Annotated in this window: 105 protein-coding genes and 2 riboswitches (2 of these 107 cut by a window edge); of the genes, 59 read left to right on the top strand and 46 right to left on the bottom strand. The window is 63.5% G+C overall.

What is annotated here, in order from left to right; genetic code table 11:
* From EOC94_RS08080 to dhaL, 7 genes are all read left to right on the top strand, one after another.
* Positions 1-182, top strand: partial view of an AraC family transcriptional regulator gene (locus tag EOC94_RS08080; protein ID WP_127289621.1) — the 3' end only. 703 nt of this gene lie to the left of the window's left edge; only the last 182 of its 885 coding nucleotides appear in the window; its start codon lies off the left edge, out of view; its stop codon occupies positions 180-182.
* A 91-nt stretch (positions 183-273) separates the two neighbouring features.
* A complete protein-coding gene (locus EOC94_RS08075) occupies positions 274-933 on the top strand; it encodes a 2Fe-2S iron-sulfur cluster-binding protein (protein ID WP_127289619.1) in 660 nt (219 codons plus the stop codon).
* 3 nt (positions 934-936) lie between these two features.
* Positions 937-1,923: a xanthine dehydrogenase family protein subunit M gene (locus EOC94_RS08070; RefSeq protein WP_127289617.1), complete on the top strand. Its 987-nt coding sequence runs from the start codon at positions 937-939 to the stop codon at positions 1,921-1,923.
* A gap of 9 nt (positions 1,924-1,932) precedes the next feature.
* Complete coding sequence (locus tag EOC94_RS08065; protein WP_127289615.1) at positions 1,933-4,221, top strand: xanthine dehydrogenase family protein molybdopterin-binding subunit; 2,289 nt, start codon at positions 1,933-1,935, stop codon at positions 4,219-4,221.
* A gap of 129 nt (positions 4,222-4,350) precedes the next feature.
* Positions 4,351-4,497: riboswitch (FMN riboswitch) on the top strand.
* Positions 4,498-4,573: 76 nt separating this feature from the next.
* Positions 4,574-5,047, top strand: a complete 474-nt coding sequence (locus tag EOC94_RS08060; RefSeq protein ID WP_127289613.1) for a 6,7-dimethyl-8-ribityllumazine synthase — start codon at positions 4,574-4,576, stop codon at positions 5,045-5,047.
* A gap of 75 nt (positions 5,048-5,122) precedes the next feature.
* Positions 5,123-6,130 (top strand): dihydroxyacetone kinase subunit DhaK, encoded by a 1,008-nt coding sequence (locus tag EOC94_RS08055; protein WP_127289611.1) that lies wholly within the window; start codon positions 5,123-5,125, stop codon positions 6,128-6,130.
* An 11-nt stretch (positions 6,131-6,141) separates the two neighbouring features.
* Positions 6,142-6,780, top strand: a complete 639-nt coding sequence (gene dhaL / locus EOC94_RS08050; protein WP_126103392.1) for a dihydroxyacetone kinase subunit DhaL — start codon at positions 6,142-6,144, stop codon at positions 6,778-6,780.
* Positions 6,781-6,878: 98 nt separating this feature from the next.
* Here the strand turns inward: dhaL and EOC94_RS08045 are convergent, their stop codons facing one another.
* The 3 genes from EOC94_RS08045 to EOC94_RS08030 form a co-directional block, all read right to left on the bottom strand.
* Positions 6,879-7,322, bottom strand: a complete 444-nt coding sequence (locus EOC94_RS08045) for an RpiB/LacA/LacB family sugar-phosphate isomerase (protein ID WP_095483850.1) — start codon at positions 7,320-7,322, stop codon at positions 6,879-6,881.
* Positions 7,323-7,361: 39 nt separating this feature from the next.
* The gene (locus tag EOC94_RS08040; protein WP_127289609.1) at positions 7,362-8,120 is read right to left on the bottom strand and encodes a triose-phosphate isomerase; all 759 of its coding nucleotides are present in this window, start codon (positions 8,118-8,120) and stop codon (positions 7,362-7,364) included.
* Positions 8,121-8,229: 109 nt separating this feature from the next.
* Positions 8,230-8,997, bottom strand: coding sequence for a DeoR/GlpR family DNA-binding transcription regulator (locus EOC94_RS08030; RefSeq protein WP_127203680.1), 768 nt, complete (start codon positions 8,995-8,997; stop codon positions 8,230-8,232).
* A 290-nt stretch (positions 8,998-9,287) separates the two neighbouring features.
* Between EOC94_RS08030 and fba the strand changes: the two genes are divergently transcribed.
* Positions 9,288-10,352, top strand: coding sequence for a class II fructose-bisphosphate aldolase (fba, locus tag EOC94_RS08025; protein ID WP_095483847.1), 1,065 nt, complete (start codon positions 9,288-9,290; stop codon positions 10,350-10,352).
* 43 nt (positions 10,353-10,395) lie between these two features.
* On the opposite strand, the gene EOC94_RS08020 is transcribed toward fba, so the two are convergent.
* From EOC94_RS08020 to EOC94_RS07975, 10 genes are all read right to left on the bottom strand, one after another.
* On the bottom strand, positions 10,396-11,337 hold the full coding sequence (locus EOC94_RS08020; protein WP_127289607.1) for a TIM barrel protein: 942 nt from the start codon (positions 11,335-11,337) through the stop codon (positions 10,396-10,398).
* Positions 11,337-12,854 carry a glycerol-3-phosphate dehydrogenase gene (locus EOC94_RS08015; RefSeq protein WP_127289605.1) on the bottom strand — a complete coding sequence of 506 codons (1,518 nt, stop codon included), beginning with the start codon at positions 12,852-12,854 and terminating at the stop codon, positions 11,337-11,339. Before EOC94_RS08015 ends, EOC94_RS08020 begins: the two co-directional genes overlap by 1 nt.
* A 48-nt stretch (positions 12,855-12,902) precedes the next feature.
* Positions 12,903-13,943, bottom strand: coding sequence for a 2-hydroxyacid dehydrogenase (locus EOC94_RS08010; protein ID WP_127203677.1), 1,041 nt, complete (start codon positions 13,941-13,943; stop codon positions 12,903-12,905).
* Positions 13,944-13,953: 10 nt separating this feature from the next.
* Positions 13,954-15,507 carry an FGGY-family carbohydrate kinase gene (locus EOC94_RS08005; RefSeq protein WP_127289603.1) on the bottom strand — a complete coding sequence of 518 codons (1,554 nt, stop codon included), beginning with the start codon at positions 15,505-15,507 and terminating at the stop codon, positions 13,954-13,956.
* Entirely contained in the window at positions 15,507-16,631 is a 1,125-nt protein-coding gene (locus EOC94_RS08000) for an ABC transporter ATP-binding protein (protein WP_126103398.1), read from the bottom strand. The genes EOC94_RS08005 and EOC94_RS08000 overlap by 1 nt, the downstream gene beginning before the upstream one ends.
* Positions 16,628-17,746, bottom strand: a complete 1,119-nt coding sequence (locus EOC94_RS07995; RefSeq protein ID WP_127289601.1) for an ABC transporter ATP-binding protein — start codon at positions 17,744-17,746, stop codon at positions 16,628-16,630. Before EOC94_RS07995 ends, EOC94_RS08000 begins: the two co-directional genes overlap by 4 nt.
* A 5-nt stretch (positions 17,747-17,751) precedes the next feature.
* Positions 17,752-18,609, bottom strand: a complete 858-nt coding sequence (locus EOC94_RS07990) for a carbohydrate ABC transporter permease (RefSeq protein WP_127203673.1) — start codon at positions 18,607-18,609, stop codon at positions 17,752-17,754.
* Between the two features lie 9 nt (positions 18,610-18,618).
* Complete coding sequence (locus EOC94_RS07985; protein ID WP_126103401.1) at positions 18,619-19,542, bottom strand: sugar ABC transporter permease; 924 nt, start codon at positions 19,540-19,542, stop codon at positions 18,619-18,621.
* A 200-nt stretch (positions 19,543-19,742) separates the two neighbouring features.
* Entirely contained in the window at positions 19,743-21,188 is a 1,446-nt protein-coding gene (locus EOC94_RS07980; protein ID WP_127203671.1) for an extracellular solute-binding protein, read from the bottom strand.
* A 44-nt stretch (positions 21,189-21,232) separates the two neighbouring features.
* The gene (locus EOC94_RS07975; protein ID WP_127289599.1) at positions 21,233-22,207 is read right to left on the bottom strand and encodes a sugar-binding transcriptional regulator; all 975 of its coding nucleotides are present in this window, start codon (positions 22,205-22,207) and stop codon (positions 21,233-21,235) included.
* A 218-nt stretch (positions 22,208-22,425) separates the two neighbouring features.
* On the opposite strand from EOC94_RS07975, the gene EOC94_RS07970 reads away from it, so the two are divergent.
* The 8 genes from EOC94_RS07970 (at position 22,426) to EOC94_RS07930 (ending at position 34,178) form a co-directional block, all read left to right on the top strand.
* A complete protein-coding gene (locus EOC94_RS07970) occupies positions 22,426-23,472 on the top strand; it encodes a substrate-binding domain-containing protein (RefSeq protein WP_127289597.1) in 1,047 nt (348 codons plus the stop codon).
* Positions 23,473-23,519: 47 nt separating this feature from the next.
* Positions 23,520-24,785: an ABC transporter substrate-binding protein gene (locus EOC94_RS07965; protein WP_127289595.1), complete on the top strand. Its 1,266-nt coding sequence runs from the start codon at positions 23,520-23,522 to the stop codon at positions 24,783-24,785.
* Positions 24,786-24,861: 76 nt separating this feature from the next.
* Positions 24,862-25,707, top strand: a complete 846-nt coding sequence (locus tag EOC94_RS07960; RefSeq protein WP_126103405.1) for a sugar ABC transporter permease — start codon at positions 24,862-24,864, stop codon at positions 25,705-25,707.
* Positions 25,704-26,546 carry a carbohydrate ABC transporter permease gene (locus tag EOC94_RS07955; RefSeq protein ID WP_126103406.1) on the top strand — a complete coding sequence of 281 codons (843 nt, stop codon included), beginning with the start codon at positions 25,704-25,706 and terminating at the stop codon, positions 26,544-26,546. The genes EOC94_RS07960 and EOC94_RS07955 overlap by 4 nt, the downstream gene beginning before the upstream one ends.
* A gap of 21 nt (positions 26,547-26,567) precedes the next feature.
* Positions 26,568-27,608 (top strand): ABC transporter ATP-binding protein, encoded by a 1,041-nt coding sequence (locus tag EOC94_RS07950; protein WP_127289593.1) that lies wholly within the window; start codon positions 26,568-26,570, stop codon positions 27,606-27,608.
* Between the two features lie 59 nt (positions 27,609-27,667).
* Entirely contained in the window at positions 27,668-28,948 is a 1,281-nt protein-coding gene (locus EOC94_RS07945; protein ID WP_127289591.1) for a trehalase family glycosidase, read from the top strand.
* A 292-nt stretch (positions 28,949-29,240) separates the two neighbouring features.
* Complete coding sequence (locus tag EOC94_RS07935; RefSeq protein WP_127289589.1) at positions 29,241-30,683, top strand: FAD-binding oxidoreductase; 1,443 nt, start codon at positions 29,241-29,243, stop codon at positions 30,681-30,683.
* A gap of 30 nt (positions 30,684-30,713) precedes the next feature.
* Positions 30,714-34,178, top strand: coding sequence for an indolepyruvate ferredoxin oxidoreductase family protein (locus tag EOC94_RS07930; RefSeq protein ID WP_127289587.1), 3,465 nt, complete (start codon positions 30,714-30,716; stop codon positions 34,176-34,178).
* Here EOC94_RS07930 and EOC94_RS07925 read toward each other — a convergent pair whose 3' ends face one another.
* The 5 genes from EOC94_RS07925 to EOC94_RS07905 form a co-directional block, all read right to left on the bottom strand.
* The gene (locus EOC94_RS07925) at positions 34,179-36,305 is read right to left on the bottom strand and encodes an acetate--CoA ligase (protein ID WP_127289585.1); all 2,127 of its coding nucleotides are present in this window, start codon (positions 36,303-36,305) and stop codon (positions 34,179-34,181) included.
* Positions 36,306-36,308: 3 nt separating this feature from the next.
* Positions 36,309-37,130, bottom strand: coding sequence for an enoyl-CoA hydratase/isomerase family protein (locus tag EOC94_RS07920; protein WP_127203660.1), 822 nt, complete (start codon positions 37,128-37,130; stop codon positions 36,309-36,311).
* Between the two features lie 70 nt (positions 37,131-37,200).
* On the bottom strand, positions 37,201-38,130 hold the full coding sequence (locus EOC94_RS07915; protein ID WP_127289583.1) for a pseudouridine-5'-phosphate glycosidase: 930 nt from the start codon (positions 38,128-38,130) through the stop codon (positions 37,201-37,203).
* A 30-nt stretch (positions 38,131-38,160) separates the two neighbouring features.
* A complete protein-coding gene (locus EOC94_RS07910; protein WP_245329780.1) occupies positions 38,161-39,321 on the bottom strand; it encodes a carbohydrate kinase in 1,161 nt (386 codons plus the stop codon).
* A 44-nt stretch (positions 39,322-39,365) separates the two neighbouring features.
* Positions 39,366-39,545: a hypothetical protein gene (locus EOC94_RS07905; protein WP_126103414.1), complete on the bottom strand. Its 180-nt coding sequence runs from the start codon at positions 39,543-39,545 to the stop codon at positions 39,366-39,368.
* Here EOC94_RS07905 and EOC94_RS07900 point away from each other — a divergent pair.
* From EOC94_RS07900 to EOC94_RS07880, 5 genes are all read left to right on the top strand, one after another.
* Positions 39,544-40,527 (top strand): 2-oxoglutarate and iron-dependent oxygenase domain-containing protein, encoded by a 984-nt coding sequence (locus EOC94_RS07900; protein WP_127289581.1) that lies wholly within the window; start codon positions 39,544-39,546, stop codon positions 40,525-40,527. The two genes, EOC94_RS07905 and EOC94_RS07900, sit on opposite strands and share 2 nt — an antisense overlap.
* Before the next feature lie 66 nt (positions 40,528-40,593).
* Positions 40,594-41,631 carry an ABC transporter substrate-binding protein gene (locus tag EOC94_RS07895; protein ID WP_127289579.1) on the top strand — a complete coding sequence of 346 codons (1,038 nt, stop codon included), beginning with the start codon at positions 40,594-40,596 and terminating at the stop codon, positions 41,629-41,631.
* 94 nt (positions 41,632-41,725) lie between these two features.
* Positions 41,726-42,787 (top strand): ABC transporter ATP-binding protein, encoded by a 1,062-nt coding sequence (locus EOC94_RS07890; protein WP_127289577.1) that lies wholly within the window; start codon positions 41,726-41,728, stop codon positions 42,785-42,787.
* Complete coding sequence (locus EOC94_RS07885) at positions 42,784-43,650, top strand: ABC transporter permease (protein ID WP_127289575.1); 867 nt, start codon at positions 42,784-42,786, stop codon at positions 43,648-43,650. The genes EOC94_RS07890 and EOC94_RS07885 overlap by 4 nt, the downstream gene beginning before the upstream one ends.
* Positions 43,647-44,429: an ABC transporter permease gene (locus EOC94_RS07880; protein ID WP_095484012.1), complete on the top strand. Its 783-nt coding sequence runs from the start codon at positions 43,647-43,649 to the stop codon at positions 44,427-44,429. The genes EOC94_RS07885 and EOC94_RS07880 overlap by 4 nt, the downstream gene beginning before the upstream one ends.
* Before the next feature lie 39 nt (positions 44,430-44,468).
* Here EOC94_RS07880 and EOC94_RS07875 read toward each other — a convergent pair whose 3' ends face one another.
* The gene (locus tag EOC94_RS07875) at positions 44,469-45,326 is read right to left on the bottom strand and encodes a MurR/RpiR family transcriptional regulator (protein WP_127289573.1); all 858 of its coding nucleotides are present in this window, start codon (positions 45,324-45,326) and stop codon (positions 44,469-44,471) included.
* A 181-nt stretch (positions 45,327-45,507) separates the two neighbouring features.
* On the opposite strand from EOC94_RS07875, the gene murA reads away from it, so the two are divergent.
* The 9 genes from murA (at position 45,508) to EOC94_RS07830 (ending at position 56,356) form a co-directional block, all read left to right on the top strand.
* The gene (murA, locus tag EOC94_RS07870; RefSeq protein ID WP_127289571.1) at positions 45,508-46,764 is read left to right on the top strand and encodes a UDP-N-acetylglucosamine 1-carboxyvinyltransferase; all 1,257 of its coding nucleotides are present in this window, start codon (positions 45,508-45,510) and stop codon (positions 46,762-46,764) included.
* Positions 46,761-47,651, top strand: a complete 891-nt coding sequence (locus EOC94_RS07865) for an N-acetylglucosamine kinase (RefSeq protein ID WP_127289569.1) — start codon at positions 46,761-46,763, stop codon at positions 47,649-47,651. Before murA ends, EOC94_RS07865 begins: the two co-directional genes overlap by 4 nt.
* 185 nt (positions 47,652-47,836) lie before the next feature.
* Positions 47,837-48,760 (top strand): N-acetylmuramic acid 6-phosphate etherase, encoded by a 924-nt coding sequence (gene murQ, locus EOC94_RS07860; protein ID WP_127289567.1) that lies wholly within the window; start codon positions 47,837-47,839, stop codon positions 48,758-48,760.
* Positions 48,761-48,873: 113 nt separating this feature from the next.
* Complete coding sequence (locus EOC94_RS07855; RefSeq protein WP_127289565.1) at positions 48,874-50,412, top strand: ABC transporter substrate-binding protein; 1,539 nt, start codon at positions 48,874-48,876, stop codon at positions 50,410-50,412.
* Between the two features lie 43 nt (positions 50,413-50,455).
* On the top strand, positions 50,456-51,415 hold the full coding sequence (locus EOC94_RS07850; RefSeq protein WP_126103425.1) for an ABC transporter permease: 960 nt from the start codon (positions 50,456-50,458) through the stop codon (positions 51,413-51,415).
* A complete protein-coding gene (locus tag EOC94_RS07845) occupies positions 51,415-52,254 on the top strand; it encodes an ABC transporter permease (protein WP_127203650.1) in 840 nt (279 codons plus the stop codon). The genes EOC94_RS07850 and EOC94_RS07845 overlap by 1 nt, the downstream gene beginning before the upstream one ends.
* Positions 52,251-53,996, top strand: a complete 1,746-nt coding sequence (locus EOC94_RS07840; RefSeq protein ID WP_127289563.1) for an ABC transporter ATP-binding protein — start codon at positions 52,251-52,253, stop codon at positions 53,994-53,996. The genes EOC94_RS07845 and EOC94_RS07840 overlap by 4 nt, the downstream gene beginning before the upstream one ends.
* A gap of 232 nt (positions 53,997-54,228) precedes the next feature.
* The gene (locus EOC94_RS07835) at positions 54,229-55,233 is read left to right on the top strand and encodes a serine hydrolase (RefSeq protein ID WP_127203648.1); all 1,005 of its coding nucleotides are present in this window, start codon (positions 54,229-54,231) and stop codon (positions 55,231-55,233) included.
* 7 nt (positions 55,234-55,240) lie between these two features.
* Positions 55,241-56,356, top strand: a complete 1,116-nt coding sequence (locus EOC94_RS07830; RefSeq protein ID WP_127203647.1) for an anhydro-N-acetylmuramic acid kinase — start codon at positions 55,241-55,243, stop codon at positions 56,354-56,356.
* Positions 56,357-56,458: 102 nt separating this feature from the next.
* Here EOC94_RS07830 and EOC94_RS07825 read toward each other — a convergent pair whose 3' ends face one another.
* Both EOC94_RS07825 and EOC94_RS07820 read right to left on the bottom strand, forming a co-directional pair.
* Positions 56,459-56,884 (bottom strand): GNAT family N-acetyltransferase, encoded by a 426-nt coding sequence (locus EOC94_RS07825; RefSeq protein WP_127203646.1) that lies wholly within the window; start codon positions 56,882-56,884, stop codon positions 56,459-56,461.
* A gap of 162 nt (positions 56,885-57,046) precedes the next feature.
* Positions 57,047-58,219, bottom strand: a complete 1,173-nt coding sequence (locus EOC94_RS07820; RefSeq protein WP_095483809.1) for an MFS transporter — start codon at positions 58,217-58,219, stop codon at positions 57,047-57,049.
* A gap of 48 nt (positions 58,220-58,267) precedes the next feature.
* Between EOC94_RS07820 and EOC94_RS07815 the strand changes: the two genes are divergently transcribed.
* On the top strand, positions 58,268-58,807 hold the full coding sequence (locus tag EOC94_RS07815) for an Lrp/AsnC family transcriptional regulator (protein WP_127203645.1): 540 nt from the start codon (positions 58,268-58,270) through the stop codon (positions 58,805-58,807).
* 64 nt (positions 58,808-58,871) lie between these two features.
* Here the strand turns inward: EOC94_RS07815 and EOC94_RS07810 are convergent, their stop codons facing one another.
* The 6 genes from EOC94_RS07810 to EOC94_RS07785 are packed head-to-tail and all read right to left on the bottom strand — an operon-like array spanning position 58,872 to position 63,253.
* On the bottom strand, positions 58,872-60,131 hold the full coding sequence (locus tag EOC94_RS07810; protein WP_127289561.1) for an ABC transporter substrate-binding protein: 1,260 nt from the start codon (positions 60,129-60,131) through the stop codon (positions 58,872-58,874).
* A 53-nt stretch (positions 60,132-60,184) separates the two neighbouring features.
* Complete coding sequence (locus EOC94_RS07805; RefSeq protein WP_127289559.1) at positions 60,185-60,613, bottom strand: DUF4440 domain-containing protein; 429 nt, start codon at positions 60,611-60,613, stop codon at positions 60,185-60,187.
* A gap of 8 nt (positions 60,614-60,621) precedes the next feature.
* The gene (locus EOC94_RS07800) at positions 60,622-61,677 is read right to left on the bottom strand and encodes an aldo/keto reductase (RefSeq protein ID WP_127289557.1); all 1,056 of its coding nucleotides are present in this window, start codon (positions 61,675-61,677) and stop codon (positions 60,622-60,624) included.
* Positions 61,674-62,033 (bottom strand): TIGR04076 family protein, encoded by a 360-nt coding sequence (locus EOC94_RS07795; RefSeq protein WP_095483805.1) that lies wholly within the window; start codon positions 62,031-62,033, stop codon positions 61,674-61,676. The genes EOC94_RS07800 and EOC94_RS07795 overlap by 4 nt, the downstream gene beginning before the upstream one ends.
* Positions 62,034-62,519, bottom strand: a complete 486-nt coding sequence (locus EOC94_RS07790; protein ID WP_127289555.1) for a DUF3830 family protein — start codon at positions 62,517-62,519, stop codon at positions 62,034-62,036.
* The gene (locus EOC94_RS07785; RefSeq protein WP_095483803.1) at positions 62,516-63,253 is read right to left on the bottom strand and encodes a GntR family transcriptional regulator; all 738 of its coding nucleotides are present in this window, start codon (positions 63,251-63,253) and stop codon (positions 62,516-62,518) included. Before EOC94_RS07785 ends, EOC94_RS07790 begins: the two co-directional genes overlap by 4 nt.
* 128 nt (positions 63,254-63,381) lie before the next feature.
* On the opposite strand from EOC94_RS07785, the gene EOC94_RS07780 reads away from it, so the two are divergent.
* The 6 genes from EOC94_RS07780 (at position 63,382) to EOC94_RS07755 (ending at position 69,149) form a co-directional block, all read left to right on the top strand.
* A complete protein-coding gene (locus EOC94_RS07780; protein WP_127203640.1) occupies positions 63,382-64,182 on the top strand; it encodes an ABC transporter ATP-binding protein in 801 nt (266 codons plus the stop codon).
* A complete protein-coding gene (locus EOC94_RS07775; protein ID WP_127203639.1) occupies positions 64,179-64,946 on the top strand; it encodes an ABC transporter ATP-binding protein in 768 nt (255 codons plus the stop codon). The genes EOC94_RS07780 and EOC94_RS07775 overlap by 4 nt, the downstream gene beginning before the upstream one ends.
* Complete coding sequence (locus EOC94_RS07770) at positions 64,943-65,851, top strand: branched-chain amino acid ABC transporter permease (protein WP_095483800.1); 909 nt, start codon at positions 64,943-64,945, stop codon at positions 65,849-65,851. Before EOC94_RS07775 ends, EOC94_RS07770 begins: the two co-directional genes overlap by 4 nt.
* The gene (locus EOC94_RS07765) at positions 65,848-66,831 is read left to right on the top strand and encodes a branched-chain amino acid ABC transporter permease (RefSeq protein ID WP_185928194.1); all 984 of its coding nucleotides are present in this window, start codon (positions 65,848-65,850) and stop codon (positions 66,829-66,831) included. Before EOC94_RS07770 ends, EOC94_RS07765 begins: the two co-directional genes overlap by 4 nt.
* Positions 66,828-68,123 (top strand): FAD-dependent oxidoreductase, encoded by a 1,296-nt coding sequence (locus EOC94_RS07760; RefSeq protein WP_127289551.1) that lies wholly within the window; start codon positions 66,828-66,830, stop codon positions 68,121-68,123. Before EOC94_RS07765 ends, EOC94_RS07760 begins: the two co-directional genes overlap by 4 nt.
* A gap of 366 nt (positions 68,124-68,489) precedes the next feature.
* Positions 68,490-69,149, top strand: coding sequence for a GDSL-type esterase/lipase family protein (locus EOC94_RS07755; protein WP_127289549.1), 660 nt, complete (start codon positions 68,490-68,492; stop codon positions 69,147-69,149).
* A 166-nt stretch (positions 69,150-69,315) separates the two neighbouring features.
* On the opposite strand, the gene EOC94_RS07750 is transcribed toward EOC94_RS07755, so the two are convergent.
* The 6 genes from EOC94_RS07750 to EOC94_RS07720 all read right to left on the bottom strand — a co-directional run bounded on the left by EOC94_RS07750 (position 69,316) and on the right by EOC94_RS07720 (position 75,301).
* Positions 69,316-70,152, bottom strand: a complete 837-nt coding sequence (locus EOC94_RS07750) for a GNAT family N-acetyltransferase (RefSeq protein ID WP_127289547.1) — start codon at positions 70,150-70,152, stop codon at positions 69,316-69,318.
* Positions 70,153-70,157: 5 nt separating this feature from the next.
* On the bottom strand, positions 70,158-70,904 hold the full coding sequence (locus EOC94_RS07745; protein WP_127289545.1) for an aspartate/glutamate racemase family protein: 747 nt from the start codon (positions 70,902-70,904) through the stop codon (positions 70,158-70,160).
* Between the two features lie 8 nt (positions 70,905-70,912).
* Positions 70,913-71,731: an ABC transporter permease gene (locus tag EOC94_RS07740; RefSeq protein ID WP_127289543.1), complete on the bottom strand. Its 819-nt coding sequence runs from the start codon at positions 71,729-71,731 to the stop codon at positions 70,913-70,915.
* A gap of 4 nt (positions 71,732-71,735) precedes the next feature.
* Positions 71,736-72,644, bottom strand: a complete 909-nt coding sequence (locus tag EOC94_RS07735; RefSeq protein WP_127289541.1) for an ABC transporter permease — start codon at positions 72,642-72,644, stop codon at positions 71,736-71,738.
* A 245-nt stretch (positions 72,645-72,889) separates the two neighbouring features.
* Entirely contained in the window at positions 72,890-74,179 is a 1,290-nt protein-coding gene (locus EOC94_RS07725) for a PotD/PotF family extracellular solute-binding protein (protein WP_127289537.1), read from the bottom strand.
* A gap of 33 nt (positions 74,180-74,212) precedes the next feature.
* On the bottom strand, positions 74,213-75,301 hold the full coding sequence (locus EOC94_RS07720) for an ABC transporter ATP-binding protein (RefSeq protein WP_127289535.1): 1,089 nt from the start codon (positions 75,299-75,301) through the stop codon (positions 74,213-74,215).
* A 260-nt stretch (positions 75,302-75,561) separates the two neighbouring features.
* On the opposite strand from EOC94_RS07720, the gene EOC94_RS07715 reads away from it, so the two are divergent.
* A complete protein-coding gene (locus tag EOC94_RS07715) occupies positions 75,562-76,275 on the top strand; it encodes a GntR family transcriptional regulator (RefSeq protein ID WP_127289533.1) in 714 nt (237 codons plus the stop codon).
* A gap of 167 nt (positions 76,276-76,442) precedes the next feature.
* Here EOC94_RS07715 and EOC94_RS07710 read toward each other — a convergent pair whose 3' ends face one another.
* The 8 genes from EOC94_RS07710 to EOC94_RS07675 form a co-directional block, all read right to left on the bottom strand.
* The gene (locus EOC94_RS07710) at positions 76,443-77,045 is read right to left on the bottom strand and encodes a HupE/UreJ family protein (protein ID WP_210212065.1); all 603 of its coding nucleotides are present in this window, start codon (positions 77,043-77,045) and stop codon (positions 76,443-76,445) included.
* Between the two features lie 39 nt (positions 77,046-77,084).
* Positions 77,085-77,624, bottom strand: coding sequence for a hypothetical protein (locus EOC94_RS07705; protein ID WP_127289531.1), 540 nt, complete (start codon positions 77,622-77,624; stop codon positions 77,085-77,087).
* Positions 77,625-77,626: 2 nt separating this feature from the next.
* Entirely contained in the window at positions 77,627-78,835 is a 1,209-nt protein-coding gene (locus EOC94_RS07700) for an agmatinase family protein (protein ID WP_127289529.1), read from the bottom strand.
* Between the two features lie 12 nt (positions 78,836-78,847).
* Positions 78,848-79,657 carry an ATP-binding cassette domain-containing protein gene (locus EOC94_RS07695; protein ID WP_127289527.1) on the bottom strand — a complete coding sequence of 270 codons (810 nt, stop codon included), beginning with the start codon at positions 79,655-79,657 and terminating at the stop codon, positions 78,848-78,850.
* Positions 79,654-80,466, bottom strand: coding sequence for an ABC transporter permease (locus tag EOC94_RS07690; RefSeq protein ID WP_245465521.1), 813 nt, complete (start codon positions 80,464-80,466; stop codon positions 79,654-79,656). Before EOC94_RS07690 ends, EOC94_RS07695 begins: the two co-directional genes overlap by 4 nt.
* 102 nt (positions 80,467-80,568) lie before the next feature.
* Positions 80,569-81,633: a putative urea ABC transporter substrate-binding protein gene (locus tag EOC94_RS07685; protein ID WP_127289523.1), complete on the bottom strand. Its 1,065-nt coding sequence runs from the start codon at positions 81,631-81,633 to the stop codon at positions 80,569-80,571.
* Between the two features lie 100 nt (positions 81,634-81,733).
* A riboswitch (guanidine-I (ykkC/yxkD leader) is annotated at positions 81,734-81,848 on the bottom strand.
* Between the two features lie 208 nt (positions 81,849-82,056).
* Positions 82,057-83,811, bottom strand: a complete 1,755-nt coding sequence (locus EOC94_RS07680; RefSeq protein ID WP_127289521.1) for an adenylate/guanylate cyclase domain-containing protein — start codon at positions 83,809-83,811, stop codon at positions 82,057-82,059.
* 133 nt (positions 83,812-83,944) lie between these two features.
* Complete coding sequence (locus EOC94_RS07675; protein ID WP_185928188.1) at positions 83,945-84,637, bottom strand: GntR family transcriptional regulator; 693 nt, start codon at positions 84,635-84,637, stop codon at positions 83,945-83,947.
* A gap of 300 nt (positions 84,638-84,937) precedes the next feature.
* Here EOC94_RS07675 and EOC94_RS07670 point away from each other — a divergent pair, with 300 nt between their 5' ends.
* From EOC94_RS07670 to EOC94_RS07615, 12 genes are all read left to right on the top strand, one after another.
* Entirely contained in the window at positions 84,938-86,065 is a 1,128-nt protein-coding gene (locus EOC94_RS07670; protein WP_095483784.1) for a BMP family ABC transporter substrate-binding protein, read from the top strand.
* Positions 86,066-86,123: 58 nt separating this feature from the next.
* Positions 86,124-87,230, top strand: coding sequence for an ABC transporter permease (locus EOC94_RS07665; RefSeq protein ID WP_245329789.1), 1,107 nt, complete (start codon positions 86,124-86,126; stop codon positions 87,228-87,230).
* Positions 87,230-88,156, top strand: coding sequence for an ABC transporter permease (locus EOC94_RS07660; protein WP_095483782.1), 927 nt, complete (start codon positions 87,230-87,232; stop codon positions 88,154-88,156). Before EOC94_RS07665 ends, EOC94_RS07660 begins: the two co-directional genes overlap by 1 nt.
* 25 nt (positions 88,157-88,181) lie before the next feature.
* A complete protein-coding gene (locus EOC94_RS07655; protein WP_095483781.1) occupies positions 88,182-88,883 on the top strand; it encodes an isochorismatase family cysteine hydrolase in 702 nt (233 codons plus the stop codon).
* 9 nt (positions 88,884-88,892) lie between these two features.
* Positions 88,893-90,419 carry an ABC transporter ATP-binding protein gene (locus EOC94_RS07650; RefSeq protein ID WP_095483780.1) on the top strand — a complete coding sequence of 509 codons (1,527 nt, stop codon included), beginning with the start codon at positions 88,893-88,895 and terminating at the stop codon, positions 90,417-90,419.
* A complete protein-coding gene (locus EOC94_RS07645) occupies positions 90,419-91,087 on the top strand; it encodes an isochorismatase family cysteine hydrolase (RefSeq protein ID WP_095483779.1) in 669 nt (222 codons plus the stop codon). Before EOC94_RS07650 ends, EOC94_RS07645 begins: the two co-directional genes overlap by 1 nt.
* Positions 91,080-91,421, top strand: coding sequence for a cupin domain-containing protein (locus tag EOC94_RS07640; protein WP_095483778.1), 342 nt, complete (start codon positions 91,080-91,082; stop codon positions 91,419-91,421). Before EOC94_RS07645 ends, EOC94_RS07640 begins: the two co-directional genes overlap by 8 nt.
* A complete protein-coding gene (gene atzF / locus EOC94_RS07635; RefSeq protein ID WP_095483777.1) occupies positions 91,418-93,247 on the top strand; it encodes an allophanate hydrolase in 1,830 nt (609 codons plus the stop codon). Before EOC94_RS07640 ends, atzF begins: the two co-directional genes overlap by 4 nt.
* Positions 93,248-93,432: 185 nt before the next feature.
* Positions 93,433-95,592 carry a di-heme oxidoredictase family protein gene (locus EOC94_RS07630; protein ID WP_245465520.1) on the top strand — a complete coding sequence of 720 codons (2,160 nt, stop codon included), beginning with the start codon at positions 93,433-93,435 and terminating at the stop codon, positions 95,590-95,592.
* Entirely contained in the window at positions 95,589-97,019 is a 1,431-nt protein-coding gene (locus tag EOC94_RS07625; protein ID WP_127289519.1) for a putative sulfate exporter family transporter, read from the top strand. The genes EOC94_RS07630 and EOC94_RS07625 overlap by 4 nt, the downstream gene beginning before the upstream one ends.
* 45 nt (positions 97,020-97,064) lie before the next feature.
* Complete coding sequence (locus tag EOC94_RS07620) at positions 97,065-97,712, top strand: phosphoadenylyl-sulfate reductase (protein ID WP_245329777.1); 648 nt, start codon at positions 97,065-97,067, stop codon at positions 97,710-97,712.
* 235 nt (positions 97,713-97,947) lie between these two features.
* Positions 97,948-101,169 (top strand): hypothetical protein, encoded by a 3,222-nt coding sequence (locus tag EOC94_RS07615; RefSeq protein WP_127289517.1) that lies wholly within the window; start codon positions 97,948-97,950, stop codon positions 101,167-101,169.
* A 395-nt stretch (positions 101,170-101,564) separates the two neighbouring features.
* On the opposite strand, the gene EOC94_RS07610 is transcribed toward EOC94_RS07615, so the two are convergent.
* On the bottom strand, positions 101,565-102,584 hold the full coding sequence (locus tag EOC94_RS07610; protein WP_095483774.1) for an isopenicillin N synthase family oxygenase: 1,020 nt from the start codon (positions 102,582-102,584) through the stop codon (positions 101,565-101,567).
* A gap of 503 nt (positions 102,585-103,087) precedes the next feature.
* Between EOC94_RS07610 and EOC94_RS07600 the strand changes: the two genes are divergently transcribed.
* The 5 genes from EOC94_RS07600 to EOC94_RS07580 all read left to right on the top strand — a co-directional run bounded on the left by EOC94_RS07600 (position 103,088) and on the right by EOC94_RS07580 (position 108,368).
* Positions 103,088-104,434: an extracellular solute-binding protein gene (locus EOC94_RS07600; protein WP_127289515.1), complete on the top strand. Its 1,347-nt coding sequence runs from the start codon at positions 103,088-103,090 to the stop codon at positions 104,432-104,434.
* Between the two features lie 98 nt (positions 104,435-104,532).
* On the top strand, positions 104,533-105,471 hold the full coding sequence (locus tag EOC94_RS07595) for a sugar phosphate isomerase/epimerase (protein ID WP_095483772.1): 939 nt from the start codon (positions 104,533-104,535) through the stop codon (positions 105,469-105,471).
* The gene (locus tag EOC94_RS07590; RefSeq protein WP_095483771.1) at positions 105,468-106,397 is read left to right on the top strand and encodes a sugar ABC transporter permease; all 930 of its coding nucleotides are present in this window, start codon (positions 105,468-105,470) and stop codon (positions 106,395-106,397) included. Before EOC94_RS07595 ends, EOC94_RS07590 begins: the two co-directional genes overlap by 4 nt.
* Positions 106,397-107,296 (top strand): carbohydrate ABC transporter permease, encoded by a 900-nt coding sequence (locus tag EOC94_RS07585; protein WP_095483770.1) that lies wholly within the window; start codon positions 106,397-106,399, stop codon positions 107,294-107,296. The genes EOC94_RS07590 and EOC94_RS07585 overlap by 1 nt, the downstream gene beginning before the upstream one ends.
* A 1-nt stretch (position 107,297) precedes the next feature.
* Positions 107,298-108,368 carry a Gfo/Idh/MocA family oxidoreductase gene (locus EOC94_RS07580; protein WP_127289513.1) on the top strand — a complete coding sequence of 357 codons (1,071 nt, stop codon included), beginning with the start codon at positions 107,298-107,300 and terminating at the stop codon, positions 108,366-108,368.
* A 59-nt stretch (positions 108,369-108,427) separates the two neighbouring features.
* Here the strand turns inward: EOC94_RS07580 and EOC94_RS07575 are convergent, their stop codons facing one another.
* Entirely contained in the window at positions 108,428-109,234 is an 807-nt protein-coding gene (locus EOC94_RS07575; protein ID WP_095483768.1) for an SDR family NAD(P)-dependent oxidoreductase, read from the bottom strand.
* The gene (locus EOC94_RS07570; RefSeq protein ID WP_095483767.1) at positions 109,231-110,085 is read right to left on the bottom strand and encodes an NAD(P)-dependent oxidoreductase; all 855 of its coding nucleotides are present in this window, start codon (positions 110,083-110,085) and stop codon (positions 109,231-109,233) included. The genes EOC94_RS07575 and EOC94_RS07570 overlap by 4 nt, the downstream gene beginning before the upstream one ends.
* A gap of 233 nt (positions 110,086-110,318) precedes the next feature.
* On the opposite strand from EOC94_RS07570, the gene EOC94_RS07565 reads away from it, so the two are divergent.
* From EOC94_RS07565 to EOC94_RS07555, 3 genes are read left to right on the top strand one after another with little or no spacing between them, the layout of a single operon-like run.
* Entirely contained in the window at positions 110,319-110,963 is a 645-nt protein-coding gene (locus EOC94_RS07565) for an isochorismatase family cysteine hydrolase (RefSeq protein WP_095484006.1), read from the top strand.
* Positions 110,964-111,011: 48 nt separating this feature from the next.
* Positions 111,012-111,563, top strand: a complete 552-nt coding sequence (locus tag EOC94_RS07560) for a MarR family winged helix-turn-helix transcriptional regulator (protein ID WP_095483766.1) — start codon at positions 111,012-111,014, stop codon at positions 111,561-111,563.
* Positions 111,564-111,604: 41 nt separating this feature from the next.
* The gene (locus EOC94_RS07555) at positions 111,605-112,792 is read left to right on the top strand and encodes an amidohydrolase family protein (RefSeq protein ID WP_095484005.1); all 1,188 of its coding nucleotides are present in this window, start codon (positions 111,605-111,607) and stop codon (positions 112,790-112,792) included.
* A 6-nt stretch (positions 112,793-112,798) separates the two neighbouring features.
* Here the strand turns inward: EOC94_RS07555 and EOC94_RS07550 are convergent, their stop codons facing one another.
* Together EOC94_RS07550 and EOC94_RS07545 are read right to left on the bottom strand one after the other, a co-directional pair.
* On the bottom strand, positions 112,799-113,383 hold the full coding sequence (locus EOC94_RS07550) for an amino acid synthesis family protein (protein WP_095483765.1): 585 nt from the start codon (positions 113,381-113,383) through the stop codon (positions 112,799-112,801).
* The gene (locus EOC94_RS07545) at positions 113,380-113,964 is read right to left on the bottom strand and encodes an amino acid synthesis family protein (protein WP_095483764.1); all 585 of its coding nucleotides are present in this window, start codon (positions 113,962-113,964) and stop codon (positions 113,380-113,382) included. Before EOC94_RS07545 ends, EOC94_RS07550 begins: the two co-directional genes overlap by 4 nt.
* Positions 113,965-114,220: 256 nt before the next feature.
* Between EOC94_RS07545 and EOC94_RS07540 the strand changes: the two genes are divergently transcribed.
* Positions 114,221-114,461, top strand: partial view of a BMP family ABC transporter substrate-binding protein gene (locus tag EOC94_RS07540; RefSeq protein WP_126103479.1) — the 5' portion only. 764 nt of this gene lie beyond the right edge of the window; 241 of the gene's 1,005 nt are visible here — the first part of the coding sequence; it begins with the start codon at positions 114,221-114,223; the stop codon falls past the right edge of the window.

The raw sequence follows: 114,461 nt of genomic DNA, 5'->3' as shown, positions 1-114,461 counted from the left end.
CCTATGTGATCGAGGAACGGGTGCGGCGGGCGGAAATGCTGCTGCGCGAAACGGGTTTGTCGATCGGTACCATTGCCTTTCGCCTCGGCTTTTCAAGCCAGAGCCACTTCACCACGACCTTCCGGCGCCTCAGGGGCATGACGCCTCGGGTCTATCGGGTGAATTCTTCTCCGGAATTCTGACATTGCCGCCGGTTTCTTGAAAGAAAGCCGCCGCGCGCATCCCCAGCTCCAGTGTCGACGAGTGACAGAAACTGCGACTGGGAGATCATGCATGGCCGAAACAGACAACAGGAACGGGCCGACGCGTCGAACGGTTCTGGAGGGCGGGGTGGCGACCGGCGTGCTCCTGGCTACCGGTATACCGGTTGGCGCCGAGCCGGCCGATACCGTCACGGCGGCCGCATCGCCGACGCCGGCACCGACGATGCCGATGTCCTTGCGGATCAACGCGAAGGATCTTGCCGTCGAGCTCGACCCGCGGACAACGCTGCTCGACGCTCTGCACAACCATCTCGGCCTCACCGGCTCGAAGAAAGGCTGCGACCACGGCCAGTGCGGCGCATGCACGGTGCTCGTCGACGGGCGTCGGATCAATTCCTGCCTGACGCTTGCCGCAATGCATGAAGGCGACGAGATCACCACGGTCGAGGGCCTTGCCGAGGGTGACCGGCTGCATCCGGTGCAGGCCGCCTTCGTCGCCCGCGATGGGTTCCAGTGTGGCTACTGCACGCCGGGCCAGATCTGCTCCGCGGTCGGTATGCTGGGCGAGGCTAGGGCCGGCTGGCCGAGCCATGCGAGCGCCGACGTAGCGGCGGCTTCCGTCGCTCTCACCGATGCCGAGATCCGCGAGCGGATGAGCGGCAACATCTGCCGTTGTGCCGCTTATCCGAACATTGTCGCTGCAATCCGCGACGCGGCAGAGGAGGCGTGAGCAATGCAATCCTTCACTTATGAACGTGCGGCAAGTGTCGAGCAGGCAGCCGCCGCGGTTGCGGCCCGGCCGGACGCCAAGTTCATCAGCGGCGGCACCAACCTGCTCGACCTGATGAAGCTCGAGATCGAGCGCCCAGCGCATCTCGTCGACATCAGCCGGCTGCCGCTCGATCGGATCGAGGAGACGGCGGAAGGTGGGCTTCGGGTCGGCGCCCAGGTCCGCAACAGCGATCTCGCCGCCGATCCGCGGGTGAGGTCGCGCTACCCGATGCTCACGCAAGCGCTGCTGGCGGGAGCGTCCGGCCAGATACGCAACAAGGCCTCGACCAGCGGCAATCTCCTGCAGCGTACGCGCTGCCCCTATTTCTACGACCGCAACATGCCTTGCAACAAGCGCGAGCAGGGTTCGGGCTGCGCGGCGCTTCAGGGCTTCAACCGTATGCACGCCGTACTCGGCGCGAGCAAAGCCTGCATCGCGGTGCATCCCTCCGATATGGCGGTCGCCATGTCCGGACTCGACGCCAAGATCGAGACCATATCGCCCGGCGGCGAGACCCGCACGATCCCGATCGGTGATTTCCATCGATTGCCCGAGGCGACGCCCCATGTCGAGACCGTGCTCGGCCATGCCGAGATGATCGCCGCGGTCACCCTGCCGCCCCCGCCACCTGGCCGGCAGGTTTACCGCAAGGTACGCGACCGTGCCTCCTACGCCTTCGCGCTAGTGTCGGTGGCAGCAATCGTCGAGAAGAGCGGCGATCGTATCCGGAGCGCTCGGATCGCCATGGGTGGCGTTGCAGCGAAGCCCTGGCGCGCGACGGAGGCGGAGCGCACGCTCGCAGGAGCGACGGCGTCCGACGGCGCTTTTACCGACGCGGCCGAAGCTGCGCTCGCCGGAGCAGTCGGGCATGGCGGCAACGATTTCAAGATCCCGCTGGCGAAGCGGACGATGCGGCACACGCTCGCTGCTGCCGTCGAGAGTGCGTGAGGTGACACGATGACAGAGACGAAGACCAGCGAGAGCCGTACGTCCGAACCACGCAATGGCGTCATCGGGCGGCCGATCGACCGTATCGACGGTCCGCTCAAAGTGACAGGCGGCGCCACCTACGCTTACGAAAATGCGCTGGATGGTGCAGCCTATGGCTATATTCTCGGCGCCGCCGTCGCCAAGGGGCGCATCGCCGAGATCGACACGGCCGAAGCCGAACGGGCGCCGGCAGTGCTGCTCGTCATGACGCACCGGAATGCGCCAGCCCAGCCGGATTTCGGCCCAGCGGTCACGCCGACCGTGCCGGAGGTCTTCACGCGCGCCCGGCCCGCGCTCAACAGCGAGCGGGTGCGGTATTACGACGAGCCCGTCGCGCTCGTCGTCGCGGAGACGTTCGAGGCGGCACGCGCTGCCGCGGGCCTCATCAAAGTGCGCTACGACGAGGAGCCGGGCGTCTACGATTTGCCGGGACATAAGGCCGACGCCTACGCACCAAAACGAACCAATGCCGGCTTCGAGACCGACAGTGTGATCGGCGACTTCGAGAGCGCCTTTGCTGCGGCTCCGGTCACGATCGATGCTACTTACCGGACCCCCTTCGAACATCACAATCCGATGGAGCCCCATGCGACGCTCGCCGCCTGGTCAGGCAACGAGCTGACGATCCACACATCGGCGCAGACCCTCGCGAATTTCCGGGCTGGAGTCGCCAGCACGCTTCGCATCCCGCCAGAGCGTGTGCGCATCATCAGCCCCTTCATCGGCGGCGGCTTCGGCTCCAAGCTGATTGCCCATTCCGATACGATCCTGGCCGCGCTTGCAGCGCAGGTCCTGCAGCGTCCCGTGAAGATCGCGCTGACGCGACAACAGATGTTCGCCAATGCCGGTCACCGCGCAGAGATGATCCAACAGGTACGTTTTGGCGCGGACACCGATGGGCGGCTCACCGGGATCGCGCACGACGTCTGGTCCGCAACGTCCAGCTTCGAGGAGTACTGCGAGCAAACGGCAGTTTTTGCCCGCTCGCTCTATACGGCGCCGAACCGTGTCACCCGTCATCGCCTGGTTCCGCTGGATATCAACCGCGGCGAATGGATGCGCTCGCCCGGCGAAGCGCCCGGCATGCTGGCTTTCGAATGCGCCATGGATGAGCTCGCCGAGCGGCTCGGCCTGGACCCGATCGAACTCAGGATCCGCAACGAACCGGCACAGGATCCCGAGCGCGGCGTGCCGTTCTCCACCCGCAATCTCGTCGCCTGCATGGAGGAAGGCGCCCGCCGTTTCGGTTGGGAGCGGAGAAACCCGACACCGGGCCGCACCCGAGAGGGCCGGAAGCTCATCGGCTACGGCATGGCGGCGGCGATCCGTCCGAACTATATCGGCGCGGCGACGGCGCGGGTTGCGATCGACCGGGACGGTCGGGTGACGGCGCGGCTCGACATGACCGATATTGGGACCGGCAGCTATACGATCCTGACCCAGATCACTGCGGAGAGCCTCGGCCTACCGATCTCGTCCGTCAAAGTGGAGCTCGGCGACAGCCGCTTCCCGCGTACCGCCGGCTCCGGCGGGTCCTGGGGCGCGGCGAGCGCGGGTTCGGCGCTGCACAACGCGTGCAATGCCCTCAAGCAACGGATCCTGGAGGCGGCGCAGTCGAGCGAAGCCTCACCGTTGCGCGGCGCGAACGCCACCGAGGCAAGCTTTGCCGACAGCGAGGTCAGGGTCGGCCAGCGGTCGGCAAGTCTGGCCGATCTCATCCGAAGGATCGCTCCCGACGGGTTCGAGGCAGAAGGCTCCGTGGCCGCGGGCGCTGTCACCGAGTCGTACAAGGCCTACTCACAGCATTCCTATGGAGCGCATTTCGCCGAGGTCGCTGTCGATTGCGATACCGGTGAGATCCGCATGCGCCGGATGCTGGCTGTGATGGGCGCGGGCCGTATCCTCAACGCCAAGACTGCGCGCTCGCAAATCATCGGCGGCATGACCTGGGGGATCGGTGCGGCGCTGATGGAGCAGACGGTGCTCGATCCGCGCTACGGCCACTTCGTCAATCACGACCTTGCCGAGTATCACGTCCCGATCAACGGCGACGTCCCCGAGATGGAGGTCGTCTTCCTCGAGGAACATGACGACAAGGCCAATCCACTCGGCGCAAAGGGTCTCGGCGAACTCGGCGTCTGCGGTGCGGGGGCTGCTGTCGCCAACGCCATTTACAACGCGGCCGGCGTGCGAGTGCGTGAATTTCCCATCACCTTGGACAAGGTGCTGCCTGCCTTGCCCTTGATCGCCATTTGATGCTGTAAGTTGCCCGCGCCTCTCTTGCCCTCAAGGGTGACAAGGTCCGGAACGGATCGCTATTTCTGCGCCATCGGCGACGACGTCTGTGGTTGACAGCGCTGTCCGCCCCTTCCATACAAACATCGTCAATGTTCTCAGGGCGGGGTGAAAGTCCCCACCGGCGGTAAGGGTTTCGGCCCAAGCCCGCGAGCGCTTTCCGGTTAGCCGGAGGGGTCAGCAGATCCGGTGTGATACCGGAGCCGACGGTCACAGTCCGGATGGAAGAGAACGAACGGAAGACGGTCCGCTTTCGCGGTTCGGATTCCGTATCGTGCGTCCTGATTCTGGTTCGAAACGGAAGGATGGACCCATGAATCAGCATTCCAAGAAAGACTATGAAACAATCCGCGTTGCCGTCATTCGCGCGCGCTGGCACGCCGACATCGTCGACCAGTGCGTCGAGGCGTTCCAGGCCGAACTTGCGGTTCTTGGAGAGAAACGCTTTGCCGTCGATGTCTTCGATGTGCCGGGCGCCTATGAGATTCCTCTGCATGCAAAGACGCTTGCCGAGACCGGTCGCTATGCAGCGATCCTCGGTGCGGCCTTTGTCGTCAATGGCGGCATCTACCGGCATGAATTCGTGGCGAGCGCTGTCATCGACGGCATGATGAACGTGCAATTGTCGACCGGCGTGCCGGTGCTTTCGGCGGTGCTCACCCCGCACAACTACCATGACAGCGCGGACCACCACCGCTTCTTCTTCGAGCACTTCCAGGTCAAGGGCAAAGAGGCCGCCAATGCCTGCGTGCAGATCCTGGCCGCGCGCGAACGCATCGCCGCGTGAAATGTCCGTTCCCGGGTGGAAATCCCGGTAACACGCTGTACTATCTGCGAAAATACCGAAATCGGGAGGATGCAGGTGCAGACCAAGAAGATCATCAATGACGGCAACCGCACCGTCGACGAGATGCTGGAAGGTATCCTGGCCGCGCATCCCCGCCATCTCAAAAGCGCTGAGGGAAGTCCGCGCTCCATCATCGCCCGCGATGGACCTCGCCAAGACAAGGTCGGCCTCGTCATCGGCGGCGGCTCGGGCCACGAGCCGACCTTCCTCGGTTTCGTCGGCAAGGGGCTGGCCGATGCGGCGGCGATCGGCAATGTCTTCGCCTCGCCACCGCCGGACCCGATCCTCGAATGCGCCAAGGCGGCCAGCGGCGGTGCCGGCGTGCTGTTCATGTATGGCAACTATGGCGGCGACGTGATGAATTTCGACATGGCCGCAGAGATGGCGGCGATGGATGACATCGAGGTGCGCACCGTGCTGACCACTGACGACGTGGCATCGGCGCCACGTGACCAGCGGCAAAAGCGGCGCGGTGTCGCCGGCAATTTCTTTATCTTCAAGGCTACCGGTGCCGCCTGCGACCGGATGCTGTCATTCGATGAATGCGAGCGCATCGCCCGGAAAGCCAACGACCACACTTTCACCATGGGGGTGGCGCTGTCGCCCTGTTCGCTGCCGCAGACCCGCCGGCCGAATTTCGAGATCGGGCCGGACGAGATGGAGATCGGCATGGGCATCCATGGCGAGCCGGGCATTGCGCGCGGAAAACTGAAAACAGCCGACGAGATCACCGACGAGATGCTGGACAAGATCTTCGACGAGATGGCGCCGGCACGTGGCGACAAGGTCGCCGTGCTCGTCAATTCGCTCGGCTCGACGCCGCTGATGGAACTCTACATCATGAACCGGCGCGCGAAGCGTCGGCTGGATGACATCGGCGTGTCAGTTCACGCGACCTGGGTCGGCAATTATTGCACTTCGCTCGAAATGGCCGGCGCCTCGGTGACGCTGATGCATCTCGACGATGAATTGCAGACGATGCTCGACCATCCTTGCGACTGCGCCATGTTCCGCGCCGGCTGAAAGCAGCATCTATGACATCCATCGACACCACCGATCTGAAAACAATGTTCGATGCGATCGCGGTGGCGATCGAAGCCGACAAGGACAGGCTCTGCCAGTTAGACGGCGTCATCGGCGACGCCGATCATGGCATCGCCATGGCGCTCGGCTTTGGCGCGGTGCGCGATGCGCTGGCTTCGCTGGACCTCGCGGCGACCGAGCCGACAGCTCTCCTCAACACCGCCGCGAAATCGTTCCTCAACGCCGTCGGCGCTTCGTCAGGTCCGCTCTATGCGACGGCCTTCATGCGTGGTGCGGCCGCCGTCAAGGGCAAGGCGACCTTGGCGGGTGCCGATTTCATCGCCCTGTTCCGGGCGATGGCGCAAGGCATCCAGGATCGCGGCAAGGCCGAGATCGGCGAGAAGACGATGGTCGACGCCTGGCTGCCGGCGGCGCAAGCAGCGGCCGCTGCGGATGCCGCCGGCAAGACCCTGTCCGAAAGCCTCGCAGCTGCCCTTGAAGCAGCCGAACGGGGCGCCAAGGCGACCAAGGACATGATCGCCGCGAAGGGCCGCTCGTCGCGGCTCGGCGAGCGGTCGCTCGGGCATATGGACCCTGGCGCCGCGTCGGCTGTCACCGTGATTGGCGCGATGCGGAAAAGCCTGGGTTAGAGCAATTCCAGGAAAAGTGTGAAACGGTTTTCCGTCCGGAATTGCGCAAAAACAAAGAGATAGAGCGGTTCGGCGTTTCCGTGAAACGATGAAGCGCTCTAGCCCAGCTTCGCTGCGTCGAGCCTGTCGATCGCCTGGACATTGCCGGCCGATGGTCCCTTTTCGTCGAACTCCGATGCGAGCCAGGCGTCGACGATCGACTTGGCCAGTTCCGGGCCGATGACGCGGGCGCCCATGGTGATGATCTGGGCATTGTTGGATTTCGCAGCGCGCTCCGCCGAATAGGTGTCGTGGGTGAGTGCTGCGCGAATGCCGGGCACCTTGTTGGCCGAGATCGAAACGCCGATACCGGTGCCGCAAAACAGGATGCCGCGATCGTTCTCGCCGTCGAGAATGGTCTGGGCGAGCTTCTGCGACAGGTCGGCATAGTAGCCGGCCTGGCTGAGGTCGCTGACGGCGAGGCCGGGTTTGGTGGCGAGATGCGCGGCGATGACGTCGAGCAGCGGCTTGCCGGCGCTGTCGGCTCCAATGGCTATTTTCATGGTCGTGTCCTTTCCTGACTGAATGCTTTTTAGATTGGTTCAGATCGCCGCCGAGGCGCGCCCGAGGATGTCGATATAGCCTTCCGCCTGCCAGGCCGAGCGGCCAATGAACAGCCCGTCGATATGCGGCTGGCCGATCAACTCGGCGGCATTTTGCGGATTGACGCTGCCGCCATAAAGCACCAGCGGCATGGCCGGCAGGAGATCGCCGGCGATCTTCTTGATCAGCGCCTGCTGCCTATCGGCATAGTCCGCACTTGCCGGAATGCCCTTGTCGCCGATCGCCCAGACCGGCTCGTAAGCAAACAGGATCGTCGCCGCCTTTGCCTGGCCTTCGAGGTATTGCAGCGCGCCATGCACCTGCAAGGCCAGCACCGCATCGGCCTGGCCGCTGTTGCGTTGCGCCAATGTCTCACCAACGCAGATGAGCGGCACCAACCCGTGCTTCACCGCCGCCGCGGTCTTGAGGCCGACCGCCTTGTCGGTCTCGCCGAAATGCTCGCGCCGTTCGCTATGGCCGAGCTCGACGAGGTCGAGCCCGCAATCCGTCAGCATCACCGGCGAGACCTCGCCGGTCCAGGCTCCGGCGTCGGCCCAATGCATGTTCTGGGCGCCGACCTTGACCCGCGTCGAGGCCAACGCCTTCTTGACCTCGCGGACCGCCGTGAAGGGCGGGATGACGAAGGGTTGGATGCGGTCATCGAAACCGGGGACGAACCCCGCCAGCGCCTTGGCGAATTCAGTCGCCTCTGCAAGCGTCTTGTTCATTTTCCAGCTTGTGCCGACCCAGTAAACCATGCGTCCTCCTTCTAGAGCCTGTTCCATCCCGCGTAGCGGATGGGGCTCTATCTTCTTCTTTGACCATGATCTTTTCCGAAAACCGGTTCCCACTTTTCGGGATCATGGTCTAGTCCTTCTCGACCAGTGTTAGCGAAACGCCGGCGCCATCCAACACCTCGCGCATCTGGGGTTCCAGTTCGCGACCTGTGAAGACGGCGTCGAACGCCTTGAGATCGGTCAGGAAATGCAGCGCCGTGCGGCCGAACTTACCGTGATCGACCAGCAGATATTTACGCGCGGCGGCGGCCATCATCAGCCGCTTGGTATGGACCACTTCCTGGTCCTGGTGGAAGGCGGAAGCGCCGTGGATAGCCGACGACGACAGGAAGGCCACATCGGCGCGCAACGATCTCAACGTGTCCTCGGCAAGCAGGCCGAAGAAACCGTGAAACTTCTTGCTGTACTGGCCACCGAGCGCGATCAGGGTGATCCCGCCAACGCCTGCCAGATCCTGTATGACGGCCAGATTGTTTGAGATCACCGTCAGCGGGCGGAGATCCGCAAGGTGGCGCGCAATGCCGCCGGCGGTCGAGCCGTCGTCGATGATCACCGTCTGGCCCGGCTCGATCATCGCCACCGCGGCAGCCGCCAGGCGCTGCTTCTCCTCACCGGCCTGCTTCTGACGGTAGCGGAAATCGCTTTCGAACAGCCCGCTCGGCTGGATCGAGGCACCGCCGCGCACCTTGCGCAGGAAGCCGCTTTCCTCGAGTTCGTCGAGGTCGCGATGGACGGTCATCTTCGATACACCGAAGCGCGTGGCAAGGTCATCGACGCTGGCCGTGCCAGTATCCATCAGAAAATCCATGATGCCTTGCCGCCGGCCGTCGCTCTTCATTGTCCAGCCTGTTCCCTGAATCCGGCTCGTTGCGAGTCCACCGTGGCGGAAACGCCGAGCCACAGCCATTATAACAGAGTAAATCGCATATGCGTCATATTTTTTGTGATGATGTTACATTTCTTTGGGATATTATTCGCTTTGATTGCTGTCTTGTAACAAGAATTGCTCCCGGCGGCATGGCCAAAGGTTGCGGTTCTCTGGAAATCCGGCCAGAAGCATCAGTGGGCTGAACGACGACCGGACGGCTCGCAACCATAGGCTTGAAACCAAATACGGGAGACTATTGGGTGGCTCGCATCACATTGAGACAATTGCTCGACCATGCCGCCGAACACGGCTATGGCGTGCCTGCGTTCAACATGAACAATATGGAACAGGGCCTCGCCATCATGGAGGCCGCCGAGGAGACCAAATCGCCTGTCATTCTGCAGGCGAGCCGCGGGGCCCGTGCCTATGCCAACGACGTTGTGCTGGCCAAGCTGATCGATGCGCTGGTCGAGATCCATCCCGACATCCCGGTCTGCATGCATCTCGACCACGGCAACAACGAAGCGACCTGCGTGACCGCGATCCAGTATGGCTTCACCTCGGTGATGATGGACGGGTCGCTGAAGGAAGACGGCAAGACGCCGGCAGACTACGACTATAATTCGGGCATCACGCGCCGCGTGGTCGACATGGCGCACTGGGGCGGCGTGTCTGTGGAAGGCGAGATCGGCGTTCTCGGCTCCCTGGAGATGGGCGGCGGCGAACAGGAAGACGGCCACGGCGTCGAGGGCGCCGTCAGCCATGACCAGTTGCTGACCGATCCGGAGCAGGCGGTGCAGTTCGTCAAGGACACGCATGTCGATGCGCTGGCCGTCGCCATGGGCACCAGCCACGGCGCCTACAAGTTCTCGCGCAAGCCGGACGGCGCGGTTCTGGCCATGAACGTGATCGAGGAGATCCATCGCCGGCTGCCGAACATGCACTTGGTCATGCACGGCTCGTCCTCGGTGCCGGAAGAGCTGCAGGAGATCATCAACAAATATGGCGGCCAGATGAAGCCGACCTGGGGCGTGCCGGTCGAGGAGATCCAGCGCGGCATCAAGCACGGCGTGCGCAAGATCAACATCGACACCGACAACCGCATGGCGTTGACCGGCGCGATCCGCAAGGTGCTGACCGAGAACCCGAGCGAATTCGATCCGCGCAAATATCTGACGCCGGCAATGGCCGCGATGAGGAAGCTGTGCAAGGAGCGCTTCGAGCAATTCGGCACCGCCGGCAACGCGCCGAAGATCAAGCCGCTGCCAGTCTCGGAAATGGCCAAGCGCTACAAGTCGGGCAGCCTCGATCCGAAATTCGGCTGACGTATTCTGGTTCTGAACAGGAGCCGCATCGGCTCCTGTTCATCTATCCCGCTTTCGGCAGGAGAGCGGCTCTGCCGGTCTCGATAAACGGCGCCCAGTAGTCGACCGACTCGCGTATCATGGCGACGACCTGATGGTCGACCGGCTCGCGTTCGCGAAACGACAATTCCAGGCAGATCTCGTTGTCGACGCCGCCGCCGCGGCGAACCGTCTCCAGGAATTTTTCCGGTGTGATGCGGCCGTCCTTGTTGTAGGCGGCAATGAACGGCCAATGACCGCCCTTATTCATCGAAGACTGCTTGATGTGGATGATCGGCGATACTTTGGGAAACGCTTCGGCCCAGGCATAGGGATCGATGTCGTCCGGATTGCTCGACGTGACGTCGCCATGGTCGATATCGACCATCATCTCCATCGGGATGGCCATGCCGGCTGCTTCGATCTCGTTTTGCAGGGCCCGGCAGCTCTCGATCGTGTGGCCGAATTCACGGCCGACCGACATCGGCTCCCAGAAGAGGTAGCTCAAACCGGCCGCCTTGGCATGCTCGGCGACCTCGCGCCAGCATTCCAGCGCGATGTCGAAAAGCGGCGCGCGACGCTCCGGATTGTCGAAATCCCTGTGCGTGAAGATCGCAAACTGCGTGCCCATGCCGCTGGCGCCGAGCTCGGCGGAAATATCGGCAAAGGTCTTGAACCAATCGACATAGTAGCGGCGCACATCGGCGTCAGGGTGGCCGAAATGATTGAGCCTGCCGTAGGGGCCGGTCATCCCCGACGTCACGCGCACGCCGGTGCGGTCGAGCGCGGCGCGGAACAGGCGGAGGAATTTCGAGATCGTCGCCGCCGGCCAGCCGGGATTGACGAATTCATGCGTCAGCTGCACGTCCCTGATGCCGATGTCGTAAGCGATCGCATCGATCAGATCGTCCGGTTCGGCAAAGCGATTGACCAGCGGATTGGTGTTGAGGGAAAGCGTAAAGGCCATCAGCTTGCTTTCACCAGCCGGCTCGCGCACCAGTCCTCGAAAGTGGCTCTTTCTGCGGCGGACAGATGCAGCGCATGCTTGGTGCGCCGTTCGAGAATATCGGCTGATGTCAGCGCCCATTCGTGCTCGAACAAATAATTGGCTTCGCGTTCGAAGAAATCCTTACCGAAGCACCGCCCCAGGTCGGTGAGCGACTGGGCCGCACCGACCAGAATCCGCGTCCTGGTGCCGTAGAGCCGGCCATAGTGCTTGACCAGCGACGCCGGCATCCAGGGATATTCGCGGCCGAGATCGCCGAGAAACTGCTCGAAGTCGGCGTTGGCGATATCGCCACCCGGCAGATAGCTTTTCGACGTCCATGGCTTGCCCATTTTCGGAAAGAACGGGGCGATCTTGTCCAGCGCGTGCTCGGCCAATTTGCGGAAGGTGGTGATCTTGCCGCCGAAGACGGAGAGCAGCGGCGCCTGTCCGGCCGAGGCGTCGAGCTCGAAAATATAGTCGCGCGTCACCGCGCTCGGATTGTCGGCGTTGTCGTCATAGAGCGGCCTGACGCCCGAAAACGAGTAAATGACATCGCTGCGGGCAAGCCCGCGTTTGAAGTAGCGGTTGACCACCTTGATCAGGTAGTCGACCTCGCTGGCATCCGCCGCTACGTCTTCCGGCCGCCCATCATAGGGAATGTCGGTGGTGCCGATCAGCGCCAGATCGTTCTGGTAAGGATTGATGAAGATAACGCGCTTGTCGCTGTTCTGGACGAGATAGGCCTGCCGCCCTTCCCAGAATTTCGGCACGACGATGTGGCTGCCCTTGACCAGGCGCACGTTCCGCTTGGAATTCTGGCCGGCCACGCGGTTGATGATATCGTTGACCCACGGCCCGGCGGCGTTGATCAGCGCCCGCGCCCGAACCGTGGTCCTGACGCCGGTTCGGCTGTCGCGCATCTCGACCGACCACAGGTCGTTTTCACGGCGGGCGGCGGTGCAGGCGGTTCGCGTAAAGACCTTGGCTCCGCGCTCCGCCGCATCGAGCGCATTGATGATGACGAGACGGGCGTCGTCGACCCAGCAGTCGGAATATTCGAAACCGCGCTTGAACGTGTCCTTGATCGGCGCGCCTTCGGGCGCGGTGCGCAGGTTGAGCGTTCGGGTGCCCGGCAGCCGCTTGCGGCCGCCGAGATGATCGTAGAGGAACAGGCCGAGCCGGACCAGCCAGGCTGGCCGGTCGTCAGGGCTGTGCGGCAGCACGAAGCGCATCGGCCAGATGATGTGGGGAGCGGATTCGAGCAGCACTTCGCGCTCGATCAACGCCTCGCGCACCAGCCGGAACTCGTAATATTCGAGATAGCGCAGGCCGCCATGGACGAGCTTTCCGGATCGCGAACTGGTGCCTTCGGCAAGATCGTCTTTTTCGCACAGAATGACAGAAAGGCCGCGGCCGGCTGCGTCGCGCGCGATGCCGGCGCCGTTGACACCGCCGCCGATGACGAAGAGGTCGACGATTTCAGTGGCGCCGCTCATCTCGCCGGATCCTCTATGCGTAACAGGTACTTCATGGCCGCTGCGCTTTCAGCATGGATTGATAGGCGGAAGACCGGCGATAAAGCGACGCACCTCTTCGGCGGCCTGCTCGGCGGCATAGGTCACCGTGCGCACCGAGGCACCGGCGATATGCGGCGTCAACGTGACGTTCGGAAGCTGCAGCAGCGGCCAGTCGGCAGGCACCGGCTCGACCGCGAACGTCTCCAGCATGGCGCTGCCGATGTGTCCCGAGACGAGAGCATCGTAAAGCGCGTCGTAGTCGACCAGCGGCCCACGCGCGGTGTTGATGAAGATCACCCCGGGTTTCATCCGCGCGATGGTGTCCTTGTTGATCAGCCCGCGGGTCTCCTCGGTTACTCGGGAATGAAGCGTGACCACATCGGAGCGGGACAGGAGATCGTCGAGCGCGACCAGTTCAACGCCGGCATTGCGGTCTTCGGCGCTCAGTTGCACATAGGGATCGGACACCAGGATGCGGCAACCGAAGGCGCGCAAAAGGCGGACCAGTCGGGTGCCGATGTTCCCGTAGCCGATGACGCCGACGGTCATTTCGTTGAGCTCACGGCCGGTACGGTCGGCCCGGTAGAGATCGCCGCGCCATTCCCCCTTGCGCAAGGCTTCGTGCCCGACCCGGATCAGCCGCGTCTCGGCAAGGATGGCGCCGATGGTGAACTCGGCCACAGCACTTGCATTGCGGCCGGGCACATTGACGACGGTGATGCCGTGGGCCTTGGCGGCAGCCATGTCGATGTTGATCGGGCCACCGCGCGATACCGCAACCAGCTTCAGCGTGGGCAGGCGTTGCATCATGGTCTCGGAGAGCGGCGCAAGCTGGGTGACGAATATCTCGGCATCCCCGATGAAATCGACAACCTCGTCCGGATCGCCAAAATATTCCTTGACCTTGTCGAGGCCGAGCGCCGCATTGCCGAATTCCATCGGCTCGTCGGGCCATGCCGCCTCAAGTGTACGGATGTCGAGATTGTCGCCGCAGGCCTTCTCGATTTTCTCGCGAAACACTTCGGGAAGCATGAAGCGGTCGCCAATGATTGCAATCTTCTTACGCATGCTCGACTTCTCAGTTTGCCCTGGATGCGGCCATCGACCGCCAGACCGGCCGCAGCGCCTCATGCGCCAATGTGTAGGACGGAACCGCCCGCTCGTAGATCGCGGCAAGTTCTCGGTCGCTCGGCTCCGCCGCGCCAAGCAGCGGCGTGACCCATTCGCCGACGCATTCATCCATCGACTTGTATTGGCCGACGCAGACCGCAGCGATCATCGCGGCGCCCGCAGCACCGGCTTCCTCGCGTTGGCTGGTTCGAATGGCGGCGCCGACGACCGCACCCAGGATCTTGCGCAGAGCCGGACTTCTGGCTGCACCTCCGGTCAGCCGGATTTCGCTCGGCAGCGGCCCCATGGCGGCATAGCAATCGCGCGACGCGAAGGCCAGTCCCTCGAAAACCGCGCGGACCATGTCGGCGTAGCCGTGCCGCGACGAAATGCCGACGAAGCCGGCCCTGGCGTTGGCGTCGACGAACGGCCCCCGCTCGCCGGCCTCCGACACATAGGGCTGATAGAGCAGCGACGCCGGCTCCGATGACGATATCCATTCATCGACCAGCGCGATCATCTCGCCATTGGTGCGCGTTATGCCTTGCGAGGCGAGTATGCCGGAGGCCAGACCCAGAACCCAATCGATGTTGAGCGTCGCCGCCATGTTCGACTGCATCTGCGCAAAGACGCCGGGCACCGGCATCGTCATCGTGTAGCCGGTCGCCGCCTCGTTGAGCAGCACTTCGTCCGGCGTCTGCGCAAGGCGCATATGCATGCCGGTGGAACCGATGATGGAGCAGCCGGGCTTGCGTTCGCGATCGAGCAGGCCGGCGCCGAGCGCGGTGCAGGCCACGTCGACATAGGCCAGCACCACCGGCGTGCCGGAAAGCAGCCCGGTCGCTTCGGCAGCCGCCGCCGACAGGCCGGCGCTGTGCCTGGTGCCGTCGACGATCGGCGGCAGCAGATGCCTGAGATCAGTGACGCCGAGCACCTCAAGCACATCGTCGCTGTAACCGCGCGTGCGGAAGTCACCGAAGGTGAAGGTCCCTTCCGACGGGTCGGTGGCGCGCTCGCCGGTCAGCTTGTAATAGAGCCAATCCTTGCAGTGGAACGCCGTCGCCGCCCTGCCAAGCATTTCGGGCATGTTGCGCTTCATGAAGGCGAACTGCGGTCCCTGCTGGCAGGCGGCCAGACCGCTGCCGGTCTTTTCGAAGCGCAGCCGATCCTCCGGTCGCGCCCGGATCTCCTCTACGACCCCTGCAGCGCGCGCGTCGAGCCACAGCCAGCCCTTCGAGACCGGCTCACCGTCCTTGTCGATCAGCCAGGTGCCATCACCCTGTCCGGTCACGGCGATCGCGATGGTGCGGCTGGCGAGGTCCGGCACCTTGTCGGCAAGCTGGCGCAAGGTGGTCGCGGTATCGGTCCAGGTGCGCGCCAGATCCTGCTCGGCGCCGCCGCCCGGCAACGTCTCATACCGGTTTGGCACCGCCGCGGCCGCGAGCTGCCGGCCCGCCGTGTCGAAGGCGACCGATTTGATGACAGACGTGCCGGCGTCGATGCCGATCAGCACATCCCGCATCAGGCAAGCTCCATGCCGTGCGAAATGGCCATGCCGCTGGACTGATCGAAGACGTGCAGGTTTTTCGGATCGATGCTGATATTGATCGGCGCGCCAAGCTCCAGCCGGGTCCGGTCATGCTCGACCAGGACGAGCGAGCCGCCGGCGAAATCCGCCGCTATATGCGTCTGGTCGCCGAGCCACTGGTTGGCCGAAACCGTGGCCGGCACGCCGTCCTTCGAGCGGCGAACCGCGTAGGGCCTGATGCCGATGACGACCCGCTCCCGCTTGAGCAATTCGTCGCGAACCGAGCCGCTGAACGCGTCCTTGTCATAGTCGAGCGAAAGTCCGTCGGGCAGCCGCAGATTGATCTTGTCGGCAGCCGTGCCGACATAGGCCTCGAAGACATTCATCGGCGGCTCACCGACGAAGGTGCCGGTGAACAGGTTGGCCGGCCGCTGCTTGAGCATGTCGGGCGTGTCGAACTGCTGCAGCACGCCGCCTTCCATCACCGCGATCCGGTCAGCAAGCGCGTTGGCCTCGGTCTGGTCGTGGGTGACCAGGATCGCGGTCAAACCGCGCTCCTTGATGAAGTGCTTGATGCGGCCGCGCAGCACGGCGCGAAGCTGCGGCTCGAGCTGGCCCATCGGTTCGTCCAGCAAATGCAGATCGGCCTGCCGGATCAGCGCCCGGCCGAGGCTGGCGCGCTGCTGCTGGCCGCCGGAGATGGAACTCGGATAGCGCTCAAGAATATCCTCGATCTCAAGCAGCTTGGCGATGCTGGCAACCTTCGCGTCAACCTCGCTTTTCGGCAGCTTGGCCGCCTTCAGCGCAAACGCCATGTTCTCGCGCACGGTCAGCGGCGGATAGAGCGAATAGCCCTCGAACGCCATCGCCACATTGCGCTTGACCGGCGCCAGCGTGTGCACCTTGCGGCCGGCAACCGAGATGGTGCCGCGCGAGACCTCCTCGAAGCCGGCGATCATGCGCAAAGTCGAGGTCTTGCCGCAACCGGACGAGCCGAGCAGTGCGACGATCTCGCCCTTGTCGATTTCGATCGTCAGATTCTGGACGGCATGCACGCCCCTGTCGATCGGACCGTAGAACTTGTCGACGCCTGAAATGGCGAGTGCGCTCTGGCTCATGCCGCTTCTCCGCTGCGCAAATTGACGACGTTTTTCGAGCCGATGCGGTCGCCGCTCGCACGATCGAACAGCAAGGCGCTTTTGCCGTCGACGGCGATATGGGCCCTGCCTTCGCTTTGCCCCGGTGTTCCGGCTGGACGCGAGACCAGGATTTCGCGGCCGCGCACGGTGCGCACGAGCGTGACGATCTTTTCGTTGAGCGGCGTCTCGGCCTCGACCGTCACCGGTATGGCGCTCGGCGTGCTTTCATCGACGAAGCTCAGCGCTTCCGGCCGCAAGCCGATCACGCAATCGCGGCCGACCGTCGCGTCATAGGCGCCCGTCAGATGGACCTGGACGTTCGACAGGCCGACATAGATGCCCTTGGCATCGCGCGACGGCTTGACATCGAGCAGGTTGATGGTCGGGTCGCCAAACAGCCGCGCGATCTCGATGTTCGCCGGCTCACGATAGATCTGCTCGGGCGTGCCGAGCTGCTTGATGACACCTTGCGACATCACCGCGATGCGATCGCCGAGCGCCATCGCCTCCTTATAGTCCTGGGTGACATAGACGACGGTCGCGCCACGGTCGGCCAGCACCCTCGGCAGTTCGAGCCGCATTTCGAAGCGCAGCTTGGCGTCGACGTTGCGCAGGGGATCGTCGAGCAGGAGCACCGGTGGCGAGCCGACCAGAGCGCGGGCGAGCGCGGTGCGCTGCTTCTGCCCGTTGGACAGCGCCCGTGGCTTATGGCTGAGCACATGGCCGATCTTGAGCAGCTTGGCGACGTTCTGGACGCCTGCTTTGATCGCACTTTGCGACGAGCGGCTGGCTTCCAGCGGTGTCGCAATGTTGTCGAAGGCGGTCATGTGCGGAAACAGCGCGAAGTTCTGGAACGCCATGCCGACCCCGCGGAACTCGGCGTCGAGGTCGGTCATGTCCTCGCCGCCGATGAAGATCTTTCCCTCATCGGGGTCGATGACGCCGGCGACGAGGCGCAGCAGCACCGTCTTGCCGGCGCCGGACGGTCCGAACAGGACCAGGGTTTCGCCGTCGGCGACGGTCAGCGACAGATTGTCGAGAACAGTCTGGCTCTTGTAGCGCTTGACGACATTTCGCAGTTCGAGGCTGGCCATCGGAGCTATCCTTTCACGGCGCCAAGCGACAGGCCTTCGACGAGATAGCGCTGCGCATAGAGGGCAAGTGCCAGCGTCGGCGTGATCGACAGCACGATCGCCGCCGAGATCTGGCCATACTGGATGCCGGAGGAGGTGATGAAAGCCAGCGCGCCGACCGTCACCGGCTGCTTGTCGGCCGAGGCGAGCACCAGCGCGAAGACGAAATTGTTCCAGGCGAAGATGAAAGCGAGCAGGCCGGCGGCCGCAATGCCCGGGCCGGCGAGCGGCAGCGCGATCTTACGGAAGGTGGCGAACCAGGAATGACCGGCAATGCGATAGGCGTATTCGATATCGGCCGGGATGTCCTCGAAATAGCCGCGCACGATCCACAGGATCAACGGCAGGCAGATCAGCTGATAGACCCAGATCAGCCCGATATAGGTGTTGGCCAGTCCAAGCTTCTGGAAATAGAGGGTCAGCGGCAGGAGCACCAGCAGCGCCGGCGCAAACCGGAACGACAGCAGCGTGAAGGCGATGTCTTCCGAGCCGCGAAACTTATGCCGCGCAAAGGCATAGGCCGCGGGAACGCCTAGCAGCAGCGCGACAGCGACCGAGGTGACCGACAGGAACACCGAATTCCAGAGGTTGCGCATGAAGGCGATGTCGAGCGTGCCGGCCGCCGTCGTCAGCTTTCCGGTGATCAGCGCAGTGTAGTTAGCCAGCGTCGGCTTGAAGACAAGCTGCGGCGGAATCCGCAGGATGGTCTCGTTCGTCTGGAACGACATCATGAAGATCCAGACGATCGGGAACATGAAGAAGATCACGACCAGCGTCAGTGCTATGCCGCGCAGGATGCGTTCGAGAAGCGAGGTGTGTTCCATCTCAGCCTCCTATGCCTGGCCGCGGGCGCGTTCGCGCAGGCGCAGCCAGTTCTTGATGAAAATATTCGACAGGAAATAGGTGATCGCCCACAGAATGATCATCAGCGCCGCCGAGCGGCCGACATTGGTCGATTGGAAGAAGTTGAGATACGCCTCGACCTGGAAGACGGTCAGCGTGTCGCCCGGACCGCCCTGCGTCATGGCATAGATGATGTCGAACTGCTGGATGGAATCCAGCAGGCGGAACAGCGTCGCCGTCAGGATGTAGGGCGTCAGCATCGGCAAGGTGATGCGGAAGAACACGAAACTCCTCGGCACGCCGTCAAGTGCTGCCGCCTCGAAGGGCTGCGTCGGCAGGCTGCGCAGGCCGGCAAGCAGCAGGATCATGATGAAGGGCGTGTAGACCCAGATGTCGACGAGGACCACTGTGAAAAGGGCGGTCGACGGCGACGAGGCCCAGCGGAAATCCTGCAGTCCGATCAGGCTGGCGAGATAGCTCAGCACGCCGAAGCCGGGATTGGTCATCAGCTTCCACATCAGCGCGGCAAGCGCCGGCGCCGTCATCAGCGGCATCAACAGCATGATCGAGATGAAGTTGTTCAGCGTCGAGCGCTTCTGCAGCAGCAGGGCGATGCCGAGACCGAGGAGCAGTTCGAGCAGGACGGTGATACCGGCATAGAGCAGCGATATCTCCAGCGTGTTCCAGAACCTCGGGTCAGTGAAAAAGGAGATATAATTGTCGCCCCAGTTGAACTGCCGCGCCCAGGGCTGGCTCAGCCGGTAGCGCTGGAACGAATAGACGACCGATGTGAAGAACGGGATCAGGATACCGATGCAGACGAGCAAAGCTGGCAGGCTGAGCACATAGGGCAGCACCCTCTTGCTGATCCTGAAGCCGGAAGGTCTGTTTCTTTGCATTGTCGCCGCAGTCATCGTGGCTCACCCGTCATCTCTGTTGCTTCGCCCTGCCGGCCGCCCAGGGAGCTAGGCGGCCGGTTGGGCGAGTGGCGGCACCGTCAGTGGTTGAGCATCGGATTTTCCCAAAACCGGTTTCCACTTTTGGGTCCGATGCTCCAGGCGTCGCTTCGCAGTGGAATGCTGACCCGCAAAGCGGGCCAGCCGTTCGCCAGGACTCAGCCGAGCCCGGCTTCCTTGAGCTGGCCGTCGACGCTGGTGGCAAGCATGTCGAGGCCTTCGTCGACCGGCACTTCCTTGGCCACCATCTTCTGCAGCGTCGCCGCCCATTCGGTGGTCAGATCGAAGAACAGCGGCTGCGGGGTGAACTTGATGCTGGCGCCCGGCGCCGAGACGTCGAACATCTCGACATAGCCCGGATAGCTTTTGTTGAGCTTCTCGCGGAACATCTCGTCCTTCCAGACCGACTGACGGACCGGATTGACGAAATCCATCTTGGTCGCGCCGAACAGCGCATGCTCGGGCCCTGATGCCCATTGCATGAAGTACCAGGTGGCGTCCTTGTCCTTCGAGAAATTGGACATCGACAGCGACCAGATCCAGATGTTGGGCGTCGGCGCCTTGGCGGCGGGATTGGCCTTGAAGGCGGAAAAGGCGAGCTTGCCGGCCATCTTGTTGTCGCCGCCGTTCATGAAGTAGCCGAGGATGTCGGCGTCGAAGATCATTGCCGAGGCGCCCGCACCGAGATCGGTGCCGACCTGATACCAGGTGTAGGTCGACCAGTCCTTGGGGCCGCTCTCCTGGATCATCTGGACCCACTGCTTGTGGAAAGCCTTGGATTCGGCGGTGTTCATCGCGGCCGACAATTTGCCGTCGGCCGAGACATTCAGGTCCTTCTGGTCAAAATTGGCGTAAGCCGACAGGAAGCCGGGATGGATCGTCGCCCAGGAGCGCGAGCCGCGCACGCCGATGCCGTAGACGCCGCCACCAACATCCTTGGTGAGCTTCGCCGCCGTAGCGACCATCTCGTCCATATTGCCGGGAACGCTGACGCCGACCTTGTCAAACATACCCTTGTTATAGGTGATGTTGTTCTGTTCGAAGCCCCACGGAATGCACCACTGCTTGGCGTCGTCGGAGCCGAGCACGCCGCCAGGCTGGCCGTTCCAGGCGCAGGACTTCCTGACACCGGGCAGAAAGTCGTCCCAGGCATAGTTCACGTTGGTCTTGGTCGGATCCTTGATCCACTCGTTGAGGTCGGTGATCCAGCCGGCCGGGCCGTAGGTCCAGGTCATGTAGGCGCCGGTCATGAAGGCATCGTATTCGGGCGAGCTGGCCGACAGCGCAGCGGTGACCTTGTCGAAATAGACGTCTTCTGGAAACACGTCATAGACGACTTCCATGCCGGTCAACTTCTTGAAGTTTTCGAGGTTGGCGATCATCGCATCCGCATAAGGATGCTTGTTGAGCAAGAGCTTGATGGTCTTGCCCTTGTGCGCCTGCCAGTCGAAATCCGCGGCGAGCGCGCGGGTCTGCCCCATATTGAGCAGCGTGCCGGCCGTGCCGGCGGCAAGGCCCATTGCGCCAAGGCCCTTGATCAGCCCACGACGATCGACTTGTCCGCGCAGGAACGCATCGATCAGGTCTTTTTCTTTCTCATGCATTTGTCTTCTCCTCCACAGGGTAGTTTCAATCGAATGGTTGCCGGCTACCCGACCGGCGTCTGCTCCACGAGTGATCGCGCCGTCCGCTCATCGGTGACCAAGCCCTTGAGATAGCGGCCCTCCAACACCGATTTGATGGCACGAACCTTCACCTTGCCGCCGGCAACGGCGACAATCCTGCGATTGCTGATGTCTTCGCGCGCCAGCGCCAGCGCCCGGTCGGAAAGCGTCGTCTCGACCGCTTTTCCAGCATCGTCGAAGAAATGGCCGAGCAATTCGCCGACGCCCCCCTTGCGGCGGATCTCCTCCATTTCGCCCTTCTCGATCATGCCGGTAGCGACCAGCGACGCCTCACGCTCGGCAGTGCCGATACCGGCAATGAGCAGGTCGGCGGCCTTGCCGAGATCGAAGACCTCGCTGATGCCCTTCTGCCCGAGCAGCACGGTTCGATCCTCGACCGTGTTGGCGAACATCGGCACCGGCATCACATAGGCTTCCGCGCCGGTCCGTTCGGCCAGACGGTGTATGACATCGTGCGGATTGGCCGAGAACTTGCGCGTCAGGCCGCCAAGCAGCGAGACGAAGCGGGTCTTTTCGGCCGATATCCGCGGCAGATACTCCACGCAAGCGGCGAGCGTGCGGCCATGACCGACGCCGATCAGCGTGTCCTCGCCGCGTTCGATCTCGCGCTTGAGAAACTGCGCGCCGGCGATACCGAGCGCCTTGAGGGGCAAGTCTTCGCCATCGAAGTCGGGAACGACCTCGCAGTAATCGAGGCCGTAGCGGCTGGACAACTCGTCTTCGAGCGCCACGCATTCCGACACTTCGCCGTCGATATAGACTTTGACCAACCCTTCCTGATTGGCCTTGGTGATGAGGCGATGCGCCTTGAGGCTGGTCAGGCCCAACCGCTTGGCGACCTCCGACTGGGTCAGGCCGCCAGCATAATGAAGCCAGGCGGCACGCGTCGCCATACTGGTTTCATCGTCGCGCAGGAGGCCGTTTCCAAAACCAACCATTTCCGCCCTAAGATATTTTTATCAGTTGGTGCAAAATTTTTCACAAGGCGTCGCCGGAGTCAAGCACTACGTGGTTGAAATCACGCTAAGCGGGCCAAAAAACCAGCCTTGGTCGCTGTAGAGCATCGGCAGCTCATTCACTCGAGCCCGGATTTAAAACGTTTGCAATCCAGCTGAAAACCATTACAAATGCTTCAAACACTCGATCCGGAGGAACGGTGCCGACCCGCGTCACCACGCTCAAGGAACTTGCAGCGCAACTCGACCTGTCGATCACCACGGTATCGCGGGCGCTTGCCGGCCATCAGCAGATCGCCTTGAAGACGCGCGAGCGCGTCACTGAAGCCGCGCGTCAGGCCGGCTACGTGCCCAACACGGCAGCCCGCACGCTGGTCTCAGGCCGCAGCGGCTTTGTCGGCATGGTGCTGCCGATCCGCGGCGCCAATCTGGTCGATTCCTTCCTCGGCGAATTCGTCACCGGGCTTGGAGAAGGGCTGGTTTCGCATGGCACCGACCTGATCCTCGCTGCTGTGGCGCAAGGCCAGTCGGAACTTTCCGTGCTTCGCCATGTTGTCGAATCCGGACGTGCCGATGGCGTCGTCGTCACCCGCATCGCGGAGGTCGACGAACGGCTCGCCTATCTGCGCCAACGCAATTTCCCGTTCGTCGCCCATGGCCGGCTGCTCGACACCGATTTTGCCTATAACTGGCTCGACACCGACGGCGCGCACGCCTTCGGCGAAGCCTTCGACATGCTCTACGATCTCGGGCACCGCCATTTCGGCCTGGTGACGATCGCCGAGCCGATGACGTTTCGCCATCTGCGGCAGGACGGGCTCGCCTCAGCGATCGCGCGCCGAGGCGATCCGTCGGTCAGGCTCGATGTGGCGACAGCGCCGCGCTTCGATCGCGGCGCCCGCATCCAGGCCATCAACCGGCTGTTGCATGCTGACGAGCGGCCGACGGCCATCGTCGCGCTGTTCGACGAACTGGCGCTCAGCGTCATGGAAGAGGCCACCCGCGCCGGCCTGACCGTCCCTCGCGACCTTTCCGTCATCGGCTTCGACAACATCGCCGCCTCGGCCTATGCGCCGCCAGGCCTCACCACATTCGATGCCTCGATCCGCCAGTGCGCGCGCGAGATCGGCGAGATGCTGTTGGCCGTCATCGGCGACGGGTCCGCCGCACCGCTGACGCGGCTGATCCGGCCGACCTTGGTTTCGCGGGCAAGCCATGGCCCAGCCCCACAGGACCGGCACCCATAGGAAAAAACTGACGCCGGGGCGGCGCACAACCAGTGAGGAAGACCACGATGAATGCGTTGAAGACATTGGCCGGCGCCGCACTCGCGCTGTCGATCGCGATCGGCGGCGCGCAGGCCCAGGTGCTGTTCTGGTCGACGCAGGCGCGGCCTGTGGAGGAGACACAGAAAATGCGCAGCGAAGTGCTGAAGGCATTTGACGGACAGGTCGACTACCAAGTCGCCGAGGACGGGCCCTGGCTCACCCGCCTCCAGGCCGAGCTGCAGGCCGGCTCCGGAACCATCGGCGTGCTCGGCGGGCTGCACGGAGACTTCTCCACAGTCGGCGCGGACCTTGTCGATCTGTCCGGCGTCGATGTCGGCGGTGTCAAGCTCAATGAAGACTACAAGAAGCTCGGCATGCTCGGCACAGGTGAACAGAAATATATGCCGTGGATGCAGGCCACCTTCCTGATGGCGGCCAACAAGCAGGCGCTGCAATATCTGCCGGCAGGAACCGATCTCAACACCATCACCTATGACCAGTTGATCGAATGGGCGAAGAACATAGCCGAGAAGACCGGCTCGCCGAAATTCGGCTTCCCGGCCGGACCGAAGGGGCTAAAGCACCGTTTCTTCGAGGGCTTCCTTTATCCGTCCTACACCGGCTCGATGGTGACCAAGTTCCGCTCGGCGGAGGCCGAGACCGCGTGGAACAAGTTCAAGGAATTGTGGCAGTACACCAACCCGAATTCAACCAACTATGCCTTCATGCAGGAGCCACTGCTGACCGGTGAAGTGTGGGTGGCGTTCGACCACGTGGCGCGGCTTGCTGATGCCTTCAACCAGAGACCCGACGAGTTCGTCGCCTTCCCGGCGCCGGCCGGCCCTGCGGGTCGCGGATACATGCCGGTGGTCGCCGGCGTCGCCATTCCGAAGACCTCGCCGGACGTGGACAAGGCCAACGCACTGGTCGCCTACATGCTGAAGCCTGAAACACAGATCGCGACGCTCAAGGCCACCAACTTCTTCCCCGTGGTCGACGTCAAGCTGCCCGACGACATGCCGGCCTCTGTGAAAGCCTTTGGCCCGGTGATCGCCACCATGACCGGCGCTCCGGATGCGCTGCCGGCGCTGCTGCCAATGGGGCTCGGCGATCTCGGCGGCAAGTTCAACCAGGTCTACACAGACAGTTTCGAGCGCATCGTGCTCGGCGGCCAGGATGTGCGTGGCGTGCTCGAGGAACAGGCGACGGCGCTCAAGGCGCTCATCGACCAGTCCAAGGCACCGTGCTGGGCGCCCGACAAGCCATCCGAAGGCGCCTGCCCGGTCGACTAGAATCCTCCCGAGGGGCGTCCGGAACCTGTTGCGCTCCGGGCGCCCACCCTTTCATACGCCGCACCGAGAACACACCATGCACGGCAAGGCCCTGCCCTATCTGCTGCTGATGCCGGCGACGCTGTTTCTGTGCGTCTTCTTCCTCTACCCGTTCGCGCTGGTCGCCTTTGAGGCTTTCACCCGCGATGGCGGCTTCACGCTGGACAATTTTCGCACCATGACCGGCAACTGGAAATTCCCGGTCGCATTCTGGAACACAATCCTGCTCGCAGCTATCGTCGTACCGATCCAGCTGGTCATGGCGCTGTTGATGGCCACGGTGGTGTCCAGGCTCGAAACCGGGCGGGGCGCGGCGCTCTACATCTTCGCCATTCCGCTCGGCATCTCCGATCTCGCCGCCGGGCTGATCTGGCTGGCCATCTTCGACCAGTCGGGCTTCCTCAACACGCTGCTGTCGAACCTTGGCCTCGTCGACAGGCCTGTCATGTTTCTCGGCTACCAGAGCAAGCTGACCATCTTCGTCGCCGTGGTGCTGGCCGAGATCTGGCGCGCGACCGCAATCATGATGGTCATCCTGGTCGCTGGCATGGGGCTCATCCCGCGGGAATATCACGAGGCAGCCGAGGTCTTTGGCGCGAGCCCGTGGAAGCGCTTCGTCAAGATCACGCTCCCCTTGCTGCGTCCCAGCCTGCAGACGGCGATCATCCTGCGTGTCATCCTCGCCTTCGAGGTTTTCGCCGTGGTGGCGGCGCTCGGCGGCACCAATTTTCCGGTGCTGATGGGTGAGACCTACAACTGGCAATTCTCGTTGCAGGACCGCAACGTTGCCGCCGCTTTCGCGCTGCTCATCCTCGCCATCTCAGTCGGGCTCACGCTGTTCTTCCTGCGAGTGCTGCGCGTGCCGAAGGAAGCACGCATATGAGCGCCGTCGCAGAGATGCCAATCGCCGCGCCCGCGGCCCGTAAGGCCGGCAACTGGCTGCTGGTCGCCACCGTCATCCTGCTCTCCGTCTGGGTGCTGCTGCCGATCTATCTTCTGATAGTCAACGCCTTGTCGTCGCCGGAAGAGGTCACTGCCTTTCCGAAACGCTTCTTCCCTTCCTTCGATTTCGGCAGCCTGTCTTTCTTCATCAATTTCGCCGGCGTCGGCAGGGCGCTGTGGAACTCGGTCCTCGTCGCCACGCTGACGATGATCCTCTCGATCGGCTTCGGCGCGCCCGCCGGCTACGCGCTGTCGCGCTTCGATTTTCCGGGCAAGGGCACGTTCCGTTTCCTGGTGCTGATGACCCGCGCCTTTCCGCTGCCGCTGCTGGCGCTGCCACTTGCGGTGATGTTCATCCGCACCGGCCTCGACGACACCGCCATCGGGCTGGCGCTGGTCCACACCACGCTGGCGCTGCCCTTCGCGGTGCTGATCACCTTTTCACTGTTCTCAGGCATTCCGGTAGAGCTCGAGGAAGCGGCTTGGACGCTCGGCTGCACTCGCCTACAGGCTTTTCGCAAAGTCATCCTGCCGCTGGCACTGCCCGGCATCGCGGCCTCGGCGGTCTTTGCCTTCACCATCTCCTGGAACGAGGTGTTTGCCGCCGCCGTGCTCACCATAGAGAACCGGACGCTGACCGCTTTCCTGCTGCAGAGCCTCGGCGAGTCGCCGCTCTATCTCAAATTCGCCGGTGGGGCGGCACTGGTCATCCCGGCGCTGATCTTCATCTTCGCCGTCCGCAAATACTTGTTCGCCATGTGGGGGATCGCCAACCGATGACGCGCGAGAGGGAGAAAGCCGATGGCTGAGATCGCTATAAAACAAGTGGCCAGACGCTTCGGCGGCTTCACCGCGCTGCATTCGATCGACCTCATCATCGCCGACCAGGAATTCATGGTCCTGCTCGGCGCCTCGGGCTGCGGCAAGACGACATTGCTCAGGATCGTCGCCGGATTGGAAACGCCGAGCCAGGGTGAGGTCTGGATTGGCGGCCGTCGTGTCGACCATCTGCCGCCGCGCGACCGCGGCATCGCCATGGTGTTCCAGAACTATGCGGTCTTCCCGCATCTGACCGTATTCGAGAACATCGCTTTCGGTTTGCGCATGAAGAAATTGCCGCAGCAAGAGGTCGAGCGCCGCGTCACCCGCACCGCCGAGCTCATGCATATCGAGCAATTGCTGAAACGCTATTCGGGCCAGCTTTCCGGCGGCCAGCGCCAGCGTGTAGCGGTGGCGCGCGCTCTCGCCATGGAGCCCGACGTCATCCTGATGGACGAGCCGCTGTCCAACCTCGACGCGCTGCTCCGGCTCGAAATGCGCGCCGAGCTCAAGGGCGTGCTCGCTGCATCGAAGACCACCACCATCTATGTCACTCACGATCAGGTCGAGGCGATGAGCCTCGCCGACCGCATCGCCGTCATGCATCAGGGCCGTATCGTCCAGGCCGCCTCGCCGGTCGAGGTCTATCGCAACCCGGCCGCGCGCTTCGTCGGCTCCTTCATCGGCAATCCGCCGATGAATTTCATCCCCGCGACGAAGACTGCGAACGGAAGCTGGACCGTCGCCGGCCTGACGCTGCCCGGCCCGAAATCGGACAAGCACAAAATTGAATTCGCCATTCGCCCCGAAGATGTCGACGCAGGTGACGAGGGGCTGCATGCCACCGTGCGCGTCGTCGAGCCGCTCGGTCCGCACACGCTGGTCACCTGCGATGTCGAGGGTGGGCTGTTTCGCGCCATCCTCGAATCGAGCGCCGCGATCGCCGTCGGCGACCACCTGCGACTTGCGCCCAAAGCCGATCGCATCCGCTGGTTCGACCCTGAAACCACCAACGCCCTTTGATCCCGCCAACGCCCTTCAATCTGCCAACGCCCTTCAATCCCGAAAGTACGAACGCTTCAATGATCTCTCTTGCCGTCAACGAAACCATCGCCCGTGCCGTCGAGGTGCTCAGGGAAAACGACCACGGCGACTACACCATCCCGACCAAGGGCCTCTATCCGTTCCAGTGGAACTGGGATTCCTGCCTGACTGCGCTCGGTCTTGCCCACTATGACGAGGCGCGCGCCTGGACCGAGATCGAGACGCTGTTCGCCCATCAATGGCCGGATGGCATGGTGCCGCATATCGTCTTCCATGTCCTGAACGACAGCTATTTCCCCGGGCCGGAGGTCTGGAGGACCAACCGCCCGACTGCCACCTCCGGCATCACCCAGCCGGCGGTGGCGGGCTTTGCCGTGCGCCGTCTGTTCGACCGGGCCAAGGATAAGAAACTGGCGGCCGAGCGCGCCCGCGCGCTGCTGCCGAAAATCGACGCCTGGCATCGCTGGTTCTACGAAAACCGCGATCCAAGGGGCGAAGGATTGGTCGCAATCATTCATCCATGGGAGTCCGGCCGCGACAACTCGATCGACTGGGACGACGCCTTCGAGCGGGTGCCGACCGAAGGCGTCGAGGCCTACACACGCCGCGACACCCTGCATGCCGACCCGGCGCACCGGCCGACCAAGGCGCAATATGACCGCTACCTTTGGCTGCTGCAGCATTTTCGCGCACTTGGCTGGGACAATGCAAAGCTGCACGATGCCTCACCCTTCCAGATCGTCGATCCCGGCTTCAACGCCATCCTGATCCGCTCAGCGGCCGACCTTGCCGATCTCGCCGAGACGCTTGGCGAAATGGAGATCGCAAAAGCCAATCGCGCCCGCGCCGAAAAAGGGCTTTTGGCGATGGAGCGGCTGTGGAGCGATGCGCACGGCCAATATCTCTGCCTCGACCGCGTCATCGGAAAGCTCGTCGACAGCGCTTCGGTGGGCGGCATCCTGCCGGTCTTCTCGGCCATCCCGAAACCCCGTATCGCTGCAATCGCCGCCACCATCGAGCGTATCGCCGGCAAGGCACGCTATATCGTCCCGTCGCACGACCTCGATGATCCGCGCTTCGACGCCAAGCGCTATTGGCGCGGGCCGGTCTGGCTGGTGGTCAACTACATGATCGCCGACGGCCTTGCCGCCTCTGGCCACACGCAGGTTGCGCAGCGGATCACGCGGTCGAGCGTCGACCTGATCGCCGAGAGCGGCTTTGCCGAATATTACGACCCGCTCAGCGGCGAACCGCTCGGCGGCGGCCGTTTCACCTGGACGGCGGCAATGGTGATCGAGTTCCTGAAGAGTGAGAGATGAGTTAAATGGGGTTCTTGCCAAAGACCCCATTTCAGCGTGCCGTCCAGAATGGTCGAGCGGATGTTGTCGCCGACCTGCATTGCGGCCCCCATAGGTTTGACAAATAGCAGGCCGCGCCTATGGTCGACCTGTTACAGGAGCGACGCATGGCGAAAACAACCGGCTGTATTTTTGGCGGGTTTTCCGCTCGTTTGCCGGACGACAGAAATCGGCTGCCGTCGCTTTCGCGGCCTTCATCCACAACTCTCCCGGCCGCATCGAAGCGTCCGGGTCATTCGTTTCCTTGAGCCTCATGCCCCAGAGAATTGCCGAGCTTCTGTCGCGGCTGGAAAAGCGGCTGGACAGATCCGCGATTGTCTCGGCCGAAGAGGCCGGACCGCGCTATCAGGAAGACCCGGACGGCAAGGACGGCGCCCCGCCGGCGATCGTCCTGCGTCCGCGCACGGCCGGCGAAGTGTCCGACATTCTGCGCCTGTGCAATGAGGTCGGGCAGCGGCTTGTCGTCCAGGGCGGCCGGACCGGGCTTGCCGGTGCGGCGCGCATTCAGCCCGGCGAAGCGGTGCTGTCGCTGGAGCGCATGACGGCGATCGAGGCGCCCGACCGCGAAGCGGCGACGATCATCGCCGGGGCCGGCGCGCCGCTGCAAATGGTGCAGGAAGCGGCCGACGCGGCCGGCTTGCTGTTCGGCGTCGACATCGGCGCGCGCGGCACGGCCACGGTCGGCGGTAATGTCGCCACCAATGCCGGCGGCATCCGCGTGCTGCGCTACGGCATGTACCGCGCGCAGGTGCTCGGCCTCGAGGCCGTGCTTGCCGACGGCAGCGTCCTGACCTCGCTCAAGGGCTTGCCCAAGGATAATTCCGGCTATGACCTCAACCAGCTCTTCATCGGCAGCGAAGGCACGCTCGGCGTCATCACGCGCGCCTGCCTGCGGCTGCACCCAAAGCCGGCCACCGAGGTCAATGCCTTCTGCGCGCTCGCCTCGCTGGATGCGGCGATCGCGCTGCTCGGGCTGCTCAGGCAGAAGCTCGGACCGTTGCTCTCGGCCTATGAGGTCAATTTCGCGCCGCTCTACGGCGCCATGGTCGCCGGCATGGACGCGCCGGCGCCGCTGCCGGTCGGCTCGCCCGTCTATATGCTCGCCGAGATACAGGGCAACGAGCCCGATCGCGACGGCGACCGTTTTGCCGCCGTGCTGATGCATGCGATCGAGGACGGCGTCATCGATGACGTGGTCGTCTCGCAGTCGCCGCGCGAATTCCGCGCGCTCTGGGCGGTGCGAGAGGACGCCAATCGTTTTCTGTTTTCGATGAAAGGCCTGATCGGGGTCGACATCAGCATACCGCTGGCCAGGATGGGGGCTTTCCTGCAGGATGCGGAAGCCGCGATCCGGGCTGTCGACCCCATCGCCGACATCTATGTCTTCGGTCATCTCGGTGATGGCAATCTGCACTATCAGGTTCGCACCGTGGATCCGGCTGCGACGTATGACATCGTCTATCGTGGCGTCGCTGCCGCCGGCGGCGGTGTCTCGGCCGAGCACGGCATCGGCCTCGACAAGAAGCAGTGGCTGCACCTGGCGCGCAGCGACGCCGAGATCGCGGCCATGCGGCGCTTGAAAGCGGCGTTCGACCCTAACAATATCCTCAATGCCGGGCGGGTCTTCGATCTCGCGCCAGCGGATACCGCATCGGCCCGAAAATCGGAATCGATTTTCGGAAAGCACGATGCGTAGATACAAAATATCGCACGACGGAGTGCTCCGATGACGGCCGCTCAGAAAGCCAGACCGGCGAATGCGGTTCCGGCCAGCCTCGACGATCGCTATGCGCTCGAACGCGGCCGCATCCTGGTCTCGGGCACGCAGGCGCTGGTGCGGCTGCCGCTTGTCCAGCGCCAGCGTGACCTTGCCGCCGGCCTCAACACGGCCGGCTATGTCTCGGGCTATCGCGGCTCGCCGCTGGCCGGTTTCGACCGCGAGATGCAGCGCGCCGGCAAATATCTCAGGGCAAACCACGTCGTCTTCCATCCCGGCCTCAACGAGGACATGGCCGCGACCGCCGTCTGGGGCACGCAGCAGACCGGCGTGTTCGCGGGTTCGCGCTATGATGGCGTGTTTTCCATGTGGTACGGCAAGGGTCCCGGTGTCGACCGGACCATGGACGTCATCCGTCATGCCAACGCCGTCGGCACCAACCGACATGGCGGCGTGCTGCTGCTGGTCGGCGACGATCACGGCGCCGTCTCGTCAACGCTGCCGCACCAGAGCGAGCACAATCTGATCTCGGCCATGGTGCCGCTGCTGTCGCCGGGTGGCGTCGGCGAATATATCGACTACGGCCTGCTCGGCTGGGCGATGAGCCGTTATTCCGGCGCCTGGATCGGCTTCAAGTGCCAGACCGAGATCGTCGAATGCACGGCGACCGTCGACGTCGATCCGGCGCGGCTTGGTATCGTTACACCAGAGCTGCCACTCCCCGCCGACGGCCTGTCGCTGCGCTGGCCGGATGGCCCGCATGCGATGGAGCGCCGCATCGAGCACAAGATGGCGGCGGTGCATGCCTTTGCCCGTGCCAACGGCATCGACCGCATCGTGCATGGCAGCGGCAAGGCGCGGCTCGGCATCGTCTCGACCGGCAAGTCATGGCTCGATCTGCTTGGCGCGCTGTCGGCGCTCGGGATCGACGAGCGGCGCGCGGCCGAACTCGGCATCCGGCTGTACAAGGTCGGCATGGTCTGGCCGCTCGAGCCGGAGGGGCTAAAGGCCTTTTCGCAAGGGCTGGAGGAAATCCTCGTCGTCGAGGAGAAGCGGCCGGTGCTCGAGGACCAGATCAAGGCGCTGCTGTTCAACGCACCGGATCGCCCGCGCGTCTTCGGCAAGATGGACGAGCGCGGCGCGCCGCTGCTGCCTTCCATCGGCGAGATCAGCGCCGTTTCGGTCGCCCGCGCCATCGTCTCGCGGCTCGGCGCGCCGGACGCGGAGCTTGGCCTGCATCTGAAGACAATCGAGGCCGTCGCGGCGTCAGGACCCGGCGAGGTGATCGCGCTCAAGCGCGATCCCTATTTCTGCTCCGGCTGCCCACACTCGATCTCCACGGTGGTGCCCGATGGCAGCCGCGCCTCTACCGGCATCGGCTGCCACATGATGGTCATCGGCATGGAGCGCGAAACCTCCACCTTCACCCAGATGGGCGGCGAAGGGGGCTCATGGATCGGCCTGTCACCCTTCACCGACGAGAAGCACATTTTCGTCAATATGGGCGACGGCACCTATTTCCATTCCGGACTGCTGGCCATTCGCGCGGCGATCGCCGCCAAGGTCAGCGCCACCTACAAGATCCTCTACAATGACGCGGTCGCCATGACAGGCGGCCAGCGCCATGACGGCGAGGTTTCCGTGCCCTCCATCGTCGAGCAGACGCTGGCCGAGGGGGCAAAGCGCGTGGTCGTCGTGTCCGAAAAACCCGAAGCATGGGCGGGTGTCCTGCCGCGGTCCGTGACTATTCACCATCGCGACGAGCTCGACGCCGCGCAGCGCGCGCTGCGCGACATCGAGGGTGTTACGGTGTTGGTCTTCGACCAGGTCTGCGCCGCCGAAAAGCGCCGCCGCCGCAAGCGCGGCGCCTATCCGGTCTCGCCAAAACGGGCCTTCATCAACGAGCTGGTCTGCGAAGGCTGCGGCGATTGTTCCGCCGTTTCCAACTGCATTTCGATCGAGCCCGAGGAGACCGAGTTCGGCCGCAAGCGGAGGATCAACCAGTCGAGCTGCAACACCGACCTGTCCTGCATCAAGGGCTTTTGCCCGAGCTTCGTGACGGTGGAAGGCGGCACGATCCGCAAGCCGAAGGCGCGTGCGGTGACGGCTGGTTCCGATCAATTGCCAATTCCGGCTCTGGCGGCGCTCGACCGCCCCTACAACATGCTGCTGGCCGGCATTGGCGGCACCGGCGTCATCACGGTCAGCGCCATCCTGTCCCAAGCGGCGCATCTCGACGGGCTCGGCCTGCTGACGCTCGACCAGACCGGGCTGGCGCAGAAGAATGGCGCGGTGATCTCGCATATCAGGCTGGCGCGCGACCCCGACTTGCTCAACACGGTCAGGATCGGCCCAGGCGAGGCCGATCTGGTGCTTGGCTTCGACATCGTCGTCTCTGCGTCCGCGACATCGCTCTCGACCTTTGCGCATGGCCGCACAAGAGCCGTGCTCGACGATCATTTCGCGCCGACCGCCTCCTTCGTGCAGAACACCGCGATCGACTTCCGCCAGGAAGCGACGCTGAAGCAAATGCGCCGGGCAGCCGGCGAGGAGGCGGTTACGCTGGTTTCGGCGACGAAGCTTGGCCTGGCGCTGATGGGCGACGCCATTGCCGCCAACATGTTCCTGCTCGGCAATGCCTGGCAGCGCGGACTGGTGCCGATCAGCCTGACATCAATCGACAGAGCGATCGAGATGAACGGCGCGGGCGTAGCCATGAACCGCGCCGCCTTTGACTGGGGCCGCCGCGCGGCGATCGACCTTGCGGCGGTGCTGAATACGGCGCAGACAGGCAGCGCCGAGGCGACGAAGCCAGAGACGCTCGACGCCATGGTTGCGCGCCGGATGGCATTCCTGACCGATTACCAGAATGCTGCCTACGCAAACCGCTACCGCAAGCTGGTGGAGACTGCCCGCGCGGCCGAAGCCGGGACCTCAGCCGGCTCCGAGGATTTTGCCAAAGCCGTGGCGGTCGGGGCCTTCAAGCTGATGGCCTACAAGGATGAATATGAGGTGGCGCGGCTACATCGCGATCAATCCTTCAGGAAAAAACTGGCCGAGCAGTTCGAGGGCGATTTCAGGATCAGGCATCATCTCGCGCCGCCAATGATTTCGCGCATCGACCCACGCACCGGCCATCCCGGCAAGATCGCTTTCGGCACCTGGATCAACCCGGTCTTCGCCATGCTGGCATGGCTGAAGGGTTTGCGCGGAACGCGCTTCGATCCGTTTGGACGCACGCAGGAGCGGCGGATGGAACGGCGCATGGTTGCCGACTATGAAGGGCTGATCTCAGGCCTTTCGGCGCGGCTGACGCCGTGCAATCATGCCGTGGCGACCGAGCTTGCCCGGCTGCCGGAAGAGGTGCGCGGCTTCGGCCACGTCAAGATGGCGGCGGTCGAACGTTTCGAGACAAAGAAGAAAGCGCTGCTGGCAAAATTGGGCAGGGAAAGCCGGTTGGAGACGGCGGCGTGACTATTCCGCTCTCGGAATCACCAGCGCATCGAGAACGCAGACCCCCTTCTCGAACACCACGACCGGATTGAGGTCGACGGCCTCGATCAGGTGTCCATAGCGACCGGCGAAATCTGACAGCGCCAAGATCGTCTCGACCAGCGCTTGCCTGTCGGCTTGCGGCGCACCGCGATAGCCCTCGAGCAGAGGGCCTAGTCGTGTCCGATCGATCAGCGCCTCGGCCGACTTGCAATCGATCGGCAGCAGATCGAATGCGGCGTCCTTGACCAGCTCGACAAGAACGCCGCCGATGCCGACGACGATACCGAGGCCGAACGGCTCGTGCCGGATGAGGCCGACCAGCACTTCGACGCCGCGCCCGGCCATTTCCTGCACCACCACGCCACGCAGTTCCGCATCCGGTGCGTAGGCCCCGGCATTTTGCATGATCGCCGTGAAGGCTTCGGCAGCTTCGGCTGCACTGCCTATGCCGAGCTGCACGCCGCCGGCTTCGGTCTTGTGGAGAATGTCAGGCGATTCGATTTTCAGCACGATCGGAAAGCCGATCGCCTCTGCAGCCTCGCCTGCCTCTTGCGCCGTTACCGCCTGACGCTCGCGCGTCACTCTCAGACCGTTCTCGGCCAGCAACTGCTTGGCCTCCCGCTCGGTCAGCTTCTTGCCGGCAGCAAGACGCTTTGCCCACGGATCGTTTTCGCCAGCCGGTTCGATCGCCGGGGCGTTCGGTATCGTGGCGCCGGTCGCGTCCAGCAGCCGCCGCACGGCACGCAGCGCAGCACGTGTGCCGTTGAGCACCGGCACGCCGGCAAGCCCGTCCCGGACCACGGGATGGTGTCCGGAGGAGAGATTGCTCATGAAGATGACGGGAACGGTCGCATCCTTTGCGTAAGCGGCAACGGCGTCGGCAATGCCGACATATTCGGCAGCGCCGCCGGCACCGAGGCCGACAGGCGCGTCTTGCGCGGCGACGATCAGGCCGACGGCGGGATCCTGCGCCAAGATGTCGAGCACGCGGCGATAGATCGCGCCATCGGCGAAAACCACGCCCGTGGTGTCGACCGGGTTCTGCGGCGTGGCGAAGGGCGGCAGCAAGGCCTTCAGCCGCGCGATGGTGTGTTGTGAAAACTCCGGGAGGTCGATGCCGACCTGGTCGGCGATGTCGGAGACATGGGCGACACCGCCACCGCTGACCCCAACGACCGCGACGCCCCCGCGCGTTGGCCTGGCCTTCAGCGACAGGCAGAGCGCGGCGGTCTCGACGAACTCGTCCATGTCGGCGACCTCGATCACGCCGGTCCGCCGGAAGAAGGCTTCATAGGCCTCGTTGGCGGCGGCGAGCGAACCGGTATGCGCGGCGGCGGCTTCTGCGCCTTTGCTGGACTTGCCGGCGCGCAGGGCAATCACTTGCTTTCCGGCGGCATGCACCGCCTGCATCGCCGAGGTGAAGGCGGCGGGATCGCGGATCGCTTCCACGACAAGTCCGATGACGCGCGTCGCCTCATCGTCGGCGAGATAAGAAAGAAAGTTGGGAAGATCGGTCGCCGCGCTATTACCCGACGATATGATGTGGCTCAAGCCGAAGCGTCCGGTGTTGGCGAGCGCTATGGCGCTGGCACCGGAATGCGACAGGATGGCGAGCTGGCCTTTCCTGAGATTGGGCGACAGCGTCGAGGAGTAAAGAGCCGCACCGCTTTGCAGATTGAACAGGCCGAGGCAGTTCGGCCCGCAAATCGCCATGCCGTATTTTCGCGCGATCCCGACCAGCGCCTGCTGGCGCGCTTTGCCCTCGTCGTCGGTTTCGGCAAAGCCGCTGGCAAGCACGACAGCCGCCTTGACGCCGGCCTTGCCGGCTTCTTCAAGCGAACTCAGAACGTGAGCCGAGCCGATGCCAATCACCGCCACGTCCGCCGGCGCATCGAGCCGGTCGAGCGACGGAATGGCCGGAATGCCGAACACCTTTTCGGCCTTCGGATGCACGGGGATGATGGTGCCGGAGAATCCGAACGCCATCAAATTGCGCATGACGTAGCTCGACGACGCGTCAGCCCGTTCCGTAGCACCGATGACGGCGACCGAACGCGGCGCCATCAGCGCCCGCATCGCCTCATGCGAAGCGGCGAGGCCGGTCACGGCTCAGTCGAGGCCCTTGAACGGACCGTCACGGAAAGCGAGATATTCCTTGAGGCTCATCTTGGCGAGGTTGGCCATCCATTCACGGCCTTGCTTGGTGACATGCAGTGCTGCGATCGCCTCGATATTGTATTGGAAGGACGGCAGCAGCCCGGCCACCATCTGCTGGTTGTTGATCGACGCCTTGGTGAACTTCAGCGCCGGAACCGGCATGCGCGCCAGCTTGCGGGCGAGGTTTTCCGTCTTTTCCTTCAACTGATCGGCCGGCACGATCCGGTTGATCAGATGCATGCGCAGCGCCTCCTCGGCGTCGACAAGGTCGCCCGTATACATCAGCCAACGCACGTCGCGCGTGGCGAGCAGCCAAGGCATCATCAGCGCCGGCGGCCCGGAATTGTGGCGCACCTCAGGCTCGCCGAATTTCGCATTGTCGGCGGCGATCGCCAGGTCGCAGCACATCATCAGTTCCAGCGCACCGGCCAGCGCATAGCCGTTGACCGACGCGATGACCGGGATCGGCGCGCGCCAGATGTTGAGCAGCGCTTCAGCGTTCTCGCCCATGTCCTCGCGCCAGAAATCGATGTCGACATCGAAGTCGCCGCCCTGCAGATCGTAGCCGGAGGAGAAGGCACGGCCGGCGCCGGTGATCACCAGCGCGTTGATATCAGGATCGGCAACGGCGGCGGCGAGTGCCTTGTCGATCTCGCGGATCACCGTCTTGTTCATCGCATTGAGCTTGTCGGGACGATTGATGGTGATCGTCGCGAACTTGTCGGTCGCGTCCTTCTCGTAAAGGATCGTCTCGTAGGTGGCCTGCTCGCTCATGCGGTTCTCCTGGTATTTTCGGCAGTCGGAAATCGGAGGTCGGTGAAGCCGGGCTGAGAGTTGACCTTGTCTACGCGGCCATGCGCTTCAGCCGCGCATGCGCCACGGCGATGCGAGCGGCGAGCTCGGCGTTGTTGCGGACCAGCGCGATATTGGCCTTCAGGCTGCGGCCTTGCGAAAGCTCGTTGATGCGGGCGAGCAGGAACGGCGTCAATTCCTTGCGTCCGATGCCGCGTTGTTCGGCTTCCGCCACAGCCGCAGCGATCGTGCCGTCGATGAAGGCCGGATCGAGCGCATCCACTTCCGGAATTGGATTGGCAACGAGGATGCCGGTGCCCGAGCCGATCTGCTCGTGCAGCAGCATGGCCCCAGCAATCTCCTCCGGCGTGTCGAGGCGATGATCGGCTTTCAGTCCGCTGGAGCGCGTATAGAAGGCCGGAAAATCATCGCTCTGATAGGCGATCACCGGCACGCGCTGGGTCTCCAGATATTCCAGCGTTTTTGCCATATCGAGGATCGATTTCACGCCGGCGCAGACGACGGTCGTGCCGGTCTGCCCGAGTTCGGTCAGGTCGGCCGAGATATCGAAAGTGGCCTCGGCGCCGCGATGCACGCCGCCGACGCCGCCCGTCGCGAAAATGCCGATGCCTGCCAATGCAGCGATCCGCATCGTCGCCGAGACCGTGGTGCCGGCCGATCCGCCGCCCACCATGATTGCCGCGAGGTCGCGCCCGGATGCCTTGACCACGTCTTTTGCCGCTGCCAGCTTTTCCAACTCAGTGTCGTCGAGCCCGACCTTGATCTTGCCCGCAACCACCGCGATCGTGGCGGGCACAGCACCGTTCTCGCGCACCACGGTTTCAACACCGCGCGCGGTCTCCAGGTTGGCCGGATAGGGCATGCCGTGGGTGATGATAGTCGATTCCAGCGCCACCACTGCGCGGCCTTCCCGGAGTGCTGCCGCGACTTCGTCGTTCAGGTGAAGGAGGGAAGTTTTCATCGTCGTCTCGCTTTCAGGGTCGTCTCGCTTTCAAGCGGGAATGCGGTACATGCCGGCGGTGAGGAAGCGCGGCGACAGATCGGGATGAACGCTGGATTCACTCTCGGTGGTCAGCGTGGCGAGCAGCGCGCCGGTGCGCGCTGCGTGGGGCACGGGATCGCCCGAAAGCACCTTGTACATGGTGCCGGCAATCATCGCATCGCCGGCGCCGGTGATGTCGACGGCCCGCGCTGGCACGGAGCGCATCGTCGCCACGCCGCTCTCGGTCGCCACAGCAAATCCATGCGCGCCCATGGTCACGATGACCTCGGCAGCACCTGCCGCGCGCAAGGCCGCCGCAGCGTCTTTCGGCTTCAGCCGCTTGTCGGCATCGGTGATGCCAAGCATGGTGTTGGCCTCGTCGTGATTGGTGAACAACAGGTCGATGCCGGTCAGGTCCTTCGGCAGGCGTGCCGATTTCGGCGACGACACCGTGTCGACGGCGAGCTTGAAACGCGCGCCCTGCTTGCGTGACATCAGCGCTGCGATCGTCGCGGCCGGCAGGTTGCAGTCGATGAACACCCAAGTCGCCGAAGCCAGATGCGGCCAGAAGCGATCGAGATAGGATGGTGAAAACAGATCGAAAATCTCCATGTCGGCGATGCCGAGCACGAGATCGTTGTTAAGATCGAGGATGGCCGCGTATTCGGCCGTCGGCCGCTCCGTTGTGGTGATCACCTGGCTGACGTCGGCGCCGAGATCGCGCAGATGCCGCACCAGCGAGCGGCCGGTCTCGTCATCGCCGACAATCGAGACGAAGCTGACGTCGACGCCGAGGCGGACAAGGTTCTCGGCGACGTTGCGGGCGACCCCGCCGAAGCTGCGATAGCCGTCGACCGGGTTCGACGTCTCGAAGATCAGATCCTTCTTGGCGTGGTACTTGCGGTCCAGGACCGCGCCGCCGATGCAGATCATGCGCTTGGAAGCCGGCAACACATAGCCGCGGCCGAGAATGTAGCCCTTGTTGACGAGCTGCACGATGTGGGCCGCGACGGTCGAACGGGCAATGCCGAGCGCGGTCGCTATGTCCTGCTGGCCGGCGAACGGGTTCGCCGCGATGAGGTCCAGAACCGCTTGTTCCTGTGCTCCAAGGTCGTCCATAGTCTCACCCGGCCCGTCCAATTCGTAGCTGAACATTTTCGATATGGACAACAACAGATGATCTTGTCAACATTCGTTTGTAGCTATAACGTCCATCAAACCGGCGTTTCCCCGGCTTCTCTCGAAGCGGGGACAAGGCACAAGAGAAGGCACAGCGATGCGCATGCGAGATCATCCGCCCTGCCCGCTTTCACTGCTTCAACACCCTGAAGCGGCCATGCCTGGTTTTCGCCTTCTGCGTTTGACATTTCCAACAGGAAGGTGATCGCGATCATGCAGCCTGCGCCTCAAGTCGAAGCAACAGATCAAGCCGAAGCAACAGATCAGGGAATTCCCGTCGTCGATGTCGGGCCTTTCATTCGCAGCGAGGCCGGCGCCGGCGCTGTCGTTAGGGCTATCGAGACCGCCTGCCGGACCACCGGCTTCTTTCTGGTCACCGGCCATGGCGTGTCGCCCGAGAGGACGATGCGGCTCTATAATCTGGCGCGCGCCTTCTTCGATCTTCCCGAGGACTACAAGCGCAGCCATGGGCGCGGAACCGGCCTGAACGGCGGCGTCGCGTTCTCGCCGATCGCCGACGAGGCGCTGGCTGCCACCAAGGGCATCAAGACACCCGGCGACTACAAGGAAAGCCTGAATTTCGGCCTGCGCCTCAATGGCGACACCTGGCCGGACCAGCCCGAAGGTATCGAGAGCGCCTTTCGCGATTACTTTTTAGAGATGGAGACGCTGGCGAGACATTTACGCCGCATCTTCTGCCAGGCGATCGGCCTCGAGCCCGACTATTTCGAGCCGGCCTTCGAGAACCATCTGTCGGCGCTCCGGGTCATCAACTATCCAGAGCAGGACGTGGATCCCCTGCCCGGCCAGCTTCGCGCCGGCGTTCACAGCGATTACGGCTTCATGACCATCCTGCGTTCGGAAGCCTCGTCCGGCGGCTTGCAGGTGCAGACCCGCGACGGCCGCTGGCTCGATGCGCCGTCGATCGACGGCGCCTATGTCGTCAACATCGCCGACGCCTTCATGCGCTGGAGCAATGACGAATGGGTCTCGACGCCGCACCGCGTCGCCAATCCGCCGCGCAACAGGAAAGGCAGTTCGCGCCGTCAGTCGATCCCTTTCTTCGTCAATCCCAGCAAGGAGACGCTGATCTCCTGCCTGGAGCCGTTCTGCACCGACGGCAAGCAGGCCAAGTATGAGCCGATCACCTATGGAGACTATATCGAGCTGAAGACCAGACAGGCTTTCGGCCGCTGAACGATGGAGGGCTTCGGCCGTCCCAAAGAACGAATTGATTCAAAAAAATCAACAAGGGGAATTGTGATGACGAAACTGACCAGACGACAGACGCTTGCCGGAATGGGCGCGCTCGGCGCCGCCGGGCTCATTGGGATGCCTGCCATCGCCCAGGAAAAGACGCTGATCGTGCCGACGCTCGGCGGCGTCTGGGAACAGTTCTGGCGCTCGACCATCGCACCGGCCTTCGAGAAGGCCTCCGGCGCCAAGGTGACGCTCGATGTCGGCAATGGCCGCGTCTTCGGCGCCAATTTGCGTGCCGCCGGCGTCGACAAGCCGCCCTACTCTATCATCATGACCAATGAGGTGTTCGCGTCCGGCCTGCGCAAGGAGGGCTTCTTCGAAAAACTCGATCTGGCCAAGCTGCCGAATTACAACGACCTCTATCCGCTGGCCAAGATCGCCGACGGTTTCGGCGCCACCGGCGCCATTTCGCCGATCGGCATCGGCTACCGCACCGATCTGGTTCAGACGCCGCCCAAGGCCTGGAAGGACCTGTGGAGCAACGAGGAGTTCAAGGGCAGGATCGGCCTCTACAATTTCGCCAACAGCGCCGGCAAGATGGAGCTGCTGCTGGCTTCGAAGATCTTCGGCAAGGACCAGTACGATGTCGATGCCGGCTTTGACGCCCTCGCCAAGCTCGGCCAGGTGATCCAGGTCGATTTCAATCTTTCCACGGCTTTGTCCTCAGGCGAAATCGTCGTCGCACCGTTCGATTTCGGCGAGATCGCGCGGCTGCGCAAGCAGGGCCTGCCGGTCGAATGCGTCGTTCCCGAGGAAGGCATGTTCATGTTCGACCAGACGGTCTCGATCCTGGCCAATGGACCGGAAAAGGAGCTGGCCTATCAATATGCTGACTTCCTGCTGTCACCGGAAATCCAGATGCTGATGGCGAAGGAATTCTTCGTGTCGCCGACCAACTCGAAGGTGATCATTCCGGACGACCTCAAGGCGGATGTGCCGGTCTCGGGCGAGGCAATGACCAAGATCCTCACCTGGGACTGGGATTTCGTCAACGAGAAGCAGGGCGAGCTGGCCGAGCGCTGGGCCAAGACGATCCTTTAAAGATCGAGATGGCGCGTCTCGCTTTCGGGGCGCGCCTCCCGCCAGCCGCGCCGCACCTGCGGTGGCGGTCGATCGCCTGTGAAGTGGAGCATTCATGACCGAGGTTAGCATCGAGCGGCTGACCAAGACCTTCGGCAGCGCACGCGCGGTCGACGGCATCTCGATCCGCATCGCCGATGGCGAGTTCATTTCGCTGCTCGGTCCCTCAGGCTGCGGCAAGACGACGACGCTGAAGATGATCGCCGGCTTCGAGGAAGCGAGCGAAGGCGCCATCCGCTTCGACGGCAAGGACGTCATCAACGTGCCGGCCGAAAAACGCGACATCGGCATGGTGTTCCAGAACTATGCGCTGTTTCCGCATATGACGGTGGACCAGAACCTCGCTTTCGGGCTGGAGATGCGCAAGATCGCCAAGCCCGAAATGCGCAGCCGCATCGCCAAGGTGCTCGATATGGTGCAGCTCGGCGGATATTCCGAGCGCTATCCAAACCAGCTTTCCGGCGGCCAGCAGCAGCGCGTGGCGCTGGCGCGGGCACTGGTCATCGAGCCGAAGATCCTGCTGCTCGACGAGCCGCTCGCCAATCTCGACGCCAAGCTGCGCGAGGAAATGCGCGTCTTCATCCGCGACCTGCAACGGCGTGTCGGCATCACCACCGTCTATGTCACGCATGACCAGGCCGAGGCGATGACCATGTCGGACCGGGTCGTGGTCATGTTCGGCGGCCGCATTGCCCAGATCGGCGCGCCGTCCGACATCTATGAGCGTCCCGAAAACCTCGAAGTGGCGCAGTTTGTCGGCCAGGTGAACCTGGTCAAGGGCACGATCACCGGGGCGGCCGGACCCGGCAAGAGCCGCGTCGCGTCCGTCTTTGGTGACGTCGCCGTCGACAGCCGCGCGGACCACACTCCGGGAGCCGCGGTCATGCTGTCGCTTCGCCCGGAGGCGATCGAGCTCAAACCCGCTGGCCAGGGCGGAGCGCAAGGCAAGGTTACGGCGCGCTACTATTCCGGCAGCATCATCGATTACCGCGTCGCCCTCGATTCCGGAGAGATGCTGCACGTCCAGACCTTTCCGAACATTCGGATTGCCGAAGGCGACCACGTCAGCGTGCACGCGCCGGCGGATGGGTTCTGGCTGCTCGGGGCAGCAAAATGAGGGCGGCGCGCCGCAAGGGCCTTAGACCGCTGGTCCTGATCGCGCCGGCGGCGATGCTGCTGGGCATCTTTCTCATCCTGCCCTACCTCAACATCGTGGTGATGAGCTTTCGCATGCCGGGGCAAGGCACGCCTTACGGCCCGGGCTTCACGACAGGCAATTACACCAAGTTCTTCGCCGACAGTTTCTACCTGCACCAGGTCGCCAACACGCTGTGGATCGGCCTGCTCACCACCGCGATCTGCCTTGTCGTCGGCTTTCCCGTCGCCTGGCAATTGGCGCGCGGCACCATGCGCTTTCGCGCACTGGCCTACGGGCTGGTGCTGTCGCCGCTGCTGGTCGGCATCGTCATCCGCTCCTATGGCTGGACGATTCTTTTGGGCAATGCCGGCCTCATCAACCGCACGCTGACTGGCATGGGCCTCATCGATCGCCCCTTGCCGCTGATGTACAATGCGCTCGGCATCGTCATCGCGCTGGTCCATGTCTTCCTGCCCTTCATGATCCTGCCGATCATGGCGGGGATCCAGGGCGTCGATCCGTCGCTGGAATCGGCGGCGCGTTCGCTCGGTGCGTCGCGCTTCACTGCCTTCCGCCGCATCGTCCTGCCGCTGTGCACGCCAGGCATCCAGGCCGGCTGTATCCTCGTCTTCGTTTTGTCGCTCAGCGCCTATGTGACGCCGTCGCTGATCGGCGGCCTCAGGGTCAAGACCATGGCCGTCACCGTCGTCGATGCGCTGATTGATACGTTCCAGTGGCCATGGGGCTCGGCGCTGGCGCTCATGCTGTCCGTCACCGGCGCGCTCTGCGTCGTCATCTTCGCGCGGCTGACGCGCATGAAATGGAAGGTGGCGCGACCATGAAGCGGCCGGTGCTCACGCTCTACTGCCTGCTGGTCTACGCGTTTCTGCTGGCGCCCATCCTGGTCGTGGTCGGCGCTTCCTTCAATGCCGGCAATTTCCTGACGTTCCCGCCGCAGGGCCTGTCGCTGCGCTGGTATGTGACGTTCTTCCACAACGACGTGTTCATGCGCGCGATCCGAACCTCGCTGTGGGTGGCGGCGGTTGCCACCGTCATTTCCGGAACCATCGGCACCATGGCCGCGCTCTACTACGTCCAGCATGCCGGCCGCTGGAAGGAGACGGTGCGCGTCGCCATGCTGGCGCCGCTGCTGCTGCCGGAAGTGCTGACGGCGATCGCACTGCTGTTCTTCGTCTATGCGATCGGCATCGGCACCACGACCATGATCGGCATGGTCGCCGGCCATGTGCTGATCACGCTGCCCTTCGTCTTCATCAACGTCTCGGCCTCGCTGGAAAGCTTCGACCCGTCCTGGGACATGGCGGCGCGTTCGCTGGGCGCCGACCGCTTGACCCGCTTCCGCCGCATCATGCTGCCGCTGATCAAGCCCGGCGTCATCGGCGGCGCGCTGTTCGCCTTCATCATCTCCTTCGATACTTTCACCATCTCGTTCATGCTTAAGGGGATCGGGACGTCGACACTGCCGATCCAGCTGTTCGACTATCTGCGCACCAACTTCACGCCGGAAGCCGCAGCCGTCTCGACCGTATCGATCGTGCTGACGCTGGTGGTGGTGATCGTCTCGGAGAAAGTGCTGGGGCTGCGCATCCATCGCTTCTGAACTGATGCTTCGCTTATCATCTGCAACACACCGGCAGCGCTATGATCGCTCTGCTTTCAGCACCGAGACGGCCACTTCGCTGTTGTGGACATATTCATTGGCGTCCGGCTGCTTTTGCACGAGCAGGATGAACAGCAAGTCCGTCAGTGTCAGCTGCGCATCGCGTGCGGTGATGGACGAGGAACGTGCACGCTCTTCGTCGGCGATAGTGTAGAGACGGATGTCGGCGACGCGGCTCAACGGATTGTCATGCAGGCCGGTGACGGCGATCACCGTCGTGCCGCGCTTGCGGGCAAGTTCGGCCATCCGCAAGGTTTCGATGCTGGCACCGGAATAGGAGAGCGCGAACAGCACGTCGCCGGGTCCGAGCGTCGAGACATTGGCCATCTGCACATGGCTGTCGCTGTCGTGCAGCACATTACGGCCGAGCTTCATCAGCTTGTAGGAGAAATCGCGCGCCACCAGCGAGGAGGCACCGACACCGACCAGATGAATGCGACGCGCGCGGTCCAGCATTTCCAGCGCCCTGGAAATGATCCGCTCGCTGTTGGCGGCGACGGTCTGCTGCATCGACAGAAGCTTGCTGCCGGTCAGCTTCTTCAGGATGATCTGGAAGCTGTCGCCAACCTCGATCGAGCCGTGGATCACTCCAGCCGGCACTTGCCATTCCTGCGCCTTGGCCTCGCTGACGGCGAGCTTGAGTTCCTGATAGCTGACATAGCCCAGCTTCTGGCTGAACTTGACGACGCTCGACTGGCTGCGGCCGATCTCGGCCGCGAGAGCCGCCGTCGACAGGCGCAGCATCTGGTCCGGGTTGTCGATGATGAATTGCCCGATCTGGCGATCACCGGGCGCCATGGTTTCGAGCTTGGCCTCGATCTTCTTCAGGACGGACATGCGTTCCCTTGTCGCCAGTTGCAGGCAATGCCAAGCCAAGGAATAAATTATTCCGGACACGATTGACAGCCAGGAATGATCCATCGACTCTCGAAGTCGATGCGACCGGCCCAGACTCGGGCATGAAAGATCGCCTGCGAGCGCGTAAGCTCGTACACATATCAGGTCAGGTTCCAGAGCCATGGACAAATTGCGGATCGTCGGCGGACAGCGGCTGCTAGGCGCGGTGACCATCTCCGGCGCGAAGAACGCGGCTCTGCCACAGATAGCGGCAGCGCTGCTCAGCCCCTATCCGCTGGAGCTGACGAACCTGCCCGACGTGACCGATGTGGAAAATATGCTTGGCGTGGTGAGGCTGCACGGCGCCGAGATCACCAGATCAGCCCATGCCGCCACCATCGATACAAGTGCTGCCCTCTCGAAGGAGACGTCCTACGACACGGTCAGGCGCATGCGCGCGACGGTGCTTGTTCTCGGCCCGCTGCTTGCCCGCTTCGGGCATGCCAGGGTTTCGCTGCCCGGCGGATGCGCGATCGGCGCACGGCCGGTCGACATGCATGTCGCGGCGCTCGCCGCCCTTGGCGCCGACATTGCCATCGAGAACGGGCTGATCGTTGCGTCGGCGCCGGGCGGGTTGAGAGGCGCGCGCATCGTTTTGAGCTCGCCGTCGGTCGGAGCGACGGAGACCGCGATGATGGCCGCGACCGCGGCGAAGGGCGAGACCGAAATCCTCAATGCGGCGCGCGAACCGGAGGTGGCGGACCTCGCCGCCTGCCTGAACGCCATGGGCGCCCGGATCGAAGGTGCGGGCACGCACCGCATCCTGATCGAGGGCAGCAGCAATTGGCGTGCTGCCACGCACGACATCATCCCGGACCGGATCGAGGCCGGCACCTACGCTATTGCCGCGGCCATCACCGGTGGCCAGCTCGAGCTGACCCATGCGCGGCTCGAGCACATGGCATCGGTGGTGCAACTGCTCGAGGCCACCGGCGTGAAGGTCTGGCCCGGCGATCGCGGACTGATCGTGTCGAGGGACGGACCTCTGAGGGCGGTCGACGTGACGACGGAACCCTATCCTGGCTTTCCGACCGATCTCCAGGCGCAGTTCATGGCGCTGATGTGCTGTGCCGACGGCGCGTCGCTGTTGCGCGAGACGATCTTCGAGAACCGCTTCATGCATGTGCCCGAGCTGATGCGGCTCGGCGCCAACATCAAGCTGCAAGGGACCATGGCGCTGGTGCGCGGAGGCGAGAAGCTGAAAGGCGCGCAGGTGATGGCCACCGATCTGCGCGCTTCCGTCTCGCTGGTGCTGGCGGCGCTGGTCTGCGAAGGCGAGACAGTCATCAACCGCGTCTACCACCTCGACCGTGGCTATGAGCAGCTGGACCGCAAGCTCCGCCTATGCGGCGCCCGGATCGAGCGGATAAGCGGATGAGTGCCAGCGCGGCGTCTCCGCATTATTTCCTTGGCGTCGATGGCGGCGGAACCGGCTGCCGCGCCCGCATCGAAGACGAGGCGGGAACGGTGCTGGGGCAAGGCTTGGCCGGACCGGCAACAACGCGGCTCGGCTTCGACGCGGCCTGGGCCTCCGTCGCCAAAGCGTTTGGCGCGGCGATCGAGGAGGCGGGTTTCGGGGCGGCGGAGAGCGCCCGGATCCGGGCAGGAATTGGTCTCGCCGGCATCGGCCGCAAGGGCGCGCTGGAGGCGTTTCGGGCGATCGCACATCCCTTTGCCAGCATCGACTTCGTCAGCGACGGCGTCGGCGCCTGCCTTGGCGCGCATTCGGGCCAGGACGGCGCCATCGTCATCGCCGGCACCGGCTCGATCGGCATCGGTTTTGTCGACGGGCGCGAGCTGCGCGTCGGCGGCTATGGTTTTCCGATTTCCGACGAAGGCAGCGGCGCCGATCTTGGACTGAAGGCCGTGCAGCTCGCCTTGCGCGCCCATGACGGAAGACACGAGCGGACGGCATTGCTGAGCGAAGTCATGCAGCGCTTCAAGGACGACCCGATCGAGGCGGTCGCTTGGATGGACCGCGCCACAGCGACCGACTATGCGGCTTTCGCACCCATGGTGATCCGCCACGCCGACCAGGGAGATCCGGTCGGACGGCGCATCGTGCAAGGTGCGGCCGAGCAGGTCGATACTTTCGTGCGGGTGCTTTTCGAAAAAGGCGCGCCACGGGTGACGTTGCTTGGAGGGTTGTCCAGCCCGCTCGAGCCGTGGCTTGCTCCCGACGTCCGCCGGCGTCTGAAACCCGCCGACGGCGACGCGGTTTCAGGGGCCATCATCCTAGCCAAAAAGTCTCTTGGCGGGCGATAGCGTTCCAACATAGGAATATTATATTCCATCATCCGTTGACACTGAGAATATTCAATTCTAGAAAGTTAACAAAGCAGAAACCGGGACAGCCGACACGAAGCCAATGTCAACCGCTGGCACTGGTCGACGCTTGGCGCGGCATCAGATTACTTATTGCCGATGGCAAGAACTTTGAAAGCAAGCGGATGAGCGAACAAGGGTTGATGTCGGAGCTGGAGCGGTTGGTTTCCGAGGATCGGAACCCGAAGACGATGGATATCGACCTGCTGCCGACCATCGATATCCTGCGCAAGATCAATGATGAGGACAGAGGCGTTCCGGCCGCCGTCGAAAAGGTCATCCCGGAAATCGCCGCCGCCGTAGACCGGATCGTGGGTGCGTTCCAGAAAGGTGCGCGGCTTGTCTATATGGGTGCCGGCACGAGCGGCCGGCTGGGGGTCCTCGACGCTTCGGAGTGTCCGCCGACCTTCGGCGTGCCCGAGAGCATGGTGGTGGGCCTGATCGCAGGCGGCGCTGACGCGCTGGTGCGGTCCGCCGAGGGCGCGGAGGATGATCCAAAGCAGGGCATGAAGGCCCTGCAGGAGATCAATCTCACATCAGACGATGTGGTGGTCGGTGTCGCAGTCAGCGGGCGAACGCCCTATGTCATCGGCGGCTTGACCTATGCAAGGCAGGTGGGCGCGACGACCGTGGCGCTGTCCTGCAATCCCAGGTCGATCATCGCCGGCCTTGCCGACATCGCCATCTCTCCGCTTGTCGGCCCCGAGGTTCTCAGCGGCTCGACCCGGCTGAAGTCGGGAACGGCGCAAAAGCTCGTCCTCAACATGCTGACGACCGCCAGCATGATCCGCATCGGCAAGAGCTATCAGAACCTGATGGTGGACCTTAACCCTAGCAACAAGAAGCTCGTCGCCAGGGCCGTCCGGATCGTCATGCAGACGACCGGTTGCGCGGCGCAACAGGCACGACAAGCACTCGACCAGACCGACAATGACGTCAAGCTGGCGATACTGGTGACGATCACCGGCATGGGCGTCGAAGAGGCGCGCGAGGCGCTTGGCGCTGCCGGAGGGTTCCTGCGAAAGGCGATAGGCGAAAAGACGGTGTGAAGCCGCATGGATACTGGGCCGACAGACTGGGCCGACATTCTGGGGACGCGTGTCTCTTTGAAGCGGTCCGGGGAACTGCAAGGCATCGAGTTCGATCATAATGGGAGACGACGATGGTACAGCACCTTACCAAGAAACTGCTTTCCGGCATGACGCTACCTGGCATTGCCTTGGCGGCGATGCTCGGCATTGCGGCAGTCCCGGCGCAGGCGGATGCGGCGACGCTGCGTATGGCCTGGGCGCAGGACGCCACGGGGCTTGATCCGCACAAGCAGACGGCCTTTTCGTCACTGCGGCTGCTGGAGCTGATCTACGAACCGCTGGTGCGGCTCGACGCAAGTTTGCAGATCACGCCGGCCATCGCCGATTCCTGGCAGTTCTCGGCGGAAGGCAAGGAGCTGACCTTCAAGCTCAATCCGAAAGCAAAATTCCAGAACGGCGCGGCGGTGACGTCGGCCGATGTAAAGGCATCGTTCGAACGGATACTCGACGAGAAGACAAGTGCAGCCGCCCGCGCCAACTTCCTTTCGATCGCCAGCATCGATACGCCAGATTCGGCCACCGTCGTGTTTCACCTGTCGCAGCCGGATGTTCCGATTCTGACGGCGATGAGCGACATCAACGCAGCCATTGTCCCTGCCAGCGAAATCGCCGCCGGCTCGATCGGCACGACGACGATCGGCTCGGGTCCGTTCAAGCTCGAGAAATGGGATCCGAATTCCAAGGAAGTGCTTGTGGCCAACAAGGACTGGGCCGGTGGCGCGACCGGCGTCGACAGCATCGACATCTCGGTGCTTCCGGACGAGACGGCGATCCTGGCGGCGCTGCGCACCAAGCAGGTCGATTTCGCGCTGCTCAACGACCCGCTTGTCGCCACGCTGGTTCCAAAGGAAGCCAGCCTGCAATTGAACCGCGTGCCGGTTCTTGCCTATCACGTGCTGCAGCTCAATCCGTCACGCAAGCCGATGACCGAGCTCAAGGTGCGTCAAGCCATCTCTTGCGCCATCGACCGGCAGGAGGTGCTGGACACCGCCTCGCTTGGCGAAGGCAAGATCACCGGTCCGCTGACGATCCCTGCTCTGGCGACCGATCCGAACCAATTGTTCTGCTACACACGCGACGTCGAGAAGGCCAAGAAGCTGATGGCCGAGGCCGGCTATGCCGACGGCTTTTCGGCGAGCGTGATCGGCGCCACCGGCGAGCCGCCGACGGCGGCGGCCGAAGCCCAGGTCATCCAGTCGCAGCTCGCCGAAATCGGCGTCAAGCTCGACATCAAGATGATGGAGCTCAATGTCTATGTCGATACCTGGCTGAAGGGCGACTTCGACATGGCCATCGCCTTGAACGGCGGCAGGGCCGATCCCTACACGATGTACAATCGCTACTGGACCAAGGCCGGAAACTTGCAGAAGGTGGCGAACTATATCGACGACACGCTCGACGGACTGATGCAGAAGGGCCGCACCGAGACCGACCCGGCGGCACGCAAGGTGATCTTTGGCGATTTCGAGAAGCATATCACCGAGATGTCGCCCTGGATCTGGCTCTACACCTCGTACAGCTATACGGCCCAGCAGAAGAATGTCGGGGGATTCGTGCCCGTGCCAACAGGATCGCTGTTCAGCCTCGCCAAGGTAACGCTCCAGCAGTAACCATTTCCGGCTTCGGACCTATCGCCCGAGAGGTATTCTTCGCGTGAACTATCTGATGCGACGGCTGGCGACGTTTCCTCTCGTCCTGATTGGCGTCTCCGTTCTCGTTTTCGTGGCGATCCGGATGGTTCCGGGCGACTCGATCACGGCGATGCTGGGGACCGAAGCCGGCCTCCTTACGCCCGCGCAGCGTGATGCGCTTGCAGCCTATTTCGGCATCGACCAGCCCTGGTTCATCCAGTACTGGCGCTGGCTGCTCGGTCTCTTGCACGGCAATCTGGGCATCTCGGTCACCTATGGCAAGCCGGTCCTCGACGTTATCCTTGAGCGCTTCCCGCTTACGCTCGAACTCGCGCTGCTGGCGATGATCATCGCGCTTGCGGTCGGCATGCCGGCGGGGGTTTTCGCCGCCACGCACAATGAGAAGCTATCGGATCTCGGCGTGCGCGTGGTCGCGATGATCGGTCAGTCGACGCCGAATTTCGTTCTTGCCCTACTGATCATCTACACTCTGTCCGCCGGCTTTGGCGTGCTGCCGGCAATGGGCGCGTTTTCGCCCCTGTGGCAGGATCCGCTGCGCAATCTGGGCCAGCTGCTGCTGCCCGCGGTGACGCTTGGATTTGCCTTCGCGGCCTCGGTAACCCGCATTTCGCGGTCGGCCATGCTCGACGTGCTGAGCGACGACTATGTCAGGACGGCCCGCAGCAAGGGCGCCTCCAACCGCAGCGTCATCTGGCGCCACGCCCTGCCGAATGCGCTGATCCCAGTCGTCACGCTGAGCGGCATCGAGTTCGGCTACCTCCTGGGCGGCGCCGTCATCGTCGAGCAGATCTACGCGCTGCCGGGTCTCGGACGCATGGTCCTGGATGCGATCCTGCAGCGCGACTATGCGCTGGTGCAGGGAAGCGTCCTGTTCATCGCCTTCAACTTCATGATCGTCAACCTCCTGGTCGACCTCGCCTATGTCGCGCTCGATCCGCGCATCCGGCTGGGGGAGCGCTGATGCGTATTCTGCGCGCCATCTTCGCGCATACCAGCGGCCGGATCGGCGGCGCGATCGTCGCGCTCTATCTGCTGCTTGCGATCCTCGGAATGCTGGGACTGACGCCGCACAATCCGCTGATGCAGTATCGCGTCGACCGGCTGCATGCGCCCGACAGCGCCTACTGGATGGGCACGGACCTGTTCGGCCGCGATGTGGCAAGCCGGCTAATGACCGGGATCGGCCAATCCTTCACGGTGGCGTTCTTCTCGGTCGCTTTCGCAACGCTCGCCGGCACCGTTCTCGGGCTGGCGGCAGCGTGGTTCGGACGCCGCTGGGACGGCCTGCTGATGCGCATCATGGACGTGCTGCTGGCGTTCCCGGCGATCCTTCTGGCGCTGCTGATCGTCACGGTTGCAGGGCCGGGAACATGGACCAGCATCGTTGCCATCGCCATCGTCTACACGCCGATTTTCACGCGCGTCGTGCGCGGCCCTGCGCTGTCGCTCAAGGCGCGTGAATTCGTCGACGCCGCGCGCACTTTCGGCTCCAGCTCAAGCTACATCCTGACCCGGCATCTGCTGCTCAACCTGGTGGCGCCGTTGACCGTCCAGGTTACCCTGGCGCTGGCCTGGGCATTGTTGACGGAGGCCGGCTTGAGCTTCCTCGGCCTTGGCACACAGCCGCCCGCCGCGTCGCTCGGACTGATGCTGAGCGACAGCCGCAACCTCATGGAAACAGCCCCCTGGCTGATGATCTTCCCGGGGCTCGCCATCATGGTCAGCATCCTGGGCTTCAACCTGCTTGGCGATGCCTTGCGCGATATCCTCGATCCGAAGATGCGGAGGTCGATCGCGTGATCCCGCTTCTGTCCGTCACCGACCTGCACGTCGGCTTCGGCCGCAAGCCGCAAGCCAATGAGGTCGTTCGCGGCGTCAGTTTCGACCTCGCCGACGGCGAGACACTGGCAATTGTCGGCGAAAGCGGCTCGGGCAAGTCGGTCACCGCTCTGTCGATCAACCGTCTCGTCGACTATGGCGGCGGCCGCATCACCGGCGGCTCGATCAAGCTGAGACGGGCCGACAACAGCGTCTTCGACCTGTTGACGGCGACCGAGCCGCAACTGACAAATATCCGCGGCGCCGAGATCGGCATGATTTTCCAGGAGCCGATGACCTCGCTCAATCCGGTGCTGACCATCGGCACGCAGATCGAGGAATCGTTTCGCCTGCATCGCGGCCTGACCGGCCGGCAGGCTACGGCAGCGGCGAAGGATGCGCTCGATCGCGTGCGCATTCCGGATGCGGCGCGGCGGCTGGAATACACGCCGAACCAGCTGTCGGGCGGGATGCTGCAGCGCGTGATGATCGCCATGGCGCTCGCCTGCAATCCGCGCCTGCTCATAGCTGACGAGCCGACGACGGCGCTTGACGTGACGGTGCAGGCGCAGATCATGGCGCTGCTCGCCGAGCTCAAGCGGGAAACCGGCATGTCGATGATCTTCATCACGCACGACATCGGCCTGGTCGCCGGCATCGCCGACAAGATCATGGTGATGCAGGGCGGCGAGGCCGTCGAGCAGGGCGAGTTGAACCAGATACTCAACCATCCGCAGCACCCCTACACGCAGCATCTGCTGCACGCCGTGCCGCATTTCGCCAGCGGTCGCGCGACGCGCTCGGACGGGCGACGCGAACAGGACAAAGGCACCGAACCCGCGCTGAAGGTCGACGGCCTGGTGGTGCGGTTTCCGGTCAAATCAGGTTTCTTCGGCCGCGCCAGCGGCGCCGTGCATGCGGTCGACGGCGTCGATTTCGACCTGATGCCCGGCGAGACACTGGCCATCGTCGGCGAGAGCGGCTCCGGCAAATCCACCACCGCGCGCGCGATCCTGGGGCTTGTGCGGTCGACGCGCGGCACATTCTCGGCCGGCGCGCGGAAGGCTGCCGCCGAGCAGAGCGCCCTGCCAGTGCAGATGGTGTTCCAGAACCCCTACGCTTCGCTCAATCCCAGGCTCAGCATCGCCAGCATTCTGGCGGAACCGGTGATCGCCACCGGCCGTGTGAACGCGCAGACGCGGGAGAAAATGGCCGCGCTGCTGAAGCGCGTCGGCCTGCCGGAAAGTAGTCTTGAACGATACCCGCACGAATTCTCGGGCGGCCAACGGCAAAGACTGTGCATCGCCCGCGCGCTGATGCTCAATCCTTCCGTCGTCGTCCTGGACGAAGCGGTCTCCGCGCTCGATGTCTCGGTGCAGGCCAGGGTTCTGGAGCTGTTGGTCGACCTGCAGCGCGAGTTCGGGCTGGCCTATCTGTTCATTTCGCATGACATGGCTGTCGTCGAGCGGATCGCCCACCGCATCGCGGTCATCTATGCCGGCCAGATCGTCGAGATCGGCGACGCCACATCGGTGTTGTCGGAGCCGAAGCATTCCTACACGAAGAAGCTCATTGCGGCGGTTCCCACCATCGACCGGCGGCGCGAGCATTTCGAACTGGACACGCGCCAGGTCCCCTCGCTTGTGCGGCCGCTGGGATTTGAACCGGAGCCGGCGAGGTGGGATGAGTTCGGGCCGGATCACAGAGCGAGGGTGGAAGCGTGATGCATGTCGCCCAAAATTATCCAGACGCAGCGGGACAGCACCCCCCTCTGTCCTGCCGGACATCTCCCCCTCAAGGGGGGAGATTGGATATCGCCTTCGGTTTCGCCAATTTTCAACGCGGAAAGAAATGGACGGCGGCGCCAAAACTGCCAATCTCCCCCCTTGAGGGGGAGATGTCCGGCAGGACAGAGGGGGGTGTCGTAAAGCGCCAAGTTTCGAGCGGAGGCTGGCATTGACCGACCTCGCCCACTTCTTCGACCGCGCCTTCGCCCCTCTCGAAGCGGCGGTGGCTGCCTCACGCATTCCCGGCGGCGTGCTCGGCATGGTCGATCGGCATGGCGACCGCTTCGTCCGGGCAATCGGCTCGGCTCAAATCGTGCCGAAGGTGCGGCCGATGCATGTCGAAACCTGGTTCGATCTCGCCTCGTTGACCAAAATCATCTTCACCACGCCGCGCATCCTGGCGCTGGCCGAAGACGGCGTCATCGATCTCGATGCACCGCTGATCTCGGTTCTATCAGATATTCGCCAGTATGATGAAAAGGCCTGGGAGCGGAAGGTGACGTTTCGCCAGTGCCTCGGTCATCAGACACAGTTTCCCGCCGTCGCGCCAATCTACACCTACGGGCGCGACCCCGAGCTGTTGCGCGCCTTCGTCCTGCAGCGCGAATGGCAGGCCGGGGAACCGGTCTATTCCGATATCAACTTCATCCTGCTCGGCTTTGCCCTGGAGCGCGTGTCGGGAAAGGCCATCGGCGACATGGACCCCGGCCCGGGCTTTGCGTTCTCCGCCGAGCCGGATGCCTCGGCGGCTACGGAAGACTGCACCTGGCGTCATCGCGTGCTCTGCGGCGAGGTCCACGACGACAATTGCTCGGCGCTGCAAGGTGCGGGTCATGCCGGGCTGTTCGGAACGGCGGCGTCTATCCTCGACTTTGCACAAGGGTTGCTGGACGGGACCGGCGCATCCGAGCGTTCGATCGCGCTGATGCGCATGCCGCTCTCTCCGACGCGCACCCATGGCTGGGAGCGACCCTATGAAGGCTGGTCCGGCGGCCGGCTGTGCAGCCCTGGGACGATCGGGCATACCGGCTTTACCGGCACCGGCCTGTGGATCGACTTCGACAAAGGCAAGGCATGGACCTTGCTCACCAACCGGATCCATCCGACACGTCATTTCAACAGCGGGATCGCAGCGCTTCGCCAATCGATCGGCGATCTCGTCAACGGAGCCTAGGATAGTTATGGAACCAATCTGGGCCGTCGGTCTGATGACCGGCACCGTCCTTGACGGCAATATCGATGTTGCGCTGATCAAGACCGACGGCGAGCGGATCGCGGATTTCGGCACCTACACGCTGGCGCCCTACCCCAGGTCGATCCGGACCCTGCTGGAGGAGACGCTAGATCAGGCCAGGGTGTGGAATTTCACCGGACCGGAACCGGCGATTTTTCGCGAGGCCGAAGAGGCGCTGACGCGCGCCCAGTCCGCGGCGGTCAAGGACCTGGTCGAAAGCTACGGTCTGACGATGGCCGATATTGGGATCGTCGGCTTCCATGGCCAGACGGTGCTGCATCGCGCGCCGCAAGTCGGCCGGCTCGGCCAGACCCGCCAGCTCGGCGATGGCGCTTTGATGCATGCCATTCTGGGTACCAAGGTGGCCTATGACTTCCGCTCGGCCGACATGCGCGCCGGCGGGCAAGGCGCGCCGCTGTCCGCCGCCTATCACGCGGCGCTTTTGCGCGATGCCGATACCAGCGGCGACACGGCTGTGCTCAATCTCGGCGGCGTTGCCAACATCACCTGGTGGGACGGCAAGGACAATGTCGTCGCTTTCGACACCGGGCCTGCCAACGCGCCGCTGAACGATTTCATCAAGTCGAAAGGTTTGGGTGAGATGGACCGCGACGGCGCATTGGCCCGCGCGGGCACCGTCGACGAAGCCCGGCTGGTCAAGCTGTTGCAGCATCCCTATCTGGCCAAGCCCTATCCAAAATCGCTGGACCGGTTCGATTTCGGCGCGGCCATGGCGGACGGGATGAACGCTGAGGATGGCGCAGCACTTCTGACGGCATTCACGGCCGCAGCCGTCGGCAAGGCACTCGACCTTCTGCCGCGCCGGCCGACGCGGCTGGTGGTCAGCGGTGGCGGCCGCCACAATCCGACGATCATGGCCATGCTTGCCAGCCGCGCCGGCGTCGAAGCCGTGCCGGCGGAGGCGCTCGGCTGGAAGGGCGACGCAGTGGAGGCGGAGTGCTTTGCCTTCCTTGCGGTTCGCATGCTCAGGGGCCTGCCGATCAGCTTCCCGACCACCACCGGTGTGCCACAGCCGATGCGCGGCGGGCGCCTTGCCGGCTAGAGCGGTTCATCGTTTCACGGAAACGCCGAACCGCTCTATCTCTTTGTTTTTGCGCAATTCCGGACGGAAAACCGTTTCACACTTTTCCTGGAATTGCTCTAATTAAGCCAACAATTTCTTCTGCAGGAAGACGCGGCTGCGGCCGACGGGAAAATCGGGAAGCACGCCGAAAGGCCGGTATCCCTGACGCTCATAGGCCTTGGCCGCTTTCGGATTGAACGTGTCGATCAAGGCGCCGTGACAGCCGCGCGCGACGGCTTCCTGTTCGGCCGAATCCAGCATATTGCCGGCCATGTGCTGGCCGCGCAGGCGCTCATCAACCCAGAGCCATTGCACATAGAGCCAGCCCCAGGCGGTGTATCCCGAGATACCGGCGACAACGGCGCCATGCTCATTGCGCACGAACACCGCGAGCGCCTTCCTGTTGGCCGGACCGACATCGCTGTCGTTGAACGCGCTGAGCCGCTCCCCGAGAAAAGCGAGCTCTTTCGGCGAAGGGTCTGCGGTGGTTTCAAGCGTCGTGTTCATCCCATGTCCAGACGGGCTCGCAGCCGGATATCCGTATACAGGGCCGCGCGTCCTTCCGGACTGTGGCACTTTCATTTGCATTTATCGAAGGACAGGAGGGAGGCGCAAGCTCTGCCGCTTGCCGCCGCGTGGCTTAAACCGGCGACTTGCGATGGTCCGCGACTACCGCGGCGAATGCCACGCCGCCGCCGAAGCGGCAACCAGCATGAGCAACGCTGCGACCACGGCCGATGCCGCAAAGCCAAAGCTGGAATAAAGCGGTCCGAAGGCCGTGGTGCCGACAAACACCGCGAGATAGGTCACCGCGCTGTTCAAACCCATGATCGTGCCGCGCCGCGCCGGATCGAGCGCCGAAAGGCGCATCACCAGGACGTTCAGCCCGAAATGATTGGCAAGGCCCCAGACCGCCACCATCGCGATGGTCAGATGAAAACTACTGCTTGACGCGGCAAGCGCGACATAGACGATCGCGACCAGAAGATAGGCGAACGGCATGACGCGGCGCGCTCCAATGCGATCGATCACGCCGTCAAGAAGTGCCGCTGTGCCGAAGCCGGCGCCATAGGCGAGCGCGGCCAGCCCATTGGCGCTGACCGGCCGTCCCAATCCATTGTGAAGGTGATCGCCGAGATAGCCATAGACACCGTAAAAGGCGGTCATGAAGGCGCCGCAGGCCACCAGAAGCGGCACTATGCCGGGAACGGCCAAAGCGCCGAGCGGTGTCGGCGCCGGACCGCTCTTCCTGACGTCGCTCAGCGACGTCAGCGTAAGGCCGGTCAACGCGAGCGCCGCAAGGACCGCGACCGCCGCAAAAACGGCGCGCCAATGCAGCAGATCGGCAAGCACCGCCGATAGCGAAACGCCGGCCACCATGCTCAGCGTCCATCCGGTCAGCACGACGCCGATCGTCCCGCTTTCGCGGCCAAGTGGCGCGATCGCTGCGGCGCTGGCATAGATTGCCGGCATGGCGATACCGGCGGCGATGCCGGCGAGAAGCTGGGCCGCAACCAGCGCCGTCACCGTCGGCGCGGCGGCGCTGGCGAGAAGCGCTATCGCCAGCAGCAGCAAGGCCCCTTGCAGCATGCGGCGAGCGCCAAGCCGATCGATATAGCGCGCCAGGAACAAGGCGCTTGCGGATGTTCCGAGGCCGAACGCAGCGGACGCGATCATGACGGCCGGCACGCTTGTCGCAAACGACGCGGCCACCGCCGGTGCTATCGGACCGAGAACCAGCGAGTTGGAGCCGATCACGGCGATACATCCAGTGAGCAGATAAGCGAGCGCCGGGATAGGCGGCCTTGCCGTCAACGTTGCGACTTGATCACTGTTCGACATACGGCGATAGTGGCCGTATTAAATTCTGTATCAATAAGGAATTTCATTATGGATGAAGAAACAGATGGCATTCCGCAGAACAGGCCTGCTGCCCGCGATGTCGACGCAACCGACCGAAAAATATTAGGCGTTCTGGTCGACGACGCCACGATCAGCTATGCCGAGCTCGGCGATCGCGTCGGCCTGTCGCCGCCGGCAGCCCACGAACGGGTGAAGCGGCTTCGGCGCAGCGGCGCCATCCGTAACACCGCGGCGATCATCGATCCCAAGGCGGTGCGCAAGCCGTTGCTTGCTTTCGTGCACATCGACACCAAGGGCTGGGGAAAGACCCCAGAACTGATGGCGATTTCCGAGCATCCCGAAGTCGAGGAGATTCATTCGGTGGCCGGAGACACCTGCATGCTGATCAAGGTCCGCACCGAGGACACGCGGGCGCTCGAAGGCCTGCTGTCGCGTCTTTACGAAACGCCCGGCGTCACCTCGACGCGAAGCTACGTGGTTCTATCGACCTATCTGGAGCGGCCGGTGCAGCCCGGGATCACGACCGAATGGCCGACGCCCCGGCATATGGCCAAGCCGCTCTACTAGCCGAAGCGCGCAAATACGATGTCCGGCATCAACATCGATGAAATGATGCCGGACAAGAGGTGCCTTACTGAAGCTTCGCCTGCAGGGCGTTGACGTCATCCGTCGTCATTTCGCCATCGGTCGTCACCTTGCCGTCGACGATCTTCCAGAGGCGGAACGGGCCGGTGATGTCGCCGTATTTGTCGAAGGCGACCGGGCCGATGACGCCTTCGTAGCGGATCGGCTTGCCATCCTTGATCAGGCCGAGCGCCTTGGCGAACTCGTCCTTGCCGGCATAGATCGGCGTGCCGGCCGGATCGACCGCCTTGTACATCGCGTCCTTGATCTTGGCCGGATCCTCGGACCCGGCAATGGCGATTGCCAATCCGACGATGGCGCCGGCATCATAGGACCGGTCGGCCGCCGGGTTCGACGGTTCGATGCCCGAAAATTCCTTGTAGTTCTTGGTGAAATACTCGGTCGATGCGGTCGGGCTGGTGCCCGAGGAAGTGCCATAAGCGTCATTCAAATAATCGGCGCCGACGGATTCGATGAAGTCCGGGCTGTTCATGCCGTCATTGAGCAGGAATTTCTGGACACCGCCCTGCGAGATCCAGGTACGGGCGATGGTCGCGCCATCGACAGGCGTGCTGACGAGATAAAGCCCGTCGGGCTCGCCGGCCATTGCCGCCGTGACTTCGGACGCATAGCTCGACTGCTTTTCATTGTAAGGCGTGTCGGAGACGATGGTGCCGCCGAGCGCCTTATAGGCGCGCGAGAACTCCGCCACCATGTTGACGCCGAAGTCGTTGTTGACGTGGATGACCGACAGCTTCTTGAAGCCCTTGTCGATGGCATATTTGGCCGCGGCGACGCCCTGCAGCGCATCCGAGGTGATGGTGCGGAAGAAGATGCCGTTGGTCTTGCCGTCGCGCCCGAGCGCCGTCAGCGTCGGTGACGAGGAAGCCGGCGAGACCTGGACGATCTTGGCCGGAGCGGTGACAGAGGTCAGGATCGGAATCGACACCGAGGAGATGATGCCGCCGATGATCACCGGCACCTTCTTGACCTGCACGAGCTGGGTCGCGGCGTCGACCGCGATGTTGCCCTGGCTCTGGCTGTCGCGCGTGTCGGTGGCGAGGTCGCAACCGCGCACGCCGCCGGCGTCATTGATATCGCGGAAGGCCATTTCGACCGACTTGGCGCCGGCCTGGCCGTATTCGCCGGCCGGGCCGGTCAGTTCCATGACGAGGCCGACCGTGATCTTGCAATCGGAGGCTTGCGCTGCTCCGGCGGCTGTCAGCAGAGCCAGCGCGGTGGTGATCTGAAGTAGCGTCTTTGTCATTGTTGTTCCCCTTTCGTTACACGACACTGATTCAATTCATGTCTTGAGCCTGTTCAGTCTTCCGGCATCTGCATCCAGGTTTCATGCAGATGTCGCCATTCAACGCCATTGGGCGCCGATGAACTGGTGGTGAAAACGGCACTCGAGCGACGGCGGCTGTGCTTGCCGGCGCGCTGCTGCGTTTCGACGTAGCAGACGACGATCGCGTCGTCGGCCTGCCAGCCGGCCCGGATGTCCTCGATCGAAATAGTGAAATCGCCATGGCAGGTAGCGCGGCTTGTCCTGACGTGGTCGAGCACCGCGTCACGATCGAGAATCTGGCCGTCCGGTGCAACCATGCAGAAACTTTCGTTCATGACGCGTTCGAAGCGGCTGAAATCTGCCCTGTCCGCCCTCCCTGCAACGAACCAGTCGACGAAGAAGCGGTGGAGATCGACGACCTCGGCGCTCGCGCGGGAAAGCAGAGAGGACTTCTCGTCCATGGCGGCGCTCATATCCGGCCTGCGTTCAAATTGTAGTGCATGATCGAGCCGTGGCGGCCGTGGCGGTCCCGTTCCAGCGTGTAGACGTCACCTAATGGCCCACGGCTTTGCGCGATCACGGCGGCGATCCGCGCCCGGTCGTCGGCGTCGAGCACCACGTCCATAATCCTAGCATTGGCAAGGGCGTGCGCCTGGTTGCGGGCGCCGACGATGACGGCCGCCACTTGCGGCTGCTCCAGCACCCAGGCACTGGCGATGGTGGCGATGTCGACGCCATGGCGGTCGGCGACGGCCTTCAATGTGCGAAGCAACTCCTGGAAAAGCTCCCAGCCACCGAAGTCGTCGATGATCAGCTTGTATTTGACCAGCGACCGGTTTTCGAGGGGCGTCTGCGGCTCGGCAGCATCAAGCCATTTTTCGCTCAGGAAGCCGCCTGCCACCGAACCATAGCAGAGGAAACTGACGCCGTTTTGCTTGGCGAGTGCCGCGAGGCTGTTGGCCGGCCGCTGGTCGAGCACGGAGTATTGCAGTTGCTGACTGACCAGCGGCACCCCGGCGGCCAGGATCGTGGCCAAATGCGGCGTATCGAAATTGGTGGTGCCGACATTGCGCACCTTGCCTTCCAGGCGAAGGTCATTGAGCCAGCCCATCGCGTCGACATAGCCGGGCAGCGCATAATCCCACCAGTGGAACTGCACGAGATCGAGCCGCTCCGTCTTCAGCCGCCGCAGCGACTGGTCGACGATGCCCCTGATATAGTCGCGGCTGATGTTTGCAAGCCTTTCCAGGTCAGGCACCAGCTTGGTGTGAACCTTCATTTTGGCGGCGGCGTCGAGACCGCGCTCATTGGCGAGCCGCAGCCGCGCCGCGCCGATCAGCTCCTCGACACCGGTATAGATATCGGCGCAATCATAGGTCCTGATGCCGGCATCGAAAGTGGCGATCAGGTCGCTCACCGCCTGTTGGCGGTCGATCGCGCCGTGCCCGCCGGCAAGCTGCCAACCGCCGCGGATGACGCGCGAGATCGTATAGCCGGGGCTGAGCTCGAAGGACTTTTCGGTCATCTCTGGTCATTCTCCTTCGGCAGCGGCACCGCCGTGGTTTCGGCATGGCTGAACCGCCGCTTGCCCGTCCTGACGATCCTGAGCCGACTGGCGCAATTGGGATCGGGACAGGCGATCTCGGCGTCCGAGGTCATCCAGTCGTTCTTGTGGGTTGGGCGCTGTTTAGCCGCGAGCAGCGGCAACACGGCTGATATCGAATAGATCGAAAAACCCTGCCCCGCCGGCATCGACAGCATCTCGCCCTTGAGCTCGAAATAGTCACCCGCCTTGGCACCGCAATAGATCGGCTTGCCCTCAGGAATGACCGCCTCGACACGAAGATCGAAGAGTTCGAAACTGTCGTCGTCCTCAGCCATTCATATCTCCACACGAGTGAAGGTGATGTCGCAGGCGCCGTTGCGGCGGATCACGCCGCAGGCGGCGGCGAAGCGGTCGCGCTCCTCGGGACGCACCTGCGCCACCACGCTTCCGGCAAGCCAGCCGATCGGGAACAGCAGGCGCGCGCCCTGTCCGTAAAACAAGCCGATGTCGAAAATCGCATTCGGACTGCCGCCCCACATGCGGGGCGGCACGTAGGATAGCACGATGTCGCCCGGCTGCGGCGTCAGCGTTGCATTCTCCGCCGGCAGGGGCCTGGCATAGGGGCCCTCAAGATCCGCTGATGGAACCGGGCAGGAGATCTCCGGCCCCGTCCACATCGCATGGATGCCGGCAACGACGCGCGGCTGCTCGAGATAGGCCAGCAGGAAGGCAGCATTGTCGGGCGCCTTTTCAGGCAACAGCAACGCCGTCACGGAAAGCTTTGAGCGTTCCTCGGTGATCCAGATGGCGGGCGTCGTCATGCCCTCAATCCTTCTTTGCTTGCGGATTGCAGCTTGTCGCGCAGGAAGGCGAAAGGCCGGCTGATGTCGGCCACCAGCGCCTCGCGCGCCGCTTGCGCATCCTGCCTCGCAAGCGCTGCGACGATGCTGCGATGGTAGTGGGCGGTGTCGACCTCGCCGGCGTCGGAAAAGGCATAGATAGCAACGCGGATGCAGGGTCCTGATTGCAGCCAAAGGCTCTCGATCATCGGGATCAGCACGGCGGAACCGCAGCAGCGGTAGATCTCGAAATGGAAGCTCTGGTTGAGCGTCGCCTCGCGGTCGATATCCTTCTTGTGTTTCAGCGCCCGCATCTCGTCCCACTCGCCGAGCATGGCCTCGACCGAAGCAATCTGGCGCGGGTTCATGCGCGTGGCGGCCAGCGCGATGGCTTCGCCCTCGATCAGGGAACGGGCGCGCAAGAGATCGTCGATCCGCTCCAGCGTGATCGGCGGCACGCGCACGGAGCGGTTGGGAAGCGCTTCCAGCGCCTTCTCTGTGATCAGACGTCCGAGCGCCTCGCGCACCGGCATGGTGCTGGTGACCAGCGCGTCGGCGAGGCCGCGGATGGTCAAAACCTGGCTCGGCTCGAAAAGGCCGCCGATCAAGGCGCGACGCAGCTCCGAATAGACGCGATCCTGCACGGTCTCGCGGCCGACCGGCGTAAGCTGGGCTGCGATCGTTTCGTTGTTCCGTTCGATGGCGGCCTTCTGCATGGGCAGTCCCGGTCTTTGGCCGTTTTCGGCTTGCGGAAGAAATTAAAGCCGAATAGCGTGATCAAAGCAAGTGTGATCACAAATCAAAACCAGAAGGCGGCGACGATCGCTTTCGGCCAGAGGGTTCCATGAGTGACACAACCGCACAACAGCGGGCGGAGACCCGCACGCCGGTTCTGACGGCCAGGAACGTCGTCAAGCGCTTCGGCGGTCTCGTCGCGGTCAACAATGTCTCGTTTGAGGTCCAGCCGTGTGAGATACTCGGCCTCATCGGCCCGAACGGCGCCGGCAAGACGACGATGTTCGACCTGCTGGCCGGCAGCATCCTGCCGACCAGCGGCGAGATCCTTCTCAACGGCACACTGGTGTCGGGGGAAGCAGCGCATCGCCGCATCGGCCGCGGACTCGGCCGCACGTTCCAGATCCCCCGGCCGCTGCCCAACCTGACGCTGATCGAAAACGTCATGCTGGCCGCGCAGGGACAGGCCGGAGAACGGCTGCTCGCCAATTTCCTGACGCCACGGCGGGTCGCCACTGAGGAAAGGGCTGCCGAGGCGAGAGCCATCGAATTGCTCGAGCTCGTCACGCTTGCCCGCCTCGCACATGAACCGGCGCGCGTGCTTTCCGGCGGCCAGCGCAAGCTGCTCGAGCTCGCCCGCGTCATGATGGCCAACCCGGCGATCATCCTGCTCGACGAACCGGCGGCCGGCGTCAACGCGACGCTGCTCGAAGTCATCATCGACCGCATTCGCGACATCAACAGAGGCGGCATCACCTTCCTGCTGATCGAGCACAATATCGACATGGTGACGCGGCTCTGCCACCGCGTGCTGGTCATGGCGAGCGGCCAGCTTCTGTGCGAAGGCAGCCCGGACGAGGTGGCGCGCGATCCGCGCGTCATCGAGGCCTATCTCGGAGGCGCGGCATGAGCCAAACGGTTCTCGATGTCCGCAACCTCGAAGCCGGCTACGAGCCAGGCGTTCCGATCGTGCGCGGCGCCTCGATCACCGTCGACAAGGGCGAGATCGTCGTCGTTCTCGGCCCCAACGGCGCCGGCAAATCGACCTTGATCAAGGCGATCGCCGGCCTTGTCCCGATCACCGGCGGCACGGTGCTGCTGGACGGCAGCGACATCACCGCCGCACCCGCCCACACCATGGTCCGCCTCGGCCTCGCCTTCGTGCCGCAGACCGAAAACATCTTCCCGCTAATGTCGGTCGAGGACAATCTGAAGGTCGCCTGCGGCATCCTGAAGCCGCGCGAGATCCCTGCCCGCATCGGGGAAATGTATGCGGCCTTCCCCGATCTCGCCCGTCAGCGCAAGACCGTCGCCGGCAACCTTTCGGGCGGACAGCGGCAGATGCTGGCCGTCGCCCGGGCATTGATCGTCCATCCCAAGGTGCTGGTGCTCGACGAGCCGTCGGCCGGCCTGTCGCCGAAATTCGTGGCGATGGTGTTCGAGATGCTGGCCGGTATACGCATATCCGGCGTCACTATTCTGCTGGTCGAACAGAACGCCAAGGCAGCGCTTGCCATCGGCGACCGCGCCTATGTGCTGGTCGAGGGCAAGGACCGGCACGAGGGCGTCGCCTCCGAACTCTGGAACGATCCGGTCGTCGCCGAGCTCTATCTTGGCCAGCGCCGCCTCGATGCTGAAAGAGACCGGCACTCCGGCAAAGGAAGCGCGGCATGAACCTGCAATTTGTCGTCGACGGACTGCTGGCAGGTTCGATGATCGGCCTCGGCGCCATCGGCGTGACGCTCACCTATTCGATCTTGCGCTTCTCGAACTTCGCGCATGGCGACTTCATGGCCTGGGGCGCCTATGCGACGCTCGCCGCCGTCGGCGCCATCGGCGCGATGTTCGGCAAGATCGCGCCGATCGCTCCGCTCTCCTTCGGCTGGCCGTTGATCGCCGCGGTGGTGATCGGCATGGCGATCACCGGCCTGCTGGCGTTGCTGCTCGACCTGATGCTTTTCGCGCGGCTGCGGGCCAAGGGCCAGGCAATCATCGTGGTGATGGCGAGCTTCGGCGCCTCGATGGCGCTGAGAAGCCTGCTCGAATTTATCTTCACCTCGCGTCCGACCTATTTCAGCCGGGCCATCCAGATCGCCATGCCGGTCGGCTTCGGCATTCGCATCACCCCCGACCAGATCGCGCTGCTGCTTCTGACCGCCGTTCTGGTGCTCGGCGTGCATCTCCTGATGACCCGCACCCAGACCGGCCGCTCGATGCAGGCACTGAGCCAGAACGCGGCATTGGCCCGCATTGTCGGCATCGACGTCGCCAAGGTCGTGCGCGTCACCTGGATCGTCGGCGGGGCGCTAGCCTGCGTCGCCGGCGTCATGATCGGCATTCTCATCCAGATCCGCCCATTCATGGGTTTCGACATGCTGCTGCCGATGTTCGCGGCCGCCATCCTCGGCGGCATCGGCAGCGTGCCTGGCGCCGTTCTCGGCGGCTTGATCATTGGTCTCGCCGAAGCCGGCGCAGTGCAGTTGATCGGCGCCGAATGGCGGGCGGCCGTCTCCTTCATCATCCTGATGACCGTGCTGTTCGTGCGGCCCATCGGCCTTTTCGGAGTGAGAGAACGCTGATGGATCTGCTCGGCTACGGCGCTTTCTTCCTGACCACCGCGCTGATCTTGTCGCTCGTCACGCTCGGGCTCAACCTGCAATGGGGTCTGACCGGGCTTTTCAATGTCGGGGTCGCCGGCTTCGTCGCCATCGGCGCCTACACGTCGGCGCTGCTGACCACGCCCGACGATGCCGCGCGGCTCGGCGGCTTCGGCCTGCCGATCCTTGTCGGCTGGCTCGGCGCAATGCTGGTGGGCGGCGTCGCTGCTGCTCTCACCGGCATCGCCACGCTGCGCCTGAGATCGGACTATCTGGCGATCACCACCTTCGGCGTCGCCGTCGTCGTGCAACTGGTGGCGCTTAACGCCCAAAAACTGACCGGCGGCCCGTTCGGCATCGGCTTCATTCCGCGTCCTTTCGGCGGCCTCGCCGAAACGCCTTTGCTGTTCAACCTGTCGAACCTTGCCGTCGTCTCGATGGTGACACTGATCGTCTATCTCGCGCTGGAGCATCTGTCGCGCAGCCCGTGGGGGCGCGTGTTGAAGGCGCTTCGCGAGGATGAGCGGGCCGCGATATCGCTTGGCAAAAGCGCGCGTTTCTACCGTGTCCAGGCCTTTGCCGTCGGCGGCGCCATCATGGCGCTGGCCGGCGCGCTGCAGGCGCATTTCACCGGCTTCATCGCGCCGGACAATTATTTGCCGGCACTGACTTTCCAGGTCTGGGTGATGCTGATCGTCGGCGGCTCGGGCAGCAACACAGGCGCCGTCGTCGGCAGCATCCTGGTCTGGGCGATATGGGCCGGATCGGGAGCCTTGACCAGCGTCTTGTTCTCGCCGGAACAGCAGGCGCGCGCCGCCTCGCTGCAGATCGTCGCCATCGGCGTGATGCTGTGCGTCATCCTTCTGGTCAGGCCGAACGGCCTGTTTGGCGACAGGCCGCGGCGTGCAAAGTTCGGCAAGCGTGCAAAAGAGGCTCCGGGCGAGAGCATTGCCAAGTCATGACCGACGTTGCCGGTCTCCGCGGCCTTTCCCTCTGGCACGCCGTCGGCCGCAATCGCCGTGATCGGCCCGCGCTCGAAGGCGCACTCGATGTCGATCTGGCAATTGTCGGCGGCGGGTTTTCGGGCCTTTCCACCGCGCTGCACAGCGCCGGGAAAGGCATCTCGGTCGCCGTCCTCGAAGCGGAAATCATCGCCTGGGGTGCGACCGGCAGGAATGCCGGCTTCGTGGTGCCGAATTTCGCGAAAAGGGACCCAGACGATATCATTGCCCAGATCGGACCCGAACGCGGCGAACGCCTTGTCGATTTCGCGGCCGGCAGCGCCGACCTCGTCTTCGACCTGATCAAGCGGCACGGCATCGAATGCGATGCAGTCCAGAACGGATGGATACAGCCAGCCCATTCGCAGGCTGCTCTCGAAAAAACCAGATCGCGCACCGAGCAATGGGCAAGGCGCGGAAGACCGACTGTTGCGCTGGACAGGCGGGCGGTCGAAGAGCTGACCGGCGTTCGCGGTTATGTCGGCGGCTGGATGGACCGTTCGGGCGGCGTCCTCAATCCGGTCGAATATGCGCGCGGACTGGCCGATGCGGCGGAAAACGCCGGCGCGCGCCTCTTCGAGCATACGCGTGTCACGTCGATCGATCGCACAGGGGATGGCTGGGTCTTGAAGACGGCGTCGGGCTCGGTACGCGCCAGAAAGGTGCTGATTGCCACCAACGCCTATGGCGGGCCGCTAAACCGCACGCTGGAGCGAACATATTTCCCGCTGAAAATCTTCCAGATCGCGACGGCTCCGCTGCCGCGCGAATATCGCACTCGCCTGCTTCCCGGCGGGCAAGGCGTCGGCGACACCAGGCGCAATCTTTTCACCTTCCGCTTCGACGCCGAAAACAGGCTGATAACCGGCGGCATGCATAGTTTTGGTCCGGGCGCCGAAGCGCGGGTGCCGCAAGCGATCTGGCGGCGGCTGGCAAAGCATCTCGACCTCCCGGAGATCCCGCCGCTTGAATATAGCTGGTCCGGAATGGCTGCCGTGGAGCCCGACTTCCTGCCGCGCCTCGTCGATCTCGGACCCGGCCTGATCGCGAGCTTTGCCTGCAACGGACGCGGCATCGCCATGACGACGAGCATGGGCAAGGTGCTTGCGGATTGGGCTGATGGCGCGAAGCAGGACTTGCCGCTGCCGTTTGCGCCGCCGTCGCCGATCCCGTTCCATAGCCTGATGCGGCATGCGCCAAACATGCTGCTTCCCCTAAGCATGCTGCGCGACCGGCTGGACGAGGCAGGCTAGTGTATGTCGCCCAAAAGTGCGCAGCGGTTTTGGGACAACGACATGCATTATGCAACGCGCAAGATTGGATAGCTCTGCCGCACTCGGCCCTTTCTCCTAGACCCGCCATACTTCGGCAGCGAGGGCGACTACGGCAAAGAGCTATTCGTGCAAAGGAAGGCGTCTGGAGTAGGTTCGTCGTGTCGGAGGAGACCTGAAAACTGGCCTTCGACAAAACCATTCTTGCTAATCCAGAGCAACGCTTGAAAGAGATCGATGAGCAGTTGCCGAACGCCTCGCCAAGAATGAGAGCAAAACTTGGCAATGACGGGTTGGCCATGGCGCCCGATTCCTTAAAATATCTGATCCGTGTGTGCGAGCCGCGAGATGCCTAAGTGCTTCATCCATCCATCGGCAGCGCTGATCTTTGGCGCAATACTGTCGATTCTGTTGGTGACGGCCCTTGCTACGCGGTTCGAAAACGCTGCGTGGCAAGCCAAAGTCGACGAATTCCGTCAATTCAAAGGACATGCCGACATCGTGATGTTTGGCGATTCTCTCACTGCGAGTGGCCATTGGCAGGAGATGTTTCCCAAACTGTCGATTATCAATCGCGGCATATCTGGCGAACGCGTCGGTAGCGCGCTCCTGAGGCTCGACCAGATTACGGCAGCGCAGCCCCGGCTGGTTTTCATCATGCTCGGGATCAACGATATTCGCAGGTCAACCAGCCCCGACGACGTGGCTGCATCCTACGGCAAGATCATCAATCGGTTGGCGGATGTGGAGAGCATAGTCGTCCAGTCGACGTTGCTCACGAACAGCGAGGTCCACAACGCCGCGATAAAGCGATTGAACAGTGCGCTCATCGCCCTGTGCTCAAAGGCTGCAAACTGCCGTTTCGTGGATCTTAACGTGCCTCTCTCCCGAGATGGCAGCCTACGACCGGACCTCACGACTGACGGGATCCACCTCAACGGCGCCGGCTATCGGGTTTGGGAGAACCAGCTCCGGCCGATGATGGCTGCGGTTTCAGCGGAACGATAAACAAAAGTCACGGATCTCCCCAACAGGAGTGTTTGACCTGTGACGTTGGGCTTTTAAGGCACCGTTAACGGCCGTAGAAAGCGCGCGAGTTAGTGCCAAGTGAAGTTGCGCGGAGGTGCCAACTGATTTTGCGCGCTGCACTACAACGACGTCGACTTCCACCGCCTCAACCAAGTTCCAAGGTCGTTATCGCAAAGACCCCGGACTGCGTGAGCTGCGGCGCTTTTCCCTTGTACATTCGAGCGGTTTCGAAGCCCGGCTGAAGGCCGGCGGACGACAGCAAAGCTGCAAAGTCCCCGCTGGTCTCGGGAACGTCTAGATGGATATTTCCGGGTCCGGAAGCATTGGTGAGTGCGGCGAAGAGACGGCTTGCCGCGCCCAGGCTGTCGGCAAAGAGCGGGCCGATCTTGTGACCGTCCCGGCATTGGCGCGCGACGCCGTATCCCTCGATCGCACCATCCCTGACGATCGCAAGCGCCATGTGCGGCGGGCGCAGCCAGTGTTCCAGGAATGACCGTCTGGGAGCGGAGAAGAACCGGCCGTCGTAGCCCAATATATCCGCTATGAGGTCAGGGCCTATGGCACGGATGTCACTGTCGGTGCCTGCCGGAACATTCGGCGCTCCGACGAACCGGATCGTCCGGTAGACCGGCGCAAAGCCCATGCTGCGGTAGTTGGCCTGCTGTTCAACGACACCATCGAGGCCGATCGTGCGGCTGCCGAGCCGCGCCATGCCGGCATCCCAGACCGCCTTGCCATGGCCCTCTCCGCGCCTGTCCGGCCGACAGATGTAGAGGCCGATGAAGCCGAAATCGTCGCCATAGGCCACGGCCGAAATACCGGCCACCATCTCGCCATCGACGAAGGCGCCAATGAAGCCTTCTGGATCCGCCGCGTGGAACGCCACGGCATCGCCGACGCCGGGATTCCAGCCCTCCGCTGCCGCCCAGTCGACAAGCGTTTCCACGTCTTCAAGTGCGAGCGTTCTGATCGTTCGGGACATTGCGATCACTCGGCGGCAACTATACCGGGGGCGAAGGATTTCAAGGCGCCACGATAAGGCTTTGCCAATGGGTTTGCATAGGCGCCTCGCTTGGATGTCGACAGGCCAAGCGCAATCAAGGCCTCGGCCTGCTTGACAGCGGCGCCGACGCCGTCGATGACCGGAACGCCGAATTGCCGCTGCAGATCGGCGGCGAGATCGGCCATGCCGGCACAGCCGAGCACAATAGCCTCGGCGCGGTCCTCCTCGAGTGCGCGCGCGATCTCGCCCCGCAGTTTCAGGATCGCGTCCGATGCCGGGTCATCGAGCGCAAGAACCGGAATGTCGGCGGCGCGCACGCGTGCCCGCCCCGCCATGCCATAGCGCTGCACCAGCCCTTCGACCGGCACGCGCGAGCGCTCGGTCGTGGTGACGACGGTGAAGCGCTGGGCGATGAACGAGGCCGTGCTGAGCGCAGCCTCGCAGATACCGATGACCGGAATGTTGGCCATGGCGCGCGCGGCATCGAGGCCGGTGTCGTCGAAACAGGCGACGATCGCAGCCTGCGCGCCCGAGCGCTCGCCAGCGGCGATCTCGACCAGCAGGCCGGGCACGGCAAGCGCCTCGTCATAATAGCCTTCGATCGAAACCGGACCCATCGACGAGGTGGCAGCGACAATTTCCGTGCCGGCGCCGGCCACGAGCCGCGCCGCCGCTGCAATGGTTTCGGTCATGCTGGCGGTGGTGTTTGGATTGACAACGAGGATCTGCACTGCGGTTCTCAAATACGTGCCCGGCGACGGCCGACATAGACGATTGCGCCGAGCGTCAGCAGGATCACCAGGAAGGAAAATACTGATGTCACCGTGCCCAGCGCATAGAGCACCGGCGTCGTCACATTTGTCGTCATGCCGTAGATTTCGAGCGGCAGCGTGTTGAAGGTGCCCGAGGTCATCAGCGTGCGGGCGAACTCGTCATAGGACAGGGTGAAGCCGAACAGGCCGACACCGATCAGGCTGGGCGCGATCATCGGCAGGACGACATGCGCGAAGGTCTGCCAGGAGGTCGCGCCCAAGTCCCGCGCGGCTTCCTCATAGGCCGGCGAGAACCGGTTGAAGACGGCGAACATGATCAGCACGCCGAAAGGCAGGGTCCATGTCAGATGTGCGCCAAAGGCAGACGTGTACCAGGCGGGGCGGAAGCCGATCTGCTGGAAGACGACGCCAATGCCGAGGCTAATGATGATCGACGGCACGACCAAGCTGGCGACTGCCAGATAGAACAATGCGGTGGCGCCGCGAAATTTTTGGCGGAAGGCAAGGCCGGCAAGCAGCGACACGCCGACGGTCACGATCATCACCATCAGGCCAAGGATGAAGGAGCGTTTGAAGCTGCCGCCGAAATCGCCGACCGCCTGGCGCTCGAACAGATTGGCGAACCAGTGCAGCGAAACGCCGTTCAGCGGAAAGGTCAGCCCGCCATTCTCGCCCTGAAACGAAAGAATGAGAATCGCCGAAAGCGGGCCGTAGAGAAACAGCACGAAAAGGGCGAAGAAGGCCGCCAGCACGTAGAATTCGAAGGTGCGCTTCTCGTGGCTCAATGCTTCACAGCTCCTTGCGGATGTCGACGATGCGCAGGATGCCGGCGACCATCAGCAGCACCAGCACCAGGAGCACGACCGCGTTGGCGGCAGCCGCCGGATATTGCAGCAGCGACATCTGGTTCTTCATCATCAGCGCGACGGAGGCGCTCTGCCCGCCGGACATTACCTGAACCGTCGAAAAGTCGGCCATCACCAGCGTGACGACGAAGATGGTGCCGATCGCCATGCCGGGCTTGGCAAGCGGGATGATGACGTTCCACAACACCTGCCAGCCGGACGCGCCGGCGTCGCGCGCGGCCTCGATCAGCGACTTGTCGATGCGCATCAGCGTGTTGAAGATCGGCGTCACCATGAACAGCGTGTAAAGATGCACCATGGCCAGCACCACGGCGAATTCGGAATAGAGCAGCCATTCGATCGGTTTCGGGATCAGTCCCATCTGCACCAGCGTCGAGTTGACCAGGCCATTGCGGCCAAGCACCGGAATCCACGAGATCATGCGGATGATGTTGGAGGTCAGGAACGGCACCGTGCAGACAAGGAACAGCACCATCTGCATGGCCGTGGTCCTGATATGGAAGGCGAGGAAATAGGCGACCCAGAAGCCGATCAACAGCGTCAGCGCCCAGACGATGGCGGCATATTTCAGCGTGTTCAGATAGGTTTTCCAGGTGACCCACGAGCCGAGCGTGTCGGCGTAGTTGGTGGTCAGGAAATCCGGATACATCGCCGCGAAATCATAGTCCCAGAAGGAGACCACGGCGATCATCAGGATCGGCAGCAGGAGGAACGCGCCGAGGATCAGGGCTAGCGGCGTCGCCTGGAGGTAGGGGACGACGGCGCTGATCGAGAGCCGACGGCGTCTGGCGGGTTTGGCGGCGGCTATAGGCTGGTCGAGAGCCACGGTCATCCGGAAACCCTTCGGGACGATGAGGAGGGCCGACAATCTGGCAAGCTGTGATCCTTCGCGCCCCCCTCTGTCCTGCCGGACATCTCCCCCACTTGGGGGGAGATTGGCAGCTTCGCTGTTGGCGCCTCTTCTTGCGAAGTTGGAGATTGGCGAAAGCAGCGGCGACGGCCGATCTCCCCCCAAGTGGGGGAGATGTCCGGCAGGACAGAGGGGGGCGCGAAGGAATGCAACATCTCAGCCTTGCATCAAGCAGCGATGAATTCGTTCCAGCGCTTCACCATGTAGCGGTCCTCGTCCATGACCGAGTTCCAGCAGGCGACCTTGCCCATGCGCTCGACGAAGGAGCCGCCGTCGCGCACGGCGCCCGCCTTTTCCATGACCTTGCCGTCCGGCGCCATGATATCGCCCTTGGCGGCCTTGCCGTCGACCCAGTAGCCCCATTCGTCCTCGGACATGAACTGCTTGGCCGTGTCCATGGCGGCCGAGTAATAGCCTTGGCGGTTGAGATAGGCGCCAACCCAGCCGGACAGGTACCAGTTGATATATTCGTAGGCGGCGTCGAGTTGGGCGCCCTCGAGATGCGCTGCCAGGCCAAGGCCGCCGCCCCATGAGCGATAGCCTTCCTTGAGCGGCTGGTACTTGCAGGCGATGCCCTTGGAGCGGACCGCAGCGACCGCAGGCGACCACATCGACTGGATGACCACTTCGCCTGAGGCCATCAGGTTGACGCTCTCGTCGAACGATTTCCAGAACGCGCGGAACTGGCCGTCCTGCTTGGCCTTGATCAGGAAGTCGATCGTCTTGTCGATCTCCTCCTTGGTCATGTTGCCCTTGTCGGCATATTTGATGTTGCCCATGGCTTCCATGATCATCGCCGCATCCATGATGCCGATCGACGGAATGTTGAGGATAGCGGCCTTGCCCTTGAAGGCCGGATCCATGATGTCGGCCCAGGTGGTGATGTCGCGACCGACAAGGTCGGGGCGGATGCCGAGCGTGTCGGCATTGTAGATGGTCGGAACCATCGTCATCCACTGGGTCGGTTCCTTGGCGAAGGTCTTGGCGTCCTGTGCCTCGACGAAGCCGACGGTGTGCGGCGCGGTGCCTTGCGCGATGACGCTGTCGGGCGTCAGCTTGCCGGTGATGAAAAGCGGCACGATCTTGTCGTAATATTTCAGCTTCTTGACATCCATCGGCTGCATCACGCCGGAGGGATACACCTTCTTGGCAATCCAGTATTCGATGTCGGCGATGTCGTAGCTGTCCGGCTGGGTCACCGCGCGCTGGGCGGCCGCGTCGGAATCGGTCGCCGTCATCTCCAGCGTGATGCCGAGGTCGGCCTTGCACTTGTCGGCGATGGCGTTGAGGTTGGACACGCCGGTGCCAAACTGGCGCAGCGTGATCGGGTTCTGCGCCCAGATCGTCGGGAAGCCGGTGATGACGCCGGAGCCGGCTGCAAAACCGACGGCGGCGGCACCTGTCTTGAGCAGCGAGCGGCGGGAAATTCCTGTCTTCTTGTCAGTGGTGTTGGTCATGTCAGTTCCCCTTTTTTGATTGGTTGTTCTGGTTCAGGAATCGAGACGGCCAAGGACGATCGCGTCCTCGGCGTCCCAGGCGATCGGCACGGCGTCGCCGACGGCAACCGGCTTGGCGAAGAAACTGGTGTCGTCGACGATCACCGTGAAATCCTCGATGCCGGCGCCATTGACCGAGAGCTTCACGGTCGAGCCGCGGTACTCGATATTGGAGGCGATGCCGGTGAAACCCAGCCCCGCGGCAGGCGGGTCGCCGATCCGCACATGATCGGTGCGAATGGCGATATCGATCGGCTCGCCGATCGCCCTGCCCTGCCCGCTGGCCGCAAGCGAGGCGCCACCCGGCACATCGAAGACAACCATGCCGTTGCGACTGCCGCTGACGCGGCCGGAGACGACGTTGTGATCGCCCATGAAACGGGCGACGAAGGCGGTGGCCGGCCGCTCGAAGACGATGCGCGGATGCGCCGCCTGCTCGATGCGGCCGTCGTTCATCACCACGATCAGGTCGGCGAGCGCCATCGCCTCTTCCTGGCTATGGGTGACGTGAACGAAGGTGATGCCGAGCGACGTTTGCAGCTTTTTCAGTTCGGCCCGCATCCGGATCTTCAGGAACGGATCGAGTGCAGAGAGCGGCTCGTCGAGCAGCAGCGCCTCGGGGTCGGTGATGAGCGCGCGGGCCAGAGCGACGCGCTGCTGCTGTCCGCCCGAAAGCTGCGCCGGGCGGCGGCCGGCATAGGCTTCCATCTGCATCAGCTTCAACATGACGAGCGCCTTGGCGCGGCGCTCCTCCTTGCCGACACCCTTCATCTTGAGGCTGAACGCAACATTGTCGATCAGGTCGAGATGCGGAAACAGCGCGTAGGACTGGAACATCATGGCGGTGCCGCGCCGGGCCGGCGGCAGGTCGGTGACCACAATATTGCCGAGCCGCACGTCGCCGCTGGATATGCTCTCGTGCCCGGCAATCATGCGCAGCGTCGACGTCTTGCCGCAGCCGGACGGGCCGAGCAGGCAGCAATAGGTTCCCGCGGGAATTTTCAAGCTGATGTCTTCGACGGCAGTCGTTGCGCCATAGATTTTCGAAACGGACACGATGTCGATTTCGGCGGCTTTGGACATCCGGCTTCCTCTCTAAATCAACTTAAGCAAAGCATCATGCATGCCAATTGCCCCACATCGGCTTCAAGCGATTGAAACCTTAGGAAAATCAGGATTGCATCCGGCTGCCTTCTGAAACGGCATGCTTGTGCAATGCACAAATTATAGGCGATAGCGGGCGATTCTCGCAAAAATCGTATGCAATCTTTTCTGGCATCGTATTCACTTTGGCCCTCGTGCACGCGACCCGATTCAAGTAGAAAGGTGCAGGGACTACCATCATGAATATAGCCGACCAGACTTTCCCTGCCGTCGACAATGCCAACGAGGATCGCGCCCAGGCGATCCGCGACCAGTTGCGCGATGCGATCGTCGATCGTCGGCTGGCGCCCGGAACCAAGCTGTCCGAAGGCGAGGTCGGCACTCTGTTCGACGTCAGCCGCACCGTGGCCCGCGCGGCGCTGCAAATGCTCTCCTTCGAAGGGTTGGTGCGGACCGAGCGCAATCGCGGCGCCTTCGTCGCCAATCCGTCGCCGGAGGAAGCGCGCCAGGTCTTTGCTTCGCGCCGGCTGATCGAGCCCGGCATCGCGATCGCCGCGGCCGGGCGCATGACGCCGGCGCATGTCGTTGCGTTCAAGGCCCAGCTCGATGAAGAGGGCCGCTTCATCGCCGAACGTGGACCGAGCGCAAGACGGTCGGAGATCAAGGCTTCTGGCGATTTTCACCTGCTGCTCGCGTCGGTCGCGGGAAACGTCATCCTCCAGCGTTTCATGGAGGAGCTGGTCGCGCGTTCATCGCTGGTGATCGCGCTTTATGGCCGCTCGGGCGTCTCGAGCTGTGGCCATAGCGAGCACATGAACATCCTCGCGGCGCTGGAAAATGGCAATTCCGAACGCGCCAGCGCACTGATGCTGCACCACATCGACCATATCGAGGCCGACCTCGACCTGCGCGTCCGGAGCGGTCCGGCACTCAGGCAGGCGCTCGAATTCTGACGCTCATTCCGACCGGAGGGACGCGAAAGACGCGCCCCTCAAAGCCGTTCGGCACGGGTTTTCAGGATCTGGTGCAGCATGTCCCGAATGCGCCGCAGCCTCATCAACCATCTCTGGCTCATTTGCTTTCCAGTTCTGTTGCCGGCTGCCTGCGTTGATCGCCCTGCTCAGAAGGCTTGGGCCGCCATGGCCATTCCAACCAGCGAGGTGGCGACACCCGCGGTGCGGACCGTCGTCGGCCAACGGGCGAGCTTGAGGACGGACAAGACCCCGATCGCATGCAGCATCGATGTGCCGAGCACGAAGCCGGCGGCGTAAGCGACGCCGCCGGCGCTCTCGGGAATTTCGAGGCCGTGGGCATTGCCGTGGAAGAGGCCGAACAAGGCCGTCAGTGCAGCCGCGGCAGCAAGCGGCAGAGGTCTGGCAAGGCCGATCATGGCGCCGAAGACGACAAGCGACAGCGCGATGCCGGTTTCAAGGGAAGGCAGGCCGATGCCGGCCATGCCGAGCAAGGCTCCGGCGACCATCGCCGAGACAAAGAACAGCGGCACAAGGGCAATGCTGCGCCCGCCGGCGCGGGCGCCAATCATGCCGACCGCGACCATGGCGAGCAGATGATCCATGCCTAGGAGCGGGTGTTCGAGGCCGGCGAAAAGGCCGTGGACGTGAAGGCCGCCGCTATGGGCAAACGCCAGCGACGGTGTGAGGGCGGCCATAGCTGAAAGTGTGCCAAGTCTTGCTAGTGTTTTCATGCCTGCGAATGTCTTCATGGTTGTACCTGTTCGATGAGAGTGACGGGTTCTGGTTTCTCAGTGCCCGGGAACGGTGAATTGCGAAGCGGCGGAACGGTCCGCGAGAGCGCGCGCCGCGGCGAAGCCGAGAGGCTTTTGCTCACTGCCATCGTGATAGATGAAAGCGAGGCGGCGGCGGTGCGATGTCAGGCGCGCCGGCAACGGGTGATAGGCGACGCCGGTGCCGCCGACGAGCGGCATGACCGCGCCGACATCGACCAGATCCTCGGTCTCGACGCGCAGCAGATGAAGCCGCACGCCGTCCGCCCTCTCACCGACAAACGGTATGCCGGCCAGACGTAGAAAGCTGGACGGGTCCGGCGCCCGCGCAAAGCCTTCGAGGAAGGCGGTTTCAACAAGATCGAGGTCGAGCGTCGCTGGATCAACCGGCGGCTCGTGAGCCTGGTCGGGCGGCAGATGCGGCGTCTGCCATTGCAGCGGCTTGCCCGCGGGCCCGTTGTGGCCGAGGGCGTGCGGATGGTCGTGATGACCGTTCGGCCCGTGATGATGGTGGCCGTCGCCATGGTCATGACTGTGGTGGTGGTGATCGTCGTGCATGGTCAAAAACTCACCGGTTTGTCGATGATCGATTTATGCTTGCCGAGATTGCCGTGAGCGACCATCGAGCCGAGCGCCTCGACGACGACCCGCACGCCGAACAGCGCTGTGATGTCCGACGTGTCGTAGGGCGGCGAAACCTCGACCACTTCCAGTCCGCAAATGCCGGGCGCCGTCACCAGCCCAAGCAGCTTGAGCGCCTCGCGCGGCAGGAAGCCGCCCGGTTCCGGCCAGCCCGTGCCAGGCACGAAGCCGCAATCGAGGCTGTCGACGTCGAAGGAGATGTAGACGGCGTCGGTGTCTTTCCACGCGAGCTCGAGCGCGATTTCCGCCGCCTTCTCAAGACCCATCTGCTCGATGTCGGCAATGGTCAGCACGTTGGTGCCGCGCTTCCTCGCCTCGGCGACGCCGTAGCGGGGAACCTGCCAGCCGCCGATGCCGAGCTGCACGAGATTGGTCGCCGAGACATTCGGCAGGTTGGTCGCCCAGTACCAGGGCGTGGTGTGCATGCGCTCGTCGAGATCCTTTTCCTGGATGTCGATATGGCGGTCGAAATGGATGATGCCGATGCGCTTCGAGGTCACGTCGGCGATGCCGCGCACGCAGGGAAAGCCGATCGAATGGTCGCCGCCCAGCATGATCGGCAGCGCGCCGGACGAGGCGACATGGCTGACGCCCTTGGTGATCTGGTCGAAGCTCTTTTCGAGATTGGCGGGAATGGTGAAGACGTCGCCGGCGTCGCACAGCGTCATCTGCTCGCGCAGGTCGACACCGAGCTCATAGTTGTATGGCGTGTAGAGCGCCGAGATGCGACGAATGCCTTGCGGGCCGAAGCGGGTTCCCGGCCGGTAGGTGGTGCCGCTGTCGAAGGGAATGCCGATGACGGCCGCATCATACTTGCCGACATCGCGGACGTTCTCGACATAGGGCGCCTTGAGAAAGGTGTTGATGCCGGCGAAATGCGGCAGCTCGCCGCGCGCGAATGTCGGGATCGACTTGTCGACGATCGACTCCGATCCCGGCAGGCCCATGTCGAGCGCCCATTGCTGCTCCTTGCGCCAGCCGCTTTCCGGCAGCTTTCCCTCGGCCTCGATGGACTTCCAGCCCTGCGTGCCGCGGGCATCGAAATCCGGGTGGTGGAAGCGTTCCCTGGCCTCCCGGGCGACGAGCCCTGCCCGGCGGTGGCTGCGTTCGGGGATATTTCTGGACATTCACGGTCTCCGTTACGACGCCGTCGTCGCCATTGCTGTATCCGGCCGGGTCGTCCCGACCATCGCGGCCACCTTGGCCAAGTGATGAGAGGAAGCCCGGGTCTTGCGATCGAGCTTCAAATCGTAGGTGATTGTCGCCCCGTAGGCGGACGGAAACTGAGGATCGTGGCGCACCTTGTCGAAGACCAGCACGCGGGTGCCGAGCTTGAAGGCCTCGCCGATATCGTGGGTGACCATCACCACCGTCATGCCGTGCTCGGTCCAGAGCTCGGTGAGCAGCTCGTGCATCTCGACGCGGATGCCCGGATCGAGCGCACCGAAAGGCTCGTCGAGAAGCAGGATTTGCGGACGTCCAAGCAAGGTCTGCGCAATCGCAAGCCGCTGCTGCATGCCGCCCGACAGTGAGGCTGGATAGAGGTCGCGCGCATGAGCAAGCCCGACGCGCGCCAGCATGGCCTCAGCCTCTTGCCTGGCGTTTGCGCGCCTGGCGCCGAAGACGCGGCCAAACGGCCCGCCCGAGCGAAAGTCTTCGACCAGCTGCAGGTTCTGGATGGCGGTCAGATGGGGAAACACCGAATAGCGCTGAAAGACGATGCCACGCTGCGGCGTCGGCTCTGGGACGATCGGGCCATCGCCGACGATGACGACGCCACTGCTCTGCTGCTCCTGGCCGAGCAGGATGCGCAGGAACGTCGATTTTCCGCAGCCGCTGGCGCCGACCAGCGACAGGAATTCGCCGGCTTCGGCAGTGACGTTGACCCGCTCGAGCACGCGGGCATCGCCGTAGCTCTTTTCCAGCCCATGGACGACGATGCGGCTCATCTGGCCTCCACGGGATGCGCCCAAGGGGAGACCGCCCGCGACAGCCGCACCAGCAGCCAATCGGTGATGACGGCAAGCAGCGTGATCCAGGCGACATAGGGCAGGATGACGTCCATCGAGAGATAGCGGCGGACGAGGAAGATGCGGTAGCCCAGCCCTTCGGTCGAGGCGATGGCTTCGGCGGCGATCAGGAACAGCCAGGCCGGCCCGAGCGCCAGCCGCACGCAAGTGATGAGGCGCGGCATGACTTGCGGCAGCACCAGCCGCAAGATCATGGTCCAGCTGTTGCCGCCAAGCGTCTGTGCCTTGGCCACCAGTTCGGACGGCAACTCCATCACCCGGTTGGCGATGTCGCGCACCATCACCGGCGCGACGCCAAGGGCGATCAGCGTGATCTTGGCCGTTTCGCCGAGGCCGAGCGCGATGAACAGGATAGGCAGCAGCGCCAGCGGAGGGATGACGCAGACCACGGTGACGAACGGCAGCAGGAAGGCCCGCACCCGTGGAATGAAGCCGATGGCGACGCCGAGCGAAAGCGCCGCGAAGGTGGCAACACCCACGCCAGCGAACAGCCTGAGGAGACTGGCATAGGTGTCGACCCACAGGATGAGATCGCCCGAGCGTTTGTCCGGAACCGTGGCAAGGTCAAGAAAGGCCGACCACATCTGTGCCGGCGAAGGCAGCAGCTTATCGCTGGGATTGACCGCCAGTCGTTGCGCCGAGGCGATCAGATAGGCGATCGCCACGAACAAGAACGGCAAGCCGCCGAGGAACAAGGCGCTGCCGCGCGAGACCTTCGCATTGATCATGCGAAGGCGCACCTTCGGCCTTGGCCGGGAAGGACGCATGCCCTCCCCGCCCGTTTCGGAGACTGTATTCATGTCGCTCGGTCCCCTGGCCAACATGTCGTGTCAGGGCGTTGCGGTTGCGGCCTCGGCCATGAAGGCTGGATCGAAACGCAGCTTGACGTTTTTGGCGTCGCCCAGCGTGGATCCGTCGGGAAAGCTCATGCCGATCACGTCGACACTCGCCGCGTTGGTGCCGAGAATGCCGTGGCTGAACAGGAAGTTGCGGACAAGATCCATCGTCTTCGGCAATTCGGCGCCGTTGGTGAACTCGACCGCCTTGGCAGGGTCGAAGAACATCGCCGTCGAGGCGAGCTGCGCGTCGAAGCCGGCGAGGTCCGTGCCGGACGCCTTGGCCATCTCCTCCTTGGCTGCCTTGCCTTCCGGCGTGTCGGAGGTCATCAGGTCCATCGCTTCGTACCATGCGCCGACAAGCGCCTTGCCCAGCGCTGGATTGTCCTTCAGCGTCTCGGTGTTGACGACCATCATGTCGATGATCTCGCCGGGAATCTGCGAGGAATCGAACACTTTGCGAGCACCCGGCATGGCGGCGATCTCGGAAACCAGTGGGTTCCAGGTGACGACGGAGGTGACGTCGCTGGTGCCATAGGCGGCGACCATGTCGGCGTCGGATGTGTTGACGACGGTGATGTCCTTCTCGGCGAGCTTTACCGTGTCCAGCGCCCGCGCCAGCAGGTAATGCGAGACGGAGAGCTCGACGAGATTGACCTTCTGGCCGGCAATGTCGGCGAGCGCGGACTTGTCCTTGAGGATCACCGCATCATTGCCGTTGGAGAAGTCGCCGATGATCACGGCGGTCGTGTCGACGCCGCCGCCAGCGGGGATCGACAGCGCGTCCATGTTGGTCATCGAACAGCCGTCGAAGCCGCCGGCGGTGTACTGGTTGATGCTTTCGACATAGTCGTTGATGCGGGTGATCTCGACATTGATGCCGTATTTATCGGCCCATTTCTTCATGATGCCGCTGTCTGAGAGATAGCCCCACGGCATCCAGCCGACATAGATCGACCAGCATATCTTGAAGTCTTTCTTGGGCGCCGCGTCGGCGGCGGAAATCATGGGAAGGCTGAGTGATGCGGCTAGGATGATTGCGGCCAGCTTGCGAAGCATTGCGTACCCCTGTTCGCGATCCGGATTGCGTCCGGACTTTATGTTGGGGTTTACGGAGCGCGCATCCGGGAGAGGTTCGCGCCAGCAAACCCGTGCAGGGTTCTCCCGGGATTTTGGCCCGCCGTGTTCCGCCGGATGCCTCAGTGCACCCCTGGCGGTCGCATCTCTTGGACCAGCACCGCTTTGTCGCGGCCGGAACCCTAGACGCTCTGCACATCACCAACGATGCAAGGAGCATGCCAATGCCGAATTATGCCAAAAGGCCGGCATTTGTGGACTTCTGCGGCTTCGAGCATTCGCACGGGTGACGCGAAAATCATCGCATCGCCGACGGATTGGGCAGTTTGCCTGATTGCTAGTGGTCCAGCTTGACATAAGAGTCCGACGGGAGATTCTCTTTGACGCGTGCGACTCGATGCCTACTCACTGGGGGAGGCCAGCGAGACGGAGGCTCTCAGCGAGGTATTGGACGTGCGGACCACGCTGGGCGGTTATCTCTAGCCAGGTCCTCACAGTAAAGCTTGGGCTTTCCGCCAGTATGCCTGCCACCACCCGTCGCGCTTCTTCAACTAGCCCGAGGCGAGCGTACGAGGCGGCGAGCACCCGCCGCACGAATGGAGGAGGTTCTGGATGTTCTCGCATGGCGCGGAGAGACCATTCCAATGCCATCTCGTGCCTTCTTGCCGCAAGGTGGCACTCAGCAATCGAGGCATGAAAAAGGTACAACAGCGGGTCGAACGGGCTCAATCGCATTGCCCTTTCCAACGAAGGGATCCCATCAAGTCCGATCCAGGAAGTCACCCAACCTTTTGCTGCCCAGGCCTGTGCGGAATTATGGTCGATTGCCAACGAGCGCTCGATCAGCTCGAGAGCATGTTCATGTTCGTGTACGACACTTGCGAGCGCCGTAGCGGATGCCCACAGTACGGCTGGATCTTCCATATCGAGCTTGAGCGCTTCCCTGGCAAACCGAACACACAACTCCTGCTGGTCGGGCCGCCAAGAGTGCCAACCCGAATTCTTGCTGAACATCAAAGACCAGGCCGCCATCGCGTAGGCATACGCATAAGAAGGATCGACGGCGGTTGCTTTTTGAAGGAGATCGTGGGCGATTGCACTCCTTTCGGGCGACCCTGACCAGGCATGCGGCAGGGCACGCAGAACAAAGTCGTAAGCAGTCAAATCTTCGGTTCGCTTTCGCGACGTGCGATCGATTTCCGCTCGCTGAAGCTTCGGAGCGATCGCACCGACCACGCTCTGGGCCACCCCATCTTGCAGTTCGAATACGTCTTCGAGACTGCCATCGAAGCGATCAGCCCAGACATGATTCCCGCTTTCCGCCTCGATGAGCTGTCCCGTGATCCTGACCCGATTGCCCGCCTTGCGGACACTCCCTTCCAGCACGTAACGCACGCCGAGTTCGAGCCCGACCTGCTTCACATTGACCGCTTTGCCTTTGTAGGTGAAACTCGAATTCCGCGCGATCACGAAGAAGCTGCGCACCCGGGACAGCGCCGCTATGATGTCCTCCACCATGCCGTCGCTAAAATACTCCTGCTCCGGATCGCCGCTCATGTTAGTGAACGGCAGAACGGCAATCGACGGCTTGTCGGGAAGCGCCAAGGCAGGCCGCGCCATCGCCGCTTCGCGGTCCGGCCGCAGTCGGTAGATCCGCACCCGCTCGGCGATGTTCTTGAGTTGCTGCTCGCCGAGATCATCGAATCCGAGCTTCACCTTGCCCCGGACGTGGTTGAAGACAGTGCGAGAGACGACGATGCTCCCAGCATCAGCCAAGGCCTCGAGCCGAGCCGCGATGTTGACTCCATCACCATAGAGATCGCCGCCTTCGACCAACACGTCGCCCAGGTTGATTCCGACGCGCAGCACAATCCGGGAATCTTGGGGCACGTCGGCGTTGGCAGCTGCCATCGCGTTCTGGAGCTCGACCGCGCATTGGACAGCATTCACGGCGCTGGCAAATTCCACCAGCACCCCGTCACCCATCAGCTTGACGATGCGGCCATTATGCTTGGCGAGCAGTGGCTGTAGGATGTCTTTGCGACGGGACTTGATGGCAACAAGGGTCCCAGCCTCGTCCCGCTCCATGAGGCGGCTGTAGCCGACCACATCGGCTGCCAATATCGCAGCAAGGCGGCGTTGGACGCGTTCTTCTGCCATGTCATGCATCAGCCTTCGGAGGCCCACGGGACCGGGATTGTATTGGGGGCCACGTTGCGAGTCCATTGGGCGAGAGTCTGCGATGGGGTGGACCGGAAAACGTCTTCCACGTCGGGTACCGAGCGTCAGATTTTCACTTGTAGGAAGACACTCCGATCGAATCCGTCTCCGACTTCATCGGGTCAACCGCGGCAAAAACGGCGCTCGCCTCGCTGACGATCGAAACATGATCCTTGGCTGCGTTTCCCGCGGCGGCGCCGTCACCGCGCATGATCGCGGTAACGATGACGTCGTGTTCCTGCCAGGATTTGGCCAGGCGGCCCGGCAGCATGAATTGCGCGCGCCGGAACGGCGCCAGCCGGCTGCGCGTCATGACGGTCAGTTCATAGATGTGCTTGCTGTGCGCGCCGCGATAGAGCCGGGTGTGGAACTCGGTGTTGAAATACTCATAATCCTCCTCCGCAGCCAACTGCACAAGGCGCGCCGATGCCTGATGCTCGACCTCGAGCGCGCGGCGCTCGCCGGCGGTCATGCGCTCGGCCGAGAACCGCGCGCAGATCGCTTCAAGCTCGGCCATGCTCTCGAACATCGAGGCGAGATGCTCCTGCGTCACCACGGCGACGGTGGCGCCCCGGTTGGGCCGCCTTTCGACCAGCCCCATGGCGCTCAGCCGGCCAAGCGCCTCCCTGACGGGGGTGCGCGAGACATCGAAACGGGCCGCCAGCGAGGCCTCGTCGAGCTTTTCGCCGGGGCGCAGGAAGCCGGTGACGATCCGGTCACCGATCGCCCTCACCATCTGATCGACGGTCGTGCCCGACCTGATCAAGCTGCGCTTCCCCGACAATTCTCCTCCGTCCAGTCTGTTCGCGGCTATGCGGCAAGCGGCTCGCCGGCCAGTTTCGACTCGGGCGCGCCTCTCTATGCCTCTATTTTAATCTACATGTCAAACTGGCTATTTGAAAGGCAAAAAGTGTATGCAATTGCCTTTCGCTTGAGCAGGGCGGCTCGGCACATCCGCTGATTTCATTGAATAAATTTTATCTTTTGAACTGGCACACCGATTGCATGCACTTTCGTGAGAAGGGAATTAATCGACCCGGAAAAGGGTCCAACAGGGAGCATTCACATGACCGAGAGATTCATGCTTAGCCGCCGCGATCTGCTCAAGACCTCCGCCGCCGGAGCGGCGCTCGGTCTGGCCTCGGCGTCATTTCCGATCAGCAGGGCGTTCGCCGCGGCCGCCACTGTCGGCTTCATCTATGTCGGGCCGAAGGACGACTACGGCTATAACCAGGCGCATGCCGAAGGTGCCGCGACATTGAAGGCCATCGAGGGCATCTCCGTTGTCGAGGAGGAGAACGTCCCCGAGACGGTCGATGTCCAGAAGACGATGGAATCGATGATCAACCTCGACGGCGCCTCGCTGATCTTTCCAACCTCGTTCGGCTATTTCGATCCGCACATGCTGGCCATGTGCGCGAAATTCCCCGACGTTCAGTTTCGCCATTGCGGCGGCATGTGGAACAAAGACAAGCATCCGATGAATGCCGGTTCCTATTTCGGCTATATCGGCATGGGCCAGTATCTCAACGGCGTCGCCGCCGGTCATGCCACCAAGACCAAGAAGATCGGCTTCGTCGCGGCAAAACCCATTCCGCAGGTCCTGCTCAACATCAATTCCTTCCTGCTTGGCGCACGCTCGGTCGACCCGGCAATCACCTGCCAGGTGATCTTCACCGGCGAATGGTCGCTGGCGGTCAAGGAGGCGGAAGCCACCAATGCGCTGGTCGATCAAGGCGCCGACGTCATCACCTGCCATGTCGACAGCCCGAAAGTGGTGGTCGAGACGGCGGCGGGGCGCGGCGCCTTCATCTGTGGCTACCACGCCAACCAGAGCCCGCTGGCGCCCGAAAAATATCTGACCGGCGCGGAATGGAACTGGGCAAAAGTCTACAAGATGTTCGTCGACGACCTCATGGCCGGCAAGCCGCTGCCCAATTTCACGCGCGGCGGACTGGCCGACGGCTTCGTCAAGATGAGCCCGCTCGGTCCCGCCGTCAGCGAGGCGGCGCGCGCGCAGTTCGACGGCACGCTCGCCGAGATGATGAAGGGCGGCTTTTCGGTCATCAAGGGTCCCCTGAAGAACAACAAGGGCGATGTCGTCGCAACCGAAAGCCAGACGTTCGTCGAGACCGCGATCGAGCTGGAAAGCATGGACTATCTCGTCGAAGGTGTCGTCGGCTCGACCGCTTGATCATGCATCGGAGACGGGGGCCATGGCAGACACGGTGAGCAGCGCGGGCGCGCCAGCGATGTTCGGCGCCAAAAGCTATCCGGCGGCGCTCGAATGGATCGCCCGGCGAGCGGAAGCCTTCGTCATCCCGCTCGCGGCGCTGATCGTCGGCATGGCCCTGTTCAGCCTGTTCATCGCGCTGGTCGGCAAGTCGCCCGTGCAGCTCTATGAAACGATGTGGCGCGGCGGCTTCGGCTCGTGGTTCTCGATCCAGAACTCGCTGTCGCGGGCCGCACCCCTGCTGCTTGCGGCGCTCTGCGTGGCGCTGCCGGCCCGGCTCGGCCTCGTCGTCATCGGCGGCGAAGGCGCGATCGTGCTGGGCGGCGTTGCCGCGGCCGCCATGGGCGTCGCCACCAGCGGCGCGCCCGCCTTTTTCGTTGTTCTTGCCATGGGCGTGGCGGGCCTGGCCGCCGGCGGCATCTGGATCGGTGCCGTCGGCGCGCTACGCCACTACCGTGCCGTCAACGAGACCATATCGAGCCTTTTGATGGCCTATATCGCCATCGCGCTGATGAACCATCTGGTGGAAGGACCGCTGCGCGATCCCGCCTCGCTCAACAAGCCCTCGACCGAGCCGCTGGCGGAGGCCTACCGCATCGGCAACATTCCGGGCATGGACGTGCATTGGGGCCTCGTCGTCGGCGTCATCGCCTGCATTCTGTCCTGGCTGCTGATCGAAAAGACCCGCTGGGGGTTCGCCGCCCGCATCGCCGGCGGCAATGTCAGGGCGGCCCAGGTGCAGGGACTTGCGGTCGGACCGCTGATCGTCGGTTTCACCGCGCTGGCCGGCGGTTTCGCCGGCCTTGCCGGCATGCTGGAAGTCGCCGCCGTGCAAGGCAGCGCCAACGCCTCGCTCGCCGCCGGTTATGGGTATACCGGTATCCTCGTCGCCTTCCTCGCCCGCCACAATCCGCTCGCCATCATCCCGGTCGCCTTCCTGCTTGGCGGCATCGACGCCTCCGGCGGGCTGATCCAGCGCCGCATGGACCTGCCCGACGCCACCGTGCTGGTGCTGCAAGGCATGCTCTTCGTCGTCATCCTGTTCAGCGAAACCTTCTACGGCCGCTTCAAGGCCTTCAATCCCGACCTCTGGCAGAGGCCAGTTCTTTTGAAGGGGACTGCGTGATGGACTCGACCGAGATCGGCCTCTGGGGCGTTCCGCTCGCCATGCTCGGCGGCGCTATTCGCGTGTCGACCCCCTTCATCTTCGTGTCGCTGGGCGAAGCCATCACCGAGCGTTCGGGGCGCATCAACCTCGGCCTCGAAGGCACGCTGGTCTTCGGCGCGATGACCGCCTATGCCGTGGCGGTGATGACCGGCTCGCCATGGCTCGGTCTGCTGGCCGCCGCAGCCGCCGGTCTTTGTTTCGGCCTGTTCCACGGCTGGATCTGCAAATTCCGTGGGGTCAACGACATCGCCATCGGCATTGCGCTAATGCTGTTCGGCTCGGGTCTCGCCTTCTTCTTCGGCAAGCCGTTCATCCAGCCCTCGGCGCCCGACCTGCCGGCGATCCCCTTTGGCGGCTGGTCCGATGTTCCGCAGGTGCAGGCGGCGCTCAACGTCAACGTGCTGTTCCTGATCGGCGCAGCACTTGCCGTGTTCCTGTGGTGGGCTTTCCGCAACACCCGCGCCGGTCTGATCCTGCGCGTGGTCGGCGACAGTTCCGACGCCGCGCGCGCCATGGGCCTCAACCCGAACACGGTGCGCCTCCTCGCCACCGGCCTCGGCGGCGCGCTGGCCGGAATCGGCGGCGCCTACCTGTCGCTCTACTATCCCGGCAGTTGGACCGAAGGCATTTCGTCGGGCCAGGGGCTGATGGCGGTGGCGCTGGTCATCTTCGCGCGCTGGAACCCGCTTGGCTGCTTTGCCGCGGCGCTATTGTTCGGCGGCGCCGGCGCGCTGGGGCCGGCGCTGCAATCGGTCGGCGTCACGCAAGGCTACTATCTATTCTACGCCGCACCCTACATTCTCACGCTCATCATCATGATCGCCACCTCGTCGCCGAGCCGTTCGCTCGCCGGCGCGCCGGGCGAACTGTCGATCACCAAATGACGTTTCCAGACTGGAGTTTTGCTCAATGAACGCCAGAGCCGAGGTCACGCAGCGCTACATCGACGCCGATCCCTATCCATGGCCCTACAATGGCGAGCTCCGGCCCGACAACACGGCGCTGATCATCATCGACATGCAGACCGACTTTTGTGGGCCGGGCGGCTATGTCGACCATATGGGCTACGACCTTTCGCTGGTGCGTGCGCCGATCGAGCCGATCAAGTCGGTGTTGTCGGCCATGCGGGCGAAGGGCTACACCATCATTCATACGCGCGAGGGCCACCGGCCCGATCTCGCCGACCTGCCGGCCAACAAGCGCTGGCGCTCACGCCGCATCAATGCCGGCATCGGCGATCCCGGACCTTGCGGACGCATCCTGGTGCGCGGCGAGCCGGGCTGGGACATCATCCCCGATCTCTATCCGGCCGAAGGCGAGCCGATCATCGACAAGCCAGGAAAGGGCTCGTTCTGCGCCACCGACCTGGAGCTGATCCTCAACCAGCGCGGCATCGAAAACATCGTGCTCACCGGCATCACCACTGATGTCTGCGTCCACACGACGATGCGCGAGGCCAATGACCGCGGCTTCGAATGCGTGATGCTGGAGGATTGCTGCGGGGCGACCGACCACGGCAACCATCTGGCTGCGATCAAGATGATCAAGATGCAGGGTGGCGTGTTTGGCGCGGTGTCGAACTCGGCGTCCTTCGTTGCCCAGTTACCATGAGGCTCGACCATGAGTGACCGCAAAAAAGCAGTCGGCGTCGAGACGATCGGCATGACAATGCGCTTCGGCGCCTTCACCGCGCTGGACGACGTGTCGATCAAGGTGCCGGCGGGATCGTTCCATGCGCTGCTTGGCGAAAACGGCGCCGGCAAGTCGACGCTGGTCAAATGCATGATGGGTTTTTATCACCCGACCGCCGGCGACATTCTGGTCGACCGCCGCGAGGTCGCGATCACCAGCCCGAAGGATGCCTCGGCGCTCGGCCTTGGCATGGTCTACCAGCATTTTACCCTGGTCCCGTCGCTGACAGGTGCGGAAAACCTGGTCATCGCCCGCGAAAAGGTGCCGGGGATTATCGACTGGCGCAAGGAGCGCGCCGCACTTGCCCAATTCATGCAGCGGATGCCGTTCAAGTTGCCGCTCGACGTCAAGGTGGCCGAACTTGCCGCCGGCGAGAAACAGAAGCTCGAGATCATCAAACAGCTTTATCTCGGCCGCAGTTTTCTGGTGCTGGACGAGCCGACGTCGGTGCTGACCCCCGGCGAGGCGCAGGAAGTGCTCGGCCTCGTGCGCGGCATGACCAAGGCGGGCGACCTCACCGTATTGATGATCTCGCACAAATTCCATGAGGTGACGGCATTCGCCGACGACATCACGGTGTTGCGCAAGGGCAGACTGACAGGAACAGGGAAAGTCTCGGAACTCTCTCACAAGCGGATGGCGGCGATGATGATCGGCGACCAGCCGATTGCCGCGCTCGACAGCCGCGCTCCAGTGCCTGTCGGCGCCCGGCAAATCCTGACGGTGAAGGCACTGAAGGCGCCCGACCGAACAGGGCTGAAGACAATCCATATCGGCGCGCTTGATGTGAAATCCGGCGAGATCGTCGGCGTCGCCGGTATTTCCGGCAACGGCCAGAAGGAATTTCTCGAAGTCCTTGCCGGACAGCGTGCGCGTGATGCCGGCGACGTGCTGGTGAAGGGCTCGCCCTATGGCGCCAGCCGCGCCGAGGCCCGCACGCTCAACGTGCGCTTCATCCCGGAGGAACCGTTGCGCAATGCCTGCGCGCCAAGGATGACGGTGGCGGAAAACATGGCTTTCCGAACCTTCGACCTGAACGAGGCTGGCAAACCGATCAACTGGATCAAGATGAGTGCCATCAGGGACTATGCGGCCCGCCTAGTCGAGCATTTCAAGGTCAAGACGGCCTCGCTCGCCTCGCCGATTTCGTCGCTCTCCGGCGGCAACGTCCAGCGCGCTGTGCTCGCCCGCGAACTGACCGGCGAGGTCGATCTGCTGATTGTTTCGAATCCGTGCTTCGGACTCGATTTCTCCGCCGTCGCCGAGATCCGCGCCCGCATCATGAAGGCACGCAACGCCGGTGCTGCGGTGCTGCTGATGTCGGAGGACCTCGACGAATTGCTGGAACTCTCCGACCGCATCTTCGTCATGTCCGACGGCGCGCTGGTCTACGAGACGCCGATCGCGCAGGCGAGCGTGCAGACCATCGGCGAGCACATGGCTGGACATCATTGATGGCCGAGATCGACGCGCTGCCGTTTCCGTTTGCTTTCAAGCCTGAGGCGGTGGCGCTGGTCGTCATCGACATGCAGCGCGATTTCGCCGAGCCGGGCGGCTTCGGCGCCAGTCTCGGCAACGACGTCAGCCGGGTGGTGGCGATCGTTCCAACGGTGAAGAGACTGATCGAGGGATTTCGCGCCGCCGGCCTGCCGGTGATCCACACAATGGAGTGCCACAGATCAGACCTCTCGGACCTGCCACCGGCCAAGCGCAACCGCGGCAATCCGTCGATCAGGATCGGCGATGTCGGCCCAATGGGCCGCGTGCTGATCGTCGGCGAGCCGGGAACGGCGATCCTCGACGAGCTTGCCCCGCTGCCTGGCGAAATCGTTATCGAAAAACCTGGCAAGGGCGCGTTCTACGCCACCAGCTTCGGCGAGGACCTGAAGCGGCTCGGCGTGCAGCAACTCGTCTTCGCCGGGGTAACGACGGAAGTCTGCGTGCAGACGACGATGCGCGAGGCCAACGACCGCGGCTATGAATGCCTGCTGGCCGAGGATGCGACGGAGAGCTATTTTCCGGAATTCAAGGCGGCCGCGCTGGCCATGATCAGGGCGCAGGGCGCGATCGTCGGCTGGACGGCGATGACGGACCAGGTGCTCAAGGGAATTGCCGATGCCTAACATTGCATATCCGGCTCTCACCTGGCGTGATCTGACATTCGAGCATTTTCGCGAAGGCATCTCGGTGCATTGGCTGCTCAAGGGCGGACCGGCTGAACCGTCCGTCGCGATCCTGAACTATCGGCCCGGCGCCGGCGTGCCGCGCCATCGCCATGTCGGGCTGGAAACCATCGTCGTGCTGGAGGGCATGCAGAGCGACGGGAATGGCGACTATCCTGCCGGAAGCGTGGTGCTGAACCCGGCCGGGACCGAGCATTCGGTGTGGACGAAAGACGGCTGCGTCGTGCTGATCCAGTGGAATCTGCCGGTGATCATTCTGGACGAGACGAAATGAGCGAAATCCGCTTCGATATCGGCAGCCTGCACGCGGCCTATGCCTCCGGCATGTCGGTTGCGACCGTCGTTGAAACCGTGTTTCAGCGCATAGCGGAAGCGGACGATCCCGGCATCTTCATCCATCTGGCAAGCAAGGCCGAGATGCTCGCCGAAGCCGAGGCACTCGGCGGATTCGATCCCGTGGCAAAGCCGCTCTGGGGCGTGCCGTTTGCGGTCAAGGACAACATCGATGTTGCCGGCATGCCGACCACGGCCGGCTGCGCCGAATATGCCTACTTGCCGACGAAAGACGCCACCGTCGTCGCGCATCTGAGGGCGGCCGGCGCGCTGGTCGTCGGAAAAACCAATCTCGACCAGTTCGCCACCGGCCTCGTCGGCGTGCGCACGCCCTATCCGATACCGAGAAACGCGATCGATCCTAAACTGGTGCCGGGCGGCTCCTCGTGCGGCTCGGCCGTGGCGACGGCGCGCGGCATTGTTTCTTTCGCGCTCGGCACCGACACCGCCGGCTCCGGCCGTATCCCCGCCGGCCTCAACAACATCGTCGGGCTGAAGCCGACGGTCGGCGCGCTGTCGGCCGCCGGCGTCGTGCCGGCCTGCCGCACGCTCGACTGCGTCTCCGTCTTCGCGCTCACCGTCGATGACGCCTACAGCGTCTTCAGGGCCGCGGCGGCAAAGGATGACGCCGATCCTTATTCGCGCGTTATCGCGGCGCCGTCGCTCGGTCCGCGTCCACCGGTGCCGTCTGTCGGCATTCCGGCAAAGACGGACCGGCAATTTTTTGGCGACGCCGCCATGCAGGCGGGATTCGAAACGGCGCTGCGGACGCTGGAACAGCTCGGCTGCCGATTGGTAGAAATCCCCTTCGGCGATTTCTACGCCACCGCCAACCTGCTTTACGAAGGCGCATGGGTGGCCGAGCGCTATGCGGCGATCGCGGATTTCATGGAAGCGAACGAAGCAGCCATGCACCCGGTGACGCGCACGATCATTGGCGGCGCGCGAAAACTTTCGGCAACGGATGCTTTCAAGGGCTTTTATGCGCTGCAGGCCTACAAGGCCGGGCTGGCGCCTGTCATCGCCTCGGTCGACCTCTTCTGCGTGCCGACGGCGCCGACGCACTATTCGCTGGCGGCTGTTTTGGCCGATCCGATCGTCACCAACAGCCGGCTCGGCACCTACACTAACTTCGTCAATCTGCTCGACATGTGCGGCATCGCCGTGCCGACGGGCAAGCGCGACGATGGCTTGCCGATGAGCGTCACCTTGCTTGCCGCTGCCGGCAAGGACGCTCTGACGGCGGCGCTCGGCAGCGAGCTCCATGCAGCCGGCGGTCTCGGGCTTGGTGCGACCGGCTGGCCAATGCCTGCCTCATCCGCCAAAACGCCTGATTTCGATGACGCCATGATCGAGCTCGTGGTCGTCGGCGCACATTTGTCGGGGATGCCGCTCAACGGCCAACTCTGCGCGCTGGGCGGCCGAATGAGCAGGATCGCCAAGACAGTTGCTTCCTATCAGCTCTATGCGCTTGCCGGCCAATCCGTGCCGAAGCCGGGGCTCGTGCGCGTTGCCGATGGCAACGGAGCGGCGATCGATGTCGAGGTTTGGCGGCTTTCAGCAGACGCGTTCGGACGGTTCGTGGCCGCGATCCCACCGCCGCTCGGCATAGGCACGATCGAGCTCGATGACGGGACATCGGCCAAAGGCTTCCTGGTCGAAACCGCCGGATTGTCACAGGCTATCGACATTTCGGCCTATGGCGGTTGGCGCAGCTTCATCGCAAAAGCCGGCGGAAATCGACTGGGAACCGCTCCGGCCGGTTGAACGATCGGCGTTCGCGCCGCAACGTCAGCGCGACCTCAAATCATAGCAGCGATGCTCGGCTCGCAGTTGATACGGCGAGCCAGTTACGCCGAATGCCGTAAGCGATCCGTAAGCGCGCGTGGTCGAAACGTTGCACCGTGAGTGGCAGGCGTCACCGAGCGCTTGCGACCGCCGGAGACCTCGCGATGCGAACAGGCAGTGCAGTGGCCCCCACGGATTTCGCCGGGACTCATCAGACCCGGCGATGGTCCGCGCTGTCGGGGTTTTCTGCTCGCTGGAACATGGCGACGGCGGCGATACTTGTCGGCCTGCTGCCGACCTGGGCGTTCGCGGGAGATCAGACCCCCAACTGGCGCCTGAACGCGCGTGTCGTCGCGGTCGGGCTGCCCGACGTGGCCGGCGTGCGCGAGGTGGGCCGCTTTCATGTCGGCGGGCCGATTCCAGGAAATCCGGAATTCCTCATGGCGACGCGCGAAGGGCGGGTGCTCGATCCGCTCAGGGTTCTTGTCGCCGTAGGTAGCAATTTCGGCGCGCCGCCGGGCGATCCAGTATTTGAGGTCGGGACGATCCTGTCCATCGATCCGCGCGCGGGCAAGTCTGCTGGCACCATCATCGTTCCGCAAGATCTCACCGGCAAAGACGCGGATGCGAGGGTTCAGCTCTACACGGCGCAGAGCGAACGGTTTCTCAACCGGCGGTACAATGCCGGGGCTCGAACCGCGCGCCACGCAGCTGCGTCCGGACCGCGATACATTTCCATCAACAACGCGTTCGGAAGGCCCTGGATCGCAAACGCGCCTGGCGGGGTCAATGGCGAGGGCAGCGTCACGGTCGTCGACCCCGACGGTGCGCCACTCGCCAACGCGCCAAGCCGCGAGGCCGGCGGCGTGTTCGCCGGCCGGCATACCGATCGCGAGAATACGCCGAAAGCGCAGCCCAGCGGCTGGCTTGGCAAGCTCATGAATTACCAGGCAAGCGGCCAGCTGACATCAGGCGGAATGCAGACGGGCGCGCTCGGAACGGCGTTTCTCGGTCGATCGCCGGACGGCAGCGGCTTTGCCGTGTTCGCCGCCGTCACCGCGGATGGAAGCGTGGTTCAGATCCACGTCCAGGATGGCGTCGACGGCTTGGCCGGCCCCGGCACGGTAAGCACCGGCCTGGGCACGGTAAGCACCGGCCACGGCATCGGCGACGATCCCGGCGTCATCGGCGTCGCCTTCAAGTGGAACCCGGACCGCGCTCTCTACATCGCCGACCCCGGCCGTGACCGGCTGGTGCTGCTTGAACTGGAGGACGACCGGCGGCATTTCGCGGTCGCCAGGAGCCGCACGATCTCGCTGCCGGAATTCGACCGTCCGGTCGATGTCGCCGCGGCCATTCCCGAGATCGCCAATCCGCAATTCTCGAGCCACACGACGCTGGCTGGCGGGTCTGATCTGTTCGTCGCCAATCGCGGCGACGGCTCGCTGCTGCGCTTGAGCCAGGACGGCCGGCTTCTCGCCCGGGCGACGATCGAGATTCCAGGGCTCGGGCCCCTCGGCCCCGATCGCCTTCGCGCGATCGCGACCTCGGCGGATGCACAGCATATCTGGATAACGATTGGCGGCGAGGTTCCGGGATTTCCGGGCCTCGAAGGGGCGCTCGTCGAGGTTGGGGTCTTCGACGAGCACGGCGCGGCGGCAGCGATGCAGGGGACGCAGGGCGCTGCCGCCGACGCCAATCTTGCGGCGCGCGGAAAAAAGTCGTTCCAGACCGATTTCACGCCGCGCATGGGCCTCGGCCCATTGTTCAATGCAACGTCCTGCGTGGCCTGCCATCCCGGCCCTGGCGGTGCGAGCATCGATGAAAACCACTTTGCGCGCAGAATAGCCCATATTGATCCGGGCTCTGGGCGCACGGTTCCGATCGATCATCCCAACAGCCCGGTCGCCAGACGCCATGCGTTGCGCGATGGCATGAGGATCGTGTCGGCGGCGATGCCAAGCCAGGCCAATGTGATCTCGCTGCGCATGCCGCTCGCACTCTACGGTATCGCTGGGATCGACGAGATACCCGACAGGGTCATCGAAGCGCAGGCGGTCAGCAAGGGCGACGGCATCAAAGGCCGCGCGCATCATGTCGTCGATGGTCAGGGCGCATCGCGGGTCGGCCGATACGGCTGGAAGGCTGACATAGCCACCCTCGAAGACATGGTAGCGAACGCTTTCGCAAACGAACTCGGCATCACCAGCGCGACTGTCAGCCGCGAGGCGGGCTCGCAGCCGATCGAAGACGATACCGCGCAGATCGAGGCGGTCGCCTTCTATCTGCGAACGCTCCGCCTGCCCGACGGGGCAAAGCCATGAGCCTCGCCCTGACGCTCTCCCATGCGCCCGAAAAAATGCGCCCGGTCTTGCCTGGCGTCATCGTTGCTGCGGCACTTGCCCTTGCGGCCGGCTGGATCGCCGGCGGACTGGGCGAGCCGCTGTCGCGCAACCCGGTCCTCGTCGCCATGCTCTTCGGGCTCATGATCGGCAGCAGCTTCGCCTGTCCAGACGCCTTGCGGCCGGGGCTCGACTTCACCAAGCGCTATTTGCTGCGGCTCGCCGTGGTGCTGGTCGGCTTCCGTATCACGACGCGGCTGTTCCTGGATCTGGGGTTCATGCCGCTCGCGGTGGCGGCCATCGAGCTGATCCTCGTGCTGACGCTGCTCTACGCCATCGCGCGCAAGCTGTTCAGGCTCGACGCCGAGATCGCGCTGCTTGTCGCGGTCGGCAGCGCCGTCTGCGGCGCCGCGGCGATCCTCTCCATGGCCGCGCTGGTGCGTGCGCGCGACCAGAGTGCCGGCATCGCCATCGCCCTGATCACGCTGAGCGGCACCGTGGCGTTGCTCGCCTATCCGGTCATGTTCCTGAGCGGATGGCTGCCGCATCTCGACGACCGCCTCTATGGCGTGTTCGTCGGGGCGAGCATTTTCGAGCTGGCGCAGGTCTACGGCGCCTCCTTCGCCATTTCCGATGGCGCGCTGAACACCGCCACGCTGGTCAAGCTCAGCAAGGTGCTGATGCTCGTCCCGCTTCTGCTCGCCGCCAGCCTGGTCTTTCGCAGCCGCAACAAGGCGCAAGAGGCAGCGCCGATCCCGTTCCCGTGGTTCATCGTCGCGTTCATCGGCGTGGTGATGCTCAATTCGGAGATCACCCTCAATCCGCAACTGCGCCGCGTCATCCTCGATGTCGACCAGTTCCTGTTCCTCATGGTGATGATCGCGCTCGGCATCACCACCCGGGTCAGCCGACTCGGAGAGGCCGGCGGCGCCTGGCGCCTGGTCGGCGTGGGCCTCGTCGGGTTGGTACTGTCGGCGGCGCTGGCCTATGGCGCATTGCTCCCATTCTCGTCGACCTTCCGGACCGCATCGCCTTCATCGAGCCACAGCGCGATGCTCGGCAGCCATGGCGGACGGCTTTTCGCCTCGGTCGGTTGCGCCAAATGCCATGTGCCAGCGCTGGAAGGTGTCAACGGCGAAGTCCGGCTTTATTCCGACCTTTTGCTGCACGACATGGGGCCGGCACTCGACGACAAGATCGTCCAGGGCGATGCCATCGGCGCCGAATGGCGGACCACGCCGCTCGTCGGCATCCGCCTGCGCCAACGCTACCTGCACGACGGCCGCGCGACCACGCTGCGCGATGCCGTCTTCGCCCATGGCGGCACGGCGCAGATCGTGCGCGACCGTTTCTTCGACCTGGACGAGACCGACCGCCAGGCGATCCTCGATTTCGTGGCGAAGCTATGATGCGGCCTTGTCACGCCACCACCGTCTTTGACCGGCCGAACCGCGATGTATGAAGCTGTCGTCGCAGAGCTGAACCATCTCGACGGGCCCGACCTGCTGGCGCCGCTCGTCACCGATCTGTTTTGTGGAAACATAGCGCTCGTGTCCTCGTTCGGCGCAGAATCCGCAGTGCTGCTGCATATGGCAGCCGCGATCGACCGTTCGCTCCCCATCATCACGCTCGACACCGGAAAGCTGTTCGCAGAGACGATCGCCTATCGCGCGCAGCTGACGGCTCTGCTCGGTCTCACCGATCTGCGCGTCGTCAAGCCTCAGGCCGACGTCATGCGGATGCTCGACGGCACTGGAGCGCTGCACCGCCGCGATCCGGACCGGTGCTGCCACATCCGCAAGGTTCTGCCGCTCGAAAATGCGCTGACCGGTTTCAAAGCCTGGATTTCCGGTCGCAAGCGATATCATGGCGGGCTTCGCGCGGATGTTTCGACACTGGAGGAAACTGACGGGCGCCTGAAGATCGACCCGCTTGCCCGCTTCACCCGCCAGCAGATTGAGGACTATCTCGACCGTTATCATCTTCCCCAGCATCCGCTCCTCGAAAGGGCTACCTCTCGATCGGCTGCGCGCCCTGCACGGTCAAGTGCGGCAGCGCGGACAATCCGCGCGCGGGCCGCTGGAGCGGCCTGTCGAAGATAGAGTGCGGGATCCATCGGTCACCCGCCGGCGCTGCCTCACACAATTCGGTCTCATCCGCGTCCTGATTTCGCGATCGCGCAGGCATCCAGTCGACGGCTGGAATCGGCCATCGCCGCTTCATCTGCGAAGCCACTACGAATTGTTGCATGATTGCGCTACCCTAGGGTCAATCTGGGCGGCGGGACGGTCACGGCGGCACGACCGGCGCTCGATGATTGGTCGAGCGCGAGCCCTCATGACCCCTCTAGACGCCATCGAAGCCGATGCGAGGCGCCCGCTCTCGGGCACAGGCCGGATCGCCAAGCTGGCGGCGCCGCGCAGTGCCAGGATATTGAGGCGGAACCGCGTTCTCGAAGCGATCGATCGGAAATCGCGGTCGACCATATGCTGGGTGGCGGCGCCGGCCGGCTACGGCAAGACGACCGCGGTCATCGACTATCTCGAAAGCGTCGAGGCGCCGCATGTGTGGTTCCGCGTCGACGAGGGCGATCAGGACATTGCGCGCTTTTTTCAGTATCTGACGCAGTCACTCGCCCCACCTGCGGTTGGCGACATGCCGGTGTTCGGCGTCGAATATGCCGAGCAGCCGAACGAGTTCGCCAGGCGCTTCTTCAGGGCCTATTTCGCGCGGCTGAAACCCGATACCATTCTGGTTCTCGACGATCTGCACGATGCCGACACGCCAGAGTTTCGTGGCGTGCTTTCGGTGATGTTCCGTGAGCTTCCGGACACGGTTCGGTGCATTTGCGCCTCGCGAACGCTGCCACGGGAAGAACTTAGCGACCTAGTCCTCAGAGGCCAGATGGCCGTCGTCGACAGGTCGGCGCTCGAATTCTCGACCGCGGAAGCGCGCGATCTCGTCCAACTGCGTTCGAAGAACGCCTCAGTCGATGTCGAAGCCGCGCGCGGCTGGGCGATCGGACTGGTTCTGCTCGCGGACCACGGCTCGACGGTCGGACCTGATGACACGAGCGGCGGGCAGAACGCGCTGTTGGATGTTCTTGGCCGTCATTTCTTCCTTTCCCTCCCCGCCACCGACCAGGATATGCTGCTGAAGCTCAACTTGCTGCCTGAAATCAGCGCCGAACTGGCCGACGAGATGATAGGATCTGGCGAGGCGGGAAAACTGCTCGACAGGCTCTACAAGCGGCAATTGCTGGTCACGCGTACGGAAAGCAGCCGCGACGTCTTCTACCTGCATGATCTGTTGCGGGATTTCCTCGACCGAAGTTTCGCTGAGCGCGTGCCACGAGAAGAGCAGAGATTGCTGAAACGAAAAGCGGCGACGATCCTCGTCGAGGCAGGCCGTCTGGATGAAGCCATCCCGCTTGCCTTGCAGGCGGAGGACTGGGGGCTTGCCAGCAAACTCATACTGAGCCGCGCGGAGGATGTGCTGGCGCAAGGCGGCCGGGCGACTTTCATCGACTGGTGCGGCCGATTGCCGGAAGCGCTGATGAGCGGCTGGCATTTTTATTGGCTGGGCGTTGCCCACGTGCCGGACGACGTCGCCGCGGAGCGCTGGCTGGCGAAGGCATGGCAGGCTTTTGGCGAGGCGGACGATCAGCGCGGCCTGTGTCTCACCGTGTCGCGCGCCGTCTTGGTCAAGACCGCCAGTTGGCGCACCTACGAAGGCCTTTCCATGTGGACCCGCCGGGCATTCGAGCTGATCGAGCGCGGCCTTCCGGAACTGCCTCGCGAGGAAGCGATGCTGGTGCGCATTGGCATGATGCGGGCGCTAAACTTCGGCGACGACTACTACCGCGGCAGCCCGGCCGGACAAGCACTGGAAGCCGAACTGCTGGAGCGACTGACCAAGAACTCCGGCCAGGATCCGAGCGGATTTCGGTTGCTTGCGAGCGAAACGCTGATCGATCTTTCGGCGTCGACCATGCGGGCCGATCTGTTCGCGAAGGCCGTCGACAGCGTTATCGACGATTTAGGCCAGAAGGACGTGCTGCCCTGGATCCTTGGCATGTGGCTGGTCGCCTTCGGTGCGGAGAGTGGTCGTTACTTCCCCTACAAAAGAAGAAATTTTCCCTATCCTTCGTCCGAAGCGGCGTTGCGGGAGGCGATCGCCATTGGCGAGCGCGAGTCGCTCAAGAGCGTGGAGTTCGGCGGGCTCTACCATCTCCAGATGCAGATGAAGGTCCGCAACGATTTTGCGGAGTTCCACCAGGTGGTCGAGCGCCTGGCCGAGATCGCCGACAGCCGCTTCACCACGCAAGTCGCCGTCGTCGCCGACTGCCACGCCGCGCTGCATGCCAGGCAAGGCGATTTCGCGGCCGCCTACCGGGATTGCGAGCGCTTCATGGAGGCCATCGAGGCCGCCAACGAGCCGATGGTTGAGCGCTGGCCGCACTACATCACGAAGTTCCAGGTGCTGCTGGCCGACAGGAAACCTCGCGAAGCCGCCGCGCTGCTCAGCGACCTGCTGCCGCGGCTGGACGGCGGCGCCCGCAAGCGAACCGAGATATGCATTCTCGCGGCGGAGGCGCTGGAGACCCTGTGGGGCGGACATTCGCACTATGGCGACCGGCTGAAGATCTTCCTGGAGGCGCTCCGCGACATCAGCTGGCCAATGGTGCTCCTCAACGTTCCGGACTTGCTCGCCGAACTGCTTGGCGATGCGCTTGAGCGCGGCATCGAGCCCAAGCTTTGCCGGTCGCTGATTGGGGAACGCCGGTTGGACGTGCCGCAGCGGCGGCCCGCGGCCTGGCCGTGGCCGCTCAAGGTCCACGTTCTCGGAGGCTTCCGGCTCGAACTCGATGGAAACCCTCTTCCTCTCGGCGCCAAGCCGCCGACGAAGGCCCTCGACATCCTGCGGGTGCTGGCGATCTCGAAAGACAACACCTGCTCGCTGGAGACCCTTCAGGACTGGCTGTGGCCCGACCTCGACGGGGACCAGGCGCGGGCGGCCTGCGAGCAAGCGCTGCATCGGCTGCGCAAGCTGCTCGGGCGGACCGATCTCATCGTCCAGCGCGAAGGCAAGCTTCGCCTCGCGTCGGACAAGGTCTGGGTCGACCTCGCCGACTGGGATGCACGGCTCAAGGCAGTCGCGATCGCCAATGGCGAGGCGCTCCCGGAAGCTGAAGCGCTCTTCCTCGCATTTCCAGGTCCGCTGTTTCTGCACGAGCGCGCCAGCTTCTGGTCGCTCGCTGCCGCTGAAAAAGTGCGTCGCGATCTGATCGATCTCGGATTGCGGATCGGCCTGCGGCTCGAGACGACCGGCAACGCTCACGAAGCGCGCTCGATTTATCTGAGGACGTTGGAGCTTTATCCCGATGCCGGACCCGTCTGCAAGGCGCTGATCAAGGAGCGGCTGGCGCGCCGTGATTTCGAAGCCGCAGTCGACGACTATGCACGCTACAAACGGGCGCTGGATGCTGCCGGAGAAGCGGCGCCCGCCGCCGAAATACGCGCCTTGGTCGAACCCTATCTCGCACGGCTCACGCGCTGAAAACGATATGTTGTGCTGTCTCGCGAAACCCTAGGGCTGGCGTCACCCGGTTTTTTCGATCGCGCGCTTTTGTGCATCTGCGGCCTCCTACGCGACGCAGTGTGGAAGGCAGGCGCATATGGATCGCTTACGGCAAAGCCGGCAGTCCCGTTCCCAGATTCACGGTTCGGGGATCACAGCTGATTTGCCGAAATCGCACGAAAAAATGGCCGGGCTCGAATGCGGCCCGGCCAAAAGAAGGTTACAACCTTCAGAGGGGAACACCGTTCAGCGGAATGGGAGGAAACCGTCGAACGGTCTTACCTGTTTGAGCTTGTTTGGGCGCGTTGGCGACGAATAAAATTCCAAAGCCGCCGGCGATGACGAAAATTTCTGTTCTATTTGCTCCGACGCCTTCAGACAGGTGACGCCCTCGTTTCGAGAAGATCGGCATAGTGCCGGCGCGCCACGTCAGGATGCGAGCGCAGGCGACTTTTCAGCACGTTGGTTCCGACGTCGCGAAACAGCGGATTTTCCGGATCGCTCGCGGGTCCGCGCGCTTCGGCAGCCAGTTCTTCAGGCAGGGTGAGCAACGGGATCGTCGCATCGAGCCGGGCGCTGAAGAAGAAAGGAACGGAAATCCGCTCGACACCGGCCGGTGGCGTGACGACACGATGCACAGTCGCCCTGAGGTAACCGTTCGACGCCAATTCGAGGAGCTCGCCGATGTTGACCACCAGCGTTCCGGGGATGGGATCCACATTCACCCAGCTTTCGTCATATTCGACCTGCAGCCCCTTATTTTCGTCCTGAAGCAGGAGCGTCAGGAAACCGCCGTCCTTGTGCGCGCCGACGCCCTGGTCGCCGCCGGTTGCGTCGCGTCCGGGATAGCGCACGATCTTCATGCGATGGTTGGGCTCACCGCTATAGATCGGATCGAAAGCATCCTCGGCCTGGTCGAGCGACAGCGCGAAAGCCTTCAGCAGGCGGATCGCCACCGCCGTCGCCCTGGTCTGCCATGCCAGCAGCGCCGGCTCGAGTTCCGGCAGGGCCGAAGGCCATTGGTTCGGCCCTTGCAGCCGCGTCCAGGCAGGAATGCCCGGTCCCTGTGGCACGGGTCGGCGCTCGACGCCGATGTCGAGCTGTTCACGCCAATCGGCCTTGCCCTTGGTCAGTTCGCCACCGGTGCGCGTATAGCCGCGGAATTGCGGTGACTTGACCATTTCGATGGCCAGCTTGTCGGCTTCGGGCAAGGCAAAGAACCGACGCGAGGCGTCGAGCACCTCGTCAATCTCCGCAGCCGAAATCCCGTGGCCGCTGAGATAGAAGAAGCCGACGTCACGGGCCGCCGTGCGTAGGTCGAACAGAAAGGTCCGACGCTCCGACGCGCCCTGTCCGAGACGGCTGAGATCGAGCACGGGTACAATCCTGGCCATGGTCAACCTCCTTCTGCCTCAGGCTTGGATCAGGCCTCTACGGTGACACGCAGGTCGTTGCGATCAAAGCAATGCTCGATCCAATCTCGACGCCAATGGAAGAAAGTCAGCGCTGCGTTTGGCGGCCGGCAGGCAAATAACGTCCGAAAGGATGCTCCAGGGCGCGACGGAACCCTGGAGCCGCGGCGCTTCCGGCCGATGCCGCCAAACGCTCAAACACGCTTCCCGTATTCGCCTCCTGCGAGAGCACGTTCACCGTGCGCCGAACCTGACCGGCGCCGTTATCGTCTTGTTGGCGCCGAGCGGAGGTGCGGGAACGGGGGAAGCGCGGCGCATCAGACGACGCCGCGCTCGCCCGCCAACTCTCTGGGCCCATGAAATTGGTGAAATAATAGGCATGCCTACCGATTGACAAAATTTGCAACAGGCGACCAAGATCATATGACCATCAACGATCTTTGGTCCCGAGGTTGCCCCTCGGCATTGGCGTAAAGGAGAGCCAGATGCCCATTCAGCAGAGAGTGACCCATCGTTCGAAACAACATCCCGCCATCCTTGCTACCGCACTGCTCAGCCTGAGCCTGATCACGACGCCCGGCATCGGCCATGCCGAGGGGATCACGCTCAAGGTCTTCGGCGGTTCGGCCCTCGACCAGCTCGCTCCGCGTCAGGCGCCGGACGAGCAGAAGAAGATCCAGCAGCAGGTCATTGACGGCTTCCTCAAGGCCAACCCCGACGTCTCGAAGGTCGAGTGGGATGCCCAGGGGCCGCAGACCGATTCCATCCAGCGCCTGATGACCGCCAAGCTGGCGAGCCAGGAAATGGACCTGATCGCCTGCCCGGCCTTCTACACCAATGGCGCCTATGTCAGGCGCAAGCTGGTCATGCCGATCACCGACAAGATCAAGCCGTTCCAAGACAGGATCGACGCCGCCGCGCTTGGCGCCTTCACGGTCAGCGGCCAGGTCTATGGTGTCCCGATCTCGACGCTGTCGACATCGACGATCTTCTACAATGTCGACCTCTTTCAGAAGCTCGATATCCCGGTCCCGCCGACCTATGGCGACCTGAAGGCGGCCGTGCCGAAGTTCACGGACGCGGGCGTCATCCCTCTCCTGCATCAGGGCTCGAACACCGTGATGTGGCCGATGTGGTTCTTCGAAACTTTTTCGCAGGCATCGGGAGACCCGGTCGGCAAGACACAGAAGAATCTCGAGGGCACGGCAAAGTTCACCGATGCGCCTGACGTCGAAGGCTTCAAGCTGATCAAGCAGTGGGTCGACGACGGCATCCTTTCCAAGGACTCGCTCTCCGTCGACCAGGACGGAATGCGCGCAGCTTTCGCCGCCGGCAAGAGCGCCATGTATTATGGCGGCACCTGGGAAATCCCGTCGCTCCAGTCGAGCGTCAAGGACTTCAAATGGGGCGTCTTTGCCTTTCCGAAAATGGATGGAACGCCGGGCGCGCCAGGCCATGGCGGCGGCGCCGACAACGGGATCTGCGTCGCCTCGTCGATCCCGCCCGAGAAGCTCGATGCGGCGATCAAGTTCATCGAATATCTGACCCAGCCTGAGGTTGCGACGCTCTACCTTGCGCCGGAGCAGCCGATCGCAGCCTCGATCAAGGGCGTGCCGCAGGTCGACGACGCCTATGCGGTCGAGCTGCGCAAGGAAGCCTTCCCGAGCACCATCAAGTTCCTCGACTGGATCTGGCCGTCGGAAGTCGCGACAGCCACCGCTTCGGCGATCGCCGGCATCGTTGGCGGCACGACGACGCCCGAGGAGGCGGCGGCCTCGATCCAGACCACCTTCGACGACCTCAAGGCGCAGGGCAACTGGCCGCCCAAGTGAGCTCGCATGCAGGCGAGCGCATCCAGCCGAGCTGATGCGCCAGGGCAAGAAAACGGGGCCGCCCGTCTCGGGCTGCCTCTCTTACCGGAGACAGAGACATGACGACAAATCGCGCCGAGCGGCAGCGCTTCTCGATCGGCTATCATCTGAACAGCTGGGACCTCACCGGACTACCGCTCAGGCCGGCCATCAAATTCCTGGCCGATCAGGGTTTCGGCTGGTTCGAGATCCTCGCCTTCACCAGCCTCTCGGACCAGTACGCCCGCAAATATATGCAGCTCGGCAACCAGGCGCCGATGGGCGTGACGACCGATACCGACATTTTGCGGCGCTACGCGCTGCTGTCGGAAGGCCAGAGCGAGTATGGCATCAAGCTCTCCTCTTTCTACGTGAATGCGATCTTCACCAACCCTGTCGCCTGGCCTTATGAGCGCGATGTGCTTGTCGCGCTGACCAGGATGCTGAAGGGCTTCGGCTCACCGGTGCTGGTTCTGGGCGGCGGCCCGTCGGAAGCCATTGCCGGGCCTCACACCGCCGACGACTACCGCGCCTTTTGCCGTGCGCTCGAAGATATCGGCAGACGGACCAAGGATCTCGGCATCGAGACGGTCTACCATCCGCATCTCGACACCTTCATCGAGCGCCGCGACCAGCTCGACCGGATGATGGATGAGCTGGACATGGACTTTGCCGGCCTGTGTATCGATCCAGCGCATCTTGCCCATACAAATTCCGATCCGGTCGATGCGGTCAGAACCTACATCTCGGCCGTGCGTTACATGCATTTCAAGGACACCAGGGTCGATCCTGCGCTGAAAGGCTACGACCGATACGGCGCCTTTTGCGAGCTTGGCGCGGGTGTCGTCGATCTTGCCGGCATCGTCGACGTCCTGATCGACGCAAATTATGACGGCCTCGCCATCATAGAATTGGACGCATCGAAGAAGACGGCCGAGCAGAGCACGCTGGAGAGCATCGCCTATATCAGCGACACGCTCGGGCTGGTGCTGATGCCGAAAACTGCGAAGGCCGCATGAGCACGCGACCGCAGGGGGCGGCTCCTTCCGCGAGTCGTTTCGGACGCTTCGTTTCAGGCGACGGCGCGGTCGCCTTCGTCATGATCCTGCCGGCCGCGATCCTTTTTTGTCTGTTCTACCTCTGGCCGTTCGTCAACGGTTTCTGGCTCAGCCTGCACAATTGGGATGGGTTTTCCGACCCAAGCTGGGCGGGCTTCTCCAATTATCAGCGCCTCGCACATGATCGCATCTTCCTCGCCGCGCTGCGCAACAATTTGATCTTCGTCCTTGCCGTTGTCGTCTTGAAAAACGTGCTGGGTCTCGGGCTGGCGCTGCTTCTCAACCGGGCGCTCGTCGGCCGCACCTTCTTTCGCGCCGCCGCCTTCATCCCGGTGACCATGTCCTTCGTCGCCGTCGGACTGCTCTGGTCCTGGATCTACAATCCGGTCTTCGGGCTGCTCAATGGCGCGCTCGATCTGTTCGGCCTCGGTGGGCTGAAACGATCATGGCTTGGTGACGCCGATATCGCACTCTATTCGATCATCGTCGTCGACGTCTGGAAATGGCTGGGCTTCCACGCCGTGATCTATCTCGCTGGGCTGCAGACGATCCCGGCGGAACTCTATGAATCGGCGACGATGGACGGTGCCGGACCGGTCCAGCGCTTCTGGCATATCACCCTGCCGATGATGATGCCGATCGTCTTCATCAACACCATTCTCGGCCTGTCCGGCGCCTTTGTGCGCAACTTCGACATCGTCTATGTCCTGACCAAGGGTGGGCCGAACCACGCCACCGAAGTCGTGCTCACCTACATGATGAGCAAGGCCTTCCAGGACGGCGCGATGAGCTATGCAGCGGCCATCGGCTACGTACTTTTTCTGATCGTCGGACTGGCCAGTGTCGCGCTGCTCGCCCTGATGCGGCGGCAAAGGCTTGAGGTCTGATGAGCGCCGCAGCCAACCCTCCGCTTTCCCGGGATGGCAGCGCCGCCCATCGCTTCAGCGTTCATCGCCTCGGCGCGCGCGGCATTCTCGAACTTGCCGGCATCTATGCCGCGCTCGTCCTAGTGCTGCTGGAGACGCTCTATCCGCTGCTTTGGGTGCTGTTCGGCTCGCTCAAGACCAAGCAGGAAATGCTGAGCAACATCTGGGGGCCGCCCTCGAGCCTTGTGTTCCAGAACTATGTCGATGCCTGGCGGATCGCCGGCATGGGATCGCGCATCGTCAGCAGCGTCTTCGTCACCGGTTCGGCATTGATCATCCTGGTGGCCGTGGCAACGCCGTGCGCCTACGCGGTCGCGCGCCTTCGTTTTCCCGGGCGCGGCCTTGTGCTCGCGGTGGCGGTGGCAGCCATGCTGGTGCCGCCGCAGGTCATGGCCATTCCGCTGTTCATGGTGGCGCGCGATCTCGGCCTGATCAACAACCGGCTCGGCATCGCCTTCGTCTACGCGGCGACCTCGCTGCCGCTTTCGGTCTTCATCCTGCGCAGCTTCTTCGTCACGCTGCCCGCCGACCTGGAGGACGCCGCGCGCGTCGATGGCGCAAGCCGGCTGGCGATCCTGATCCACATCATGCTGCCGCTGATCCGGCCGGGCGTGGCGCTGATCCTGATCTTCGGCTTCATCGAGATCTGGAACGATTTCTTCCTCGCCTTCCTGCTCCTGCGCGACCCGTCCGTACAGACCATTCCGCTCGGGCTCGTCAGCTTCTTCCAGCAATACGACTCGCTCTGGACGCTGTATTTCGCCGCGTTGACGATCACGACACTGCCGGTGATCATCGTTTTCATCGCCATGCAACGGCAGTTCATCGCCGGCCTGACGGCCGGCGCCGTCAAGGGTTGACATGCAGGATCGCGTTATCGGCGTCGGCGTTATCGGTTGCGGCGAGATCGCCCAGCTGATGCACTTGCCCTATCTCCAGGAATTGCCGGCGTTTCGGATCGCCGCGCTCTGCGACATCTCACCCGGCACTGTCGACAAAATCGGGGAGCATTACAGCGTCGCGGCACGGTATAGCGACCATCGCGCGCTGCTTGCCGATCCAAATATCGACGCCGTGGTGATCTGCACCTACGATCATGGCGGGATGGTCGCTGACGCCATCCGCGCCGGCAAGCATCTGATCGTCGAGAAGCCGCTTGCCTTTACACCGCAGGAGGCGCGTCCGCTGGTCGAGCAGGCCGAACGGAGCGGCCTCGTCGCGCTTGTCGGCTACATGAAATTCTATGATCCGGGATATGAGATCGGCCTCGAGCGCATTGCCGCGATCGGCAGGCCGAAATCCATTCATGTCCATGATTTCGCCGGTCGCTTCGATCGCTACGGCAAGCTCTATACGCAGACCCGCATCGCCGACGTATCGGCCGATCTGCTCGCGGCCGGACGCAATGCCGTTGCAAAGCGGATCGAGGCAGCACTCGGCCCAGACCATGCCGGCTATCGCGATCTCTATCACCTGTTGCTGGGCCTGGGCAGCCACGATCTCGCCGTCATGCGCGGCGCTTTCGGCGCCCCAAGCGGCGTCGTTCATGCGCGACAGACCGGCCCGAACCAGCTTCTCGCGGTGCTCGACTATGACGGCGTCCCCTGCCTCCTTGACGTGGCGCTCGCCCAGTATGAGTGGTGGGACGAGTGGATCCATGTCCATGGCGAGCGCGAGGAGGTGCGGATAGATTTCCAGAACCCCTATTTCCGCAACGCCTCGGCCATCGTGCGGGTGCGCGAAGCGGCTGGCGAGACGGCATCCGACCGCGTGATACCGGGCATTCCCGACACCGCCTTCCGCCGCGAATGGCTGCATTTCGCCGACTGCATCCTGGCCGGCGCAAAACCGCGCACGCCGCTTTCGGGCGGGCTTGCCGACCTCGATCTCGCCGTCCAGATCATCCAGGCAATGCCGCCAAAAAGGCTCTAAGTGTTTGTTTTTACGCAATTCCGGACGGAAAACCGCTACGCACTTTTCCTGGAATTGCTTTAGCGAAATTTCGGAAATACGCCGCCGGCCGGCGCGTTGGCCCAGCTCTGCAAGGTCTGGCCGCCGTCGATCAGCCAATCCACGCCGGTGACATGCCTGGCCTCGTCGGAGGCCAGGAAGGCCACGGCGGCCGCGACATCGTCGGGCTGGCCGATGCGGCGCAGCGGGATTCGGTCGGCGAAATGCCGGACACCGCTTTCGAAATCGCTGTCGCCGGTTGTGGGAACGCCGAGCGTTGTCTCGATCACGCCGGGGCAGATGGCATTGACCCGTATGCCGTATGGCGCAGCATCGATCGCGGCGACCCGCGTCAGTCCGACCACACCATGCTTGGAGGCGACATAGCCGGCGCCGCCGGCGAGCACATCCCAGCCGGCCATGGACGAGCCCATATTGACGATCGAGCCGCCATTACCGGCCTCGATCATCGCCCGAAGCGACGCCTGCAGGACGAGAAACATGCCGCGCAGGTTGATACGAATGATGGTATCCCAGTCGTCAACAGGCAGTTCGTGAACCGGAGCGACGACGCCGGAAATCCCGGCATTGTTGAACACCGCATTCAGCTCGCCGAATGTTTCCACGGTCGTTTCAACGGCGCGCCGCACGTCTGCTTCATCGGTGACGTCGGCTTCGATGGCGATCGCGCGCTCGCCCAGGGATTGGGCCAGTGTCTGCGCCGCCGCGCCGTTGCGGTCGACAATGGCGACGCGTGCGCCTTCTTCGAGGAAGCGCCGGACCGCCGCACTGCCGATCGCGCCGGCGCCACCGGTGACAAGGACGCATCTTTCGTCGAATCGCTTCATTTTCCAAGCTCCGGCTTCGGGTAAGAGCGCCACGAATGGCTCGGCTCAAAGCTGATGGTTTCGCGCGCATGGACTGTGTCGAGCACGGCACCATGGCCGGCGATCGGCCGCGATAGCGGGACATCCGGGTAGACACGGCGCACGAGCGGCTCGGTTTCCTCTTCCATGAACGTGTCGGCGGCGCTGAGCAGGACGCGGAGATGGCCGTCGCCTTTCCATTCCAACGCCTGCAGGAAGCCCTGCCCCGCGTCGCGCGCATCGAGATAGGCCCACAGGTCACGGGCGCTGTCGGCAGTGGCACGGCGCGGGCCGACGCCCGCGAAAAAGCTGGCCGGGGTCTGGATCCATGGCATCCGAATGCTGACAGCCGAGAAAGCGCCGCGGCGCACCGCCGCGCCGACGATTTCCTCACCGAGCCATTTCGACAGGCCGTATGGATCCTGCGCGCCGACTGGGTGGTTCATATCGACCGGCAGATAGGGCGGGCGCACCGTCTTCTCGAAAAACGGATAACCGAAAACGCTGAAGGACGAGGCATAGACGAAGCGCGCGGCGCCAGCCATGGCCGCCGCCTCGACGACATTGTAGGCGGTCGCGACATTGGTCTTGAACACTTCGCCGCCGGCCCGCCCGGTCGGGCGCGGAATGGCCGCGACATGAACCACAGCGTCGCAATCGCGCACCAGCTGCAGCGTCGAGCCAAGATCCGTCAGATCCGCGGTTGCATGCCGCCATGCCACGTCTCCCGGCGCGACGGCATCAATGCCCAGCACATCATGACCGGCCGCGACCAGCGCCGCGGCGACATGGCGGCCAAGCAGACCGCTGGAACCGGTGACGATCGTCTTCATGTCTCAGCCCTCGACGCCGCGAATTCAGCCAATTGAATACCATTGATGGTCATACAAATCGAACACCCGATTGCCGAACCTTGTCAATGCCATTCCGCATCGGAGAACGGCGCGGACCTTTGCCGGCGCGTCCCGCGCACACCAGGCGACAAGGCTTTGCTCCGAACGGGATTGACTTGGCATCCGCGACGGTTTTTTGTATGAGCATCAACGATCGACCAAAGGAGCTCGCCATGCCCGTGGACAGTTTTTCCTCACATCGGCACGATGACGCGATGCGCCTCGATCCGCAACGCGCGGCGGTTATCGTCATCGACATGGTCAATGAATTTTGCAAGCCCGGCGGGGCGATGGTGCTGCCGGGATATGAGACGCTGGTTGCGCCGCAATTGGCCATCATCGAAGCGGCGCGCGCCGACGGTGTGCCGGTTATCTGGGTGCACGACACCCATAGGGCCGGCATGCGCCGCGAGCGCGAATGGGTGAAGCGCACGCCGCATTGTCTCGAGGGTAGCTGGGGACCGGAGATCATCGAGGACCTTGGCGCCCGCGACGATGAAATCCATCTGATAAAGCGGCGCTACTCGGCGTTTTTTCAAACCGACCTCGACCTGACGCTCAAAGACATGCAGGTCGATCAACTGGTCATCTTCGGCGTGGTCACAAATATCTGCGTGCGCTCGACCGTCCATGACGCCTTTTTTCAGGGTTATGAAGTGGTAGTGCCAAGCGATTGCTGCGCGGCGACGGGACCACGCGAGCAGGAAAGCTCGCTCTACGACATAGCGACGCATTTCGGCGTGGTCAGCGATTCGGCAAGCGTCGTCGCGGCCCTTCGCGACGGAACGTCGCTTCAACCGGCTGAAGTCGCGGCTTGAGCTTTTTCGAGCCTGCGGCATCCGAGACAGCGGCAAGAGGAGCCCGGCGTGACGACTGATATCGAATCGCAACCCGAAAGTGCGGCACCCAAAGGGCCGGGCGACAGTGCCAAGCCGCTGAGCCGCGAACAGGTGCTGCAGCGATACGCCAAGACCGGCTACGAACTGGACCGCCATCCGGCGCACGTGATCCGCCGGGCACATCAGCGCGCGACGCTGCGCTTCCAACAGGTCATGGCCGGCGAAGATCTTTCGCCAACGCAATTCGCCGCCCTCGCCACCATTCTCAAGCAAGGCGAGGTCTCGCAGAATCATCTGGGACGGCTGACCGCGATGGACCCGTCGACCATCAGCATCGTCGTTCGCAAACTTCTCAAGAACGGGCTGATCACCCGCAGCGCGTCCGATACCGACCAACGCCTGTCGATGATCGCGCTGACCGACAAGGGAACCAGATACACGCTCGACCGGCTCGAACGCAGCGTCGAGGTCGGGCGGAGATTTCTGTCGCCGCTTTCGCCCACGGAACAGGCGACGCTGCTTCGCCTGCTCAATCGCATCAATGACGACGACCCATCGAATGGCGATAGCGGGAAGTAACTCGCGTTCCAAAATTCATGGAAATAGCAAACGAGGTGCCGATGTCGCCCGACCCGAAACCCAACACGCTTGTCGTGCGCAACATCGGCCTGATGCTTTCCGGCGATCTCGCCCAACCGATCCTCGACGCCGACACGATCGTCGCGGTCGACGGCAAGATCACCGCCATCGGCAAAGCCGGCGCCCTTGATACCAGTGCTGCCGGCACCGTGATCGATGCAATGGGCTGCGCGGTCGCGCCGGGCCTCATCGACAATCACGTCCATCCGGTAGCCGGCGACTGGACGCCGCGGCAGAACCAGATCGGCTGGATGGATTCGACCGTGCATGGCGGGGTCACCACCATCGTCTCGGCGGGGGAGGTCCACACGCCGGGCCGTCCGCGCGACCTGGTCGGATTGAAGGCGCTTGCCATCGCGGCGCAGCGGACCTTTTCCAACTTCCGCCCGAGTGGGATGAAGATACTGGCCGGTGCGCCGATTCTGGAGCCCGGCCTGGTCGAGGAGGACTTCCGCTACCTCGCCGAAGCCGGCGTCACGCTTGTCGGCGAGGTCGGCCTAGGCGGCGTCAAGGACGGGCCGACCGGACGGCAGATGGTCGCCTGGGCGCGCGAATACGGCATGACCTCAATGACCCACACCGGTGGCCCGTCCCTGCCCGGCTCCGGCCGCATCGGTGCGGATGTCGTGCTGGAGGTCGACGCCGACATTGTCGCCCATGTCAATGGCGGGCCGACGGCACTGCCCGAAGCGGAAATCCGGCAGATCTGCGAGAAGGGCTCGCGGGCGCTCGAGATCGTCCATAACGGCAATCTGCGCACCGGACTGTTCGTGCTCGATCTTGCTAGGCAGCGCGGCGAACTTTCGCGCATCGTGCTTGGCACCGACAGCCCGGCCGGGTCCGGCGTGCAGCCGCTCGGCATACTGCGGATCCTCACCATGCTGGCTTCGCTGGGCGGTGTCGCGCCGGAAGTGGCATTCTGCTTTGCCAGCGGCAACACGGCGCGCGTGCGCAAGCTGCATGATCGTGGCATGATCGAAGTCGGCCGCGCCGCCGACCTGATCTTCATGGACCAGGCGATCGGCGGCGCCGGCGACGGGCTGCTCGACAGCGTGGCGCAGGGCAACCTTCCGGGGATCGGAATGGTCGTCATCGACGGCCTGGTGCAGACCCGTCGAAGCCGCAACACCCCGCCGGCAATGCGGGTGCCTGAAGTCATTCAGGGATAGCGACGTTTAGCTGACGCCATCCTTGCCGACGATCTTGTCCTTGGTCAGCCCGCCAACGCGTGGATGGGGCCGGCCGGAATCGGTCACGGCGATGGCGATGACGATCTCGTCGGCGCGCGGTGCGTCAGGAACTCGGACCTCCATGCCATCGAAATGGCTGCGCACCCGCGCCGCATCCTTGTGGCCGAGCGGGATGTCCAGCGGCACGCCGAGGCCGCCACGCTTCTTCGACGAGGGAATGAGCGCCGCACCCTTGCCAAGCACATCGCGGAACGGGGCGCCGAGCTTGGGGTGAAGGATGGCGGCGGCGTGCTCGAGTTCGCCGTCGGCGCCGACGGCGGCTGCCTTGCCGAAGCTTTCGACTTTATTGCCGGGAAAGCCAAGTGCTGCGACCGCGCGCTTCGGCAAAATGTCGCCCAATTCCTCACCAATGTCGCTCAACGCTGACAGGTCTTCGACGTAAGTGCCTGCGTACGGGTTGCGGATCACGGCAATGGCCGCCGCGCGGCGGGTCGGCGGATCGACGGGACGGCCGCCCTCGATCAGGGTTTCCTCGATGATGGTGATGATCCGGCGGATTTCTACGCTCATCTCAATCCGTCCTCGCCTTTGATATCCGCGGCGGCAAGGCCGCCCACCCGCGCGTGAACGCGCGCGCCTGTCGTCATCGCCAGGATGACCGCCATCTCGTCTGCGCGCGGCGCGTCAGTGACGCCGACCTCGATCGCGTCGAAATGACTGCGCACGTAAGAAGCGTTTATGTGCGTGATCGGAATGTCGATCCGCGTTCCGGGGCCGCCGACCTTCTTGGTCGACGGCACGATTGCCCTAGCGTTTCCGAGCAGCTCGCGCATCGCGTAACCGCCTGGATTGTGCCAGAGCGCGCCGTGTTCGAGCTCGCCGGCAGCACCGACGATGGCGCCCTTGCCATAGCCTTCGATCGCCGAGACGCCCTCGCCGATGGCATCGATCAGGCGTCGCGCCATATCGAGACCGAGCGGCTTCAGATCGTCCATGAAGCCGGTGATTTCCTGGACATAGCGCCCGGCAAAGGGATTGGCGATGACGGCGACGATCGCGCCGCGTTTGGGCGGACGTGCCGCAAGTGGGCCGCCCTCGTGGAATATCTCCTCGACCTGAACCAGAAATTTCCTGACCACCACAGCCGGCATTTGTCCGCTCTCTTTCTTCCCGTCGTTCACACAAACTCGTTAGAGTATCAACAATTATCCCCAGCCGATATTTGTCAAGCTTCGACACGCAAGAAGCGAGAAATGGCACAACGAAACTGCCTCGCAGGACGATTGACAGCCTGCGGGGCCGCTCATAAACTCATATGACCATCAACGAAAATAGCCGCCGTCTCGGCGATAGCGCGGATGGTCAAGGCGTGGCTTCAAAAGCTGAAAAAAGCTGAAGGGGAATGACATGAAAAGGGCGCTCAAAAATCTATGTCTGGCCGGCACGATGCTTGCCGTGTCGTTCGGATCTGCCGCGGCACAGGACAAAGTGTCCGTGGCCGCCATCTCGGGATACTTTGCACAGGGCTTCGGTGTTTCCATCGTCAACGGCCTCAACAAGGCCAAGGACGAATTCGGCATCGACCTGAAGCTGGTCGACACCGGCAATCGCGCGCTCGACTACGAGGAGCAGTTCGAGAACCTTGCCA

The organism is Mesorhizobium sp. M6A.T.Ce.TU.016.01.1.1 (genome assembly GCF_003997065.1).
Lineage (GTDB): Bacteria > Pseudomonadota > Alphaproteobacteria > Rhizobiales > Rhizobiaceae > Mesorhizobium > Mesorhizobium mediterraneum.
Note: the sequence above shows the minus strand (reverse complement) of the source record. Positions and strands in the feature narration are given on the sequence as shown.

Excerpts from the sequence above, each read along its gene's own strand:
- EOC94_RS08075 (WP_127289619.1), top strand. The coding sequence starts at position 274 with ATGGCCGAAACAGACAACAGGAACGGGCCGACGCGTCGAACGGTTCTG.
- EOC94_RS08070 (WP_127289617.1), top strand. The coding sequence starts at position 937 with ATGCAATCCTTCACTTATGAACGTGCGGCAAGTGTCGAGCAGGCAGCC.
- EOC94_RS08065 (WP_127289615.1), top strand. The coding sequence starts at position 1,933 with ATGACAGAGACGAAGACCAGCGAGAGCCGTACGTCCGAACCACGCAAT.
- EOC94_RS08060 (WP_127289613.1), top strand. The coding sequence starts at position 4,574 with ATGAATCAGCATTCCAAGAAAGACTATGAAACAATCCGCGTTGCCGTC.
- dhaL (WP_126103392.1), top strand. The coding sequence starts at position 6,142 with ATGACATCCATCGACACCACCGATCTGAAAACAATGTTCGATGCGATC.
- EOC94_RS08045 (WP_095483850.1), bottom strand. The coding sequence starts at position 7,322 with ATGAAAATAGCCATTGGAGCCGACAGCGCCGGCAAGCCGCTGCTCGAC.
- EOC94_RS08040 (WP_127289609.1), bottom strand. The coding sequence starts at position 8,120 with ATGGTTTACTGGGTCGGCACAAGCTGGAAAATGAACAAGACGCTTGCA.
- EOC94_RS08030 (WP_127203680.1), bottom strand. The coding sequence starts at position 8,997 with ATGAAGAGCGACGGCCGGCGGCAAGGCATCATGGATTTTCTGATGGAT.
- EOC94_RS08020 (WP_127289607.1), bottom strand. The coding sequence starts at position 11,337 with ATGGCCTTTACGCTTTCCCTCAACACCAATCCGCTGGTCAATCGCTTT.
- EOC94_RS08015 (WP_127289605.1), bottom strand. The coding sequence starts at position 12,854 with ATGAGCGGCGCCACTGAAATCGTCGACCTCTTCGTCATCGGCGGCGGT.
- EOC94_RS08010 (WP_127203677.1), bottom strand. The coding sequence starts at position 13,943 with ATGCGTAAGAAGATTGCAATCATTGGCGACCGCTTCATGCTTCCCGAA.
- EOC94_RS08005 (WP_127289603.1), bottom strand. The coding sequence starts at position 15,507 with ATGCGGGATGTGCTGATCGGCATCGACGCCGGCACGTCTGTCATCAAA.
- EOC94_RS08000 (WP_126103398.1), bottom strand. The coding sequence starts at position 16,631 with ATGAGCCAGAGCGCACTCGCCATTTCAGGCGTCGACAAGTTCTACGGT.
- EOC94_RS07995 (WP_127289601.1), bottom strand. The coding sequence starts at position 17,746 with ATGGCCAGCCTCGAACTGCGAAATGTCGTCAAGCGCTACAAGAGCCAG.
- EOC94_RS07990 (WP_127203673.1), bottom strand. The coding sequence starts at position 18,609 with ATGGAACACACCTCGCTTCTCGAACGCATCCTGCGCGGCATAGCACTG.
- EOC94_RS07985 (WP_126103401.1), bottom strand. The coding sequence starts at position 19,542 with ATGACTGCGGCGACAATGCAAAGAAACAGACCTTCCGGCTTCAGGATC.
- EOC94_RS07980 (WP_127203671.1), bottom strand. The coding sequence starts at position 21,188 with ATGCATGAGAAAGAAAAAGACCTGATCGATGCGTTCCTGCGCGGACAA.
- EOC94_RS07975 (WP_127289599.1), bottom strand. The coding sequence starts at position 22,207 with ATGGTTGGTTTTGGAAACGGCCTCCTGCGCGACGATGAAACCAGTATG.
- EOC94_RS07965 (WP_127289595.1), top strand. The coding sequence starts at position 23,520 with ATGAATGCGTTGAAGACATTGGCCGGCGCCGCACTCGCGCTGTCGATC.
- EOC94_RS07960 (WP_126103405.1), top strand. The coding sequence starts at position 24,862 with ATGCACGGCAAGGCCCTGCCCTATCTGCTGCTGATGCCGGCGACGCTG.
- EOC94_RS07955 (WP_126103406.1), top strand. The coding sequence starts at position 25,704 with ATGAGCGCCGTCGCAGAGATGCCAATCGCCGCGCCCGCGGCCCGTAAG.
- EOC94_RS07950 (WP_127289593.1), top strand. The coding sequence starts at position 26,568 with ATGGCTGAGATCGCTATAAAACAAGTGGCCAGACGCTTCGGCGGCTTC.
- EOC94_RS07945 (WP_127289591.1), top strand. The coding sequence starts at position 27,668 with ATGATCTCTCTTGCCGTCAACGAAACCATCGCCCGTGCCGTCGAGGTG.
- EOC94_RS07935 (WP_127289589.1), top strand. The coding sequence starts at position 29,241 with ATGCCCCAGAGAATTGCCGAGCTTCTGTCGCGGCTGGAAAAGCGGCTG.
- EOC94_RS07930 (WP_127289587.1), top strand. The coding sequence starts at position 30,714 with ATGACGGCCGCTCAGAAAGCCAGACCGGCGAATGCGGTTCCGGCCAGC.
- EOC94_RS07920 (WP_127203660.1), bottom strand. The coding sequence starts at position 37,130 with ATGAGCGAGCAGGCCACCTACGAGACGATCCTTTACGAGAAGGACGCG.
- EOC94_RS07915 (WP_127289583.1), bottom strand. The coding sequence starts at position 38,130 with ATGAAAACTTCCCTCCTTCACCTGAACGACGAAGTCGCGGCAGCACTC.
- EOC94_RS07900 (WP_127289581.1), top strand. The coding sequence starts at position 39,544 with ATGCAGCCTGCGCCTCAAGTCGAAGCAACAGATCAAGCCGAAGCAACA.
- EOC94_RS07905 (WP_126103414.1), bottom strand. The coding sequence starts at position 39,545 with ATGATCGCGATCACCTTCCTGTTGGAAATGTCAAACGCAGAAGGCGAA.
- EOC94_RS07895 (WP_127289579.1), top strand. The coding sequence starts at position 40,594 with ATGACGAAACTGACCAGACGACAGACGCTTGCCGGAATGGGCGCGCTC.
- EOC94_RS07890 (WP_127289577.1), top strand. The coding sequence starts at position 41,726 with ATGACCGAGGTTAGCATCGAGCGGCTGACCAAGACCTTCGGCAGCGCA.
- EOC94_RS07885 (WP_127289575.1), top strand. The coding sequence starts at position 42,784 with ATGAGGGCGGCGCGCCGCAAGGGCCTTAGACCGCTGGTCCTGATCGCG.
- EOC94_RS07880 (WP_095484012.1), top strand. The coding sequence starts at position 43,647 with ATGAAGCGGCCGGTGCTCACGCTCTACTGCCTGCTGGTCTACGCGTTT.
- EOC94_RS07875 (WP_127289573.1), bottom strand. The coding sequence starts at position 45,326 with ATGTCCGTCCTGAAGAAGATCGAGGCCAAGCTCGAAACCATGGCGCCC.
- murA (WP_127289571.1), top strand. The coding sequence starts at position 45,508 with ATGGACAAATTGCGGATCGTCGGCGGACAGCGGCTGCTAGGCGCGGTG.
- EOC94_RS07865 (WP_127289569.1), top strand. The coding sequence starts at position 46,761 with ATGAGTGCCAGCGCGGCGTCTCCGCATTATTTCCTTGGCGTCGATGGC.
- murQ (WP_127289567.1), top strand. The coding sequence starts at position 47,837 with ATGAGCGAACAAGGGTTGATGTCGGAGCTGGAGCGGTTGGTTTCCGAG.
- EOC94_RS07855 (WP_127289565.1), top strand. The coding sequence starts at position 48,874 with ATGGTACAGCACCTTACCAAGAAACTGCTTTCCGGCATGACGCTACCT.
- EOC94_RS07845 (WP_127203650.1), top strand. The coding sequence starts at position 51,415 with ATGCGTATTCTGCGCGCCATCTTCGCGCATACCAGCGGCCGGATCGGC.
- EOC94_RS07830 (WP_127203647.1), top strand. The coding sequence starts at position 55,241 with ATGGAACCAATCTGGGCCGTCGGTCTGATGACCGGCACCGTCCTTGAC.
- EOC94_RS07825 (WP_127203646.1), bottom strand. The coding sequence starts at position 56,884 with ATGAACACGACGCTTGAAACCACCGCAGACCCTTCGCCGAAAGAGCTC.
- EOC94_RS07820 (WP_095483809.1), bottom strand. The coding sequence starts at position 58,219 with ATGTCGAACAGTGATCAAGTCGCAACGTTGACGGCAAGGCCGCCTATC.
- EOC94_RS07815 (WP_127203645.1), top strand. The coding sequence starts at position 58,268 with ATGGATGAAGAAACAGATGGCATTCCGCAGAACAGGCCTGCTGCCCGC.
- EOC94_RS07810 (WP_127289561.1), bottom strand. The coding sequence starts at position 60,131 with ATGACAAAGACGCTACTTCAGATCACCACCGCGCTGGCTCTGCTGACA.
- EOC94_RS07805 (WP_127289559.1), bottom strand. The coding sequence starts at position 60,613 with ATGGACGAGAAGTCCTCTCTGCTTTCCCGCGCGAGCGCCGAGGTCGTC.
- EOC94_RS07800 (WP_127289557.1), bottom strand. The coding sequence starts at position 61,677 with ATGACCGAAAAGTCCTTCGAGCTCAGCCCCGGCTATACGATCTCGCGC.
- EOC94_RS07795 (WP_095483805.1), bottom strand. The coding sequence starts at position 62,033 with ATGGCTGAGGACGACGACAGTTTCGAACTCTTCGATCTTCGTGTCGAG.
- EOC94_RS07790 (WP_127289555.1), bottom strand. The coding sequence starts at position 62,519 with ATGACGACGCCCGCCATCTGGATCACCGAGGAACGCTCAAAGCTTTCC.
- EOC94_RS07785 (WP_095483803.1), bottom strand. The coding sequence starts at position 63,253 with ATGCAGAAGGCCGCCATCGAACGGAACAACGAAACGATCGCAGCCCAG.
- EOC94_RS07780 (WP_127203640.1), top strand. The coding sequence starts at position 63,382 with ATGAGTGACACAACCGCACAACAGCGGGCGGAGACCCGCACGCCGGTT.
- EOC94_RS07775 (WP_127203639.1), top strand. The coding sequence starts at position 64,179 with ATGAGCCAAACGGTTCTCGATGTCCGCAACCTCGAAGCCGGCTACGAG.
- EOC94_RS07770 (WP_095483800.1), top strand. The coding sequence starts at position 64,943 with ATGAACCTGCAATTTGTCGTCGACGGACTGCTGGCAGGTTCGATGATC.
- EOC94_RS07760 (WP_127289551.1), top strand. The coding sequence starts at position 66,828 with ATGACCGACGTTGCCGGTCTCCGCGGCCTTTCCCTCTGGCACGCCGTC.
- EOC94_RS07755 (WP_127289549.1), top strand. The coding sequence starts at position 68,490 with ATGCCTAAGTGCTTCATCCATCCATCGGCAGCGCTGATCTTTGGCGCA.
- EOC94_RS07750 (WP_127289547.1), bottom strand. The coding sequence starts at position 70,152 with ATGTCCCGAACGATCAGAACGCTCGCACTTGAAGACGTGGAAACGCTT.
- EOC94_RS07735 (WP_127289541.1), bottom strand. The coding sequence starts at position 72,644 with ATGACCGTGGCTCTCGACCAGCCTATAGCCGCCGCCAAACCCGCCAGA.
- EOC94_RS07725 (WP_127289537.1), bottom strand. The coding sequence starts at position 74,179 with ATGACCAACACCACTGACAAGAAGACAGGAATTTCCCGCCGCTCGCTG.
- EOC94_RS07720 (WP_127289535.1), bottom strand. The coding sequence starts at position 75,301 with ATGTCCAAAGCCGCCGAAATCGACATCGTGTCCGTTTCGAAAATCTAT.
- EOC94_RS07715 (WP_127289533.1), top strand. The coding sequence starts at position 75,562 with ATGAATATAGCCGACCAGACTTTCCCTGCCGTCGACAATGCCAACGAG.
- EOC94_RS07710 (WP_210212065.1), bottom strand. The coding sequence starts at position 77,045 with ATGAAGACATTCGCAGGCATGAAAACACTAGCAAGACTTGGCACACTT.
- EOC94_RS07705 (WP_127289531.1), bottom strand. The coding sequence starts at position 77,624 with ATGCACGACGATCACCACCACCACAGTCATGACCATGGCGACGGCCAC.
- EOC94_RS07700 (WP_127289529.1), bottom strand. The coding sequence starts at position 78,835 with ATGTCCAGAAATATCCCCGAACGCAGCCACCGCCGGGCAGGGCTCGTC.
- EOC94_RS07695 (WP_127289527.1), bottom strand. The coding sequence starts at position 79,657 with ATGAGCCGCATCGTCGTCCATGGGCTGGAAAAGAGCTACGGCGATGCC.
- EOC94_RS07690 (WP_245465521.1), bottom strand. The coding sequence starts at position 80,466 with ATGATCAATGCGAAGGTCTCGCGCGGCAGCGCCTTGTTCCTCGGCGGC.
- EOC94_RS07685 (WP_127289523.1), bottom strand. The coding sequence starts at position 81,633 with ATGCTTCGCAAGCTGGCCGCAATCATCCTAGCCGCATCACTCAGCCTT.
- EOC94_RS07680 (WP_127289521.1), bottom strand. The coding sequence starts at position 83,811 with ATGGCAGAAGAACGCGTCCAACGCCGCCTTGCTGCGATATTGGCAGCC.
- EOC94_RS07670 (WP_095483784.1), top strand. The coding sequence starts at position 84,938 with ATGACCGAGAGATTCATGCTTAGCCGCCGCGATCTGCTCAAGACCTCC.
- EOC94_RS07665 (WP_245329789.1), top strand. The coding sequence starts at position 86,124 with ATGTTCGGCGCCAAAAGCTATCCGGCGGCGCTCGAATGGATCGCCCGG.
- EOC94_RS07660 (WP_095483782.1), top strand. The coding sequence starts at position 87,230 with ATGGACTCGACCGAGATCGGCCTCTGGGGCGTTCCGCTCGCCATGCTC.
- EOC94_RS07655 (WP_095483781.1), top strand. The coding sequence starts at position 88,182 with ATGAACGCCAGAGCCGAGGTCACGCAGCGCTACATCGACGCCGATCCC.
- EOC94_RS07650 (WP_095483780.1), top strand. The coding sequence starts at position 88,893 with ATGAGTGACCGCAAAAAAGCAGTCGGCGTCGAGACGATCGGCATGACA.
- EOC94_RS07645 (WP_095483779.1), top strand. The coding sequence starts at position 90,419 with ATGGCCGAGATCGACGCGCTGCCGTTTCCGTTTGCTTTCAAGCCTGAG.
- EOC94_RS07640 (WP_095483778.1), top strand. The coding sequence starts at position 91,080 with ATGCCTAACATTGCATATCCGGCTCTCACCTGGCGTGATCTGACATTC.
- atzF (WP_095483777.1), top strand. The coding sequence starts at position 91,418 with ATGAGCGAAATCCGCTTCGATATCGGCAGCCTGCACGCGGCCTATGCC.
- EOC94_RS07630 (WP_245465520.1), top strand. The coding sequence starts at position 93,433 with ATGCGAACAGGCAGTGCAGTGGCCCCCACGGATTTCGCCGGGACTCAT.
- EOC94_RS07625 (WP_127289519.1), top strand. The coding sequence starts at position 95,589 with ATGAGCCTCGCCCTGACGCTCTCCCATGCGCCCGAAAAAATGCGCCCG.
- EOC94_RS07620 (WP_245329777.1), top strand. The coding sequence starts at position 97,065 with ATGTATGAAGCTGTCGTCGCAGAGCTGAACCATCTCGACGGGCCCGAC.
- EOC94_RS07615 (WP_127289517.1), top strand. The coding sequence starts at position 97,948 with ATGACCCCTCTAGACGCCATCGAAGCCGATGCGAGGCGCCCGCTCTCG.
- EOC94_RS07610 (WP_095483774.1), bottom strand. The coding sequence starts at position 102,584 with ATGGCCAGGATTGTACCCGTGCTCGATCTCAGCCGTCTCGGACAGGGC.
- EOC94_RS07600 (WP_127289515.1), top strand. The coding sequence starts at position 103,088 with ATGCCCATTCAGCAGAGAGTGACCCATCGTTCGAAACAACATCCCGCC.
- EOC94_RS07595 (WP_095483772.1), top strand. The coding sequence starts at position 104,533 with ATGACGACAAATCGCGCCGAGCGGCAGCGCTTCTCGATCGGCTATCAT.
- EOC94_RS07590 (WP_095483771.1), top strand. The coding sequence starts at position 105,468 with ATGAGCACGCGACCGCAGGGGGCGGCTCCTTCCGCGAGTCGTTTCGGA.
- EOC94_RS07585 (WP_095483770.1), top strand. The coding sequence starts at position 106,397 with ATGAGCGCCGCAGCCAACCCTCCGCTTTCCCGGGATGGCAGCGCCGCC.
- EOC94_RS07580 (WP_127289513.1), top strand. The coding sequence starts at position 107,298 with ATGCAGGATCGCGTTATCGGCGTCGGCGTTATCGGTTGCGGCGAGATC.
- EOC94_RS07575 (WP_095483768.1), bottom strand. The coding sequence starts at position 109,234 with ATGAAGCGATTCGACGAAAGATGCGTCCTTGTCACCGGTGGCGCCGGC.
- EOC94_RS07570 (WP_095483767.1), bottom strand. The coding sequence starts at position 110,085 with ATGAAGACGATCGTCACCGGTTCCAGCGGTCTGCTTGGCCGCCATGTC.
- EOC94_RS07565 (WP_095484006.1), top strand. The coding sequence starts at position 110,319 with ATGCCCGTGGACAGTTTTTCCTCACATCGGCACGATGACGCGATGCGC.
- EOC94_RS07555 (WP_095484005.1), top strand. The coding sequence starts at position 111,605 with ATGTCGCCCGACCCGAAACCCAACACGCTTGTCGTGCGCAACATCGGC.
- EOC94_RS07550 (WP_095483765.1), bottom strand. The coding sequence starts at position 113,383 with ATGAGCGTAGAAATCCGCCGGATCATCACCATCATCGAGGAAACCCTG.
- EOC94_RS07545 (WP_095483764.1), bottom strand. The coding sequence starts at position 113,964 with ATGCCGGCTGTGGTGGTCAGGAAATTTCTGGTTCAGGTCGAGGAGATA.